The sequence below is a fragment of the Aeromicrobium sp. Leaf289 genome, from assembly GCF_001423335.1.
Lineage (GTDB): Bacteria > Actinomycetota > Actinomycetes > Propionibacteriales > Nocardioidaceae > Aeromicrobium.
The window spans coordinates 335,377-446,339 of record NZ_LMNK01000002.1 but is presented as its reverse complement, the minus strand read 5'-3'; the positions used below and the strand labels follow the sequence as shown (position 1 = coordinate 446,339).

Here is a 110,963-nt window from a genome sequence, read left to right as displayed (position 1 = left end):
GAGATGTCGGGCGCCGAGATCGCCATGCGTCTGCTCTCGGCCGAGGCCAAGGTCGCCATCCACCACATGCGGGGCGGCGGCATGACCGACCGCGACTGGGACTCGGTCAGCCGGGTCATGCCGCGGGTGCAGGGTGCGCCGATCACCATCGACGACTCGCCCAACATGACGATGCCCGAGATCCGGTCGAAGGCCCGGCGCATCCAGAAGGCGGCCGACGGCAAGCTGGGGCTCATCGTCATCGACTACCTGCAGCTCATGACCTCGGGCAAGAAGGTCGAGAACCGCCAGGTCGAGGTCTCGGAGTTCAGCCGCCAGATCAAGCTGCTGGCCAAGGAGATCAACGTCCCGGTGATCGCCATCAGCCAGCTGAACCGTGGCTCGGAGCAGCGCACCGACAAGACCCCGCAGATCTCCGACCTGCGCGAGTCCGGCTCGATCGAGCAGGACGCCGACATGGTCTTCCTCATCAACCGGCCCGACGCCACGAGCGCGGGCGAGTCCGAGCGGCCCGGCGAGGCCGACATCATCGTGGCCAAGAACCGTTCCGGACCGACCAACAAGGTCGCCGTCAGCTTCCAGGGCCACTACTCGCGCTTCACCCCCATGGCTCGCGACGCCGAGCCGTCGCCCGGTGCTGCCGCAGGCGAGTTCTACGGCGGCTGACGTGACGGCCCCGACAGGTGTCGCGGAGCTGGCCGGCGCGCTGCGTCGAGCCTGGGGGCCGGACACCTGCGCCCCGGAGGACCGGTCGGCGTGGCACCCGGGCAACCCCGCGCGGGGGCAGTGCATCACCACGGTCCTGGTGGTCCACGACCACCTGGGCGGAGAGCTGGTCAGGGGCGAGGTGCACGTCGACGGCGAGCGCGTCGACTTCCACTGGTGGAATCGTCTGCCCGACGGCTCGGAGGTCGACCTCACGCGCAAGCAGTTCGCGCCCCACGAGATCGTCTCCGGTGGCACCACGGTCGCGCGCTCGGCCGATCCCGGGCGGGTGGCGCCTCAGTACGCCGTGCTCGTGCAGCGGCTGGCCGAGCTCAGCGTGACGTGACGGGCACGGCGGCCGGCGACGCGTCGGCCGGCTCGTCGGCGAGGTCGGTGGAGTCCTCGACCGCCTCCTGGTCGACGGCGCGGATGTCGGGGATGCGGAGCGAGGCCAGGGCGGCCACGAACATCGCACCGGCGAGCACCAGGAAGCCGACGGTGTAGCCGCGTTCGAGCGGGAACCCGCCGACGCCTGTGCTGCTCGTCACGATGGCCGCCATGACGGCGGACCCGATGGATCCGCCGATGGTGCGGATGTTGGCGTTCATGCCGCTCGCCACCCCGGTCTGGTGCGCCGGGACCGACGCGATCACGACGTTGGCCAGGCTCGAGAACACCAGACCACCACCGATGCCCTGCACGGTGATCGCCGCGTAGAGCTGCCAGGTCTGGTCGTGGAACAGGGCGATGGACGCGAAGGCGAGGCCGTTGAGCAGCGTGCCGGTGAGGATCACGGTCCTGGCGCCGAGGCGGGCGACGAGCTGGGCCGTGACGAACCCGACGAGGAACGACGCGAGCGCCGACGGTGCGATGAGCCGACCCGACTCGGTGGTCGTGGCCCCGAAGCCGTACCCGGCCTCGGTGGGGGTCTGCAGCAGCTGCGGAAGGAAGCCGAAGGCCGCGAACATGCCGAAGCCGACGCCGGCCGCGACCAGGTTGGCGGTCCAGACACCACGCCGCCGCATCATCGCCATGTCGATGAGCGGCACGTCGGCGCGCAGCTCGACCACGATCCAGACGACGAGCAGGACCACGGCCAGCGCCGGGAGGACGAGCACGGGCCACGACGTCCAGCCCCACACGTTCCCCTGGCTGACCGGCAGCAGCAGGCAGACGAGCCAGGCGGCGAGCAGCACGGCCGGCGTCGCCGGGATGCCACCGGGGGTGAGGACCGGCGACTCCGGCACGAGGAACGCCGCCCCGAGCGCCGCGATCGCGGTCGCGATCATCGGCAGCCAGAACAGCCAGGCGTAGCCGAGCACCTCGACGATCGGGCCGCCGAGCACGATGCCGACGCCGAAGCCCACGGCGGCCAGGGAGGCGATGATGCTGAGGGCGCGCCCGCGGCGCTGGTCGTCGAACTCGTCGCGGATGATGCCGAACGAGAGCGGCAGCACGCCGCCGCCGAGTCCCTGCACCACGCGGGCCACGAGCAGCCAGCCGATGCTGGGCGCGAGCGCCGCCATGAGCGAGCCGATCGCCAGCGCCACGAGGACGATGACCATCATCCGCTTCTTGCCGTACGCGTCGCCGATGCGGCCGAGCAGCGGCGTGCAGACCGACGCGGACAGCAGGTAGGCGGTGAGCACCCACGTGCTGGTGCTCTGGGTGGTGTCGAAGTGGTCCTGGATCAGCGGCAGGACCGGGATGATGAGCGACTGCAGGAGCGTGAACGACGCGACGGCGAGGGTGAGGACGGTGAACGTGACGAGCTGACGTCGGCGCGGCGCCGTCACGGGCGGGTCCTCCGGGTCTTCAGGTGGCGTCGGGAGTGGTTGCGGATCGCAACCCTGCGAGGCTACCGGGCGCGTGGTGACCGGTGCAGGGCGACGGGGCGCGGGGTGAGAGGGCACCGGGCGCCAGGGCGGCGACAGCAGCCCGATCGGCGGGTCTGGCACCATGGTCGCCATGGGAACCCTGATCGGTGCGGCCATGGTGGCCGCCACCCGCACGGTCCGCGAGCGCCGCGCCTGACGGCGCCGCTGCTCGACACCGTCGCACGTACGCGCCGCCGCAAGCGTCCTGACCCGACGACGCCACGGAGCGTTCACGCATGCCCACTCACCGTTCCCAGCACGGTGGCCGAGCCGAGCTCGGCCAGAACGACCTGCACGACCCTCGCACCGTCGAGGCGATCATCCGACTCGTGCGCCGCACCCGCGGGCCGATCCTCGAGATCGGCGCCGGACGCGGTGCCCTGACCCGTCCCCTCGCCGACCTCGGTCGGCCCCTCACCGCCGTGGAGCTCGACGAGCACCGGGTCGCCGCGCTCCGTCGGGAGCTGCCGGGCGTGGAGGTGGTGCACGCCGACGCCACGCAGCACCGGTTCGGACCCCGCAGCCGCGTGGTGGTCGGCAACCTGCCCTTCCACCGCACCACCCCGTTGCTGCGAAAGGTCCTGGCAGCACCCGTCTGGACCGATGCGGTCCTGCTCGTGCAGTGGGAGGTCGCTCGCAAGCGGGCCGGTGTGGGTGGGTCGACCATGATGACCGCCCAGACGGCCCCGTGGTTCACCTTCGCGCTGCACGACCGCGTCCCGGCCGCTGCGTTCCGTCCACGCCCGAGCGTCGACGGTGGGCTGCTGTTGGTGCGTCGCCGACCGGAGCCGCTGGTCCCCCCGGCGGACCAGCGGCGCTACGCCGAGCTGGTGCGACGCGTGTTCACCGGCCGTGGCCGCGGGCTCGCCGAGGTGCTGGCGCGCGCCACGTCGACACCGGTCGCGACGACCCGACGGTGGTGCGTCGGTGCCGGGGTGGACCCGAGGGGGCTCCCGCGCGACGTCAGCCCCGAGCAGTGGGCCACGTTGTGGCGGTCGGCGTCGGGCTAGGTGGGGTCGGTGGGAGACGGGTCGGGGGAGGTCTGGTCGGCCGGTCGTCGCGCCGCGGGATCGGCCCGGCCGAAGGAGCGCGCCAGCAGGAGGATCGGTGCCACCAGCACCAGCGGCACGACGAAGGCCCAGCGCAGACCACCGCCCTCGGCCACCGCTCCGATCAGACCGCCGCCGAGGATCGCCCCCACGTAGTTGGCGATGTTCATCCGGGCGATCGCCGCGTCGGCGGCCTCGGGCGGCACGGCGGCACCGAGCGCGGCGAAGCCGAGCGGCGCGACGACCGCGAGCCCGAGACCGACCACGAAGAAGGCGACCACCGCGGCCACCGCCGACGGTGCGACGAGCACGGCGACGTAGCCGACCAGTCCGAGCGCCGTCCCGGCGGCGACCACCGAGGCCGCGCCCGCGCGACGCACCAGGTGGTCGCCGCAGAGACGGGAGACCAGGGCGCCCGCCTGGTAGGCGGCGTAGCCGAGCGGGACGAGCCCGGCCGAGGCGTCCATCGCGTCCTCCAGGTACACGCTGCTCCACGTCCCCGTGCCGGTGTCGGCGGCGTAGAACAGGCAGATGACCAGGCCGAACAGCAGCACCGGCCGCCACGGCACGCGGACCGTCGCGGCCGCGACGAGGTCCTCGACGTGGCTGCCCGGAGCGTCGACGACCAGGTCGCGACGCACGACCAGCGCGGCTGCGACGACGAGGACCGCCGCCACCGTCAGGTTCGCGGCGACCGACACGTCGAGTCGCGAGGCCAGGGCCGCGTAGCCGGCGCCCACGATGCCGCCGATGCTCCAGCAGGCGTGGAACCCCGTCATCATGCTGCGGCCGCGCAGCCCCTCCACGCGGACCCCTTGCATGTTCATCGTGGCGTCCACCCCGCCCAGAGCGATCCCGTAGACCACGAACCCCGCGAGCAGCAGCGGGTGGCTGGGCGCCCAGCCGATGGCCGCAGCACCCACGCCGATGGCCACGAGCGACGTGGTGAGCGCCGCGGCACTGGACCGTCGCGTCGCGAGGATCCCGGCGAGCACGCTGCCGAGGCCGGCGATCGCCGCGACGACGACGAGGATCAGCGTCACGTCCGCCTCGTCGAGGCCGAACCGGTCCTGCTGGCGGGGCGTCTGGGTGACGATCGCGGCGAAGGTGAAGCCCTGGAGCAGGAATCCAGTGCTGACGGCGACGCGAGATCGGTCCACGAGCGTCAGCGTAGGACCGGGCGGGGGTCGCCCGGTCCCGTTCGCAGGGTCAGGCCGCCGACCGGAGCTTCAGCGTCACCGAGCGGCCGCTCGCGCGAGCGGCTTCGTGCGACTCGGCCAGCTGCTCGCGGGCGAGGTCGCGGAGCTCGGCCATCTGGGGCGTCACCTCGGCGAGCGTCAGCTCGGTCTCGATGACGTCGAGGTCGAGGCCCCACACGTCCTCGAGGATGCGGCGCAGGTAGGCCGTCGCGTGGTCCCAGCCGGCGCGGGGGGTTCCCTCGCCGTAGCCGCCACCCTTCGCGACGACGAGGAAGGCGGGCTTGCCCTTCACCGTCTCGGTGCCGGGCGCGAAGCGCGGGTCGGAGATGACGGTGTCGATCCAGAGCTTGAGGTGGGCCGAGACGCCGAAGTTGTAGAGCGGTGTGGCGATGATCAGGACGTCCGCCTCGACGACCTCGTCGGCGAGCTGCGCGGCCTGCGCCTTGGCCGCGCGCTGCTCGGGCGTCCACGACTCCTCGGGCACGAAGCCCGCGAACGCGGAGGTGGCCCAGAGCGAGCCGTCGAGGGGCTGCGTGCCGACGTCGCGTCGGGTGACGGTGACCCCGTCGCGCTCGGCCTCGACGATGGCGGCCTCGAGGGTGTCGGCGACGGCGCGGCTCGTCGAGCCCTCGACGCGGATGCTGGAGTCCAGCCGGAAGATGGTGGTCATGGGGTGCTCCTGAAGTCGGACGAAATCGTCTGTCGTACAGATCATATACATAGACGATGATCGGCAATCGTGATGATCGTCACGGACGCAGGTCGCGCTACGATGGGGTCATGACCGAGACCCCTGCCCTCGCACGGGAACCCGCCGCCGCGCGGGTCGACCTCGGCCAGGCTCTCGGCGCGGTGCTGCGGCGCTACCTCGACGCGGCCCACGACGCCGTGGCCGAGCTACCCGGTGGACCGCGGGGGTTCCAGGTGCTGTCGCTCGCCGGTCAGGGGGAGTGCAGCAACCAGGCCACGCTCGCCGCGAGCCTGGGCATCGACCGCACCGTCATGACCTACCTGGTCGACGACCTCGAGCGCGCCGGCCTGGTGGAGCGCCGGCCGGACCCCGCTGACCGGCGAGCCCGTCAGGTCGTGCTGCGGTCGGACGGCGAGACGGTCCTGCGCGAGACGACCGATCGCATCCAGGAGGTCGAGCGCAGCGTGCTGGCCGGCCTGTCCGCCGACGAGGCCGACGTCTTCAGGTCGCTGCTGGCGCGTGTCGCGGCCGACGCACCCGCGGACCACTCGCTCTGCTCGGCCGACCCGCCGGCGTGCTGAGCGCCCTACGCTGACGCCGTGCGCGTCGATCTCTGGTGGGCCACGGTCGCCCCCGGCGAGCGGCGCCCCGGTCAGCCGCTGCTGGAGCACGCGGCGGCCGAGCGTCTCGGCCGCGCCGACGTGGAGGTCGTGCGGACGTGCCCCGGGTGCGGCTCGAGCGGCCACGGGCAGCCGGTCGTCACCGACGAGCCCGCCCTCGGCCTGTCACTGGCGCACGCCGGTGGGCTCGCCCTCGTCGCGGTCGTGCAAGGAGCCCGGGTCGGGGTCGACCTGGAGCCGCTCGACACCGACGTCGAGCACCTGGCCGACGTCGCCCTCGGACCGCACGACGTCCCTGCGTCGACGTCGGTGGCACTGCTGCGCACGTGGACCCGCAAGGAGGCCGTGCTGAAGGCGGTCGGGGTGGGGCTCGCCGCGGACCCGTCCCAGCTGGCGGTGTCCGCGGCTCACGACCCTGCGGAGCTCGTCTCGTGGTCGGTCGTCGACGTCGCCGACCCGCGGCCGGTCCACCTGGTCGACCTCGGTCCCGCGCACGGGGTGCCCGCGGGCGTGGTGGCCTCCCTGGCCGTCACTGGTACGTCACGAGGTCCGGACGTGGTCGTACGTTCCAGGTCTGCCGGGCCGTGAGCATCGGCTCGTCCTCGTCGTGGAAGTTCTTCCAGCCCCAGTGCACGCCGTCGGGTGCGCCGCGGCGGATGGTCGCCCAGGTGCCCTTCTTCGCGGCCGGGGTGCCCTGACCGTCGACGTGGATGACGGTGGCCAGCTCCGGGTGGGTGGTCACGACCTTGGCGCGGTCCTTGATCATCGACGTCGAGAACTGGTGCAGCACGAAGAGCTTCTGCGGCAGCCGCTGCTCGCGGGTCAGCCTCGAGAGCCATGCGGAGACGCGGTTGACCTCGGCCGCCTTCACGGACCCGATCTGGCGCAGGTGCTTCTGGCCCTTCTTCAGCCGCCACTCCGGGTCGAGCGCCAGGCCCACGTGCGGCCGGAGCAGCAGCGACCGGTAGCGCTTCGCCTGGGTCAGGAAGTCGGTCCGACCCGGCTGCAGGTCGATCACCACGTACTGCCCGGCCTTCTCGGCGGCGCGCACGAGCGGCAGCAGGTCCTTCACGTCGGCCTCGGCGGAGTAGTCGCCGTCCTTGCCCTTCGATGCCGACGCGACGGTCGCGATGATCTCGAGCGCGGGCACGATCTTCGCCTTCGTCTGCGCGCGGTACCGGTCGGCGACCCGTTCGGCACGCTTCACGGTGGCACCCACCCCCTGCTCGCCGAGGAGGCCGAGCGACGGGGTCCCCGGGTGGCCGTAGAGCGCGACGACGTGCCGACCGGGGAAGGCGAGCAGCCCGCCACCGGGCTGCTCCAGGTTCCGCCGGACGGCCATCACCTGGTACCCGAGCCCGTGGCGGAACGGGCGTCCGAGGCCGATCACCGCCGCCTTCGGCCGGTCGCGGAGGGCCGCCACCACGTCGGGGGCGGAGCGCGGGTCGGCGTCGGGTGCGCGCAGCACGGTGGCCCCGGCCGTCCGCGCCGTCGTGACGGCGGCGCGGTTGGGACCCGGTGCGCGGGTGAGCACGACGACGTCGCGTGGCTCGACGTCCGCGCGGGGGAGGTCGTCCACGGCCGCGTCGACCGCGGCGCGTGTGGGCTCGACCTCCTGGAGCCCGGCGACGTCGGGAGCGGTGCCGATGCCGAGCACGGTGCGCGCGCCCAGGCGCTCGATCTCGGCCGGCACGGCAGGTCCGGGCAGCAGCATCGGCACGCCCAGGCGCCGCGCGGCCCGTTCGGCGAGCTGCTGGACCTCCGGGTCCGGTGACGAGAGGACCACCACCTCGGACCTGTCGAACAGGCGGCGACTCACCCCGAGGGCTGCGCTGTCCGGGGTCGGGACGTCGATGACGTCGACGCCCTTCGCGGGCGAGCGCGTGACCACCGGACCGTCCTCGGCGCCGGCGGACCGTCCACCGGTGCAGCCACCGGCCACGAGAGCCACCACGACGAGGGCAGCCGTCAGGGTCGCGCCCACGGATCGCATGCTCCGACCGTAACGACGCCGTCGGCGCAGGAAGGCGACCGGGGCGGGTGGGCCGACGCAGGTACCCTCGGCACCGTGATCAGCGCCCTGTCGACCGCACTCGTGCAGTCCGCCACCTCCACGGGTCCCGACAGCGGCCTCGCCGGCTGGACCGTCGACCTGATGGACCGGCTCGGGCTGGTGGGTGCGGCCATCGCCGTGGGGGCCGACAACCTGTTCCCACCGATCCCGAGCGAGATCATCCTGCCCCTGGCCGGCTTCGCCGCCGCGCAGGGCACGTTCTCCCTGGCCGGTGCGTTGTTCGCGACGACGGCAGGGTCGGTCATCGGTGCCGCGATCCTCTACTGGTTGGGTCGCGGCTACGGACGCGACCGCACCGTGTGGGTGTTCGAGAAGGTCCCGCTGCTCAAGGTCAGCGACCTCGAGCGCACCGAGGCCTGGTTCGCGAGGCACGGGACGAAGGCGATCTTCTTCGGCCGGATGGTGCCGATCTTCCGCAGCCTGATCTCGTTGCCGGCGGGCGTGGAGAAGATGCCGTTCGCGCTGTTCCTCCTGCTCACGACGGCCGGCAGCCTGATCTGGAACAGCATCTTCGTCATCGCCGGCTACCGGCTGGGCGAGAACTGGGAGCAGGTGGAGCCCTACGCCGACACGTTCCAGAAGGTCGTCATCCTCGGCGTGCTGCTCGTCATCGCGGTCTTCGTCGTGGTGCGGGTCCGTCAGCTGCCGCGCTTCCACCGGGAGCGCTGACCGTGGGCGACGTCGTGGCCGTCTCGCGGATCGCGTCGCTGCTGCCGTCGGCCACCGAGATCGTCTACGCCCTCGGCCTCGACGACCGGCTCGCGGCCGTGACCTTCGAGTGCGACGAGCCGGCCCGGGCGCGGCTGGACCACCGGGTGGTGGTGACCGGCGCCGACACGAGCGGCTGGACGCCCGGTGAGATCGACGCGTACGTCCGGGAACGTCGAGCCGCCGGTGTGGACCTGTACACCCTCGACGAGGGAGCACTGGCCGACGTCGAGCCCGACCTGGTGCTCACCCAGGACCTGTGTCGCGTGTGCGCGCTGCCGACCGACCGGGTCGACGAGGCGCTGGCGCACCTGGGCTGCAGCGCCGACGTGCTGACGCTCGACCCGCACACCCTCGAGGACGTGCTGGCCTCGGTGGAGCGGGTCGCCGCTGCGGCGGGTGTGCCCGGTCGCGGGCGCGACGTCGTGGCCGGACTGCGTGAGCGGCTCGCTGCGGTCGCCGCCGCGGCGCAGGGCCGGCCACGGCCGAGGGTGGCCGTGGTCGAGTGGGTGGACCCGCTGTTCACGGGTGGCCACTGGATCCCCGACCAGGTGGCGGCTGCCGGCGGCGAGCCGGTGGGCATGCACCCGGGGACCCCGTCCGGCCCGTCGGCGTGGGACGGCCTGCGGGCGGAGCGGCCCGACGTCGTCCTCGTGGCGCCGTGCGGCTACGGGCTCGACGGCGCGGCCGAGCAGGCCGCGGTGGTGGTGCGGGAGCTGCCCGACGCCCAGGTGTGGGCGATCGACGGCAACGCCGTGGTGGTGCGACCGGGTCCTCGGCTGGTCGACGGGGTCGAGGCGATGGCCTCGGTGCTTCACCCGGACGTCGTCGAGCCCTCGCTGCACGTGCGGCGGGTGCCGTAGCGCGGTCCCGGTCCTGCGGCGCGTTTCGCCCAACGGTCCAGGTAGGTGGCGCGCGGATACGGGCGTCGTATCCGCGCGCCACCTACCGCCGGGGGCTCCGGTAGCGCGGGCCATCTACCGCCCGCCTCCCAGCTGTCGAGGTCGAGGACGGCGTGCTCGCCTGCCGCGGTGACGCGCCGTTCGGCGATCGACCGGTGAGGAGGTGCGCGCGAGGGCAGCAGGTCTAGCCTCGAACCATGACCTCCTCAGCCCTCCCCGACGTCCCCACCCAGCTGTTCATCGGCGGTTCCTGGCGCGACGCGAGCGGCGGCTCGACGTTCGCGGTGGAGAACCCCGCCGACGGCTCCACGCTCGTGCAGGTCGCGGACGCCACGGTCGACGACGGCAAGGCCGCGATCGACGCCGCCGTGGCCGCGCAGGCGGGCTGGGCGAAGGTGCCGCCGCGCGACCGCGGCGAGATCCTGCGCTCCGCCTTCGAGACGGTCACGGCTCGCGCCGACGAGCTGGCCACGATCATGACCCTCGAGATGGGCAAGCCGCTCAGCGAGAGCAAGGCCGAGATCACGTACGGCGCGGAGTTCCTGCGCTGGTTCTCCGAGGAGGCGGTGCGCATCTCGGGCCGCTACTCGGTGGCCCCCAACGGCGCCACGCGTCTGCTCACGCTGAAGCAGCCGGTGGGCCCGTGCCTGATGATCACGCCCTGGAACTTCCCGCTCGCGATGGGCACCCGCAAGATCGCGCCGGCCATCGCCGCCGGCTGCACGATGGTGGTCAAGCCCGCGGGCCTCACGCCGCTCACCATGCTGTGGCTCGCCAAGGTGCTCGAGGAGTCGGGCGTGCCCGAGGGCGTGCTCAACGTCGTCACCACGAAGAGCACCGGCGAGGTGATGGAGCCGATCATCCGCGACCCGCGTCTGCGCAAGCTCACGTTCACCGGCTCCACCGAGGTCGGCCGGTCGCTGGTCGAGCAGAGCGCCGAGGGCCTGCTCCGCGTCTCGATGGAGCTCGGCGGCAACGCCCCGTTCCTGGTGTTCGGCGACGCCGACGTCGACGCGGCCGTCGAGGGCGCGATGCTCGCCAAGATGCGCAACATCGGCGAGGCGTGCACCGCCGCCAACCGGTTCATCGTCCACGCCGACGTCGCCGAGGAGTTCTCCACCAAGCTCGCGGACAAGATGGCCGCGCTCAAGGTCGGCGACGGCCTCGAGGACGACGTCAAGGTCGGCCCCCTCGTCGAGGAGAAGCAGCGCGACAAGGTGGCCGAGCTCGTCGACGACGCCGTGGAGAAGGGCGCCACCGTGCTCACCGGAGGCCAGGTGCCCGACGGTCAGGGGTGGTTCTACCCGCCGACGGTCCTCACCGACGTCCCGCTCTCGGCGAAGGTCACCACCGAGGAGATCTTCGGCCCGGTCGCCCCGATCTTCACCTTCACCGACGACGACGAGGGCATCCGCATGGCCAACGACACCGAGTACGGCCTCGTCGCCTACGCCTTCACCACCGACTACGCCCGCGCGGTCCGCGTGTACGAGGGCCTGGAGACCGGCATGGTCGGCGTCAACCAGGGCATCGTCTCCAACCCCGCCGCCCCGTTCGGCGGCGTGAAGGCCTCCGGCTTCGGCCGCGAGGGCGGCGCCGAGGGCATCGAGGAGTACCTCGAGACGAAGTACGTGGGGCTCGGCGGTCTCTGAGCCACGTCGTCGCCATCGTAGGATTCACCGACGGTGCGACGAGGTCTCGGGGGAACGATGACGAAGGTCATGGGCTGGATCGCCACTGGGGCGTGCATCGCCGGCCTCGTCGCCGGCTGTGGTCCGTCCCCATCGGCCGAGTCGGACGCGCCGTCCTCGACGACGCCATCGACCCCCTCGGCCCTCGATCCGTGCAACCTGTTGTCGACTGACGAGTGGTCGGCGCTCGGCGGCGAGCCGCTCGACTACAACGCGGGGACCCAGAACAACGCGTGGGGGACCTCGGCATGCTCGTACGCCGACGCGACGCGCCTGCAGGCGGAGACGATCGCATCGGTGATGGCGGTCCCCGCGAGGGAGTGGCTCGAACGGATCCCCGAGGTGCTCGCGCTCTCCGGTGCCGACCCGGAGGAGGTGGAGAGCATCGCCTCCGCCCGCCAGCTCGTGGGCATCGAGGAGGGTGAGGTCCCTGACGCCGAGGCCGCCTGCGACGTCTGGAAGGTCTCGAGGGCGGGAGCCATCCGTGCCGAGGACGGTCGGTACGTCGAGCAGCGCCGGCTCGACGACGAGGTCGCCCTGGTGCGCGTCGAGTCGTGCGCCGACGACGTCGTCTCGCAGGTCGAGCTGAGCTCACCCGAGGCGATGTCCGACCAGGCCCTCGAGCGTGCCGGGTCAGCGATCGAGCGGGTGGAGCGGAAGGCCCGAGCCGCTCTCCGGGACGGTCGTCTCTGACGGTGAGGAGCCAGCTCCCGTCGGTGGGGAGCGTCGGTCAGACGCTGACGTCGGCCCGGCGGTCGTCGGGACGCTGCGGCCCCCGGCCGGACTGGAACTGCTCGACGTAGAGCCGGGCGTACAGCCCGCCGGCGCTCAGCAGCTCGTCGTGGGTGCCCTGCTCGACGAGGACGCCGTCCTCGATGCCGAAGATGACGTCGGCGTCGTGGATGGTGGAGAGCCGGTGCGCGATGGCGATGGTGGTGCGGTTGGCGCGGGCCCGCTCCAGGGCCTGCTGCACGAGCCGCTCGGTCTCGGTGTCGAGCGCCGACGTGGCCTCGTCGAGGATGAGGATGCGGGGGTCGGCGAGGAGCACGCGGGCGATCGCGAGCCGCTGCTTCTCACCGCCGGACAGCCGGTAGCCGCGCTCGCCGGTGATCGTCTCGTAGCCCTCGGCGAAGCTGAGGATGCGGTCGTGGATGTTCGCGTCGCGGGCCGCCTGCTCGATCTCGGCGGCGGTGGCGTCGGGACGGGCGTAGGCGAGGTTGTCTCGGATCGTGCCGTGGAACAGGTACGGCTCCTGCGTGACCATGCCGACGGCGCCGGTCACCGAGTCCAGGGTCAGGTCGCGCACGTCGTGGCCGTCGATCAGCACGGCACCGCGGGTGACGTCGTAGAACCGCGGCACCAGGTAGGTGGCAGTGGTCTTGCCCGACCCCGACGGCCCGACGATGGCCGCGAGCTGGCCGGGTCGGATCCGCAGCGACACGTCGCGCAGCGCCCACGTGTCGTCGACGGACGGCGCCGTCGACCCGTCGGGACGGGAGATCCGCACCGTCGACTCACCGAACCGGTCACCTCCGCGGCCACCGGTGAGGGACCTCGGCTCCGGGTAGCGGAACCAGACGTCACGGAGCTCGACGTCGCCGCGCACCGCGGGCAGCGCCACGGCGCCGGGCTTCTCCTTCACGGCGGGCTCGAGGTCGAGGTACTCGAAGATGCGACGGAACAGCGCGAGCGAGGTCTGCACGTCGAGCGTGACGCGCATGAGCTGCAGCAGCGGCATCTGCAGCCGGGCCTGCAGCGTGGTGAACGCGACGAGCGTGCCGGCCGTCAGCGCCTCCGACCCTCCCGGCAGCCCGCCGGTGATCATCAGCCCGGCGAGCAGGTAGATGAGCGCGGGCGTGATGGCGAAGAACGTCTGGACCGTCGCGAAGAACGTGCGGCCGGTCATCGCCTGCGCCACCTGGAGGCGCGCCTGCACCCGGTTCGCCTCGCGGTACCGCTCGGTCTCGGACTCGCCGCGCCCGAACACCTTCGACAGCAGGATGCCCGAGACGCTCAGCGACTCCTCGGTGATCGCGGTCATCTCCGACAGCGACTCCTGCGTGCGTCGCGCCAGCTTCTGGCGGCGTCGGCCGACGCGCAGCTGGATGGCGATGAACGCCGGCATGAGGATCAGCGTCAGGACGGTCAGCTGCCACGAGAGCAGCACCATCGACACGACGGCCGCGATCACGGTGACGGTGTTCTGCAGGATCGTCGTGGCGGTGTCGGTGAGCACCGTGCGCACGCCCGCGACGTCGTTGGCCAGCCGTGACTGGATCGCACCGGTCTTCGTGGCCGTGAAGAACGCCAGCTCCATCGTCTGCAGGTGCGCGAACAGCTGGCTGCGCAGGTCGGCCATGGCCGAGTTCCCGATCGTGGCGGTCAGCCAGTTCTGGCCCACCGAGATGAGCGCGGTCACGACCGGGATGAGGCACATGAACGCGACGAGCTTGCCGAGCAGGCCGAGGTCGGCCGCGCTGCCGTCGGTCGGGAACAGGGCGTCGTCGAAGACCGCCCGGGTGAGGAACGGGATCACCGACGTGAGTGCGGCGGCGGCGACCACCGCCACGCACACGAGCACGAGCTGACCACGGTAGGGGCGCAGGAGCGACGCGATGCGGCCGAGCACGGGTGCATCGGCCGCGGCGATCTCCTCCTTCGTCAGGTGGGTGACCTGTGCGCCCCGCGGCATCAGGCGTCGACCCGCGACAACATCAGCTCCTCGCGGACGGAGACCAGCTCGGGCGTGCCCCACACGCCGACCTCGGTGCGCAGCATGGCCCACAGGCGCACGGCGTCGGGGTCGGGCACGAGCGCGGGGTCGGCGGAGAGCTCGAACGGGGTCGGTCCGTCGGTGGCCTTCACGGCGACGGCGGCCAGCACCTCGCCGTCGGGCGAGACGAGCTTGACCGAGAGGACTCCACCGCCGGGCAGGGCGATCTTCTCGCGGATCGCAGCGGTTCCGGTCACGGAGAGGACGTCGAGGGAGCTCATGCACCGAGCCTAGGCCTTTGGCCCTGGGTGAACATCCCTGGCGCCGGGCGGCCCCGGCGTGGTCGGGTGGGGCATGGAACGGTGGCTGGTCCTCGGCGGCACGGCGTGGCTCGGACGCGAGATCGCGCGTGAGGCGCTCGCGCGGGGCCACGAGGTGACCTGTCTGGCGCGTGGCGAGAGCGGCAGTGTGGTCGAGGGTGCGCAGTGGGTGCGGGCCGACCGCGACGACGCCGACGCGTACGACGACGTCGAGGGCCCGTGGGACGCGGTGGTCGACGTCGCCCGTCAGCCGGGCCACGTGCGGTCGGCGCTCGCCGCGCTCGGTGCCGACGCGCGGCGCTGGACCTTCGTCTCGACCGGCAACGTCTACGCCGATCCCGCCCTCCCGATGCACGAGGACGACCCGCTCCGCCCTCCCGCGGTCGGGGACACGGTCGACCCCGACCAGTACGGGGAGGGCAAGGTCGCGTGCGAGCAGGCGGTACGCGCCCACCCCGGAGCGCTGGTGCTGCGAGTCGGCCTGATCGCCGGACCGGGCGACCCGTCGGACCGCTTCGGCTACTGGTCCGCGCGCCTCGGCTCGGCCGGTGAGGACGACGTGCTCGTGCCCGACCCGCCCGACGGTCGGTGCCAGGTGGTCGACGTGCGCGACGCCGCCGCCTTCGCCGTCGACGCCACGGGGCGCTCGGTCACGGGCGTGCTCAACCTGGCTGGGGAGTCGTTGCCGCTGGGCGACGCGCTCGTGCGTATCGCCGCTGCGGTGGGCCACCGGGGCCGGCTCGTGCCGGTGCACCCGGCGCGTCTCGAGGAGCTCGGCGTGCAGCCGTGGGCGGGTGAGCGGTCCCTGCCGCTGTGGCTCCCGGAGGAGGACGGCGGCATGGTCCGCATGGACACGAGCCACGCCGGGCACGCCGGTCTGCGTCGTCGTTCCCTCGAGGAGACCGCCGTCGACACCCTCGCCGACGAGCGGGCCCGCGGCATCGACCGGCCGCGGAGGGCCGGCCTCACCCGCGCCGAGGAGCGGGAGCTGCTCGCGCTCCTCTAGCTCCCGTCCCTCAGGCCATCGCTAGTGCGCTGCGGCGGCGACCGCGTCGGCGAACGACGTCGCCGGGCGACCCAGCAGACGCTCGACGTCGCCGCTCACGGCAGCGAGCTCACCGTCGCGGATCGCCGTGTAGGTGCTGATCCACGCGTCGAGCTGCCAGTCGGGCGCGCCGTAGTGGGCGCGGCTGGCGCGGGCCTCGTCGAGGGTCTCGTCCTCGAAGCGGTGCGGACGTCCGGTCACCTGCGTGAGCGCGGCAGCCACCTCGTCGAGCGTGAGGGCGTCGGGACCGGTCAGGTCGTAGGCACGGCCCGCGTGGGTCGCCGGGTCCTGCAGCACGTGCGCGGCCACGGCGGCGACGTCGCGCTGGGACACCGCGGCCACCCGGCCGGCGCCGGCAGGTCCTCGGATCACGCCGTCGGCGTCGGCGAAGTGGGTGAACACCTCCGCGTAGAAGTTGTCGCGCAGGAACGTCCAGCCGAGGTCGGACTCGCGCAGCAGGTCCTCGGTGGCGCCGTGGTCGCGGCCCAGCGTGAAGGTGCTGTCGGCGGACGCCCCGACGAACGACGTGTAGACCACGTGCCCGACGCCGGTGTCCTGTGCGGCCTCGATGACGGACCGGTGCTCGTCGACCCGAGCGTCGCTCTCGTGGGCCGACACGAAGAAGAGCGTGTCCACGCCGGCGAGCGCCTCACGCAGGTTCGGTCCGTCGGAGTAGCTGCACTCCCACAGGCTGAACCCGAGGTCGGGGGCGCGGCTCGGGTCGCGCACGAGAAGCCGCACGTCGGCACCGTCGGTCGACGCCGCGTCGGCGAGGTGGCGTGCGGTGAGCCCACCGAGGGTGCCGGTGGCTCCGGTGACGGCGATGGTGGTCATGCCCTGCTCAACGAGCGGCGAGCGTGGCCTGTTCCCAGCGGTGTCAGTCGACGGCGACCGTCGCGAGCCGCTCGAGCGCCGACGTCAGCAGCGCGTCGAGCCGGGTGTCACGTGCGTAGGACGCGACCGCGGCGGCCGAGAACGCGGCCATCGTGCGCGCCCGCAGGACGGTGTCGTCGTCCACGTCGCCGTACTCGGCCCAGAACGCCGCGCGGTGCTGGGGCGCGAGGGCGCTGAACACGAAGGCGAGGTCGACGCCGGGGTGCGCCACGCACAGGTCGCCCCAGTCGATCACGCCGCACGCCTGGCCGGCGTCGTCGACGAGGACGTGCCTGGCGTAGAGGTCGCCGTGGCTGGTGACCACCTGGTCCGGCGCCGGTGGTGCGCCGTCCGCGCGCTCGAGCAGGGCGTCGAGCGCGGTGTCGTCGCGCCAGACCTCGGCGGACCGCAGGTCCGTGAGCATGACCCGGGTGCGTGCGGCGCGGTCGACGGCGTCGGCCCGCCCCATGGGGTCGACCGGGAGCGTCGGGTCGAGCGGCACGTCGTGCAGGGCCCGCACGAAGCGGCCGAGTGCGCCGGCGACGGACTCGACGTCGGCGTGCGGGGTCACGGCGAGCTCGGTCCCGGGCAGCACCTCGGCGCCCCAGAACGGCCACGGCGGCTCGCCGTAGGTGCCGTGGTGGCGGGGGATCGGGATCGGCAGCGGCAGCAGCGGTGCCAGAAGCGGAAGGTGGAGCGCCTCCCGCTCCACCCCGGGCAGCGCGATCGAGCGTCGTGGGAAGCGGAACAGCCACGTGTGGTCGACGGCGACGATCGAGTTGTCCCACCCCGCCGCGACCTGGCGGACGTCGTCCCCGGCGAGTCCCAGCTCGCGCACGGCAGCGGTGGCCTCGGCGACGGTGATCTCGCGCTCAGGACGCCACGGGTGGGTCATCGCGTCAGTATCCACCCGTTACGGGTGCACGGGCCGGTGGACGTGGCACGATCGCGCCGTGAACGCCGAGCCCGTCGTCCGTCCTGCCACGATCGACGACGACGCCGAGCTGCTCGAGATCGACCACGTCACGTGGAGCCCGAGGTGGTCGCCCGGCAGCCCGCCGGACCGGGAGCGGGACCCCGCGTTCTTCCGTGAGCAGCACGGCGGGCCCGAGGGCTTCCTGGTGGCTGAGCTCGACGGCGTCGTCGTCGGCTACGTCGCCCTGCATCCTGCCGGCCACCTGGCGAGCCACTCCCACGTGCGGATCATCGACGGACTGGGCGTGCTGCCGGCTGCGCAGGGTCGCGGTGTGGGCGAGGCCCTCGTGCGCGCCGCCGTCGAGCGGGCCCGCGCCGAGGGTGCGGCCAAGGTGACGCTGCGCGTCCTGGACACCAACCCGACCGCGCGCCGTCTCTACGAGCGGTGCGGGTTCGCCGTCGAGGGCGTGCTGGTCGGCGAGTTCGTCATCGAGGGCTCACCCGTGGACGACGTGTGGATGGCCCTCCACCTCGACAGCTGAGACGGATTGACCGGTCTCAGATGGTCTGGGCGACGACGTCGAGCTCGAGTGGCACGGCGCAGGCGCTCGAGCCGGCGCTGATCCACAGGCCCACGGTGCGGGCGGCGTCGGGCTCGCTGGGCATCCACTCAGCGATCCACGCGGCGACGGCGCGGTCGGCGGCGCCGGGCCACACCCGGTGCACGGTCACGCGCGCCGGGGTGTCGAGCTCGGGCAGCGCGACGTCGGGCTCGATCTCCACGACCACCTGTCCGTAGACGTCGGACGGAAGCATCGCGAGCACCGACTGCAGGACCACCAGGTCGTCGGCACAGCCGGCCAGCAGCACGTGCTGCAGCGGGGTGCGACGGCGGTGGGACCTCATGAGGTGAGTATAGGCTTACCTGCCTCGTGTGAGGCAAGGGTGGCCTATGTCACTTCGATTCACGGCGCCGGACTCGTGGGGTCGGGCCGGGGTCGGGGCTGCGTCGCCCCGGCTGGTGCTCGGGTCGGGTCTGCGCTGCCGCGGCTGGTGCTGGGTGCGGTCTCCGACAGGGCCTCGACCGGGCGACTCCCAGCGACCCGGCCGAGCTCCCGGGCCACCGCCTTCTCTACCCCAATCGGTGGATCCTCAACCGCAGGGCGGCGCGTGAGGTTGCAGATCCACCGATGGGGCGGCCCTGACTCACCCATCGGTGGATCCTCAACTGCAGGAGTGCTCCTGAGGTTGAGGATCCACCGATGACAGGCACGGACGGCAGGCTCGAGCAGGCCATGGGCCCCTGCTCCGTCGAGGCCCTTTCGGAGATCGAGACCAGAGCCAGCCGAGGCGACGCAGCCCCACCCCCTCCGCAGCTCGACGTCGCAGATCAGCGACTCCGGCCTGGAACGCAGCGAGCCCGACCCGCAGCAGCGGATCGGGCTCGACGAGCGGGCGAGGCTCAGGCGGCGATGTGCGCCTGGAGCAGCCAGCGGTCCTTGGTGAGGCCACGCTCGATCTCGATGGCGACGTCCTGGCTCGACAGGTCGATGTCGTCGAGGCCGGCGACGGCCGCGCGCACGGTCACGAGGGCCGCGTCGATCTGCGCGACGGTCTGCGCGACGGTGGTCTGCCAGGGCTGGAAGCCGTCGGACAGCGCCGGCAGCGTCGACTTGGCGGCCACGGTGGCCAGACGCGAGTCGAGCGGGAGGCCGAGGGCGACGATGCGCTCGGCGGCCGTGTCGGCGAAGTCCTGCGCGTGGGCGACGAGGTCGTCGAGCAGTGCGTGGACGCCGGCGAAGCTGCCGCCGCGCACGTGCCAGTGGGCCTGCTTGCCATCGACGACGAGGGCCTCGAGGTCGTGGACGACGGGGGTGAGGAACTGGGCGACGCCGGCCGCGATCTCCGACGTGGTCGCGAGGGCCGAGGGGGCGTCGGTGTGGGTGGTCGAGGTCATGTGGTGCACGTCCTTCTCAGTCAGGTTCTTCCTTCTACAACCACCACCCTCGCGGGAAATTCCATCGTGCGCAACGAAGATCAGCCTCCCCTCACGGAGCCCAGGCTCACCTGTCCTGGCCGCGGAACCGACGCAGGCGCAGGCTGTTGGTCACGACCAGGACGCTGCTCGCGGCCATCGCCAGACCGGCGATCATCGGGTTGAGCAGGCCGGAGACGGCGAGCGGGATCGCGGCCACGTTGTAGGCGAACGCCCAGAACAGGTTCGTCTTGATCGTGCGCAGGGTCGCGCGGGCCAGTCGGACCGCGTCGACGGCGGAACCGAGGTCGCCGGACACGAGCGTCAGGTCGGACGCCGCGATGGCCACGTCGGTGCCGGTGCCCATCGCGATGCCGAGGTCGGCGGCGGCGAGCGCGGCGGCGTCGTTCACGCCGTCGCCGATCATGGCCACCACGCGGCCCTCGGCCTGCAGCCGCTGCACGGTGCGGAGCTTGTCGTCGGGGGTCACCTCGGCCTCGACCTGCTCGATGCCCACCTCCTGCGCCACCGCGTCGGCGACCACCCGGGCGTCACCGGTGAGGAGCACGGGCTCCAGACCCAGGTCGCGCAGGTCGGCCACGGCCTGGCGCGACGTCGGCTTGACCGTGTCGGCCACCGTCACGGTGCCGATCAGCGCACCGTCCGCCTCCACGGCGATGGTGGTGCCCACGTGCGCCGACGACGCGACGTCGTGGCCGAGCCAGCCCGGACGACCGGCCCGGACCATTACCCCGTCCACGACACCGCTCACGCCCATGCCGGGGTGGTTGGCGAAGTCGGTGACCGGAAGCGGCTGGTCGACGAGCGCGGCGACGGCGCGCGCCACCGGGTGCTCCGACGCGTGCTCGACGCCGGCGGCGAGCGCCCGGAGCCGTCCGATCTCGACGCCGGGTGCCGGGGCGACGTCGACGACCCGCATCTCGCCCGTCGTGACGGTGCCGGTCTTGTCGAGCACCACGGTGTCGATGCGCCGGGTCGACTCCAGCACCTGCGGGCCCTTGATGAGGATCCCCAGCTGCGCGCCGCGACCGGTGCCCACCATGAGGGCGGTGGGCGTGGCCAGCCCGAGGGCGCAGGGGCAGGCGATGATGAGCACGGCCACCGACGCGACGAACGCCTGCGTGAGGGTCCCGCCGATCACGAGCCACCCGGCGAAGGTCAGCAGGGCCAGCGCGATGACGCCGGGGACGAACCAGGCGGACACGCGGTCGGCGAGGCGCTGCACCTCGGCCTTGCCCTCCTGCGCCTCCTCGACGAGCCGGGCCATCTGCGCCAGGCGGGTGTCGGAGCCGATGGCGGTGGCGCGCACCACGAGCCGGCCACCGACGTTCACGGTCGCGCCGGTGACGGCGTCGCCCTCGCCGACCTCGACGGGCACGGACTCGCCCGTGAGCATCGACTCGTCGACCGCGGACGCGCCGTCGACGACCTCGCCGTCGGTGGCGATCGTCTCGCCGGGCCGCACCACGAACACGTCGCCGACCGCGACGTCGTCGACGGGGACCTGCTCCTCGCGGCCGTCCCGCAGGAGCGTGACGGTCTTCGCGCCGAGGTCCATGAGGGCCCGCAGCGCAGCGCTGGACTGCTTCTTGGCGTTGGCCTCGAGGTAGTGCCCGGCGAGCACGAAGGTGGTGACCACGCCGGCGACCTCGAGGTAGATCTCGTGGGACCCGCCACCGGTCAACGACCACTCCATCCGCATGCCGAGCATCCCGGCACCGCCGAAGAACAGCGCCCACAGCGACCACAGGTAGGCCGCGCCGACGCCGACGGACACGAGGGTGTCCATGGTCGCGGCGCCGTGCCTGGCGTTCGTCGCGGTGGCGCGGTGGAAGGGCCAGGCGCCCCACGTGACGACGGGTGTGGCGAGGGCCAGGGCCACCCACTGCCACCCGGTGAACTGCGTGGCCGGGACCATCGACAGCACGAGGACCGGCAGGCTCAGGACCGCCGACACGACGGCTCGCCGCCGCATCGAGGCGGCCCCGTGGAGACCTTCGTGCCCGGCGTGGTCGCCGTGTCCGCGATGGGCGTCGGGCAGCGTGGCCTCGTAGCCGGTGGCCGCGACGGCGTCGAGCAGCACCTGGTGGTCGGTGCCCTCGGGCACGTGCACGGTGGCCTTCTCGGTGGCGTAGTTGACGCTCGCCACCACGCCGTCGAGCTGGTTGAGCCGCTTCTCGACGCGCATCGCGCACGACGTGCAGCTCATGCCGTGCACGTCGAGGCGGACGGTCTCCTGGGTGTTCACGACGCGTGTCCTTCCAGGGTGTAGCCCGCCTCGGCCACGGCCGACGCGACGGCGTCGAGCGACGGCTCGGAGGGGCCGGTGACCGTGACGTCGGACGTGCCGCCGGGGACGAGCGCGACGGCGACCTCGGTGACGCCCTCGACGGACGAGAGCTCCTGGGTGACCGCGGCGACGCAGTGCTCGCAGGTCATGCCGGTGACGGCGTAGGTGGTGGTGCTCATGGTGTGCCCTCCTTCGGGCGGGGAATCGGTGGGCTGCTGATCAGGACCGGACGAGCCGGGCGATCGCGGCCGAGGCCTCGGCGACCTTGGCGTCGGCCTCGGGTCCGCCCTTGCGGGCGGCGTCGACGACGCAGTGCGCGAGGTGCTCGTCGAGCAGCTTCAGCGCGACGGCCTCGAGAGCCTTGGTGGTGGCGCTCACCTGGGTGAGCACGTCGATGCAGTAGGTGTCGTCCTCGACCATGCGGGTGAGTCCGCGCACCTGACCCTCCACGCGTCGCAGCCGGGCCAGCACTGCCTTCTTGTCGTCGGAGTAGCCGGGGACGACGCCGGCCTCGGCGGTGGGATCGTGGATCTCGGTCATGCCAGCAGCCTCGTCATCTCGGTGATCTCGGCGCGCTGGGCGTCGATGATCGCCCGCGCGAGGGCCTTGGCCCGGGAGTCCTGACCGTCGGCGACCTCGGTCTCGGCCATCTCCACGGCGCCCTCGTGGTGCTCGATCATCATCTGCAGCCACATCCGGTCGAAGTCGGTGCCGGTGGCCGCGGCGAGCGCACTCATCTGGTCGTCGCTCATCATGCCGGTCATGCCGCCCATGTCGTGGTCGCTGTGGTCCTCGGCCTTCGCGTCCCAGTCCTCGAGCCAGCCCTGCATGGTCTCGATCTCCGGCTGCTGGGCGTCGCCGATGCGGCCGGCGAGGTCGCGCACCGGCTCGGACGCCTCACGGGCGGGGTCGAGCGCCATCTCGGCCATCTCCACGGCCTGCTGGTGGTGCGGGATCATCTGCTGGGCGAACGTGACGTCCGCATCGTTGTGCCCGGCGTCGGTGTCGCTCTGCGAGCCGCATCCCGCGAGGGCGAGCACGGCGGCGGCGAGGAGGGGGATCAGTCGTCGAGTCATGACTCCTTTATACCCCTAGGGGGTAGGGGTTTCAAGTCGCCCGCTCGTCGACCGGTCCGTCGGAGGTCCTACGCTCGCCCCATGAGCGACGTTCCCGGCCTCGACGGCGTGCTCGGCGTGGAGCACGTCGAGCTGACTCCCGACAAGGTGGTCGTGCGGTTCACGATCACCGAGCACCACCTGCAGCCGTTCGGCATCCCGCACGGCGGCATCTACTGCGCGGTCCACGAGTCGACCGCGAGCGTGGCCGGGCAGATGTGGCTGGGCGAGAGGGGCGTCGTGGTCGGCACCAACAACTCCACCGACTTCATCCGTCAGGCCAAGGTCGGCGACACGATCACGGTCACCGCGACCCCCATCCACCGAGGCCGCACCCAGCAGCTCTGGCACCTCGACTCGACCGGGGCCGACGGCAAGCTGATCGCGCAGGGCCAGGTGCGTCTGGCCAACCTCGACCAGCCCATCCCGCCCGAGGTGCTCGAGAAGTTCGTGGGCTCCTACCGCACCCCGTAGACTGGGGTGGTCGGCGCGACTGGCGTTGAGGTGGATACCACCAGGGAGCCCGACCTCCGCACGACTGCACCAGACAAGGGACCGTTCGCCTGGGCCCCGCGTCAGCCCCGACACCGCTGACCCGAGGACGTCCCCCATGATGATGACCGTGAACCCCCACGCCACCCAGCCGGCCACGACGATCGACGACGCCGACGTCAAGGTCCTGCTGCTCGAGAACATCCACGCCGACGGACGCGACTTCCTGCGCGGCAAGGGATACGACGTGCAGACCAACGCCGGTGCGCTCGGCGAGGACGAGCTGATCGAGGCGATCCAGGGCGTCCACCTGCTCGGCATCCGTTCCACCACCTACATCACGCCGAAGGTGCTGGAGGCCGCCGAGGACCTCATCGCCATCGGTGCCTTCTGCATCGGCACCAACCAGATCGACCTCGAGGCCACGAGCGCCAAGGGGGTGGCGGTCTTCAACGCGCCCTACTCCAACACGCGCTCGGTCGTCGAGCTCGCCATCGCCGAGATCATCTCTCTCGCCCGTCGCCTGCACGAGAAGTCCACCGACATGCACCGCGGCGTGTGGAACAAGTCCGCCGCCGGCAGCCACGAGGTGCGCGGCCGCACGCTCGGCATCGTCGGCTACGGCAACATCGGCAGCCAGCTGTCGGTCGTGGCCGAGGCGCTCGGCTTCAAGGTCGTCTTCTACGACATCGACGACAAGCTCGCCCTGGGCAACGCCCAGCGCTGCTCCACGCTGGAGGAGCTGCTCGAGCAGGCCGACGTCGTGACGCTGCACGTCGACGGTCGCCCCGGCAACGCGGGCCTGTTCGGCGACGAGCAGATGCGCCTCATGAAGCCGCGTGCGCTGTTCCTCAACCTCAGCCGTGGCATCGCCGTCGACACGACGGCCCTGCGCGCGCACCTGGAGTCCGGTCACATCGCCGGCGCCGCGCTCGACGTCTTCCCGGTCGAGCCCAAGCGCCAGGGCGACCCGTTCGAGTCCGAGCTGCGCGGCATCCCGAACGTCATCCTCACGCCGCACGTGGGTGGCTCCACCGAGGAGGCGCAGCAGGACATCGGCCGCTTCGTCGCCTCGAAGCTCCGCTCCTACGCGGCGTTCGGCAGCACGTCGCTGAGCGTGAACTTCCCGGAGATGAACCTGCCGGCCGACAACAGCCGACAGCGGATCGCGCTCGTGCACCAGAACGCTCCCGGCGTGCTGGCCACCATCAACGGCCTGCTCGGCGAGCGGGGCGTCAACATCGAGGCGCAGTCGCTGTCGACCCGCGGCCAGCTGGGCTACGTCGTGACCGACGTGGCCGAGGCCGTCACGGCCGACGTGCTCGGCGAGCTCGCCGCTCTCCCCGAGACCGTCCGGCTGCGGCAGCTCAGCTGATCGGGTGAGCCCGCTGCCGGTGGCGCTGCGCCCCAACCTGATCGACCACTTCTACCGAGGTGGTGGTCGGATCGCGGCGCTGCGCGGCATCACGACGACGTCGGACCACCAGCCCGAGGAGTGGATCGCCGCCACGGTCTCGCGTGAGGGCGACGCACGCCTCGGCCTGTCGTCCACGCAGGACGGCACGCTGCTGCGCGACCTCGTGGTCGCCGACCCGCAGACGTGGACGGGAGGCGTCGGCGCGTGGCCCGGCGACGTCGGCCTGTTGCTCAAGCTGCTCGACGCCGGACAGCGGCTGCCCGTGCACGTGCACCCGGACCGTTCCTTCGCCGCCCGGCACCTCGACTGCCCGTACGGCAAGACCGAGGCGTGGCTGGTGCTCGACGCCGAGCCCGGTGCCGCCGTCCACCTGGGCTGGGTCGACGACGTGGACCCGCGCGACGTGGTCCGCGCCCGCGACGAGCAGGACGGCGCGTGGATGCTGCGGCACATGCACCGCATCGAGGTGCGCCGCGGCGACGGGATCCTGGTGCCGGCCGGCACGCCGCACGCCATCGGCGAGGGCGTGTTCGTGGCCGAGGCGCAGGAGCCGACCGACTTCTCGATCCTGCTGGAGTGGTCGATCACGACGTCCACCCGCGACGAGTCGCACCTGGGGCTCGGCTTCGACCTGGCCATGCAGGCCCTCGAGCACGCCGCGACGTCGACCGAGCGGCTGGCCGAGCTGTCCGTGCACCGCGACCTCGACGCCGCCGCGGACCCGCTCACGTCGCTGCTGCCGACGGAGGCCGACCCGTTCTTCCGCCTCGACCTCGCCGTCGACGGTGCGGTCGTCCCGGCCGGCTTCGCCGCCCTCGTGGTGCTCGACGGATCGGGGACGCTCCGCTGCGCCGGGGGTGACCTGGCGATCGCCAGGGGCCAGACCTACGCCGTGCCCGCCGCGGCCGGCGACTGGCACGTGACCGGCTCGGCCCGCGTGCTGGTGGCGCGTCCCGGCACGGCCTGACCGCGAGGCGTCACCGCTTCCGCCGCCGGCGAGCCCGTCGTCTCAGCGCAGGCTGAACGGCGGGTAGTCGTCGGTCAGCAGGTAGGCGTAGGCCGAGACGCGCTGGTTCCAGCGCAGCCACCCGACGACGAAGTCACGCATCCCCTCGGGCCAGCGGCCGAGGACGATGACGGCGAAGAAGCCGATGACGTGCACCACGGCCGCCGCGATGGTGACGAAGTACAGCACGAACATCTGAGGGATCAGCATCAGGATGCGGAAGAAGATCGTCAGGCGGCTCCGTCCCTCGACCTGGGGCACCACGTCGACGTGCACGTGCGGGTCGGTGCCGGGGTCGGCGGTCGACGCGTCGATCGCGAACTTCGGGTACGTCCCGTGCAGGAATCCTGCGTAGGCGCTGACGCTCGCCGAGTAGCGCAGGTACATCGCGATGAGGTCGAGCAGGGCACGCGGAACCCGTCCGAGGATCACACCGCAGAACCACGCGGCGATCACGGCCAGGCTCGCAGCGATGCCGATGACCCACAGCACCACGAAGTGCGGGATCGCCAGGATCCACTGCACGAGGGGACGCCAGCGTGCCACGCCATCCGGCAGGTCGAAGGTGATCGTGACCGGGTAGCCGCCGGGCGCCGGCGACGTCGGCGGTGTGGTCGGGGGAGGGGGCGGCTGCACGCTCATGCTGGATCCTTCTCTCGGTTCACGCGAAGGCTATCGCCAGATCGCCGAGCGTCTCGGCACATCCGGCGTCGATCTTCACGGTCGCGAGCGGGTCGCCGCGCGTGGGCCCGCGGTTCACGACCACCACGGGGGTGCCGAGGGCCGCGGCACGTCGCACGAAGCGCAGCCCGCTCATCACGTGCAGGCTCGAGCCCAGCACCAGCACAGCCGACGCCTGCGCCACGAGGTCGAAGCAGTGCTCGACCACCGGTTTGGGCACGCTGCCGCCGAAGAACACGACGTCGGGTCGCAGCCGGCCACCGCACACCCGGCACGGGGCGACGACGAAGCCGGACGTGTCGTCGAGCTGCACGTCGCCGTCGGGTCCGTGCACGACGGTCTGGTCGCTCCAGCCGGGGTTGAGCTCCTCGTGCCGCCGCTGCACCTCCTCGCGCGGGGTGACGTCGCCACAGTCCATGCAGAGCACCCGGTCCACCCGACCGTGCAGGTCCACGACGTCCTGGTGCCCGGCGCGCTCGTGCAGGCCGTCGACGTTCTGCGTGACGAGACCGACCAGCCGACCCTCGCGCTCCCACTCCACGAGCGTGTGGTGGGTCGCGTTCGGCTCCGCGTGCCCCATCCGTGACCACCCGAGGTGCGCCCGCGCCCAGTACCGCTGCATCGCCTCGGGGCCCGAGCGCAGCTGCTGGATGGTCATCGGAGTGGGCGTCGAGAGACGGCCCGGCCCCCGGTAGTCGGGGATGCCGGAGTCGGTGGACACGCCGGCCCCGGTCAGGACCAGCAGGCGCCCTGCGGACACGATCCGGGCTGCCTGCTCCACCCCACCGCGATCCGTGCCGACGTCCACGCCGTCGAGCCTACGTCCGGCCCGGCGTCAGCGCCCGGTCCACACGGGCGGTCGCTTCTGCGCGAACGCCGCCACCCCTTCGCGGGCGTCGTCGGACAGCAGCACGGGGCTGGCCAGCTCGCTCTGCCGCGCGAAGCCTTCGTCGGGCGACCACCCGGGTGCCGCGTCGACCATCCGCTTGCCCACGGCGACCGAGAGCGGGGCGTTGGCGGCGATCCGATGCGCGAGGTCGAGGGCGTGCTCCAGCGCCTGGCCGCGCGGGACGACGGCGTTGACGAGCCCGACCTCGGCCAGTCGGGCGGCCGGAAGCGCGTCCCCGACCAGGGCCAGCTCGAGCGCGACGGCGCGGGGCAGCCGGGTCGACACGCGCCACAGCCCGCCCGCGGCCGCGAGCAACCCCCGCTTCACCTCGGGCAGGCCGAAGGTGGCGTCGTCGGCCGCGACCACGAGGTCGGCGCACAGGGCCAGCTCGAACCCGCCCGCCAGGGCGGCACCCTCCACGGCGGCGACCGTCGGCTTCGTCGGTGGCTCGGCGGTGAGCCCCAGCGGACCGCGCCGGTCCGTCACGGGGACCTCGCCCCGGTTCGCCCCGGCCAGGTCCATGCCCGCGCAGAACGTGCCTCCCGCGCCGGTGAGCACGATGGAGCGGATCGTGTCGTCGGCCTCGGCGTCGTCGACGGCACGCTCCAGGAGCTGGGCGGTGAGCCGGTCGATCGCGTTGCGCACCCGTGGGCGGTCGAGCGTGACCACCCAGACGTCGTCGCCGTCGCGCGCGGTGCGCACGGGTGCCGGCGGCGGGCCGGGCAGCGGCTGCCGGTCGCCGACCAGCACGAGCCGGTCCTCCTCGATCCGGAGGGTGCGACGCAGGGGATCGGCCGAGGTGAGCAGCGCGACGTCGTCGGCGCTCTCGCGACGCAGCAGCACCCGAGCGCCGCCGGCCGTGAGTGCCGCGACGATGGCGGCTTCCGCGCTGCCGTCGCGGTCACGCAGGACCGTCACCGCCTCGACGACCGCGTCCCCGTCGAGGTCGGTGAGGGCAGGCCGGGGTGCCGGTCGGTCGAACGCCGGGCGCAGGTGCGCGAACCGTCGCTCCGGGGGCCGGGCGGAGTAGACGCCCAGTGCGTGCTTGGTGGCGTACCAGCCGAGCGAGCTCGACAGGCCGTACGCGTCGGGCTGCTCGCGGAGCAGCGGCACGAGGGACGCCACCGCGTGCAGTCCGTAGCCGTTGCCCGGCCCGCCCGCCGACGTCAGTCCGCCGGTGACGCTGAGCGGACGCGCCGGGTCGTCCCACGGCAGGCCGAGCGCCTGCGCGCCCAGCTGCACCGCCGCGGGGAAGCACGAGTACAGGTCGACCGGTCCGAGGTTGTCGGCGGTGATGCCGGTGTGGTCGAGCACGGCAGCGCCTGCGGCCGCGATGGCCGGCGACGAGGCCAGGTCGGCACGTTCGGAGACGAACCACTCGTCTGTGGCGCTGGCGCCGGCATGCAGGAAGACCCACCTCTCCTGGGCGATGCCGAGGGCGTGCGCGGCCGCGACGCTCGTGACGACGACCCCTGCGGCGAGGTCGACCTGCAGGTTCGCGCACATCAGCTTCGTGTACGGGTCGCTGACCGCTCGGTTGTCCGGGGTCGCGGTCGCGATCTCGTCGGCGGTGCGCTCGGTCCGGTCCCACGCGTAGGGGTTGTCGACGGCCACGGCGCTGTGCCGGGCCCACAGGTCGGCGATCCGGGCGCGGTGCGCGGCCTCGTCGGTCCCGGCGGCACCACGCAGCGCCGACTCCAGCAGGGCGTAGGCGTAGATCGGGGCCCCGAGGCCGACGCTCGTCTCGGCCTCGTTGTTCGCGGGACGGTCGGTGCCGATGACCCGGTCCGGTGCGGCGTCGGCCGGCTGACGGGTCCAGTCCGGCTCCCGGCCCTGCGCCTGCAGGGCGGCGACCGTGGCGCCGGCCTCGGCACCGCTCACCAGCACGACGTGCGCGCGACCTTCGGCCACCTCGTGGGCTGCGTCGTTCAGCGCGAGCTGTCCACCGTCGCCGCCGTAGGGCGAGGTCTGGACGGTGCCGGCGTCGTCGGCTCCCGCGAGCCGAGCCACGAGCCCGGCCTGGTCGGGGTAGGTCCAGGAGGCGCTCGGCACGGCGTGGACCAGGTCGGCCCGGGCGAGCAGGTCGGAGCCGATGCCGCTGTCCTCGGCCGCGGCGCGCAGTGCCTGTGCCGCCATGGCCGCCGGTTCGATCGGGTCGGACAGGTCCGGCGTGCGGACCACGACCTGGCCGACGCCGACGAGGACCGGCGTCGTCGGGTCGAGCAGCCGCCCGCTCGTCTCGTGCAGCACGGGCTCGTCAGGGATGCGTGCGGGCCCGCCGCTGCCGGTCAGCAGTCCGGCGAGCGCGTCGAGCGACGTGGCCAGCGCGGTCTCGACGCTGCGCACGGCGGTGAGGCCCACCGGCCCCCGCACCGGCGGTCCGTCGAGTGCTCCGTCGAGCCGGACGGCCGAGGCGCCGTCGTGCGCCACGACGGTGCACCACAGCCCCACGGTGATGCCCATCGGGCCCGTGCCGCGCAGCGCGAAGCCGTCGGCGTCGGCGCGCTCGACCTGCCAGCGCGCCTGCGCCGGGATGTCCATGAGCGAGATCTGCTGCACGAACTCCGCGCCCTCGACCATCCGGTCCGGTCGCCCGCCGCGCCAGCTGAGGTGGAGGGTGAGCCACTCGTGCGCGCGGTCGAGGTCGGTGGCGAGCGCGACCACGTCGGCGGGTGGGGCGGCCACGTCGCGCTGGGCGTGCACGTGCCGCGCGTAGCCCTGGGCGCCGGCGGGCGCGGGAACGTCGACCGTCGGTGCCGGTGGGGCCGACGCCGGCCGCACGCGCGCGACCAGGTCGGTCGCCATCACCTTCGCGGTGCTCGCGAGGACCGGCGCGACCGTGCGTGCGCCTTCGATCCATCGCGTCCCACGGGACCTCGATGCCATGGTCACTCCTTGATCCCGTCCGACCAGACTGTTTCGTCGATCATCGCTGGTCGCCCCCTCGCGCGCAAGGCGCCCGCCCCACGCTGCCAGGTAGGGTCGCGGCCATGTCGACGTCCCGGCGCCCTCAGCAGGAGCGGTCCGTCGCCACGCGCGAGCGCCTGCTCGAGGCAGCCTTCACCTGCCTGCTCGAGGGCGGGTACGGCGCGACCACGGTCGGTCACGTGCAGCAGCAGGCCGGTGTCGCGCGCGGCACGCTGCTGCACCACTTCCCGACCCGCAGTGCGCTCATGGGCGCCGTCGTGGAGGACGTCGTCGAGCGGCGGCTCGAGCTGCTCACCACCGCTCGCGACGACGACCCCGCCCCCGCCAGCTGGGACGACGTGGTCGACCTGGTGTGGCGCGAGCTGCAGTCGCCGGCCTTCGCCGTCGCGCTGGAGCTGTGGGTGGCCGCTCGCACCGACGACGACCTCCGCGCCGCGCTGCTGCCGCTGCAGGAACGCATCTACCGGACGGTCCATCGGGGCGTCACGCGGCTGGTCGGCGCCGACCATCCCCGGAGCCCGATGCTGGTGCAGTTCACGATCGACCTGCTCACCGGTGCGCACCTCGCCGGGATCCTGAGTCCGCGGGCAGGCACCTCCGACGTCGTCGACGCCTGGAAGGTCGCGCTGCGCGAGCTGGCGACCTCCGATCAGTCGGACGCGCGCCGGCTGTAGGCGATCGCCGCCGATCCCAGCGCCACGAACACCGCCGTCAGCACGACGCACACGACGGCGACGGCCCCCGCGCTGGACTCCGCTGCGTCGAGGAAGCCGTAGGGCACCGGCGCGGTCTGGGTGGGCGTGAGCAGGAACGTCGGCTCGGCCACCTGCGCGCGGACGAGCGTGTAGGTGAGCCACAGCACCGGGAACGCCAGTCCACCCAGCGCCGACCAGTCGAGGCTGGTGCGGGGCCGCAGCGCGAGGAAGCCTACGACCGTGAGGATCGGGACGACGTAGTGGAAGATCTTGTCGAGCCACCACTCCACGCCCGTCATGTCGACGTTGCCGGCCAGCACCGTCGCGTAGACGATGCCGGTGACGGTGATGCCCGTCAGGCTCGCCAGCCTCAGCATGCCGAAGGCGCGACCGCCCCGGTCGGGCCGTATCGCGAGCAGCGTGCACGTGACGACGACCAGGATGTTCGACTCGATGGTGAAGTAGCTGAACAGGTTCACCAGGCTGCGACCCTCGTCCGCCGTCAGGATCGTCTGCCCGACCAGGGCGACGAGGCCGAGGACCGCGGTGGTGGCGTGCCAGAGTCGGGTCACAGCGCCACGGTCCCACGGATCCCGACGACGGTGCGCCCGCCGACCCATGTCGTGTCCCCGTCGCGCTCTAGGTGCACGCGGCCGCGTCGACCGAGTGCGGTGCCCTGGGCGGCCACGTAGCGGTCGGGCAGCGTCCCCTCGGCGACGAGCCACTGGGCGACCGCGGCGTTGAGGCTCCCGGTGACCGGGTCCTCGCCCACCCCGCCGGGGAAGAAGGCACGGACCTCCAGCGCCACGTCGCCGTCGGGGTGCAGGCCGACGAGACCGACCTTGTCGTGGGCGCCGCTCGCCCCGAGCAGGTGGGCCCGGTCGCCGTCGACGGCGAGAACCGTGGCCGCGTCACGCAGCAGCAGCCCCATCCAGCCAGGGCCGTTGTCGCACCAGTGAGCCGTGACCACGTCGTGGGCGTGCAGGCCGAGCGCCGACGTGACGGCCTCGACCTCGGCGGGATCGACGGGACCGGAGCGCATGCGTTCCGGAGCAGCGAAGGCCAGCAGGTCGTCGTCCGGGCGCACGGCCACCAGACCGACACCGCACTCCTGCACGAGCCGGTCGCCGGACCGCGGCTGCCCGCCGGCCTCGAGCCAGGCGCGGGCCGAGCCGAGGGTGGGATGACCGGCGAACGGGAGCTCACCGCCGGGGGTGAAGATCCGCAGCCGGTAGTCGGCGTCCGGGACGGTGGGGGTGAGCAGGAAGGTGGTCTCGCTCAGGTTGGTCCACCGGGCGAACGCGGCCATCGCGTCCTCGTCGAGGCCGTCGGCGTCGTGCACGACGGCGACCGGGTTGCCGAGCCCGAGGGTGTCGGTGAAGACGTCGACCTGCGAGAAGGGGAGCATGCTCGAACCCTAGGCGTCCGCGAGCTCGACCAGCTTCGCGACGGTGAGCAGGTTGCGGCCCGTGCCGTGGTGCCCGAGCAGCTTTGCGATGCGGGCCGGGGTGAGCCTCGTGCCGGCCACGCCGTCGGAGTAGCGGATGTGCAGGTCGCGGCCGATCACACGCACCTCGTCGCCACCCCAGTCCGTGCTCTCGAAGGCCTGGACCGCGTCGGGAGCGGGTTCGGCGAGGAGGAAGTAGACGTGCGAGAACTTTGCCTCCACCACCTCGAACGGGTGGGCCTGCAGCGCCGCGCGAAGCTCGTCGACGTCGCGGGAGATGACCTCGCGGAAGAACCCGAACCTCTCCTGCACCGCCTGCTCGAGGGCGCGGTCGAAGGTGGCCGGGTCGCCCGGGGGCGTGCAGAGCAGGTTGCCGGACGCGATGTAGGTGCTCACGTCGGCCGCGCCGAGGCCGGACGCGAGGTCCCGCAGCTCGGCCATGGTTAGCTTCGCGCCGCCGACGTTGACCGCTCGCAGCAGGTGGATCCGTGTCATGGACCCAGTATGTCGACGGTCGTCCTGATCGCGCCAAGATGCGGATCGCCGCGAAACCCGTACGTTGAAGGGCGCCCCACGACGAAATACGTCAGGGTAGAGGGAGGGAACCGCATGATCATCCTCGGAGTCATCCTGCTGATCCTGGGCGCAGTCCTGGACATCTCGATCCTGTACACGATCGGCGGCATCCTGCTGGTCGTCGGTGTGATCCTCTGGATCCTCGGCGCCACGGGCCGCGCGGTCGGCGGCCGGAACCATTGGTTCTAGGCCCGACGAGCACGACGACGCCCCCGCACCGAACGGTGCGGGGGCGTCGTCGTGTGCGGGTGACGCTCAGGCGCGAGCGCGCACCTGGCGGTAGATCAGCAGGGCGACGATGGCGCCGACGATCGACAGGATGAGACCGCTCGTGGAGAGGTCCGTGACACTGCGGTCGGACGAGAACAGCGCGCCGATGAGGCCACCGACGAACGAGCCGACGACGCCGAGCACGATGGTGGCGAGGATGCCCATCGAGTCCTTGCCGGGGACGATGGCGCGGGCCAGGAGGCCGGCGACGAGACCGATGATGAGAAGCCAGATGAGGCCCATGATGGGGGTCCTTTCGGTTGGGTACGGACGGATCACGTCCGACGATCAACGCTAGAGATTCCTGACGAGATCGCACCTCGAGAGAATTCTGAGGGGGTCCACATCGTCCCCTCACGCACTCCTCATCAGGCGTTCCTAGCGTCGTGGTCATGGACGTCCGTACCCTGATCGACCGACCCGAATCCACCGTGGCCCTCGTCGTCAACACCAACGCACGGCAGGGCGCGCTCGCCCTCGACCGTGCCGAGCGTCTGGTGCTGGAGCATCCCCCCGCCTCCTTGCGCAGCCATGCGGTGCACTCGGGCGCCGAGCTCGTCGCCACCCTCGACCGTGTCATGGCCGACGCCCCCGACGTGCTCGTCGTCGGCGGCGGCGACGGCACGGTCTCGTGCGCGGCGGCGCGGGTCGCCGGCACGAGCACCGTGCTCGTGGTGCTGCCGCTCGGCACGGCCAACGACTTCGCCCGCACGCTCGAGATCCCCGTCGACGTCGAGGCGGCGGTCCGCGCCGTCCTCACCGGCGAGGTCGTCGACGTCGACCTGGGACGCGTGAACGGCCACGCCTTCGTCAACGTCGCGTCGCTGGGGCTCTCGGTCGCGGTCACCGAGCGGCTCACGCCGGGTCTCAAGCGTCGGCTCGGGCCGGCGGCCTACCCGGTCGCGACCCTCGCGGCGTTCCGTGGGCACCGGGGCTTCTCGGCCCGGCTCGAGCTCGACGGCCACGAGTCGCTCGAGCTCGACGACCTGCTGCAGGTCGCCGTCGGCAACGGCCGGCACTACGGCGGCGGGAACACGGTGGCGCCGAACGCCTCGCTCGACGACCACCTGCTCGACGTGTACGCGATCGAGAGGGGGCGCCTCGCCGACCACGTCTCGATCGCGCGGCTGCTGAGGAGTGGCCGGTTCGTCGAGCACGAGCGCGTGCACCACCTGACGACCCGCCGCGTGCGGGTGGTCACCGACGATCCGATGCCGATCAACCTCGACGGCGAGCTGCTCGCGACCACGCCGGCGGAGTTCACCGTGGAGCGCAACGCGGTGCGCGTGGCGGTTCCCCGGGGAAGCCGCGCCGCCCGCCTCGACGACGCGGCCTGAGGGTCAGAGGGTCGGGTCGTCCCCGACCTTGACCAGCAGCTTGCCGACGTTGCGACCCGTGAGCAGGCCACGGAAGGCGTCGACGGCGTTGTCGAGACCGTCCACGACGTCCTCGAGGTAGGCCACCTTGCCCTCGGAGACCCACTGGCCCATCTCGCGGGCGAAGTCGGCGCCGTGGCTCTGCGTGAACTCGTCCTGGATGAAGCCGCGGACAGTGAGGCTGCGCGACAGCACGAGGTTCATGAACGCGGGGAAGCTCAGCGACGACTCCGGGGCCGACGTGGCGTTGTAGTTGGCCACGAGCCCGCACACCGGCACGCGCGCGTAGGTGTTGGTGCGGCGCAGCACCGCCTCGCCGACCGGCCCGGCGACGTTCTCGAAGTACACGTCCACCCCGTCGGGCGTGGCGGCCTCGAGGTCGTCGGCGAACGTCGGCGAGCGGTGGTCGAGCGCGACGTCGAAGCCGAAGTGCTCACGCAGCAGCCGCACCTTCTCCTCGCCGCCGGCGATGCCGACGGACCGGGCGCCCTTGAGTCGGGCGATCTGGCCGACGGCCGAGCCGACCGGGCCGGCGGCCGCCGCGACGACGACCGTCTCGCCCTCCTTCGGCTTGCCGATCTCGAGCAGTCCCGCGTAGGCCGTGAAGCCCGGCATGCCCAGCACACCCAGAGCGGTCGAGACGGGCGCGACCGACGGGTCCAGGCCCTTCATCTGACGCGCGTCGACGACGGCGTGCGTCTGCCAGCCGATGAACGCGAGCACCAGGTCACCGACCTTCCGGTTCTCCGCGCGGGACTCCACGACCTCGCACACGGTCCCGCCGAGCACGACGTCGCCGAGCGCGAGCGAGGCGGCGTACGACTTCGCCTGGCTCATCCGGCCGCGCATGTACGGGTCGAGCGACAGGTACACCGAGCGCAGCAGCACCTGGCCCTCCTGCAGCTCGGGCAGGTCGACCGTGACGGTCTCGAAGTCGCTGTCCTTCGGCTCGCCGACGGGGTAGGCCGCGAGGCGGATCTGGGTGGTCTCCATGATGTGTTCTCCCTCGATGTGGATGGTTCAGATGCGCGCAGCGAGCTCGGTCGCCTGCTTGATGGCGCGCTTGGCGTCCAGCTCGGCGGCGACGTCGGCGCCGCCGATCACGTGCGTGGTCACGCCGGCGGCCTCGAGCGGCTCGACGAGGTCGCGCACGGACTCCTGACCGGTGCACACCACGATGGTGTCCACCCGGAGCAAGAGCGCCTCCCCGGTCTCGTCCTTCTCGTCACGACGGACGGTCACGTGCAGGCCGTCGTCGTCGATGCGGTCGTAGGTGACGCCACCCACGAACTCGACCCCGGAGTCCTTCAGGGTCTGGCGGTGCACCCAGCCGGTGGTCTTGGCCAGGCCCTTGCCGTGCGCGGAGTGCTTGCGCTGCAGCAGGTACACCTGCCGGCGCGGCGGCGCCTGCACCTTGGTCGTGAGTCCGCCGCGCTCCAGGGCGGGGTCGGTCACGCCCCAGCGCTGCATCCAGTGCTCGAGCGACTCGTGCACGTCGTGCAGCAGGAACTCCGACACGTCGAAGCCGATGCCGCCGGCGCCGAGCACGGCCACCGTGTCGCCGACGGGTGCACCGTTCACGACCTCGTCGTAGCGCAGGACGCTCGGGTGCTCGATCCCCGGGATCGTGGGTATCCGAGGCTCGACGCCCGTGGCGAGGACGACCTCGTCGAACGCTCTGCCCTCCTCCGCCCGTGGCCCGGAACCCCCGCCGGTCAGGTCGTCCAGGTCGGCCCGACGCCCGAGGTGCACGGTCACGCCGCGGACCTCGAGCATGCGCGTGTAGTAGCGGAGGGTCTCGACGAACTCCTCCTTGCCGGGGATGCGCGCGGCGAGCTTGAACTGCCCGCCGATCGTCGCGTCGGACTCGAACAGCTCCACGGCGTGGCCGCGACCCGCCAGCTCGACGGCGGCGGCGAGCCCGGCCGGACCCGCACCGACGACGGCCACGCGCTTGGCCGCGCGCGTGGGCAGCAGCACCAGCTCGGTCTCGTGCCCGGCCCGCGGGTTGAGCATGCAGGTGGCGCGCTGGTTCTTGAACGTGTGGTCCAGGCAGGCCTGGTTGCAGGCGATGCAGGTGATGATCTCGTCGCTGCGGCGCTCGGCGGCCTTCGCCACGAAGTCGGGGTCGGCGAGCAGCGGACGGGCCATGGAGACCAGGTCGGCCTGGCCGGACGCGAGCACCTGCTCGGCGACCTCGGGGGTGTTGATGCGGTTCGAGGCGACGACCGGCACGGCGGCGCCGTTCTCGGCCAGGGCCTCGCGCAGCCGCCCGGTGAGCGGCGCGAAGGCCGCGCGCGGCACCGACGTGACGATGGTGGGCACGCGGGCCTCGTGCCAGCCGATGCCGGTGTTGATGATCGAGACGCCGGCCTCCTGGACCTTGAGCGCCAGCTCGACCGTCTCGTCCCACGACTGGGCGTCGTCGACGAGGTCCAGCAGGCTCTGGCGGTACATGATGATGAAGTCGTCGCCGGCCAGCTCGCGGGTGCGCCGCACGATCTCGACGGGGAACCGCATGCGCTTCTCGGCCGTGCCGCCCCACGCGTCGTCGCGGGTGTTCGTGCGGGCGGTGATCATCTGGTTGATCAGGTAGCCCTCGGAGCCCATGATCTCGACGCCGTCGTACCCACCGCGCTGGGCCAGCGCCGCCGCCTTGGCGAAGTCGTTGGCGGTGCGGTCGATCTCCTTGGCCGAGAACGCACGCGGCCGGAAGGGGCTGATGGGCGACTTGCGACGCGACGCGCTCTTGACCAGCGGGTGGTAGCCGTAACGACCGGCGTGCAGGATCTGCATCGCGATCTTGCCGTCGTGCTCGTGCACGGCGTCGGTGACCACGCGGTGGGCGTCGGCGAACGAGCCGTTGTTCATGGTGCCGCCGAACGGCAGCAGCCAGCCCGTGCGGTTGGGCGAGAAGCCGCCCGTGACCGACAGCGCCACGCCACCCTTCGCGCGCTCGGCGAAGTAGGCGGCGAGCTTCGGCAGGTCCTTGCGCCGGTCCTCGAGCTTGCTGTGGATCGAGCCCATGATCACGCGGTTGCGCAGCGTCGTGTGGCCCAGGTCGAGCGGGCTCAGCAGGTGCGGGTAGTCCTGGTGGTCGGGCTGGGTGAACGGGCTGGGCTGCGACGACGGGGGCTGGGTCGGGGTGCTCATACTGGTCCTGTGATCTCGAGAGTCTCGGCGTGGGTGCTCGTGGTGGCAGGCGTCTTCAACGTGGTCATCTGGCCGCGGTTCGCGAAGGCGATCGTCGACGACGAGCGCGCGTGGGCCGGCGAGGCCTGGAGCAGTGCGCCCACCGCGTTCTTCTGGGTGCACGCGGTGCTCATCGGCACGGCCGTGACCCTCGGACTCTGCGTGCTCGTCATCGGGGTGCGGGCCCTTCGAGCCGGGCGAGGATCTCGTCGCACCAGCTGATCGCGGTCTGCTCGCCGAGGATCCCGCCGCGCAGCACGAGCCACGGGCCGACGTCGGCGGCGTCGAGGGCGTCGGGGTCGGGGTAGAAGCGCTCGGCGCTGGCCTCGTAGTAGCTGAGCTTCTCGGCGTGCTCGGCACGCTTGCGGTGCACGTCGGCCAGGATCGCGTCGCGGTCGCCGTGCTCGAGGGCACGCAGCTTGACCGCGAAGGCCGACCGCAGCGGCTCCATGGTCGACGGCTCGGTGGTGAACCGGACCAGCTCCGCACGGCCGGCGTCGGTGATGGCGTAGACCTTCTTGTCGGGCCGTCCGTCCTGGGCCACGACCTGCGACGTCACGAGGTCGTCGGCGTCCATGCGGCCCAGCACCTTGTAGATCTGCTGGTGGCTGGCCTTCCAGAAGTTGCCGATCGAGGCGTCGAAGCGGCGCGCCAGCTCGTAGCCCGTGGCGGAGCGTTCCGCGAGGGACACGAGGATCGCGTGCTCGAGCGCCATGGTCCGAGAGTACATATGCAACCAGTTGCACAGCAACAGTGACGCCTAGAGTGACGTGCATGTCGATCTTCGCCGTGACCTACACCTACGGAGCGCCCGAGGAGCAGCTCGCGACGCTGCGCACCGAGCACCGCGACTACCTCGCGAACCTGCCCGAGCTGCTGATCAGCGGCCCGGCGTCCGACAGTCGCGAGGCGGTGCTGGTGTTCCGCGCCGACTCGCGCGAGCAGGTCGAGGCCCTCGTGGCCGCCGACCCCTTCGTGGCTGCGGGATTCGTCGGTGAGCACGTGGTGCGCGACTGGAAGCCGATCCTCGGCTCACTGGCCGGGCACTTCACGGCCTGACGACGGGCGCGCCGTACGATTTCGCCCATGCGCCTGACCCCCCTCCCCATGGTTGCTGCTGCCGCTGCTGCAGCCACGCTCGCCCTCGCCACCGCCTGTGCCCCCGCCGACGAGTCGGACTCCTCCGACGACTCCGCCGGCGCCGTCTCGCTGGACCAGTGCCAGGGCGACGACCTCGACCTGCACGAGGCCGGAACCCTGACGATCGCCACCGACACCCCCGCGTACGAGCCGTGGTTCACCGACGACGACCCGACGAACGGCAAGGGGTACGAGGGCGCCGTCGCCCGCGCGGTCGCCCAGAAGCTGGGCTTCGGGCCCGACGAGATCACGTGGATCACGCAGGGCTTCAACGAGGCGGTCAAGCCGGGCGACAAGGCGTTCGACTTCGACGTCAACCAGTTCTCGATCACGAAGGAGCGCGAGAAGGTCGTCGACTTCTCCAGCCCGTACTACAAGGCCCAGCAGGGCGTGATCACCCTCGAGGACTCCGAGTACGCCGACGTCACGAGCCTGGCGGACCTGAAGGACGCCAAGGTCGGTGCCCAGGTCGGCACCACGTCGCTCGAGGCCACCGAGCAGCTCGGCCTCTCGTCGGACCCGCTCGTCTACGACGACACCTCCAAGGCCGCGCAGGCGCTGCAGAACGGCCAGGTCGACGCGATCATCGCCGACGTCCCCACCGCGTTCTACCTCGTGTCCGCCGAGCTCGACGGTGCGACGCTCGTCGGCCAGTTCGAGCCGCGCACGGGTGAGTCCGAGGAGTTCGGCCTGCTGCTCGACAAGGACTCGCCGCTGACCCCGTGCGTGAGCGCCGCGGTCGACGCGCTCGCCGACGACGGCACCCTCGAGAAGCTGCAGACGCAGTGGCTGTCGACCGAGGTCGACGTGCCCGAGCTGAGCCAGTCCTGACCACCCACCACCAGCCCAGCGAGCGCCAGCAGGCCCGGGAGCGGTACCGCCGCTCCCGGGCGCTGCGTCGCGGGGGCGTCGCGGCGGGGTCCACCCTCGTGGTCCTCGCCGTGGTGGTCCTCGTCGTGCTGAACGCCCCCGGCTGGGAGCGGGTGCAGCGCACCTTCTTCGACTGGCAGGACGCGAAGGACTCCGCCGGACCGATCGCCGAGGCCTTCTGGCTCAACGTGCGGCTGTTCCTCGTGTGCGAGGTGCTGATCCTCGTCGTCGCCCTCGTGGTCGCGGTGGTGCGCGTGGTCCCGTCGCCGGCCATGGCCCCGCTGCGGCTCATCGCCACGGTGTACACCGACGTCTTCCGCGGCACGCCGACTCTGCTGGTGGTGCTGCTCGTGGGCTTCGGCGTCCCGGCGCTCAACCTGACGGGACTGCCGACCAGCCTGTTCTGGCTCGGCGTCGTCGCGCTCACGCTCAGCTACGGCGCCTACGTGGCCGAGGTGATCCGCGCCGGCATCCTGTCGGTCCACCCGACGCAGTGGGCGAGCGGCCGCGCCCTCGGGCTGTCCTACGGGCGCACGCTCCGTCATGTCGTGCTGCCGCAGGCCCTGCGCCGCCAGGTGCCGCCGCTGCTCAACGACTTCGTGTCGCTGCAGAAGGACACCGCCCTGCTGTCGACCATCGGCCTGGTCGAGGCGCTGCGGCAGGCCAACATCATCTCGAACCGCGACTTCGTGTTCACGCCGCTCGTGGTCTCCGCCGTGCTGTTCATCGCGGCGACCATCGTCATCGCGCGGGTCGCCGACTGGCTGTCGATCCGCAGCATGCGCAGGGAGGCGGGTGCCTGATGCTGAGGATCGAGCAGCTGCGCAAGTCGTTCGGCTCCACCGAGGTGCTGAGGGGCATCGACCTCGTGGTCGAGCCCGGGCAGGTCGTCTGCCTCATCGGTGCGTCCGGCAGCGGGAAGTCGACGTTGCTGCGGTGCATCGACCTGCTGGAGACCGTCGACGACGGGACCGTCTGGCTGGCCGACGACGCGGGGTCCGAGCAGGACATCACCGATCCCCGCGTCGACATCGACGCGATCCGACGCCGCATCGGCATCGTCTTCCAGGCCTACAACCTCTTCCCGCACCTCAGCGTGCTGCAGAACCTCGTGCTCGCGCCGACGAAGGCGGCGGGCGTGTCGAGGGCCGACGCCCGGACGCGGGCCCTCGCGCTGCTCGACCGGGTCGGCCTGGCCGACAAGGCGTCGGCGTACCCGGACTCCTTGTCCGGTGGTCAGCAGCAGCGAGTCGCGCTGGCCCGCGCCCTGGCGATGGATCCCGAGGTGCTGCTGCTCGACGAGATCACGTCGGCGCTCGACCCCCTGCTGGTCGGTGAGGTCCTCGACGTCGTCCGCGGCCTGCGGGCCGACGGCATCGCCGTGGTCATGGCCACGCACGAGATGTCGTTCGCACGCGAGGCGAGCGACGTCGTGGCCTTCCTGGCCGACGGCGAGATCGTCGAGATCGGTCCGCCGGAACAGCTGTTCGAGGCCCCGCAGGACCCGCGCACCGCGGCGTTCCTCGCGCGGTTCCGCGCGTGACCTAGCCTCGAGCCATGGACCTCGAGGACCTGCTCGGCGCGGGCGCGCACGGCTACTTCGCGGGCGGTGCGGGGGACGAGATCACGCTGCGTGCCAACGAGACCAGCTGGAGCGACGTGCGGCTCGCGCCGCGGGTGCTCGTCGACGTCGGTGAGCGGGACCTGTCGGTCGACCTGCTGGGCCGACGTCGCTCGCACCCGGTGGTGGTGGCGCCGATGGCCTACCAGCGGCACGCCCACGAGGACGCCGAGCGCGGCACGGCCCGGGCCGCGGCCGCCACCGGCTCCACGTTCGTGCTGTCGTCGCAGACCACCACGTCGCCGGCCGACGTCGCGCGGGTGGCGGGCCCGGACCGTTGGTTCCAGCTCTACGTGTTCAAGGACCGGCAGGTCTCGCTCGACCTGGTGGCCGAGGCGAAGGAGTCCGGCTACGAGGCGCTCGTGCTCACGGTCGACTTCCCCGTGGCGGGGTGGCGCGAGCGCGACAGGCGCACGGGGTTCAGCGTCACGCACCCGATCGCGCTCAACCCCGGCGGTGCTCCGCTCACCACCGAGCAGATCTTCGCCATGCACGACCCCACGCTCACCTGGGACGACGTGCACACCTTCGCCGAGGCCGCCGGGATGCCGCTGCTGCTGAAGGGGATCCTGCGCCCGGACGACGCCGCTCGGGCGGTCGACGTGGGGGCGGCGGGTGTGATCGTGTCCAACCACGGAGGACGCCAGCTCGACACCGTGCTGACCGGGGCCGAGGCGCTGCCCCCGGTCGTCGAGACCGTCGACGGTCGGGCCGCGGTGCTCGTCGACGGAGGCATCCGGCGGGGCTGGGACGTGGCCAAGGCGTTGTGCCTCGGTGCCGACGCCGCGCTGGTCGGACGACCCGTGCTCTGGGGCCTGGCGCGCGACGGTGCCGCCGGGGCGCAGGCGGTGCTGGAACAGCTGGTGGCCGAGCTCGACTCGACGCTGGCCCTGCTGGGCTGCCCGCGTGCGGAGGACCTCGACGCGTCGTTCCTCGTCAGGCGCTGAGCCGCTCGCCCGACGCGGTGTCGAACACGTGCACCGCCGCGGGGTCCGCGACGAGGGTGACCTTCTCGCCGGGCGCGATCCCGGCACGACCGTCGATCCGGGCCACGACGCGCTGACCGCCGGCGGGCGGACGGCCGTACAGGTAGGCCTCGGACCCCAGCTCCTCGACGAGGTCGACCACGACGTCGAGACCGGTCTCCTCCGGCCCGGCGAGCCGCAGCGCCTGGGGCCGGAGCCCGAGGGTCACGCCGTCGGCACCCGCGCGGGCGACCGCCGCGCGATCGAGGGGCAGGTCGAGGACGTCGGGCGGGAGCAGGTTCATCGACGGCGACCCGATGAAGCCGGCGACGAACAGGTTCGCCGGCCGGTCGAACAGCGCGAGCGGGGTGTCGACCTGCTGCAGCACGCCGTCGTTCAGCACGGCGACCCGGTCGCCCATGGTCATCGCCTCGACCTGGTCGTGGGTGACGTAGACGGTCGTGGTGCCGAGGCGACGCTGCAGGGCCGAGATCTGGGTCCGGGTCGAGACCCGCAGCTTGGCGTCGAGGTTCGAGAGCGGCTCGTCCATGCAGAACACCTGCGGCTGCCGCACGATCGCCCGGCCCATCGCGACCCTCTGGCGCTGGCCGCCGGAGAGGGCCTTGGGCTTGCGGTCGAGGACCTTCGTCAGGTCCAGCATGGTGGCGGCCTCGGCCACCCGTGCGGCGCGCTCGCTCTTGGGGACGCCGGCGACCTTGAGGGCGAACGCCATGTTCTCGCCCACGCTCAGGTGGGGGTACAGGGCGTAGGTCTGGAAGACCATGGCGATGTCGCGGTCCTTCGGCGCCACGTGGGTCACGTCCCTGTCGCCGATCCAGATGCTGCCGCCGCTGATCTCCTCGAGCCCGGCCAGCATCCGCAGCGACGTGGACTTCCCGCAGCCCGACGGACCGACGAGCACGAGCAGCTCGCCGTCGTCGACCGTGAGGTCGAGGTCGGCCACGGCCGGGCGCTCGGCACCCGGATACGTGTGTCTGGCCTGGACGTACCGCACCTGTGTCATGGCTCACAGTGGATCACATCGCGGGCCGAAGTGGAAGCGCTTCCATCTATTTTGTGGTGAGCGTTGACAAATCCCCATGGAGCGCGGCACAGTGACGGCCATCACATCATGGAAGCGCTCTCACCCCGCCGGGCGAGGGGTGTTTCCCCACCCCGCCCCCAGGAGACCATCGTGCGCAAGACCACCCACCGACTCGCCCTCGGGCTGGCCACGGCCGCCCTCGGCCTGACCGCCGCCTGCGGTGGTGGCGGCGGCGACGACGACGCCACCGGCACCATCGAGCTCACCACGTTCGGGGAGTTCGGCTACGACGACCTCGTGAAGCAGTGGAACGAGGACAACCCCGACACCCCGGTCAAGCAGACCAAGGTCTCCAAGTGGGACGACTGGAAGAACGAGCTCAACACCATGCTCCAGGCCGGCACCGGCCTGCCCGACGTCGTGGCGGTCGAGGGCGACTTCATGCCCGCGATCGTCGCCGCGCCCGATCGCTGGGTCGACCTCGCCAGCGACGACGTGAAGGGCCGCTGGCTCGACTTCAAGGAGAAGGAGGCCACCACCGCCGACGGCGCCCTCCTGGGCTACGCGACCGACGCCGGGCCCGAGGCCATCTGCTACCGCGCCGACCTGTTCGAGAAGGCCGGCCTGCCGAGCGACCGCGAGGAGGTGGCCGCCCTGATGTCCACCTGGGACGACTACTTCGCCCTCGGCGAGAAGTTCACGAAGGCCAGCCCCGACGTCGCCTGGTACGACGCCTCCGGCTCGATCGCCCAGGCCATGCTCAACCAGGTCGAGTTCCCGTTCGAGCAGGAGGACGGCACGGTCGACGTCGACAACGCCGAGCTCAAGGAGGTCTGGGAGACCGTCACGAGCCGCTCCGACTCCCTCTCGACGCAGACGGCGCAGTGGAGCGACGACTGGAACGCCGGCTTCGCGCGCGACGGCTTCGCGACGATCCCGTGCCCGGGCTGGATGCGCAACCCCATCAAGGACAACACCGGCGACCCCGCCCCCGACGGCGTCGTGTGGGACATCGCCGACGTCTTCCCCGGCGGTGGCGGCAACTGGGGCGGCTCCTACCTCGCGGTCCCGCAGACGTCGAAGAAGCAGGACGCGGCCCGCGAGTTCGCCGCCTGGATCACGGCGCCGGAGCAGCAGCTGACGATCTTCGAGACCCTCGGCAACTTCCCGTCGCAGGTGGAGGCGCTCGAGAGCCCCGACCTGCTGTCGGTGACCGACGAGTACTTCAACGACGCGCCGGTCGGTGAGATCTTCTCCTCGCGCGCCGACGCGATCGACGTGCAGCCGTTCCACGGGCCGCTCTACTCCGACATCCTGACCAAGTTCCAGGACGCCATCAACCGGGTCGACCAGGGCACCGACCCCGACGAGTCGTGGGCCTCGTTCGTCTCGGAGGTGAAGGCGCTCCAGTGACCACGACCCTCGAGCGCCCGGTGGAGGAGCGACGTCTCCTCCGCCGGGCGCGGCGGTCCCAGTGGGACGTGCGCCTGGCGCCGTACCTCTACGTCTCGCCCTTCTTCGTCCTGTTCGGGCTCGTCGGCCTCTTCCCCCTCGTCTACACCGGCTTCCTCGCCGTGCACGACTGGGACCGGCTCGCGTACTCGCGCGGTGAGTTCGTCGGCCTCGACAACTTCCGGTTCGTCCTCGCCGACCCGGTGTTCCGCAAGTCCATGGTCAACACCTTCAGCATCTTCGTGCTGTCGACGATCCCGCAGGTCGTCATCGCGGTGCTGGTGGCCGCCCTGCTGAGCACCCGGCTGCGGGCGAGCGGGCTGTGGCGCATGAGCGTGCTGCTGCCCTTCGTGGTGGCCCCGACCGCGGCGGTCCTGATCTTCGGCAGCCTGTTCGCCGACCGCTACGGCCTCGTGAACGCCGCCCTCACCGAGCTGGGCCTCGAGCCGATCCGCTGGCACGTCGAGCGGCTGTGGAGCCACGTGGCCATCGCCGGCATGGTCAACTGGCGCTGGACCGGGTACAACGCGCTCATCTTCCTGGCCGCCATGCAGGCCATCCCGCGCGACCTCTACGAGGCGGCCGCACTCGACGGCGCCGGTCGGGTCCGCCAGTTCTTCTCCGTCACGCTTCCGCTGCTGCGCCCGACGATGATCTTCGTCATCGTCACCAGCACGATCGGCGGGCTGCAGATCTTCACCGAGCCGCGGCTCTTCGACGACACCCCGGCCCGCGAGGGCGGCCCGAGCCAGCAGTACATGACGACGACGCTCTACGTGTACGCCCGCGGGATCGAGGACCAGTTCTACGGACGTGCCTCCGCGGCCGCCTGGGTGCTGTTCCTCGTGATCGTCGCGATCGCGCTGGTCAACTTCCTCGTCGTCCGAGCAGCCACCCGAAGGAGCGAGCGATGAGCAGGCGTCCGGGCTTCGTCACCTACGGCCTGCTGGCCGCGTTCGTCATCGGCTCCGCCCTGCCGCTCTACTGGTCCGTCGTCATCGGCTCCCACACGCGGGAGCGCGCCACCTCGTTCCCGCCGCCCCTGCTGCCCGGCGGGCACTTCCTCGAGAACGCCGCACGCGTGCTCGACACCGTCGAGTTCTGGCAGGCCATGGTGAACAGCCTCGTCGTGTCCACGGCGTGCGCGACGTCCGTGGTGTTCTTCTCCACGCTCGCCGGCTACGCCTTCGCCAAGCTGCGGTTCCGCGGCAGCAACGCGCTCATGGGCTTCGTGGTGCTGACGATGGCCGTGCCGACGCAGCTGGCCATGGTGCCGCTGTTCATCCTGATGCGCGACTACGCGCTGCTCGACACGCTCGTCGCGGTGGCGCTGCCCACCTTGGTGACGGCCTTCGGCGTGTTCTTCATGCGTCAGTACCTCGTGGACGCCGTGCCCGACGAGCTGCTCGAGGCCGCCCGCATGGACGGCTGCTCGATGCTGCGCACCTTCTGGACGGTGGCGGTCCCGGCGGGGCGGCCCGCGATGGCGATCCTGTTCGTCTTCACGTTCATGACGGTCTGGACCGACTACCTGTGGCCGCTCGTCGCGCTGCAGCGCACCGAGACCCTGCAGCTGGCGCTCGACCGGCTGGCCCTGACCGGGCAGGGGCAGTCGACCGACTACGCCCTGGTGCTCGCGGGGTCGGCCATGTCGACGGTGCCCCTCCTGATCCTGTTCGTCCTCGCCGGCCGACAGCTCGTCGCCGGCATCATGCAAGGAGCCGTCAAGGGATGACCGAGACATCTTTCCCCTCCAGCTTCCTCTGGGGCGCGGCCACCGCCGCCTTCCAGATCGAGGGAGCCCACGACCAGGACGGCCGGACCCCGTCGATCTGGGACACGTTCGCGCGGGTCCCGGGAGCCGTGCTCGACGGCGACACCGGTGACGTCGCGTGCGACCACTACCACCGGGTCGAGGAGGACGTCGACATCATGGCGTCGCTCAACCTCGACGCCTATCGCTTCTCCACGTCGTGGGCACGCGTCCGGCCCGACGGCGGGGAGCCGAACCAGCGCGGTGTCGACTTCTACGCCCGGCTCGTGGACACGCTGCTCGACCGGGGCATCACCCCGTGGGTGACGCTCTACCACTGGGACCTGCCGCAGGTGCTCGAGGACGCCGGCGGCTGGACGAACCGCGACACCGTGCACCGGTTCGCCGAGTACGCCCTCACGCTGCACGACGCCCTCGGCGACCGCGTGCCCTACTGGACCACGCTGAACGAGCCGTGGTGCTCGGCCTTCCTCGGCTACACCGGCGGCCAGCACGCGCCCGGACGACAGGAGGGCGTGGCGGGCCTCGTGGCCGCGCACCACCTGATGCTCGGCCACGGCCTGGTCGTCGACGAGCTGCGCCGCCGCGGGGTCGACGGGCGCGAGGGCGGGCAGGTGGGCATCACGCTCAACCTCACCGTGCCGGAGCCCTTCGACCCGACCGAGCCGGCCGACGTGGCCGCGTCGCACCGGGTCGAGCACCTGTTCAACCGGGTGTTCCTCGACCCGATCCTGCGCGGGTCCTACGCCGAGGAGATCCACCAGCTCACCGACGGGCTGTGCTGGCGCGGTCACCCGTGGCAGTCGGCGATCCGTGACGGCGACCTCGCGCTCATCGGTGCACCGATCGACGTGCTCGGCGTGAACTACTACCACGGCGACGCGGCCTCCGGCCGTCCTCACCGCGACGCCGACCTCCTCGGCTCCCGCATCCGGCACCCCTCCCGGGAGACCACGTCGCCCTATCCCGGCGGCGAGGCGATCACCTTCCCGCGGCGGGGACTGCCCGTGACCGGTCTGGACTGGGAGGTCCAGCCCGAGGGACTCACCGACCTGCTCGTCGCGCTGAACGACGACTACGACCTGCCGGCCGTGTACGTGACCGAGAACGGCGCCGCCTACCCCGACGTCGTGGCCGACGACGGCACGGTCGACGACCCCGAGCGCCTGGCGTTCGTCGCCGGACACCTGCGGGCGGTCCACGCGGCGATCGAGAAGGGGGTCGACGTGCGCGGCTACTTCGTGTGGTCGCTGCTCGACAACTTCGAGTGGGCCTACGGCTACGACCAGCGGTTCGGCATCGTCCGCGTCGACTACGAGACCCAGCAGCGCACGCCCAAGTCGAGCGCTCTCTGGTACTCCCGCGTGGCGGCGCAGGGGATCCTCTAACGTGCGACGGGTGAGCGAGGACCTGACGGCACCCGGTGGTGCCCCGACGCTCGACGAGGTCGCCCGGCTCGCGGGCGTCTCGCGCGCCACCGCGTCGCGCGCCATCAACGGCGGTCATCGGGTGTCGCCACGGGCGCTGACCGCCGTCGAGGAGGCGGTCCGCACCCTGGGCTACCGGCCCAACCCGGCCGCGCGCAGCCTCGTGACGCGTCGCACGGACTCGGTCGCGCTCGTGGTGCCGGAGCCCGACGAGCGCGTGTTCGCGGACCCGTTCTTCGGCCACACGCTGCGCAGCGTGAACCGCGTGCTCGACGAGCGCGACCTGCAGCTCGTGCTGCTGCTCGCCCGCCCCGGCGAGGAGGGCCGCCTCCTGCGGTACCTGAGCCGACGCAACATCGACGGCGCCCTCGTCGTCTCGCACCACCGGCACGACCGGCTGGCCGAGCACCTCAGCGGCCTCGGCCTCCCGGCGGTCTTCGTGGGCCGGCCCTGGGCCGCGGTGCAGACCCTGTCGTGGGTCGACACCGACAACGTCGCGGGTGGACGGCTCGCGGCGCAGCGACTGCTCGACGGCGGTCGGCGCCGGCTCGCGACGATCGCCGGACCGGCGGACATGGCCGCGGGCGCCGACCGACTTGCCGGGTGGTGCGAGGTCGTGGAGGGCGCCGGTCTGTCGGCCTCGGCCGTGCGGCGCGGCGACTTCACCGAGTCCGGGGGTCTTGCCGCGGGTCGCGCGCTGCTCGCCGAGCACCCCGACCTCGACGGCCTGTTCGCCGCCTCGGACCTGATGGCGGCGGGCGCCCTGCGCGCCCTCGCCGAGGCGGGTCGCAGCGTCCCCGGCGACGTCGCCGTGGTCGGCTACGACGACCTCGAGGTGGCCGAGCGGACCTCGCCGACCCTCACCACGGTGCGCAACCCGGTCGGCGAGATGGTGGAACGGGCCACCCGGCTGCTGCTCGACCAGCTCGCCGACGTCGGGGAGCGCGAGGCCGAGCAGGTCGTCTTCCCTCCCGCGTTGGTCTCCCGCGACAGCGCCTGAGCCCCTACGATGCGGGCGTGAGCACGTCCGACCAGCCAGCGTTCGACCCGAGCCTGCTCATCGACGTCGCGGCCGACTTCCTGTTCGACGGCGGACCGACCCTCACGCAGCGCGAGGTGGCGGAGCGTTCCGGCATGGACCTCGACCTCGCGAACGACCTGTGGCGCTACCTCGGCTTCCCGGAGGTCGAGGACGACAAGGTCGCGTTCACCGAGGCCGACGTCGCGGCGCTGAAGGTCACGAAGCGGCTGATCGACCTCGGGGTGCTCGAGGAGGACCGGCTGCCGCAGTTCGTCCGGTCGCTCGGGCGGACCTTCGCCCGGCTCGCCGACTGGCAGACGCGCCTCCTGCTCGGGGTCCTGCAGACCGAGGACGGGGGCCAGCCGCCGCTCGACGTGCTCGCCGAGGTGATCCCGATGGTCGAGGAGGTGCAGGGCTACGTGTGGCGGCGGCACCTGCTGGCCACTGCCTCGCGGATCGCGCTGCGCGACGTGCGGTCGGAGTCCGAGCGCCATCTCGTCGTCGGGTTCGTCGACATCGTCGGGTACACCTCGCGCAGCCGGCAGATGAGTCCGCGCGCGCTCGGTGCGATGGTCGAGTGGTTCGAGCGCGTCGTCACCGAGCTGGTCGTTCAGCGCGGCGGACAGGTGATCAAGACCATCGGCGACGAGGCCCTGTTCACGGTGGACGACCCGACCGAGGCCGCGCTGCTCGCGCTCGAGCTGGTCGAGCGGGCCCAGGCCGACGAGCAGTTCCCCGACGTCCGCGTCGGGCTCGCCCACGGTCCCGTGCTCGCCCGCCTGGGCGACGTGTTCGGCTCGACGGTCAACATCGCTGCGCGGCTCACCTCGGTGGCGCGCCCGGCGCGCGTCCTCGTCGACCACGACCTCGCCGAGCTGCTCGACCACGACGACTTCCGGCTGCGCCGCACACGGCGGGTCTCGGTCAAGGGCTACGAGCACCTCGAGCCGTGGGCGCTCAAGCGTCCACGCGAGAGCTGAGCGTCCGCGCCACCGCGTTGGCGGCCGCGCGCCCGGCCCGGTTCGCCCCGATCGTCGAGGCCGACGGTCCGTAGCCGACGAGCTGCACCCGCGGGTCGGCGGTGGCCGTCGTGGACGTGGCGAGCGTGGCGCCCAGCTGGATGCCACCCCTCGGTGAGCGCAGGTGCAGCGGCGCCAGGTGGTCGACGTCGGGGCGGAAGCCGGTGGCCCAGAGGATCGCGTCGACCTGTTCCGTCCGCCGCCCACGGCCCGGCACCCCCGCCGGGTCGTCGCCCCACACGGCGCCGTCCGGCACGAGCCGGTCGAACATCGGCAGCCGCTCGTAGGCGCCGAGCCGCTCGGCCTCGGCCTCCTGCTCGCGCAGCATCAGCCCGGTCACGCTCACGACGCTGCGCGGCGGGAGCCCGGCCCGGACCCGCTCCTCGACCATCGCCACGGCCTCGCGGCCCGCCTCGGGGTCGAAGGGCTCGGTGCGCCACACGGGCTCGCGGCGGGTCACCCACAGGGTGTCCGTGACCGGCCGCAGCGCGCCGAGGAACTGGACGGCCGAGGCGCCGCCGCCGACCACCATGACGCGCCGGCCGCGGAAGTGCTCCGGGCCGGGGTAGTCGACGGTGTGCAGCTGCTCGCCTGCGAAGACCTCCTGGCCGGGGTAGCGCGGCACGAACGGCCGCCGCCAGGTCCCGGTGGCGTTCACCAGGGTCCGGGTGCGCCAGGTGCGGTCACCGGCGTGGACGACGAGGAGGTCGTCCCCCGTTCCTGGCACCGACTCGACCCGGTCGACCGCCACCGGTCGTTCGACCGGCAGGTCGTGCGCCCGCTCGTACGCGGCGAAGTAGGCGGGCACGAAGACGTTGGCCCGCTCGTGACCCTCGGCCGGGGGCACGGGCGCGTCGGGCAGGTCGGCCACGCCGTGCACGTCGGACATGGTCAGCGCGTCCCAGCGGTGCTGCCACGCACCGCCCGGCGCGTCGTCGGCGTCGAGCACGACGTGCCGCACCCCACGTCGGGCCAGGTGGTACGACGCGGAGAGGCCGGCCTGGCCTGCACCGATCACCACGCTCTCGAGGACCTCCACGTCCACGGGAACGCCTGGAGGCCCGGGTCTATGCCCGTCAGCCGTGCAGCCGGGAACCCTTGAGCGACTTGTCGACCGCGTTCTTCGGCCCGTGCACCGCGATCCCCACGAGGTCGAGCGCGTCGGTCGGCACCGCCGCGACGGCCGCGCGGTTGGCGGCGTCGTGGCCGGTCGAGAACATCTCGTGGGTGTAGACCGCGAGGGGCAGCGCTCGGGACACGACCTTCGCGTGGGCTCGAGAGAGGGTGGCGGCATCAGCGGTCAGGACGACGACGGGCTGGCGCAGCAGTGGCAGGTAGCGCTGCCCGTCGGCGTCCTCGTACGGCTCGCCGAGGAGCTCGGGGTTCGCGGCGACCCCGCTCACGAGGAAGGCGGTCACGTTGAGCTCCTGCCAGGGGAGCAGGTCGTCGCGCAGGACGACGGCGATCTTGGTGTCGAAGCGGATGTCCTCCATGGCCACCACGATCCGCCCCCGGCCCGGGCGCGGTCTTGTACGTTCCTGACATGGCCGAGCAGGTGCGGGCCTGGGCGCCGCAGGCACCCCTGGTCCGCGAGGTGTTCCACGCGACGATGACCTCGCACGCGTACCCGGCGCACACCCACGACACCTGGACGGTGCTGCTGATCGACGAGGGGTGCGTGGCGTACGACCTCGACCGGCACGCGCGCACGGCGCCGGAGCGGCACGTCAGCCTGCTGCCGCCGCACGTCACCCACGACGGTCGGTCGGCCTCGCAGGACCACGGCTTCCGCAAGCGCGTCCTCTACCTCGACGCCACCTGGTTGCCGGCGTCGGTGACCGGCCACGCCGTCGACCGTCCGGTGCTGCCCGGTGCTGCGGCCCGGGCACTCACCGAGGAGCTCCACGAGGTGCTCGCCCGACCCGAGGACACCTGGCAGGCGGAGTCGCTGCTGCTGGGCCTGCGCGACGTCGTGCTCGGCTCGGGCCGGCAAGTGATCCCCCCTGCTGCCGACGTCCCGGCCGCGCGGGCGCTGCGCGACGTGCTCGACGACCACGTCGTCGACGGGATCACGCTCGAGGAGGCCGCCGGTCTGCTCGGCCGCTCACCGGCGCACCTGGCGCGGTCGTTCCAGCGGGCCTACGGGCTGCCGCCGCACCGCTACGTCGTGGGTCGACGGGTCGACCAGGCTCGCGCGCTGCTGTTGCACGGCGTCCCCGCCGCGGACGCCGCCACCGCAGCCGGGTTCTGGGACCAGGCGCACCTCACCCGGCACTTCCGTCGGACCGTCGGCACCACGCCCGCCCGCTTCGCCAGGTCGGTCTAGACCGCGGTCTGGCGGATCAGCCTCAGGACGAGCTCGGGGTCGTCGGCCATCGGCACGTGACCGCAGCCGGGCAGGGGCTCGTGGCGGGCCTGCGGCAGGCGGGACTTCGCGACGGCGGCCTGGGCGTAGGGCAGGAGGCGGTCCTTCGTGCCCCACGCGACGGTGGTGGGGACCGGCACCTGGCTCGCGAAGCGGTACGTGACGCCCTCCCGAGCGGTGCGCTCGAAGGCCGTCGCGTGCTTGAGGGCCAGCGAGTCGCCGTAGGTGTGGTCGGCGTCGTGGCGCTCGGGTCGGGCGTAGAGGATCGCGCCGATGGCCCGCCGTCCGCGCAGGTCGGCGGCCAGGCGCTGGAGCAGTCGCGCCGGGGTGAGCAGCGCCGACAGCCGCATGAGCAGCAGCGGCACGAGCGCCTGGAACCGGTTGACGGGTCCGAAGAACCCGGCGGGGCTGAGCGCCGTCACCGACGAGACGAGGCCGCGCGAACCGAGCTCGAGCGCGATGGCGCCGCCGAGGGAGTTGCCCACGACGTGCGGCTTCGCGACGCCCCAGCGCTCGAACTGGTCGAGCATGTGCTCGCACGCGTTCTCCATCGAGTACCGGACGCCGCCGGCGAAGGCGGGGGACTCGCCGAACCCGGACAGGTCGGGGGCGATCACGTCGTAGTCGCGGGCGAGGTCGTCCAGGAGCGGGTCCCAGGCCTGGCGACGGTGGCCGATGCCGTGCAGGAGGACGAGCGGGGGAGCGCCAGGCGTGCCGCGTCGGGTGTAGGCGAGATCAGGATGCACGGCAGCATGGTGCCACATACCGACGGTATCTCGACACCCTCTCGACATCGTGACAGTAGGACTGTCACAATGGTGCTGTGACGATCAACTCCGGTTCAGGGCCCCTGCAGGGCGTGCGCGTCGTCGAGATCGTGGGCATCGGCCCCGGTCCCTTCGCGGCCATGATGCTCGCCGACCTCGGCGCCGACGTCGTCCGGGTGCACCGCCCCGGCGGCGGTGGCCTCCAGCTCACGACCCCCGAGCAGGACCTGCTCGGCCGTGGTCGCCCCTCCGTCGCGCTGGACCTCAAGGACCCCCGTGGGGTCGAGACCGTGCTGCGGCTCGTGGAGTCCGCCGACGTGCTGCTCGAGGGCTTCCGTCCCGGCGTCACCGAGCGCCTCGGCATCGGCCCCGACGCCTGCCTGGCCCGCAACCCCGCGCTCGTCTACGGCCGCATGACCGGGTGGGGCCAGGACGGACCGCTCAGCCAGACCGCGGGCCACGACATGAACTACATCGCCGTCGCCGGTGCGCTCGACCCGATCGGCCGCCGACCCGGCGACGCCCCCACGTTCCCGATGAACCTGCTCGGCGACTTCGGCGGCGGGTCCCTCTACCTGGTGGCTGGCGTGCTGGCCGCGGTGCTGCACGCGCGCAGCACGGGCGAGGGCCAGGTCGTCGATGCCGCCATCACCGACGGCACCGCCCACCTCATGACCATGGCCGTCACGATGCAGCAGTCGGGCAGCTGGGACGGGCGTCGCGGCACCAACCTGCTCGGTGGGGCCGCGCCCTTCTACGACGTCTTCGAGACCTCCGACGGGCGCTGGATGTCCGTCGGCCCCCTGGAGCCGCAGTTCTTCGCCGCGTTCACCGACCTCCTGGGAGGCGACCTGCCCGGCCAGTACGAGCTCGAGCGCTGGCCCGAGCTGCGCGACCGGATCGAGGATCGGTTCGCCGCCCGCAGCCAGGCCGAGTGGGTGGAGGTCTTCGAGGGCAGCGACGCCTGCGTGCACCCGGTGCTCCCGCTGGCCGAGGCCTACGAGCACCCGCACAACGTCGCGCGGGGCACCTACGTGGAGCACCACGGCACCACCCAGCCCGCGCCGGCCCCACGCTTCTCGCGCACCGAGGCCCGCCTCGGCTCCGCGCCCGAGGCGCCCGGCGCCAGCACACGTGACGCACTGACCGCCTGGGGCATCGACGACGTCGAGTCCCTCATCGCCGACGGCGTCGCCGTCCAGGCCTGACCGACCATCTCGCAAGCACCGAAAGAGGACCCCATGAAGCGCACCATCTTCGACGCCGACCACGAATCCTTCCGCGACACCGTCCGCACGTTCTGCGAGAAGGAGATCGCGCCGCACCACGACCAGTGGGAGAAGGACGGCATCGTCCCCCGCGAGGTCTGGGAGAAGGCCGGCGAGCTGGGCCTGCTCGGCTTCATGATGCCGGAGGAGCACGGCGGAGGCGGCATCGACGACTTCCGCTACAACGCGATCCTGTCCGAGGAGATCACCCGGGTCGGGGCGAGCGGCATCGGCTTCGTCATCCAGACCGACCTCGTGTCCGGCTACCTGCTCTCCTACGCCACCGACGAGCAGAAGGCGCGCTGGTTCCCGAAGTTCTGCAGCGGCGAGATGATCACGGCCATCGCCATGACCGAGCCGGGCACCGGCTCGGACCTGCAGGGCATCAAGACCCGCGCGGTGCTGGAGGGCGACGAGTACGTCATCAACGGCTCCAAGACCTTCATCACCAACGGCATCAACGCCGACCTCGTGCTGGTCGTCTGCCAGACCGACCCCGAGGCCGGCGCGATGGGCTTCTCGCTCATCGCGGTGGAGCGGGGCACGCCCGGCTTCGAGCGTGGTCGCAACCTCGACAAGATCGGCCTGAAGGCCCAGGACACCGCCGAGCTCTACTTCGAGAACGTGCGCGTGCCCAAGGAGAACCTCATCGGCGAGCCCGGCCAGGGCTTCATCTACCTGATGGAGAAGCTGCCCCAGGAGCGTCTCTCGATCTCCGTGGTCGCAGCCGCCGCGTGCCGCGCCGCGATCGACATGACGCTCGACTACGTCAAGGAGCGCAAGGCGTTCGGCAAGCCCGTCGGCTCCTTCCAGAACAGCCGCTTCGTGCTGGCCGAGCTGGAGACCGAGGCGAGGATCGCGCAGGTGTTCGTCGACGAGTCGATCACGCAGCACAACCGCGGCGACCTCACCGTCTCCGACGCCGCCATGGGCAAGTGGTGGACCACCGAGCTGCAGAAGAAGACCGTCGACAAGTGCCTCCAGCTGCACGGCGGCTACGGGTACATGAGCGAGTACCCGATCTCCAAGGCGTACCTCGACACCCGCATCCAGACGATCTACGGCGGCACCACCGAGATCATGAAGGAGATCATCGGGCGTTCCATGGGCCTGTGACCCTCGGCGTGCCGACGGGCACCACGCGGCCTCGGCCGCGTGGTGCCCGTCCGTCGTAGGTCACGCCTGGCGCTCGGACTCCTGCTCCTTCGCCTTCTCCCGACGGTAGGAGGGGAGGGAGGCCAGCACGCCGGCGCCGAGGATCAGCACCACGCCGCCGAGCGACCACTCGGGCCCGACCTTGCCGAAGATCTCCCCGTAGGTCATCTTCGCGGCGATGAACACGAGCAGCGCGGCGAGTGCGGCCTTGAGGTGGCGCAGTCGCGCCACGAGCTCGGCCACGAGGAAGAACAGCGGCCGCAGGCCCAGCAGCGCGAACGCGTTGGCGGCGAACACGACGTAGGTGTCGGTGGTGATGCCGAGGATCGCGGGAACCGAGTCGACGGCGAAGATGATGTCGACGACGGCGATGGCCACCAGCGCGGCGCCCGCCGTGGTCAGCATGCGCTTGCCGTCGACCTTCGCGAGGAGCTTGTCGCCGTGGTCGCCCTCGGCGATCGTCATGCGGTTCTTGACGCCCTCGATCAGCTTCTCGTCACCGTCGTGGTCGTTGCGGTGACGCCACAGCCGCAGGCCCGTCCAGGCGAGCAGCGCGGCGAACGGGTACGTCAGCCAGGAGGCGGCGTCGAGCGCGGCGGCACCGACCAGGATGAAGATCAGCCGCAGCACCAGGGCGAGCACGATGCCGTACGTCAGCAGGCGCACCCGCTTCGGTGTCGGGATGGCGAAGGCGCCGAAGACGACGAGGAAGACGAACACGTTGTCCAGCGACAACGACTTCTCCACGAGGTAGCCGGCGAGGTAGGTCGTGGACTGCTCGGTGGTGCCGAACAGGTGGAGAACGCCGCCGAAGGCCAGGGCGATCGCGATCCAGACGATGCTCCAGATAGCGGCGACGCGCGGCGGCATGTCGTCGCGGGCCCGCACCAGGATCAGGTCGACGACGAGCAGGATCGCCAGGGCGGCGAACAGCAGGGTCCAGTCCAGAGGAGTGCCGAGAGGCATGAGGGAACGTCCTTCGCGGTGCAGTGTCAGGTCTGACAGGGATCGCGAAGGTTTCTCCACCCGAGAGGGCCACCTGGTGCGGATCCGGATGGCCGGACCGTGCTGACGCACTCAGGTCGACGGGATACTTCCCTTCGATGTGCACTAGTTTACCGAGTGCCGCGAAACGTCGCAGCACGAGCGGACGTGACGTCAGTCGCGGTCGTTGGCCTTGCGCCGCACGGTCCGCCGCTTCTCGTCGTCGACGGCCTCCTCGTACGCGGTGACGAGGGCCTGCACCGTCAGGGGCTTGAACCGCTCGATCATCGCGGTCATCAGCTCGGGCGGCTGGCCCGACGCCACCAGCTGCGGCCACACGGACGTGCGGAACAGCTCGGTCAGCTCGATCGCGAGCGCGCGCCCGTGCTCGGTGACCATGCGCCGCGCGGCGAGCGCGGCGTCGACGGGAAGGCCTGCGTCGAGGAACCCCATGCCGACGGCCAGGTGGGCCGGCGCGAGGCGGAACACGTCCTCGGTCGGGGTGGGCTCGACCACGCCGATGGCCACCAGGACCTCGAGGTCGTCGTCGCTCAGCTGGCGTCCGGCGCGCTTCTCGAGCATCGTCCGGTCGAGCGTCTCGGGCATCTCGGGCGTCCAGGGCGCGAGCAGCGTGCGGTGCAGCGCCACCTGCTCGGGCGTCGCGTCGGCCGGGATCTGCTCGAGGTAGCCCTCGATCGCCGCGAGCGTGAAGCCGTGCGCCTGCAGCTCCTTCACGAGCTCGAGGCGGGCCAGGTGGTCGGGGCCGTAGTAGCCGTTGCGACCCTCCCGGCGCGGCGGCGGGATCAGCCCGCGCCCGGCGTAGAACCGGACCGTGCGGACCGTCATGTCGACGCGCGTGGCGAGCTGCTCCACGCTCATCGTCTCCGTTGCCTGAGGACTCACCCGGCAGAGCGTAGTACCCGGTGTGCGAGATCTACGGATGCGAATGAGGCGTTCGTTCCACTACGGTCCCTGACATGGACAAGCTCTCGGGGAAGAACTCGGCACTGCTCATGGTGGTCGTCCTGGTGCTGGGAGGTGTGCTCTGGGCAACCGGGCTCACCGACAAGATCACCGGGGCGACGAAGGGATCGTCGTCCGAGTCGTCCTCGGGCGCGGACCGTCCGTACGACGCGATCGAGATGCGCGTCCGGAACGTGGCCGACAGCGGCACGTTCACCGCCACGGTCGTCACCACGTCCCGCTACGCGGACAAGGGGCTCGACGCGTACGGCGACGGCCGCGTCACGGTGCGGCTCTACGGGGTCGACACGCCGGGCGCCAGCTACCGCCAGGAGTGCTACGCCGAGGAGGCCAAGGAGTCCCTCGAGAAGCGACTCTCCGAGTCCTCGCAGCGCATCTGGGTCAAGCCCGGTCGTGACGACCGCCGAGGCCGCGCCCTGGCCTGGGTGTGGACGAAGGACGGCGAGCTCCTGCAGGAGAGCCAGCTGGCCGACGGTGCCGCGACCCTGCGCGACGACGCCACCTTCGCCCCGTACGAGAAGCAGGTCACCGCAGCGGAGGCCAAGGCCGAGAAGGCGAAGACGGGACTGTGGGGCGCGTGCGGGTCCTGAGCGCGGTCCTCGCGCTGCTCCTCCTCGCGGGGTGCAGCGACCCGGCGCCGACCCCGCCGACGCCCGAGCAGCGCGCCGAGGCCGAGGCCGAGGTCGAGGAGCTGGCGCCGGACGCCTGGGGCCTCGGCGCGCCGATCGCCGAGGCACGTCAGGACATCTGCCAGGAGGGGCAGCAGAGCTCCAAGGTGAGTGAGGTCGACTCGGCCTGCACGCTGGGCCGGTCCTGGATCGTGCCTGCTGCCGCGTCCCGCTCCGACGTCGCCGGGGCGATCGACGACCTGAGCGACCGCCTCGCCGACGCCGGCTGCGAGAGCGCCATGCGCGGCGGCCTCGGCGTGGCCGCGCGCTACTGGCGGGAGGGCGTGCAGTCGGAGCCGGGATCGCTCCCGGGGTCGAGCTTCCGCTGCGGGTCGCGCGGCGTCGACGTCGCGACCGTGAGCCCCGAGCAGTCGAGGCCGAGATCGATCGTCTCGGTGGGCGACCTGACCGGCGGCACCGTGGGGGAGAAGGACACGGACGACTTCGGGTCCGACGTGCGCCGCGAGGTCGAGGCCAGTGGGCAGGCGCTCCTGTGGCAGATCACGGTCACGCAGACCTACGCCGTGCGACGCTGAGCACAGCGTGACCCGCATCACGATCCGGCAGGCCCCTAGCAACTCTGACAGTTGTGGTGTCACAATCGGCACCGAAGGTTCTACACGAAGGACACTGAGGACACTGACATGACCGAGGCATTCATCTACGACGCGATCCGCACCCCGCGCGGACGCGGCAAGAAGACCGGCTCCCTGCACGAGGTCAAGCCGATCTCGCTGCTCAACGGGCTGCTCGACGAGATCAAGACCCGCAACCCCGCCCTCGACGCCAACCAGGTCGACGACGTCGTCCTGGGCGTCGTCTCGCCCGTGGGCGACCAGGGCGCCGACATCTCCCGCACCGCGGTCCTGGCGGCCGGCTTCGGCGAGCAGGTCGCCGGCGTCCAGCTGAACCGCTTCTGCGGCTCCGGCCTCGAGTCGGTCAACCAGGCCTCGGCCCGGGTCAAGTCCGGCTGGGAGGACCTCATCGTCGCCGGCGGCGTCGAGTCCATGAGCCGCGTGCCCATGGCCTCCGACGGTGGCGCCTGGGCGATGGACCCCCGGACCGCGCTCGACACCGACTTCGTGCCCCAGGGCATCGGCGCCGACCTCATCGCGACCCTCGAGGGCTTCAGCCGCGACGACGTGGACCAGTTCGCCGCCGAGTCGCAGGCGCGCGCCGCCAAGGCGATCGCCAACGGCTACTTCGCGAACTCCGTCATCCCCGTCAAGGACGTCAACGGCATGACGATCCTCGACCACGACGAGTTCGTGCGCGAGGGAACGACGGCCGAGTCCCTCTCGGGCCTCAAGCCGTCGTTCAAGGACCTCGGCGACTTCGCCGGGTTCGACGCGGTCGCGCTCGAGAAGTACACGACGGTCGAGAAGATCAACCACGTCCACCACGCCGGCAACAGCTCCGGCATCGTCGACGGCGCCTCGCTCGTGCTGATCGGCAACGAGAACGCCGGCGAGCGTCACGGGCTCACGCCCCGCGCCCGCATCGTCTCGACCGCCGTCATCGGCTCGGAGCCGACGATCATGCTGACGGGCCCCGGCCCCGCCTGCCGCAAGGCGCTCGACAAGGCCGGCCTGTCCATCGAGGACATCGACCTGATCGAGATCAACGAGGCCTTCGCCGCGGTCGCCATGAAGCTCATGCGCGACCTCGGCGACTACCCCCACGAGCAGACCAACGTCAACGGCGGCGCGATCGCCATGGGCCACCCCCTCGGCGCCACCGGCGCGATGATCCTCGGCACGCTCGTCGACGAGCTGCACCGCCGCGAGAAGCGCTACGGCATGGCCACGCTGTGCATCGGCGGCGGCATGGGCATCGCCACCATCGTCGAGCGCGTCTGACCCCCAGGAGAGACAGATCATGACTGAAGCAGTGCGTTACGAGGTCGAGGGCGGCATCGTCAACCTCGTCATCGACGACCCCGACCAGAGCGCCAACACGATGAACGACGCCTACGCGTCGTCCATGGCCAAGGCCGTCGACCGTCTGGTCGACGACATCGCCAAGGACGCCGACGCCGTCAAGGGCGTCATCATCTCCTCGGCGAAGAAGACCTTCTTCGCCGGTGGCGACCTCAAGCTGATGACGCAGGCCACCCCGGCCGACGCGCAGAAGCTGTTCGACAACGTGGAGGGCATCAAGGCCACGCTCCGCAAGCTCGAGACCTCCGGGAAGCCCGTCGTCGCCGCCATCAACGGCGCCGCGCTCGGCGGTGGCCTGGAGATCGCGCTCGCGGCCCACCACCGCATCGCGGCCGACGTCCGGCTCGAGGTCGGCCTGCCCGAGGTGACCCTCGGCCTGCTGCCCGGCGGAGGAGGCGTGACCCGCACCGTGCGCATGTTCGGCCTGCAGGACGCGCTCATGAACATCCTGCTCCAGGGTCCGCGCATGCAGCCGGCCAAGGCCAAGGAGATCGGCCTCATCGACGAGATCGTCCCCGCCGACGAGCTGCTCTCCGCAGCGAAGGCGTGGATCGAGTCGGTCCAGGGCGACGCCGACGCGGCCACGCAGCCGTGGGACCGCCAGGGCTACCGCATGCCCGGTGGGACCCCGTCGAACCCGAAGCTGGCCGCCAACCTGCCCGCGTTCCCGGCCATGCTGCGCAAGCAGACCAAGGGCGCGCCCTACAAGGCGCCGCGCAACATCCTCGCGGCTGCCGTCGAGGGTGCGCAGGTCGACTTCGAGACCGCGAGCCGCATCGAGTCCCGCTACCTGGTGGAGCTCCTCGTCGGCCAGCAGTTCAAGAACATGACGCAGGCGTTCTTCTTCGACCTCGGCTCGATCAACGCCGGTGGCTCGCGTCCGGCGGGCGTGGAGCCCAAGAAGTTCACCAAGGTCGCCGTCATCGGCGCCGGCATGATGGGCGCGGGCATCGCCTACGTCTCGGCGCAGGCGGGCATGGAGGTCGTGCTCAAGGACGTCTCGCGCGAGGCGGCCGAGAAGGGCAAGGCCTACAGCGAGAAGCTGCTGGCCAAGAAGCTCGAGCGCGGTCGCACCACGCAGGAGAAGGTCGACGCCTTCCTCGCGCGCATCACGCCCACCGACGACTACGCCGACCTGGAGGGCTGCGACCTCGTCGTCGAGGCCGTCTTCGAGTCGGTCAAGCTCAAGCACGAGGTCTTCGGCGAGATCCAGAAGGTCGTCAAGCCCGACGCCCTGCTCGGCTCGAACACGTCGACGCTGCCCATCACCGGCCTGGCCGAGGGGGTGGAGCGTCCGCAGGACTTCATCGGCATCCACTTCTTCTCCCCGGTCGACAAGATGCCGCTCGTGGAGATCATCGCCGGTGAGCAGACCGACGACGCCGCGATCGCCGGCGCGCTGGACTACGTGCAGCAGATCCGCAAGACGCCGATCGTCGTCAACGACAGCCGCGGCTTCTTCACCAGCCGCGTCATCGGCACCTTCGTCAACGAGGGCATCGGCATGCTGTCCGAGGGCGTCGACCCGGTCTCCATCGAGCGGGCCACCACCATCGCGGGCTTCCCCGCGCCGGTGCTCCAGCTCAGCGACGAGCTCAACCTCGAGCTGATGACGAAGATCCGCAACGAGTCCAAGGCGGCCGTCGAGGCCGAGGGCGGCACGTGGGTCTCCGACCCGGGCGAGCAGATCATCGACACGATGATCGAGCTGGGCCGGCCGGGCCGCCTGAAGGGTGCGGGCTTCTACGACTACGAGGACGGCAAGCGCGTCGGCCTCTGGTCGGGCCTGCGGGAGCAGTTCCCGACGGCCGAGACGCAGCCCGACTTCGAGGACCTCAAGGAGCGTCTGACGTTCCGCATGAGCCTCGAGACGATCAAGTGCCTCGAGGAGGGCGTGCTGCGCACGGTGCCCGACGCGAACATCGGCTCCATCTTCGGCATCGGCTTCCCGGCCCTGCAGGGTGGCGCGATCCAGTACGTCAACGGCTACGAGGCTGCCGACGGATCGATCGGCGTCGAGGCGTTCACGCGTCGCGCGCAGGAGCTGGCCGCCACCTACGGCGACCGCTTCGAGCCCCCGGCGCTGCTGCTGGAGAAGGCGAAGAACGGCGAGAAGTTCGCCTGACCACACCTCGACGAGGCCCCCACGACCCTGCGGTCGTGGGGGCCTCGTCATGAGGTGACGATCCGGTGTAGGACTTGCGTGACGTAGCCACTTCCGTTGAAGTGGCCCGATGGACGTCACCGGCATCGAACGGGCCATCGACGGATTCTTCGCTCCTGCAGCGGACGTCGTCTCGAGCATCATCTTCTTCGAGCTGACGATCGGCGGGATCGCGTTCCCGCTCATCGTCTTCTGGCTCGTGGCGGGCGCACTGGTCTTCACCATCGCCTTCCGCGGCCCGCAGACGTGGGGGGTGGGACACGCGATCGAGCTGGTGCGTGGCAAGTTCGGCAGCAAGGACGACCCGGGCGAGGTCTCGCACTTCCAGGCGCTCGCGTCGGCGGTGTCCGGCACGGTGGGTCTGGGCAACATCGCCGGTGTCGCCGTCGCGGTGACCCTGGGTGGTGCAGGTGCGACCTTCTGGATGATCGTGGCGGGTCTGCTCGGCATGGCCACCAAGTTCGTGGAGTGCACGCTCGGCGTGAAGTACCGCGTGGAGCACGAGGACGGCACCGTCAGCGGTGGTCCCTTCCGCTACCTGCCCATCGCGTTCGAGCGGTTCGGTGCGGCAGTGGCCACGGTCCTGACCGGCGTCTTCGCCGTCGCGATCTTCTTCTTCGGTGCCGTCGGCGGCAACATGTTCCAGGCCAACCAGACCTACGCGCAGGCCAAGAACGTGACCGGCGGCGAGGACGGCTTCCTCGGCTCCGACGGTGCGGCGCTCGCGTTCGGCATCGTCCTCGCGCTGCTCGTCGGCCTCGTGATCATCGGCGGCATCAAGTCGATCGGCCGGGTGACCGAGAAGCTGGTGCCCGCCATGGCCATCGTCTACGTCACCGCCTGCCTCGTGGTGATCGGCGCGAACATCACCAACCTGCCCGACGCGTTCGGCCAGATCATCGGCGGTGCGTTCTCGCCCGAGGGCGTGACCGGCGGTGTCGTCGGCGTGCTGATCATCGGCTTCCAGCGTGCGGCGTTCTCGAACGAGGCCGGCGTCGGCTCGGCGCCCATCGCCCACTCGGCGGTCAAGACGAGCCGTCCGGCGAGCGAGGGCTTCGTGGCGCTCCTGGAGCCGTTCATCGACACCGTGATCATCTGCACCATGACCGCGCTCGTCATCGTCATCGCCGAGCCGCAGAGCTGGCTCGACGGCAAGGCCGCGGTGGCCGCCGGCGACTCGCCGAACCCCGACGGCGTGGTGCTCACGTCGGACGCGTTCGAGACGGTCGTTCCGTGGTTCCCGTACGTGCTGGCGATCGCGGTGGCGTTGTTCGCCTTCTCGACCCTCATCACGTGGGCCTACTACACGCAGAAGGCCTGGACGCACCTGTTCGGCCGCTCGCAGCTCACCGAGCGACTCTTCCAGGTGATCTTCTGCGTGTTCACCGTGTTCGGCTCCGTCGTCACGCTCAGCGACGTGATCACGCTCGCGGACTCGATGCTGTTCCTCTGTGCACTCGTCAACATCTTCGGCCTCTACCTGCTCCTGCCGGTGGTCCGCCGCGAGGTGCGCGAGTACTGGGCGGACAAGAAGGCCGACCGGCTGGTGCGCGCCGACTCCTGAGTCGACGCGTTCCGGGACGGGGCCCGGGACGTGACGGCTCTCACGTCGCTTGCAGAGATGAGGCTTGCCTAAGTTAGTGTGTCCTTCGGAATCGTCCCCGAAAGGACTCCCGATGACCCTGCGCCCCCCCATCGTCCTGGCCGCCGCGGCCGCCCTCGTGCTCGCCGGCTGCGGCATGACCACCGAGAGCGGGGAGGCGTCGGGCGAGAACGCCTGGACCTACACCTCCGGCGACGGCAAGACCTACACCGCGGAGAAGATGCCCAAGCGGATCATCGCGCAGGGCGAGGCCGCAGCTGCGCTCATCGCACACGGCATCGAGCCGGTCGGCATCTTCATCAACCAGCCACTCGAGGACACGAAGGCGCTCGAGGGCGTCGACGTGTCGGGCATCCCGATCCTCGGCGAGACCTGGGGCACGATCGACGCCGAGAAGGCCGCGGCGCTGAAGCCCGACCTCATCGTCACCACCTACTGGAGCACCGAGAAGGCCTACGGCGGCTTCGAGGACGGGGTCAAGGAGAGCAGCAAGAAGGTCGGCAAGCTCGCCCAGGTCGTCGGGCCCACCGCCGACCAGTCGGTCGAGGAGATGCTCGACGGCTTCGAGGAGCTCTCCGAGTCCCTGGGCGCCGACCTCGACTCCGAGCAGATCGCCACCGACAAGGCCACGTTCGAGGCGGCGCGCGACCGGTTCAAGGACACCGTGGCGAAGGCCGAGGGCCTGTCCGTCCTCGGCGTCTCGCCCGCCGACGACCTGCTCTACGTCGCGGTGCCGAAGCACTCCGCCGAGCTGGCCGACTTCAGCCGCTACGGGCTCGACATCACCGTGCCGGACTCCCCGGACCCGGACTTCCCGTACTGGGAGAACCTGTCGTGGGAGAACGCCGACAAGTACCAGCCCGACCTCATCCTCATGGACGACCGCACCTACGACCAGGCCATGAAGATCGTCGCGAAGCAGCCCACGTGGACGAAGGTCAAGGCTGCCGAGGCCGGGGCGGTCACCCCGTGGCCCGCCTTCTGGATCAGCACGTACCGCGCCTACGCCGAGCAGCTCGACATCCTCAGCGACGTGGTCGAGAAGGCCGACCCGGACCTCACGTGAGCACCACGCTCCAGCGCTCGACGTCGACCGAGGCGCCCGCGCCCCGGCACCGGTCGGCGGCGGGCCTCGGCGTGGGCGTGCTCGTGCTGCTCGGGGTGCTCGCGGTCGTCACGTTCGTCAGCGTCACCATCGGGGCACGCGGCGTGGGTCTGGGCACGATCTGGACGGCCTTCACCGACTACGACCGGGCGTCGGCCGAGCAGACGGTCATCCGGGAGCTGCGGGTTCCGCGCACCCTGCTCGGCCTGCTCGTCGGGGCGGCCCTCGGCCTCGCGGGTGCGCTGCTGCAGGGCGTCACGCGCAACCCCCTCGCCGACCCCGGGATCATGGGCATCAACATGGGTGCGGCCACCGGCATCGTCGTGGCCGTCATGGTCCTCGACGGCATCAGCCAGTCCGCGTCGGTGTGGGTGGGCTTCGCGGGGGCCGGCATCGCCACCGTGGTGGTCTACGGCGTCGCGTCGTTCGGCCGCGAGGGAGCCACGCCGGTGAAGCTCGCGCTCTCCGGCGCCGCCGTGAGTGCCGCGCTCTACTCCGTCACCACCGGCATCACCATGACCGACGTCGGCGCGCTCAACGAGCTGCGCTTCTGGCAGGTCGGCTCGCTCAGCGGCCGGTACCTTCCGGTGCTCGAGCAGACCTACCCGTTCCTGGTGGCCGGCATCGTCGTGGCGATGCTGCTGGGTCGCGCCCTCAACGGACTGGCGCTCGGCGACGACCTGGCCGTGGCCCTCGGCCAGCGGGTGCGCCTGACCCGGGTGGTCATCTTCGTCACGGTCGCCCTGCTGGGCGGCGCCGCCACCGCCGCGTGCGGACCGATCGTGTTCGTCGGGCTGATCGTCCCGCACGTGGCCCGCGCGATCTGCGGACCCGACTACCGCTGGATCCTGCCCTACACCCTGCTGCTGAGCCCGGTGATCCTGCTGTCGGCCGACGTGCTCGGACGGGTGCTGGTGAGCCCCAGCGAGCTCCAGGTCGGCGTGGTGCTCGGGGTGCTCGGTGCGCCTGCGTTCATCGCGCTCGTCCGCTACAAGAACCTGGCCCAGCTGTGAGCGCCGCGACCACGCCCCTGCGCGACGCGGTCCGCGCGCAGCGCCGCGGCCACCGAGCCCGGACGACGGCCATCACCGCAGGTCTCGCGGCGCTGGCATTCGCGCTGTTCGTGGCGACCATGATGATCGGCACCTTCCGGCTCACCGCCTGGGAGGTGGTCGGGAGCGTCTTCCGGCTCACGGACGACCCGAGCGTCGACTTCATCGTGCTCGACCTGCGCCTGCCCACGGCCGCCACGGCGGTGGGCGTGGGCCTCGCGCTCGGTGTCGCGGGCCTCGTCTTCCAGCGGCTGCTCGCCAACCCGCTGGCCTCGCCCGACTTCGTGGGCATCTCCGGTGGCGCCAGCCTGTTCGCCGTCTCGACGATCCTGTTCTCCACGTGGGGTGCGGTCGCGACGTCGGGCATGGCACTGCTCGGGGCCGTGCTCGCCGCCGTCGCGGTGTACCTGCTGGCCTGGCGCGACGGCATCACCGGCTACCGGTTCATCCTCATCGGCATCGGCCTGTCCGAGCTGTTCGTGGCGCTCACCGGCTACGTGATCGCGAAGGCCGAGCTGAGCGACGCGCGCGAGGCGATGACCTGGCTCGTGGGCTCGGTCGGCTCGGCCGGCCCGTTCGAGCTGCGCGCGCTGCTGATCGGCGTCGCGGTGCTGCTGCCGGTCGTGCTCGTGCTGTCGCGGCGGCTCGGCGCGCTCGAGCTCGGCGACGACGCGGCGTCCGCGCTCGGTGTGAGCGTGGAGCGATCGCGGCTCGTCCTCCTCGCGCTGTCGGTCGTGCTCGTGGCGCTCGCCACCGCCGCGGCCGGCCCCGTCGCCTTCGTGGCGCTCATCTCCGGACCGATCGCGATCCGGCTCGTCGGCAACGCCGCCAGCCTGCCGGCGGCCGCCTTCGTCGGTGCCGTCATCGTGCTCCTGGCCGACCTCGTCGCGCAGCACGCCCTGCCCGTCGCCCTGCCCACCGGGGTGATCACCGGCGCCGTCGGCGCCCCCTACCTCATCTGGCTGCTCGCCACCGTCAACCGGGAAGGACGCGGAGGATGACCACCACCAGCACCGGCCGCACCCATGACCCCCGCACCCATGAGCTGAGAGCGCAGGACCTCACGCTCGGGTACGCCGAGACCGACGTCGTGTCCCGCCTGGACGTGGAGATCCCGCCCGGCCGGATCACCGTCATCGTCGGCGCCAACGCGTGCGGCAAGTCGACGCTGCTGCGGGGCCTCGCCCGGCTGCTCAAGCCGCGCCACGGCACCGTCCTGCTCGACGGGACGTCGGTGCACGAGCAGCGCTCCGCCGACGTCGCCCGCATCGTCGGCCTGCTGCCGCAGACGCCCGTCGCTCCCGACGGCATCACGGTGGCCGACCTGGTGGGTCGTGGCCGCTACCCGCACCAGGGATGGTTCCGCCGCTGGAGCCCGGAGGACGACGCAGCCGTCGCCGAGGCGCTGGAGGCCACCGGCACCGCCGACCTCGCCGACCGCCCGATCACGGGGCTGTCGGGCGGACAGCGCCAGCGCGTCTGGGTGGCCATGGCACTCGCGCAGGACACCGACCTGCTACTCCTCGACGAGCCCACCACCTACCTCGACATCAACCACCAGGTGGAGCTGCTCGACCTGCTCACCGACCTCAACCGCGAGCACGGCAAGACCATCGCGATGGTGCTGCACGACCTCAACCTCGCGTTCCGCTACGCCGACCACATCATCGCCATGAAGCACGGCGAGATCGTCGTGGAGGGCAGCCCGTCCGACGTCATCGACGCGGCCGTGGTGGAGGACGTGTTCGGGCTCGCCTGCCAGGTGGTGCCCGACCCCGTGAGCGGCACGCCGCTCGTCGTGCCGCGCAGCCGTCACCACGTCGGCGGGCTCACGTCCGAGGCGGAGTCACCGGCCGCCGTCTGATCCTCAGCGTTCGGCGAGCTCCGCGAGCAGGTTGTCGACCGCCGCGTCCGCCGCGCGCCGCGAGCTCTCGGCGGTGGCAGCACCGAGGTGCGGGGTCGGCACGACGCGCGGGTGGGCGAGCAGGGCGGAGGCCGGTGGTGGCTCCACCGCGAACGCGTCGACGCTGTACCGCGACACGTGGCCCGCCTCGAGACGTGCGAGGAGTGCCACCTCGTCCACGAGAGTCGAGCGGGCGGTGTTGAGGAGCACGACGTCGTCACGCAGGAGACCGACGCGTCGCGCGTCGAGCAGCGGTCCGTCGGGTCCCGGCGGCACGTGCAGGGACACCACCTCGCTCGTGCCGAGGAGGGTGTCCAGCTCGACCAGGGGCACGTCGGCATCGTCGAGGAACGGGTCGTGGGCGACGACCTCCATGTCGAGCGCGCGAGCGAAGCGGCCGAGGTGTCGGCCGATGGCCCCGTAGCCGACGATGCCGAGTCGGCGTGCCTCGACCTCGCGGCCGGCCGTCCGCTCCCAGGTCCCGGATCGCAGTGCGGCGGACGCCTCGGTCACGCCGCGCAGACCCTCGATCATCAGTCCGAGGGCGAGCTCCGCGACGCCTCGGGCGTTCGCGCCGCGCGCCGTGAGCACGGTGACACCGGCCGCGTCTGCCGCACGGGGGTCGATGGCGTCGCGGCCTGCGCCGTTGCGGCTGATCACGCGGAGTGCGTCGGCGTGCTGCAGCACCTCCGGGCCGATCGGCTCGACGCCGGCGACCCACCCCACCGCCCCTGGGACCGCCGCCACCAGCTCGGCGGTGGTCGGCTGACGACCGGGAGCCGGTGTGACGACCTCGTACCCGGCCGCTGTCAGACGGTCGATCGCCGCGGAGGGACCCGGGGCGGACAGGGATCGAGGCGTCACCAGGACGCGGCGGGCGGTCATGCCGCCGTCCCGCGAGCGCCGAGGACGCCGAGCAGGCGCTCGACCTCGAGGGCCATCGCCTCTCTCGCGGGGCGCACGTAGCCGCGCGCGTCCAGCAGCTCCGGACGAGCGTCCAGCTGGTCGCGCAGGGCTGTCGTGAAGACCTTGTTGAGGTGCGTCGCGATGTTGATCTTCGTCATCCCCCGGGTCACGACCTCGCCGAGAGTGGCGTCGTCGACGCCGGAGGACCCGTGCAGGACCAGTGGCACGGGCACGGCAGCGGCGATGGCGGCCACGAGATCGAGGTCGACCGCGGCGTCGCGTGTCGCCATGGCGTGGGAGGTGCCCACCGCGACCGCGAGCGAGTCGACGCCGGTGTCGAGGCAGAACCGGGCAGCGTCCTGCGGGTCGGTCCGGGCGCCGGGCGCGTGCACGCCGTCCTTGCCGCCCACCTCGCCGAGCTCGGCCTCGACGGCGACGCCGGCCGCGTGGCAGTGCGCCACGACTCGTCGGGTGACCTCGCGGTTCTCCTCGTCGGGCAGCTTCGAGCCGTCGAACATCACCGACGTCAGGCCGAGGTCGACCGCCTCGTGCACGAGGCCCACGTCCTCGGCGTGGTCGAGGTGCACGGCCACGGGCACGGTCGCCGCCTCCGCCAGGGCGATCGAGGCGAGCGCGATCGGCCGCAGGGACCCGTGGTAGCGCACCGCGTTCTCGCTGATCTGGATGACCAGCGGCGCCCCGGCTGCTTCTGCGCCTGCAACGAGGGCTTCTGCGTGCTCGAGGAGCGTGGTGTTGAAGGCGCCGACGCCATGACCCGCAGCACGTGCGGACAGGACGAAGGTTCGGGGGTCAACGAGCGGCATGGTCCTCCTCGGGACCGGGGACCCGGAGGTCCGCGAGGGAGCGGGCCGCCGCACGGGCGGCCTCGAAGCGCGCCCGAGCGAGCGCGTGGTCGGGGTGGGGCCGGGGATCCACCCGGAGCGCGACGGTGCGTGCCGCGTGGAGCGGGCTCGTGTCGTCCCAGACGCCGAGACCGAGCCAGCCGAGCGCCGCCGCGCCGAGCGCCGCGCCGTGCTGCTCGGCAGCCGGTCGCTCGACGCCGCGACCGAGCAGGTCGGCCAGGACCTGGAGGACGAAGGCGCTGCGCGCTCCTCCACCGAGGGCGGTCACGCTGTCGGAACGGTCGCCGAGCAGCTGCGTCGCGGCGTCGGCCAGCCCGAACCCGATGCCCTCCACGAGGGCGCGGGCGAGGTCTCCGTGGGTGTGCCCGAGGTCCAGGCCGAGGAAGCTGCCCCGGACGCGGGGACCGCCCTCGAGCACGGTCCCGCCCGCAAGAGTGGGGGCACAGGCCAGGCCATGCGCACCTACGGGGGACGCTGCCGCCTCGTCGAGGAGGTCTGCGACGTCACGGCCGAGGAGGTCGGCGAGCCAGCCGAGGCTGCTCCCGCCCCCGAAGATCGACAGGGCAGAGACGTACAGGTCCGGCAGCACGTGGTCGAAGACGAACGGGCGCCCCACCGCGTCCAGCACCGGCTCGACGGAGGAGACGGAGAACCAGTTGGAGGAGCCCAGCGACAGGTAGGACCGACCCTCGGTGTCCAGCCCGGCGCCCAGTGCCATGCACGAGTTGTCCACCCCGCCGCACACGACCGGCACGCCGACCGGGATGCCGGTCGCCCTGGCCGCGTCGGCACGGACGCTGCCCACGACGTCGGTGGACGCGACGATGTCGGGCCACCAGGACTCCGGGACGTCCAGCGCCGTGGTCGTCGCCCGGTCGTAGCACCGTCGGCGCAGGTCGTAGGTGCCCGAGCCCGACGCGTAGCTCTGGTCGGTCCGACGCGCGCCGGTGAGTCGTAGGTTCACCCAGTCCTTGCTGCCGAGCAGCTGGGACGTGCGGGCGGCGACCTCCGGCTGCTCGGCGCGCAGCCAGGCAGCCTTGAACACGGTGTACATGCCCGCCGGGAAGCCGTTGCCGGTCCGGTCGTACCAGTCGTGCTCGGAGACCGTCGCGAACCAGTCCTGGGCGGCGCGCTCCCCGCGGGTGTCGGACCAGATGGGCACGGAATCGAGCAGCGTCGTGCCCTCGGCGTCGACGGGGACCATGGCGAGGCTGTGGCCGGAGAGTGCGACGGCCGCGACGTCGTACCCAGCCTGCAGCAGCGTCCGGCAGGACCGCGTGACGGCAGACCACCAGTCCGCAGGACGCTGCTCGTGTCGGCCCGGACCCGGGTAGGTCGTCGGATACCCCTCGAAGCTCTCCGCGAGCACCGTCGCCGACTGGTCGACGAGTGCCGCCTTGCACCCGCCGGTGCCGAGATCCAGCGCCAGGACGACGTCGGTCACGGGCCGTCCCCTCGTCCCGGTCCCAGGACCACGTCGACCTCCGCGCCCGACCGCATGCGCGACAGGCGCGACTTCATCAGCTGGATGTCTTCCAGGACCGACGCGTCACGGCGCAGCAGCACCATGGTGGCCAGCACGTCGATGACGACGAGCTGCGCGAGCCGGGAGATCGTGGGAGTGAAGACGTCGGTGTTGTCGAGGGACTCGACCACGAGCGAGACGTCACTCAGGTCGGCGAGCGGTGACGGCCCACCGGTGATCGTCACGACACGAGCGCCACGCTCCCGGGCGACGCGCACGGTGTCGAGGATCGAGACGGTCCGCCCGGTGTTGGAGATCGCGACGAAGACGGTCGTCGGCGTCGCGGTCGAGGCCGCGATGAACTGCTGGTGGGTGTCCACCGGTGCGGAGCACGGGACGCCGAACAGCGGGAACTTCTGCTCGGCGTCGGTGGCCACGACGCCCGAGGCGCCCAGCCCGACGAAGACAAGATGGCTGCCGGCCGCCAGGGTGTCGACGGCGGTCTCGAGCGCTCCGACGTCCAGGTGGCGCCGGACGTGGTCCAGGGAGGTGATCGAGAAGTCGAAGATCTTCGAGACGGTCGTCGCGGCGTCGTCCTCGGGCTCGATGACCGACTGCGTGGCCGGGATGCCGAGCGCGACGCTCTGCGCGAGCTGCAGACGGAAGTCGTGGAAGCTGTCGCACCCGATGGCGGCCGCGAACCGGACGATGGTCGGCTGGCTGACGCCGGCGGCCTCGGACAGGTCCGCCAAGGTCATGTGCACGACCGCCCGCGGACGGTCGAGCACCACCTGAGCCACCTTGCGCTCGGACCGCCGCAGGTCCTCCAGCTGCTCGGTGATGCGAGACAGCACCGTTCCTGCACCGATGGTGGTCATGCGCGGACCTCCGTCAGGTCGAGGGCCGACCCGTGCTCGGGCACCGTGACGCGCACGCCGGCCGCCGTGGCGAGGTCGAGGTCGAAGGACGCGGGATCGGCCGTGTTGAAGTCGAACATGCCCCAATGATGTGGCACCAGGTGCTCGATCCCGGCCGCCTCGCAGACCCGAACGGCCTCCGCGAAGGTGAAGTTGCCCGGCACGCCGTGCTCCCGCCGGTGGGCGTCGCGACCGTTCACGGGCAGAAGGGCCACGTCGACCGCGTGGCGGCGCAGCCGCTCGACGAGGCCGTCCCAGGGGACGCAGTCACCGGAGTGGTAGACGGTGCGGCCGGCTGCGGTGATGACGTAGCCGAGGAAGTGGTCGTGGCCGTGCGCGTCGACGACGCGGTCCTCGTGCGCGGACGGAACGGCGGTGACGGTGAACCCACCGAGCTCGTACCGCTCGCCGTCGGCCAGCGGCACGAGGCGCTCGGGACCGACCTGGGCCCGCGCGAGCGCCTCGTCGGTGACGGCGCGCGGGCACACGAGCAGGGTCCGCGGCTGGTGTGCCAGGAGGGGTCGGAGCGTGCCCGGGTCCATGTGGTCGGTGTGCGCGTGGGAGGTCGTGACCGCCACCAGCTGCGGCAGCTCGTGCGGCGCCACGGGCGCGGGCCGCAGCCGGACGTGCGGGAACAGCGTCCCCGCGTACTTCGCGGCGAGCGAGTCAGAGAGGTAGGGGTCGACGAGCAGGTGCTCGTCGTCCGTGGAGAGCAGGAACCCGGCTTGGCCCAACCAGCGCGCGTGCAGGGTCATCGCACCGCCCGCGCCGCCTCGTCGAGCCGGTCGAACGCCGGACCGGACGTCGGGATGCCCAGGTCGAAGACGGCGTCGATCGCCCGCGTCCACCCGTGCACGAAGTAGCGCCAGCCGTCCTCCACGACCAGGGCGTCGGCCTCGGCGCGCGACCGCGCCTGGCGCAGGAAGTCGAGCTCGCCGCGGTAGTTGAACTCCCACGCGTAGCCGCCGTGCGGGAAGACGACGTCGTCCGACACGGGTGAGCCGGGGCGGTCCTTGCCCATCCCGGTCGCGTTGACCACCACCGAGCCGGGGGGCAGGGTCGCGACCAGCTCGTCGGAGACGGTGCCCCGCTCGAGCAGGTGAGGACACCACTCGATCGCGGGGTCGCCGGCGCGTCCTGCCGCCACGACCGCGTCGAGCCTGGCGGCGTCGACGTCGGTGACGTGCACGCAGGCCGGCGCTGCGGTGCCGGCGCGGTGGGCGAACCAGTCGCACAGGGCGAGGGCTGCCCCGCCCGCGCCGAGCACCGCGACCGTCCGTCCGGCGAGCCGGGGGACGATCGCCTCGAGCGCCAGGGCGCTCGTGATGGTGTCGAGGGCGTGTCCGCGGATCCATCCGTCGCCCGCGACGAGGGCACTGATCTCGCCCAGTCGGGCGGCGTCGTCGTCGACCTCCGCGAGGAGGTCGCGACACGTGGTGAAGAGGTCGATCTTGTGCGTGGTGACGAGCGCCCCGCGGGACCGCGGGTCGGCGGCGAGGAAGGAGACGACCTCGCGGTAGGCCTCGGCCGGCGCGCCGACGGGCACGTCGATGCCGGTGAGGGCGACGTCCTCGAGTCCCAGCAGGGGACGCCAGGCCTCGAAGACCCGGTGGATGGCCGACGAGCCGGTGGTGACGCCGACGAAGTACATGGTCGGGACGGTGGCCGCGCGGAGCGCGCCCGGGCTGAGCACGAGCGTCATGCGCCCGCCTCCGCCACCAGTCGGACGGCGACCGCCGTGTTGATCCCGAACCGGGTGGCTCCCGCCTCCAGGAGGTCGTGGACCTGCGCGAGGGAGCGCACTCCGCCGGAGGCCTTGATCTCCCGCTCGGGGCCACCGACCTCGCGCATGACCCGGACGTGCTCGGGCGTGGTCGCGACGCCCTGCCAGCCGGTCCCCGTCTTCAGGGAGGTGGCGCCGGCGCGCACGGCCACGCCGACGGCGTCGCGCAGCTGTGCGAGGTCGAGCAGGCCGACCTCGTGGATCACCTTGACCGGGACCCGTCCGTCGACCGCCTCGAGCACCGCGGCGAGGTCGCGGGTCGCCCCGTCGAGCTCCCCGGAGCGGATCATCCCGATGTTCATCACGACGTCGAGCTCCTGGACGCCGTGGTCGACGAGCCAGCGCGCCTCCGCCACCTTGACCGGGGTGGCCGACCCTCCCGACGGGAAGCCGACGGGGGAGCCCGCGTTGGTCGTGGACCCCTCGAGCAGCGGTCGCAGGACCGGAAGCCACGAGGGGAGCACGTGGGCCGCGACGAAGTCGCCGGCGAGAGCGTGCCCGGCGAGCTCCTCCACGTCGGCACGACCGTGCTGCGCCTGCACCGCGCTGATGTCGACCCGGCGGGCGAGCGCGTGCCCGTCCAGCTCAGCGCGAGACATAGGACGGGTTCTCGGCGAGGGTCCAACCAGCACGGTCGGCGACCGCGAGGTGGCGCATGCCGTGGGAGGCGGCGATGATCCCGTAGTCCTGCCCGGCGTCGGCGGGGTAGCAGAACAGGGTGACCAGGTCCTCGGCGCCGAGGTTCACGCTGCGGTGGATGTGTGACGGGGGCACGTAGGCGACGACGCCGGGCGTGAGCTCGGCGACCACCGTCTCGCCCTCCAGCGTCTCCATGAGCATGAGACCGTGCCCGGACAGGCAGTGGTAGATCTCCGTCCGGTCGTGCACGGCGTGGATGTGGCCGCGGGTCATGGTGAACTCCGCACCCACCCGGCCCGGGTACAGGGTCGAGATCCCCGTGATGAGGTCGCCGGCCTGGTCCGACGGGCGGAACTCGTCGACGTGGTACATGACGGCGTCGTCGCCGCGCTCCGCACGCAGCCGCGCGAACGCGTCGGCGTCGGCGTACAGGCCGTCCAGGTCGCCGAGGCGCTTCTCGTAGCGGCCGGTGCGACCGACGAGCTGGTCGGGCTCGATCGTCAACGTCGGTCCGGGCTGGGTTGCGGTCACGGTGCTCCTTCGGTGATGACGCGCGTCGAGTGCCGCATGTCCTGGGTCACATTAGTAGCAAAACTACAAGAAAATGTCACGGACTGGTCGAATCTCCCGCAAATCGTTGACAAGGCCCCCGATAAATGTAGTCTGACTCCCGAAGTTGTGGTGCAGACCACAACAAAGCGGCGCAGCGAGTGGGTTTCCCACATCACGCACCGAGGGATTTCCACGACGCAGGAGGGAGCAGGGCCATGAACGTCAGCACTCGCCGACGCGAGATCGTCGACCTCGTCCGCGCCCAGGGCCGGGTCGAGGCCGCGGAGCTCTCCCTGCGCTTCGACGTCAACGCCGAGACCATCCGTCGCGACCTCGCGGCCCTGGAGGACTCCGGCACGGTGCAGCGGATCCACGGCGGCGCCGTGGCGCTGGACCACCTCGCCGTCGAGGGCAGGATGGCTCGTCGACTGACCGAGCGGCGCGACGAGAAGCGCGCCATCGCCCGGTCCGCCGTCCAGGAGATCCCCGCCTTCGGCGCCGTCTTCATCGAGGCCGGCTCGACGACCGGCCAGCTCGCGGAGGTCATGACCCAGCGCGGCGACCTGCTGATCGTCACGAACGCGCTCCAGACGGCGTTGCGGCTCACCGATGCGGGCGCCTCCACGGTAATGACGATCGGCGGACGCGTGCGCGCCGAGAGCTACGCCGAGGTCGACCAGTGGGCCATCGAACGGTTGGCCACGCTGCGCTTCGACGTCGCCTTCGTCGGGACCAACGCCATCGACGTCACCTGGGGCCTGTCCACGCCCGACCCGGCCGAGGCCGCGGTCAAGGCGGCCATCATCGCCTCCGCGCAGACGACGGTCCTGATGGCCGACCACACGAAGTTCGGCATGAAGGCCGCCTGCCGCTACGGCGGGGTCGAGGACATCGACCTCGTCGTCACCGACTCGGGGATCGAGAGCAGCACCGTCGACGACCTGCGCGCTCTCGGGACGGAAGTCCGTCTTGCGACCGACTGACACCGCACGGCACGGGTCCCTCCGTGTCCTCACCGCCCAGCTCGGGCATCACGTTGGAGGAAAGATGACAACTCGTTCACGCTGGTTCCGCGCCTCGCGCGGCCTCGCGGCCGTCCTCGCGGTGGGCCTCGTGCTCACCGCCTGCGGAGGCAACGACGCGGGCGGTGACGACGGCACCTCGACCACACCGGTCGACGGCCGTCCGCTCCCGACCGACGAGAAGCCCGACGGCGACGTCAAGGTCGCCATCGTCGGCTTCTCGAACAACCCCTACTGGGTCTCGGTGAAGGCGGGAGCCGACTACGCCAACAAGGTCCTCGGCGAGAAGGGGGGCTCGGTCAAGTACATCGTCGCCGGCGAGAACATCGACGTGCAGACGGTCTCGAGCGCCATCCGGGGCGCCGACGCCCAGGGCTACCAGGGCATCGGCTTCTTCATCGCCGGCGAGGGCAACTGCGCCGACGTCGAGTCGCTGTCGGCCAAGGACGTCAAGCTCGGCGCCTACAACACGCTCTTCGACTGCGTGGAGAGCTCCGGCGGCGTCATCAACTACGCCCAGGAGCAGTTCAAGGCCGGGCAGCTCGCTGCAGAGGAGATGATCAAGGCCACCGGCGACAAGGCCGGCAAGGTCGGCATCATCGTCAGCCAGTTCACCGCCCCCGGCTCCGAGCAGCGCCGCAAGGGCTTCGTCGAGGGCCTCAAGGGCTCCAAGCTCGAGGTCGTCGGTCAGGGTGTCGAGGCCAAGGACTCCGCGTCCAACACCTTCACCGCCGCGCAGAACTACCTGCAGTCCAACGACGACCTCGTGGGCATCTACGCGACCGCAGGCGGTCCGTTCGGTGCCGCCCAGGCCGTGGCGGCCGCGAAGAAGCAGGACGCCGTCAAGGTCATCGGCTACGACATCACCGAGGAGAACATCAAGGCCATCAAGGACGGCTCGATGTACGGGGTCATCGGCCAGGACGCCTTCGGGCAGGGCTACAACGTGGCGATCGCACTCTTCAACGCGGCCGTCACGGGCGACAAGGCCGACCCGGTGATGCAGGAGGCGGACGCCCCGTTCGTCACCAAGGACAACCTCGCCGAGCACGACCCGTCCGAGGTCCCGCTGGGAACGCCCGGAGCGTCCTGATCCACATGACCAGCTCCCAGGCGGACGACGCCGTGCCGGCGACCCTCGCGGTCGCCGGCATGGCGAAGTCCTTCGGACCCGTCAAGGCACTGCGTGACGTGTCCCTCTCCTTCCCCGCCGGCGCCGTCACGGGCCTGCTCGGGGAGAACGGCGCAGGCAAGTCCACCCTGATCCGGCTGTGCTCGGGAGAGATGCAGCCGGACCAGGGGGTCCTGACCCTCGAGGGCCGGAACGTCACCTTCGCCTCCCCGCTCGAGGCGGTCTCCGCCGGCGTCGTGGTCGTGCACCAGGAGCCGTTGCTGGTGGGTGAGCTCACCATCGCGGACAACCTGTTCCTCTACGACCTCGGCGAGCGACCCGCCTACGCCGCCGCGCGACGGGGTGACAACGTGCGGCGTGCTCGCGAGCTGCTCGATCGTCTCGAGATGGCGGACTACCTGCCAGATCCCGCGACCTTGTGCCGGGACCTCTCGGCCGCCTCCCGACAGATGGTCGACATCGTCCGGGCTCTGTCCCGCGACCCCAAGGTCCTGTTCCTCGACGAGCCGAACTCGAGCCTGACGCACGAGGAGTCCGACCGGCTCTTCCGCGTCGTCGAGCGGCTGCGCGACGAGGGCGTCGCCGTCGTCCTGGTCAGCCACCGTCTGGCCGAGGTCTTCTCCATCGTCGACCACGTGATCGTCCTGCGCGACGGCGCGTTCGTCGCCGCCGGAGACCCCCGCGAGATCGACCAGCAGCGTGCCGTGACCCTGATGGCGGGTGACCGCAAGCGAGCCGTCGTCGAGTCGGTGGTCGCCGACCGGGACCTCTCGTCGGAGGACGCCGAGGTGGCGCTGGAGGTCGTAGGGCTGTCCGGCGAGGGCTTCGAGGACGTCGACTTCGCCATCCACCGCGGCGAGATCGTCGGGATGGCCGGCCTCGTCGGTGCGGGCCGCACCGAGATCGCCGAGGCGGTCATCGGCCTGCGTCGGGTCCGCCGCGGCAGCATCCGGGTGGGGTCGCGTCCTGTCCGCGTCTCCGGACCGGGCAAGGCTCAGCGTCTCGGCGTCGCCTACGTGGCGGAGGAGCGGCGCACCGAGGTGTTCCACGCCCAGACCGTCGGCTACAACCTGACGGTCCGCATCCTCGACCGCCTCGGCCGGTTCGGCTGGGTGTCGGGCCGTCGGACCAACCGCGTGGCGCGTGAGCTCACCGAGCGGTACGGCGTGAAGGCCGCCTCCACCGAGGCGCCCATCACCTCACTCTCGGGAGGCAACCAGCAGAAGGTGCTGTTGGCCCGGGCGCTCGCCGCCAAGCCGAAGGTCCTGATCCTCGACGAGCCGACCAGGGGCGTCGACGTCGGGACGAAGGCCGAGATCTACGCCACGCTGCGCGACCTCGCCCACACAGAGGGCCTTGCCGTGTGGTTCATCTCCTCCGAGCTGGAGGAGGTCGTCGAGCTGGCCGACCGCGTGGTGGTCGTGCGGCAGGGCCGCGTCACGCGCGACGCCCCGAACGACGCAGGACCCAACCCCATCGTCGCCGCCGCCATGGGCGCAACCGAAGGATGAACATGAGCAGCACCACCTCACCCCGCTCCTCGCAGCGCTCGCTGGGCGACCTCGTCCTGCCGCTGCTCAAGCGCCAGGAGACCGGCCTGCTCGGCGTCATCCTGGTGCTCGGCTTCGTCGTCTCGCTCGCCAACGACGACTTCCTGCAGCGGCAGAACATCTACAACCTGCTGCAGACGACCGTCGTGGTCGGCATCATCGCGATCGGGCAGACCTACGTGCTCATCGCCAAGGAGATCGACCTCTCCGTCGGCTCGGTGCTGGCCCTCGCCGCGGTGACCGCGGGTGCCGTGTACGGCAGCGGAGCCAACCCGTACGTCGCGATGGTCGTCGGCATCGGCGTGGGCTCGCTGTGCGGCCTGGCCATCGGGACGGTGGTCGTGATCGGGCGGGTCAGCTCGTTCATCGTGACGCTCGGCATGCTCTCGATCGCCCGCGGCCTCACCCAGCTCATCACCGACGGGCTGCCCCAGACGATGCCGACCGAGCTCTCGTGGATCGGGCAGGGCCGTGTCCTGGGCGGCATCCCGAACAGCGTGCTGATCTTCGTGGTTCTCGTCATCGTGGGACAGCTCCTGCTGACCCGCTCCATCTTCGGCCTGCGGGTCACGGCCATCGGCGACAACGCCGATGCTGCGCGGACCGGCGGCATCCCGGTGGCCCGCACCCGCATCCTGACCTTCGTCCTCATCGGGACGCTCGCAGGCGCAGCGGGCATCGTGTTCTCGACCCAGGTGGGCGTGGCGGAGGCGCAGGCGGGCATGGGCTACGAGCTCGACGTCATCGCCGCGGCCGTGATCGGCGGTGCCAGCCTGTCGGGCGGCCGCGGATCGATCGTCGGAGCGTTCCTCGGCGCCTGCCTGCTGGGTCTGCTGCGCAACGCCTTCATCCTGCTGGCCCTCTCCCCGTTCCTGCAGCAGCTGACCATCGGCCTGGTCATCGTGCTAGCTGCGCTGTTCGACCAGTGGCGGCAGGGCAACCTGCGCCACCTGCGCCCGCGCATGCCGCGCCGCGCGTCCTGACCCGACACCCCCGGAGGAAGTCCCATGAAGCCACAACCGTTCCGCATCCACGACCAGCGCGTCGTCAAGGCCTTCGTCGAGGCACGTCGTTCGCACACCGCCGACGAGCCGCGGCTCAAGCTGGCCTGGAGCAACTGGGGCTTCGGCACCGAGGAGCTCTCCGCGTCGGCCGCGCGGCTCGAGGCCAACGGTGTCGAGCACATCGAGCTCCACGGGAACCTCTACTCACCGGACATGGGCTACCGGCCGGACGAGGTGCTGCGGATCCTCGGTGACCACGGAGTCTCCGTCTCCGGCGTGTGCGGCATGGTGACGCCGAACCAGGAGTTCGCCCACCTGCACCCGCACGTGCGCCAGCGCGCCGTCGACTACTTCCGCCGGCAGGTCGAGTTCACCGCGGCCGTCGGCGGCACGTACCTGCTGTTCGGAGCCGGTTCGGTCGGGCGCCCGGTGCCCTTCGACTCCTACGAGCTGCAGCGCGCGGCCGACACCATCCGCCTCGTGGCCGACGACTTCGCCGCTGCCGGCATCCGTGGCGCCGTCGAGCCGATCCGCCCGGAGGAGTGCAGCGTCGTCCACACGTTCGACGAGGCCCTCGACCTGCTCGCACGGGTCGACCACCCGGCCGTCCAGCACATCAACGGCGATCTCTACCACATGCTGAGCGGCGAGCTGCACATCGGCGCGACGCTCCTGGACCACGGTCACCGGATGATCAACCTGCACCTGGCCGACTCGAACCGGCGCGCGCTGGGCCGTGGACTGCTCGACCTCGACGTCGTGCTGATGGCGCTCTATGCCATCGGCTACCAGCGGGGTGACCACTACGCCTCGGCCGAGCCGCTCGGCGCGGGGGGCAACCCGTACGCGGCCATGAACCTGCCGCCGGACACGGACCGCCTGGACGAGCTCGTCGCGGTGACGGCCACGACGTGGCGCGAGCGTGAGGAGGAGATCCTGTCCGCGAGCGACGAGGAGCTCTTCGGCCTGTACCAGATCACGGAGTGACCGAGCCCGCCATGGCCGACGCGACCCTGCACGTGGTGTGTCCGAACCCGGCCCTCGACCGGCTGCAGACCGTGGAGCACTTCCGGCCGTTCGAGGTCAACCGGGTGACGTCCGTCCGTAGCCTGCCCGGCGGCAAGGGCATGATCGTCTGCCGAGCCGCGCGACGTATGGACGCGCGGGTCACCGCACACGGGTTCGCCGGAGGGGCGGTCGGCCGGATCATCCGAGCGGGGTGCGTCGATCTCGGCGTCGCGGACCACCACGTCGAGATCGCTGGGGAGACCCGGGTGACCCCCGTGGTGATCGAGCAGTCGACGGGACGGTCGACGGTCCTGAACGAGCGTGGTCCGCACGTCTCGCCGGCGGAGCAGTCCGCCCTGCTGGAGGGGCTGCGGTCGGTCGTGCGTCCCGGTGACGTGGTCGTCTCGACCGGCAGCCTCCCGCCCGGGTGCGACGGCGACCTGCATGCGCGCGTGGCCCGGCTCGCGGTCGGCGCCGGTGCGCTCGCGATCGTCGACGCCCACGGCGCGGCGCTCGCCGCGGTCATCGACGCGTTCCGTTCCGAACCCGCCGCCGGGGGCCTGGTGGTGAAGCCGAACGCGCTGGAGCTCGGCGAGGTGGTCGGCTCGACGCTGCACGACGCCGAGGCCGTCCTCGCCGCCACCCAGGAGCTGGTGGCCGCCACCGGGGCAACCTTCGTGATCACGCTCGGTGCGGACGGGGCCGTGTGGGCCGGGAGGGAGTCCTGGTCCGTGGCCGCACCTCGGGTCGAGACGGTCAACGCCACGGGGTCGGGTGACTCGTTCCTCGCCGGCCTCGCGGTCGCCCTGGGCGACGACCGACCCGCGGTCGAGGCGCTCACGCTCGCGACGGCGATGGGGGCTGCCAACGCAGCGAGCCTGACGCCGGACGTCGACCCCGTGCTCGTCCGGGCGCTCCGCGAGGACATCGCCGTGACCTGGCACGGAGGTGCGGCGTGACGCTCTACCTGGGCGTCGACATCGGCACGACCCGGACCAAGGTCGGCTGCGTCGACGGGGACACCGGCCTGTTGGTGGCGGTCGCCGCGGCTCCCACGCCCGTGCACGACGACGCGCTGGGAGGGACGCGCGACGCCGGAGCCCTGATCGAGACCGTGCAGGGCCTGCTCGACGAAGTCCTCGACCACCCCGAGGTGCAGGTCGGGCGGCTGGGCGGGCTCGCGGTCGGCTCCGTCGGTGAGGAGGTCGTGCTGCTCGACGCGGATGGCGCCGTGACCGGGCCGGTGCTGGCCTGGCACGCCGAGCACGGCCGAACGGCCAGGAGATGGGTCACCGACCCGGCGCTCTCGCCGCTCGACGACACCTTCTCGGTGTTCAAGCTCGCCTGGCTCGCACGCGAGCGCCCCGAGGAGCTCGCTCGCGCCGTCACCTTCACGAGCCTCGCCGACCACGTCGCCCTCACCCTGGTCGGTGACGGGGCCGACGGAGCCTTCCTCAACGTCTCGCTCCTCGCGGACCGGCCTGCTCGACCTCGACTCCACCTCGCTGCGTGCCGACCGGCTGGCCGGTGTCGGCGCAGGACACCTGCGTCTGCCACGTCTGGTCCCGAGCGGCACGATCGTCGGCACGTGGCGTCGGGACGGGCGCCCTGCGGACGGGCTGCCCGTGGTGACGGGCGGGCACGACCACTGGTGCGGCGCGTTCGGCGCCGGCGTGCGGCGGGCCGGGGACGTCTACGTGTCGGCCGGCACGTCGGAGGCGCAGGTCATGCTGATCGACCGGCTGCCGGCCGACCTCCCGCCCGACGTCGACGCCGGCGCCTTCGTGTCGGGTGACCTTCTCTACCTGCACCGCGCGACTCCCGCTGGCCGGATCTACCAGGCCTGGCGCGAGCTGCTCTACGCCGGCGAGGAGGACGACGTCCTCTGGGACGAGGTCCTCCCCGACCACGACGTCCCCGCCGCCTCCGTGGACGTCGCCGGCCGGACCGTGGAGCTGGGACCCTTGCCGTTCGAGCCGACCCGCGGCCGGCTGATGACCAGCCTGTTCGCCGGGCTCGCGCAGGAGGCCGAGCGCACCACGGCACGCCTTGAGGTGCTCGCGGGTCGCCCGGCCGCCGACGTGGTGGTCGCCGGCCTGCCGGCCTCGCGACCAGGTTGGCGAGGCCTGCGCCAGGACGCGACCGCCAGGACCTTGCACTTCGTGACCGAGCCCGAGGCCACGCTCGTCGGCGTCGCGCTCCTCGCCCGCGCGGGCGTCGAGGGCGGCGTCGGTACGACGACCATGACGACCACCACCGGAGGAACCACCGCATGAGCACCACCGACCTGCTGCGCACCCACCGCCTCGTCCCCGTGGTCGTGATCGACGATCCGGGTCACGCGGACCACCTTGCTACCGCGCTCGCGGACGGCGGCCTGCCCCTCGCCGAGGTGACCTTCCGCACCGCCGCTGCCGCTGCGGCGATCGGGCGGATGCGTGACCACGGTGGGGTGACGGTGGGTGCGGGAACCGTGCTGACGGCGAAGCAGGTGGACGTCGCGGTCGACGCCGGTGCCGAGTTCGTGGTGTCCCCGGGCTTCAGTCGTGCGGTGGTCGAGCGTTGCGCGGAACACGGGGTGCTGGTCGTTCCCGGCGCCGGGACGCCGACCGAGATCATGACGGCCCTGGACGCCGGGCTCGACCTCGTCAAGTTCTTCCCGGCAGAGACGTCCGGTGGTGTGCCGGCGGTCGCGGCGCTGTCGGCCCCGTTCCCGCAGGTGTCCTTCGTCCCGACCGGTGGGATCACCGGCGCGACCGCAGCGGACTACCTCGCTCTTCCGGCGGTGGCCGCGGTCGGCGGCAGCTGGATGGTGCCGCGCGACCTCGTCCGGGACGGGGACGTCGAGGCGTTGACCGCGCTGGTCCGCGCGAGCGTGTCGGCGGTGAGCGTCTCCGCGTAGTCGTCGACCAGGGGTCGTCGCGACCTCATGCCCCGTTCACCCCCAGGACCTAGCGTCGCCGCCATGGCCGGACTACGCGAACGCCTCGCCCGTCGGATCTGGACACCACCGCCCCCACCGAAGCCGCCGCGCGACCCCGAGCTGGTCGCGCTCGACCGGCTGCGCGACGCGTGGAAGGACGGGCCCGTCCGTGACGACCGGATCAACGAGCACCTCGCGCTCGTGCTCGACAAGTCCGGCGTCCCCGGCGGGCGCGTGCTCGAGATCGGCGGCCGAGGGCACCCGCGTCACCGGGTGTTCGACGCCGACCGCTTCGAGTACCTCAACCTCGACCTCGCCGAGACCGGCCCGGGCGTCATCATCGGCGACATCACGCACTGCCCCGAGATCCCCGACGCCACCTTCGACGTGGTGCTCAGCGTCGACGTCTTCGAGCACATCGACCGGCCGTGGCTCGCGGGCGAGGAGATCGTGCGGATCCTCCGGCCCGGGGGCCTCGTGTACACCTCGACGCTGTTCAGCTGGCGCTACCACCCGTGCCCGATCGACTACTGGCGCTACACGCCCGAGGCGCTCGCGTTCCTGATGCGCGGCACCGACACGATCGACCAGGGCTTCGACGCGACCGAGCGACGTCGCGACGTGCGCAAGAAGGCCGCGGAGGACCCGATGCCCTTCGACGCGCTCGGCGGCTGGCGCGAGAACGTGCGCGTCTTCCACGCCGGGGTGAAGCCGAGGCCCCGGCCGGCCTAGTGGTCACCGGTCAGCACGTTGACCACTGCCGGCGCCTCGAGCCCTGACGAGGACACTTGCACCATGACCACCGTGGTGAGTGTCGCCCACACCGGAATCACTGTTCGCTCGCTCGAGACGGCTGCGGCGTTCTGGGTGGGGGCCCTGGGCGCCGAGGTGGAGCGCCGGTTCGTCCTGGACGGTGCCTTCGCCGCCGACGTGACCGGTGTGGCTGGAGCTCGAATCAGCGCAGCGGTGCTCGTGCTGGGCGGTCACCGGATCGAGCTGCTGGAGTATCTCGAGCCGGCGGGCCGACAGCACCTTGAGCCGAGGCCCAACGATCTCGGTTCCTGGCACCTCGCGCTCGATGTCACTGATCTCGACCGCACCGTCGCGCGGTGTGGTGAGCACGGGTGGCGACTGGCGGGAGCCATCGGGACGATGACGACGGGTCCTCGAGCCGGAACACGGTTCGCCTACCTGCACGACCGCGACGGCGCGACATTGGAGCTGATCCAGGGGGTCGCACGCACGCCCTGAGCGTGGTTCGACCCGCTGCCTCCAGACGTGTCGACCGGTGAGACTAGTCGGCCTTGCCGGCTGCCTCGTCACGACCCAGGCGTGAGTGCGTGCGGCCGTACACGAAGTAGAGGACGACGCCCAGCACCATCCACACGAGGAACCGCAGCCAGGTCTCGACCGACAGGTTCACCATGAGCCAGACGCACGCGGCGATCGCGAGGATCGGCACGAGCGGGACGCCCGGGACGCGGAAGGAGCGGTCGAGGTCGGGCCGGGTGCGGCGCAGCACGATGACGCCCGCCGAGACCACCACGAACGCGAACAGCGTGCCGATGCTCACCAGCTTGCTCAGCTCCGACAGCGGGACGAAGCCGGCCAGCACGGCCACGAACGCGCCGGTGATGATCGTGATCTTGTAGGGGGTGCCGAAGCGCGGGTGCACCTTCGCGAGGCCCTGAGGCAGGAGACCGTCGCGCGACATGGCGAACAGCACGCGGGCCTGGCCGAGCATGAGCACCAGCACCACGGTCGTGAGCCCGGCCACCGCGCCGACGGAGATGATCTTGCTCGCCCACTCCAGGCCGTTGGCCGAGAACGCCTCGGCCAGCGGTGCGGCGGTGTTCATCCGGTCGTCGCTGTACTTGAGCATGCCGGTGACGACGAACGCGACGGCCGCGTAGAGCACGGTGACGATCGCGAGCGAGCCCAGGATGCCGCGCGGCATGTCGCGCTGCGGGTTGCGGGTCTCCTCGGCCGACGTCGCGACGATGTCGAAGCCGATGAACGCGAAGAACACCACGGAGGCGGCGGCGATGATGCCGTAGATGCCGAACACGGTCGGCTCGACGCCGAAGATCGTCTGCAGGAGCGTGGAGTCCAGCCCCGACTCGCCCGAGCTGGGCTTCGACGGCGGCACGAACGGCGTGAGGTTGGAGGCCTTGATGAAGAACAGGCCGGCGACGACCACGAAAAGCACCACGGCGACCTTCACCACGACGAGCACGCTCGTGAACCGACCGGAGAGCTTGGTGCCGAGCACGCCCAGAGCGGTGAGGGCGACGACGATGGCGATGGCACCGAAGTCGGGACGGGCCGCGTCACCGGCGAGCCACGTCGGCAGGTCGAGGAGCGACTGGAGGTAGGCCGACCAGCCGCGGGCCACGACCGCCGCGCCCAGCGCCAGCTCGAGCACGAGGTCCCACCCGATGATCCAGGCGATCAGCTCGCCCAGCGTCGCGTAGGAGAACGTGTACGCGCTGCCCGCGACGGGCACGGTCGACGCGAACTCGGCGTAGCAGACCGCCGCGAGAGCGCAGGCGATGCCGGCGAGGACGAAGGAGATGACGATCGCGGGACCGGCACTCCGGTAGGCCTCCTGGCCGGTCAGCACGAAGATGCCGGTGCCGATCATGACCCCGACGCCGAAGACCGTGAGGTCCCAGGCGGAGAGGTCCTTCCTCAGCCGATGGTCGGGCTCGTCGGTCTCGGCGATGGACCGCTCGACGGACTTGGTGCGGAAGAGGCTCACCGGGTGATCCTGCACCCGACGATTGCGGCGCGCAACCGTGCCGGTGGGGTCAGGCGGTCCTCGCCGCGTCGAGCTGCTCCGCGGCCTTGGCGATGTTGCGCTGCATGGAGCCGAAGATGATGCCGTGGAAGGGCAGGATCGCCCACCAGTAGGCGTGCCCGAGGAGACCGCGGGGGTGGAAGAGCGCGCGGTGGTGGAACGTCGTGCTCCCACCCTCGGTCGAGCCCACCTGCAGCTCCAGCCAGGCCAGCCCCGGCACCCTCATCTCCGCCCGTAGGCGCAGGAAGGAATGGTCGTCGGTGGCCTCGACGCGCCAGAAGTCGAGGGCGTCGCCGACCACGAGGTCCTTGTCGTTGCGCCGGCCGCGACGCAGCCCGGGCCCGCCGACGAGACGGTCCAGGATGCCGCGCACCCACCAGGCGAGCGCCCAGGAGTACCAGCCGTTGCGTCCGCCGATGCCCTCGATGATCGTCCAGAGCGACTGGGGGGAGGCGTCGACCTCGCGCGTGCGCTCGTCCTTGTACAGGGAGCCGCCCGCCCAGTCCGGGTCGGACGGCAACGGCTCCGACGGCGCACCGGCGGTCGCCGCCGACGACCAGCGGGTGGGGACGTCGAGGTTCTGGATCTTGGTGAGCGCGAGCTCGACGGCACGGTCGAAGCCGATGAGACCCTCGGGCGGGTCGGGCACGTACTGCTCGATGTCCTTCTCGCTCGCGACGACGGTGTTCTTGAGCGACTCGACGAGCGGACGGGCGATGCTCGCGGGCACGGGGGTGATGATGCCGACCCAGTGGCTCGACAGGCCGGGCGACAGGATCGGGACGGGGAGCACCCGCCGCTTCGGCAGCCCCGCGACGGCGGCGTAGCGCTGCATCATCTCGAAGTAGGTGAGGACGTCGGGTCCACCGATGTCGAAGGCGCGGTTCACGTCGGCGGGCATGTCGGCGCTGCCGACGAGGTAGCGGAGCACGTCGCGGATGGCGATGGGCTGGATGCGGGTGTGCACCCACTTCGGCGTCACCATCACGGGCAGCCGCTCGGTGAGGTAGCGGAGCATCTCGAACGACGCCGAGCCCGAGCCGATGACGATGCCGGCCTGCAGCACGGTCGTCGGCACGCCCGACGCGAGCAGCACCTCGCCCACCTTCTTGCGCGACGCCAGGTGCTCGGACAGCTGCTCGTCCTCGGGGTCCATGCCGCCCAGGTAGACGATGCGGCTCACGCCCGCGGCGGCGGCCTCGTCGGCGAAGCTCTGGGCGATGCGGCGCTCGGTCTCGGCGAAGTCGTCGCCCGAGCCGATGGAGTGCAGCAGGTAGTAGAGGACGTCCACGCCGTCGAGGGCGCGGCGCACGTCCTCGGGCTCCGTGGCGTCGCCCTGGGCGACGTCGACCCGCTCGGACCACGCGTGGGCGCGCGCCTTGGTCTCGTCGCGGACGAGGACGCGCACGTCGTGCCCGGCGTCGAGGAGCTGGGGGACGAGGCGGCCGCCGACGTAGCCGGTGGCACCGGTGACCAGGGAGAGCGTCATGTCCCCATCGTCGGGGACCCCGCGCGCCGGGGCATCCCGAGCGGGTCGAGGTCACACCGGTGTATCCGGTGGTGTCAGCCGGCCCGGTGCAGCTGCTCGACGTCGTCGTAGGCGAACCGGTTGGGGAACTCCAGCGGCGTGGTGGGCCGCCCGGAGGGCTCGGCACGCTCGGGGTGCTCGACGTCGGCACTGCACACCCGGTTGCCGCAGTCGTTGCGGCGCACGAGCCGGTCGCCCACGACCGACCCGAGGTAGTGACCGCGCGCGTCGACGACGTCGGTGCCCTCCCAGGGCATCCAGCCGATCCAGCGTCCGGCCGTGTCGAACACGTGCTCGTCGTCCCAGGCGCGTCGGAACGCGATGACGTCTCCGTCGAGGTCGTACAGGTACACGCTCATGTGGTCAGGCTCCCGAGATGGTGCTGGTCTTCTCCCCTCCTTGACGGTATGACGACACGATGATGACGCGGTGAGAACGCACCAAGATGATCCCGATGGACTAGTCAGTCCTGGCCAGCGCACGCTCGACGGCCGTCTCGACGTGGATCCGGGTGGTCGCGAAGACCGGCACCGGACTGTCGTCGGCCGAGACGAGCAGCTCGATCTCGGTGCAGCCGAGGACGATCCCCTCCGCGCCGTCGGCCACCAGTCGGCCGATCACGTCGGCGTACGCGGCACGTGAGGTCTCGCTGACGATCCCGCGCACGAGCTCGTCGTAGATCACCCGGTGCACGGTCGCGCGGTCGTCGGCGCCGGGCACCAGGACCTCGATGCCGTGCCGGGCGAGGCGCTCGCGGTAGAAGTTCTGCTCCATCGTGAAGGCGGTGCCGAGCAGGCCGACCCGGCCCAGTCCGGCGTGCCGCACCCGTTCGGCGGCCGCGTCGGCGATGTGCAGCACGGGCACCTTCACGGCGGCCTCGACGACGTCGACGACCTTGTGCATGGTGTTGGTGCAGAGCAGCAGCAGCTCTGCACCCGCCCGCTCCAGCCGCTGCGCCCGGTCGGCGAGGAGCGCGCCGGCCTCCTCCCAGCGGTCCGTGGACTGGAGGGTCTCGACGTCGGCGAAGTCGAGCGAGTCGAGCAGGACGCGGGCGGAGTGCACGCCCCCGAGCCGCTCGCGGACGAGCACGTTGGCGAGCCGGTAGTACTCCGCCGTCGACTCCCAGCTCATCCCGCCGAGCATCCCGATCGTGCGCATCACGTCCTCGTTCCCGGGGCTCCCACCCCTGTTGCAGGATGGTCCCATGAGTGATGCGTCCGCGACCGAACAGCACCGTCAGGTGGGCCTGGAACGACTCGACCGCGGCCGCTACCGCGTCACCAACGCCCGGGGCGGGCAGATGGTGATCGGCGACGGCTCCGGCGACGACTTCACGCCCGTCGAGTTGCTGCTGGCCGCGATCGCGGGCTGCACGGCCATCGACGTCGACCTCGTCACCACCAAGCGGACCGAGCCGGAGCGGTTCGCGGTGACGGCCTCGGGCGAGAAGGTCCGCGACGACGACGGCAACCGTATGGACGACCTGCAGGTGCGCTTCGACGTGGCGTTCGGCGAGGACGAGGAGGGCGCGAAGGCGGCCGGCCGGCTCTCCGACGCGATCGCCAAGTCCCACGACCGGCTCTGCACGGTGAGCCGCACGGTCGAGCTGGGCACGCCCGTCGACACGCAGTAGGTCAGCGCAGGCCGTACCAGGTGGCGGTGGCAGCGGCGGCGAACAGCAGCAGCGCGGCCGGCACCACCACCCACGTCGGCCAGCCCGGCCGACGACGCGGGCGGTGCCCCGACGTCACCCGCTCCAGCTCGACGGCGAGCGCCTCGGCCGACGCGTGCCGGTGGTCCGGGTCGCGTGACAGAGCGCGGTCCAGCACGGCGTCGAGCCGCGACAGCAACGGGGAGGCGGCCGCGCCGCGGGTCCGGGCGAGACCACGGGGCCGTTCGCCCTCGGAGCGTCGCAGGACGGCGGCGGCGTCGGGCACGTCGAAGGGGAGCGCACCCGTGACGAGGACGAAGGTCACGACCGCGAGCGCGTACACGTCGGTGCGGGCGTCGATGCGTCCGCCCGACGCCTGCTCCGGCGCCATGTACGCCGGCGTCCCGGTGGTCACGGTGAACCCGGTGGCCTCCGCCAGCCGCTTCACGCTGCCGAGGTCGGCCACCAGCACGCGGCCGTCGTCGGCGACCAGGAGGTTGCCCGGCTTCACGTCCCGATGCACCACACCCGCCGCGTGCAGCACGTGCACCGCCCGGCAACCCTCGACGGCCAGGCGCACCGCTTCAGCCGGCGCGAGCGACCCGTCGGCCACCGCGTCGAGCGACCCGCCCCCGGCGAAGTCCATGACGAAGTAGGGCCGGTCGGTCCCGTCGAACGTCTCGGTGCCGATGTCGTGCACCCGCACGACGCGGGAGCTCTCGAGCCGTCGCAGCAGACGCGCCTCGGCCAGGAAGCGTTCGCGCACGTCGGCGTGGTGGGCCCAGTTCTCCGCCAGCACCTTCACCGCCACCGGCACCTCGAGCTCGGTGTCGTAGCCCCGCCACACCGTGGCGAACGCGCCCGACCCCTGGACCGCGTCGAGCCGGTACCTCCCGATCTGCCTCATCACGGGACAGTATGGTCGCTGGCGTGGCCCCCGGCGGTGAGCCCGGCGGGGGTGCCGGGCCGTGGACGGCAGACGAGCAAGGGGGATCCATGGAGGACGACCAGCTGCTCGAGCTCGTGGCGCGGGCCCAGGCCGGCGACGCCGACGCCATGGAGGACCTGCTCGCGCACCTGCGTCCGCTCGTGCTCCGGCGCTGCTCGAAGTTCCTGCCGTACTCCGGCGACGCCGAGGAGGCCGCGCAGGAGGCGCTCCTCGTGGTGGCGCAGAAGCTCCACACCTTCGCCGGCCGCGGCTCGTTCGTCGGGTGGGTCACCGTCGTCGCGTCCAACACGGCGCGCCAGGCCTACCGCTCCATGCGGCGTCGCTTCGACGAGGGCTCCACCGACCTCGTGCCCGACGCGCCCGACCCTCGCACGACGAGCGTCATCGCAGGCACGCGGCTCGACCTGCTCGACGCCCTGGAGCACCTCGAGCGCGAGCACCCGTCCGCCGTCGATGCGTTCGTGCTGCGCGACCTCGGGACGCTCCCCTACGACGAGGTCGCCGCCCTCACCGACGCGCCGCTCGGCACGGTCAAGGCACGCATCCACACCGCCCGCCGCTACCTGCGCGAGCGGCTCGGCCAGGACCCACCGCCCGGTCCGGACAACCTTTCGGGTCCGGACGGCATCTGATGGTGCAGATCCCCTCACCGAAGGACGCACGCTCATGATGCAGACCAAGCTCGCTCTCACGCTGCTCGCCGGAGCCGTGGTGCTGGGTGTCGCCACCGGGGCGGTCGCCGCGGCCGTCGGTGGCGACGACACCGCCGGGCGCGACACGCCACGCGCGTCGGCCTCCCCGACTCCGTCGCCGACGGCGGAGGAGAAGAAGGAGGAGACCGAGCCTGCCGCGGCAGCGCCGACCGTCGAGTCAGGCGGGGGCGATCAGGGGGTGCCCGAGGCAGGTCCGGGTCTGCTGCCGCCGTCGGACCTCCTCATCACCCCCGGTGCGGTCGGTCCGGTGAGGGCGGGCATGACGAAGGCGCAGGCGCTCGCCACCGGCTACTTCGTGGCCGACGTCCCCGCGCCCGTCGACGGCTGTCCCGTGCGCCCCCTCACGTGGCGCGACGAGTACGTGAACACCGTCGACCTGCAGACCGCCGAGAACGGCGACGTCCTGTCGGTCGGCGTCCGCCAGCCCGGCCCCCACACGCGGTCCGGCTTCGGTGTCGGCACCACGTGGGCCCAGCTGAGGTCCGTCGCGAGCGACCCGCAGGATGCCGGCTACGGCCAGACCGGCGTGTTCGTGCGCGAGAGCAACGACGCGAGCTGGATCGGCTTCCTGTTCGACACGACGCCCGACCAGCTGGCCGACGACGACCGCGTGACGTTCGTCGAGGTCACCAAGGGCGGGCAGCCCGGCCTCGTGCGCGACGGCTGCTGAACCGGATCGTCCGCCGACGGGCTACAGACGCTTGGCGGGGTCGTGCGGGCCCTTCGGCTCCACCCAGAAGTCGAGCGCCAGGTCCTCCTCGCGACCGCCGTTCAGGTAGATCGACAGGTCGGTGACGCCCTCGGCCTCGAGGACCTCGTCGTCGATGAAGAAGTTCCCCGTGCACTCCCGGCTGGGTCGCGTGAGGATCGCGTGGGCGGCGTCGGCCATGATCGCCGGCGTCCGGGAGCTGGTCTCCAGCCCGGCGCCCACCACGTTGCGCACGGCGGCGGTGTCGATCGCCGTGCGTGGCCACAGCGAGTTGCACGCGACCCCGTCCTCGCGCAGCTCCTCGGCCAGGCCCAGGGTCACGAGGCTCATGGCGTACTTGGCGATCGCGTAGGCGGTGAACGTGCCGAACCACTTCGGGTCGAGGCTGATCGGCGGGCTGAGCGTGAGCACGTGGGGGTTCGCCGACGCACGCAGGTGAGGGATGCACAGCTTGGACAGCAGGAACGAGCCGCGCGCGTTGATCTGCGTCATGAGGTCGTACTTCTTCATCGAGATGTCCTCGGTGCGGGACAGGTCGATCGCGCTGGCGTTGTTGACGACCAGGTCGACGCCGCCGAACGTCTCCACGGCCCGGGCCACGGCGTCCTCGACGAAGGCGTCGTCGCGGATGTCACCCACGAGCGGCAGCGCGCGGCCGCCGGCCTCCTCGATGGCGGCGGCAGCGGTGTGGATCGTCCCGGGCAGCTTGGGGTGCGGCTCGGACGTCTTCGCGAGCAGCACCACGTTCGCGCCGTCGCGGGCGGCGCGCACCGCGATGGCCTCCCCGATGCCTCGGCTGCCTCCGGACATGATCATCGTCGTTCCGGCCAGGCTCATCGGGGGTCCTCTCGTCGTGGACGTGCGTCCTCGCTATCGTGCTGGGGACGACAAGAACAGTCAAGGTTGATTGTTTCTCTGGAGGTGGCGGCACCGATGGCGCAGGACGTACCGGCCTGGTTCACGGCCGCCCTGGCGGAGCAGCCCGAGCACGCCACGGTCGACGTCGACGGCGTGCGCATCACCTACCGGGCGTGGGGCCCGGTCGACGAGCCCGTCACGGTGCTCGTGCACGGCGGCGCCGCGCACGCGGGCTGGTGGGACCACGTCGGGCCGCTGCTCGACGGACGCGTCGTCGCCCTGGACCTGAGCGGGCACGGGGACAGCGACCACCGCGACGTCTACGCGCTCGAGACCTGGGCGGCCGAGGTCATGGCCGTCGCGCGGGCGCAGGGCAGCACCCGTCCCCCCGCCGTGGTCGGCCACAGCATGGGCGGGTTCGTGGCCCTCACCACTGCGCGGGACCACGGCGCCGCACTGGCCGGGGCCGTCGCGATCGACTCGCCGGTCCGCGAGATGTCGAGCGAGGCGCGAGCGTGGATCGCCTCGCACGGCGTCATCCCCGCCCCGAAGCTGCACCCCGATCGTGAGGTGATCCTCGCCCGGTTCCGCACGCTCCCGGCCGACGACGCCACGCTCGACTTCGTGCACCGCCACATCGCCGAGGGATCCGTGCGCGAGGTCCCGGCGTCCGACGGGGAGCCCGGGGGGTGGCGCTGGAAGTTCGACCCACGCATCTTCCTGCGGTCGCGCATGGAGCCCGAGGAGCTCGCCGAGGCGGCCTGCCCGGTGGCGCTCCTGCGCGGAGACCGCGGCATGGCCACGTCGGACATCACCGACGCCGTCGCCGAACGGCTCGGCGGGCACGTGCCGGTGACGGTCGTGCGAGACTCCGGGCACCACGTGATGCTCGACCAGCCGCTGGCGCTCACCGCCGCCGTGCAGGCCATCATCGGAGAATGGAGACGCCCGTGACGAGCGACCCGACCAGCACCGAGCTGCTGCTCGACACCACCGAGGGCATCCTCTCGATCACCTTCAACCGTCCCGACGTCATGAACGCGCTCGACGGTGCCATGCTCGAGCGGGCCGCCGAGGCCGTCGAGACCACCGACGCCCGCGTCGTCGTGGTGACCGGCGCGGGCCGTGCCTTCAGCGCCGGAGCGGACCTGCGTCGGCTCGAGCGGGGCGGCACGCACGAGAACGGCAACCGGCTCGTGCGCGCACTGGTCTCGACGGACCGCCCGGTCGTGGCCGCGGTGAACGGCCCCGCCGCCGGCATCGCGATGTCGGTGGCGCTGGCCGCCGACGTGACCGTCGCCCACGAGTCGGCCTACTTCCTGCAGGCGTTCGTCAACATCGGCCTCATGCCCGACGGCGGGGCGACCGAGCTGCTCGCCGCGTCGGTGGGTCGGGCCCGGGCCAACCGCCTCTCGCTGCTGGGCGAGCGGCTCCCGGCCGCCGAGGCGGCGCAGATGGGACTCATCGACCGGTGCTGCGGCGACGACTACGCCGAGCAGGTGGCCGAGCTGGTCGCGAAGCTGGCCAACGGCCCCACGGCCGCGTACGCCGCCACCAAGCAGGCCATCGCCGCCAACACGCTGCGCCACCTCGACGAGACGTTGGACCGCGAGCTGCGCCTGCAGCGGGAGCTCGCCGACACGGCGGACTCGAAGGAAGGCATCCAGGCGTTCCTGGACAAGCGCGCCGCCGGGTTCGTGGGCCGATGAGCGAGAGCCGGATCGAGGCCCTCGAGGCGCTCCTGGAGGAGCGCTGGAGCTGCCGCGGATACACCGACGAACCGGTCGAGGCGGCCACCATCGAGCGGCTGCTGACCGCCGCGCAGCGCACCCCGTCGTGGTGCAACACCCAGCCGTGGCACGTGGTGGTGACCGCCGGAGGCGAGACCGAGCGGCTCAAGCAGGCCATGGCCGACGACGAGCGCTTCGGCCCCGACCTGACCTTCCCGGAGTCCTACGAGGGCGTGTACGCCGAGCGTCGGCGCGAGTCGGGCTGGCAGCTGTACGAGGCGGTCGGCGTGGTGAAGGGCGACCGGGCCGGGTCCGCCGCCCAGACGATGCGCAACTTCGAGTTCTTCGGCGCCCCGCACGTCGCGATCGTCACCACGACCCGCTCGCTCGGCGTGTACGGCGCGATCGACTGCGGTCTGTACGTGCAGTCCTTCCTGCTCGCGGCCCAGGCCCTCGGTCTCGGCGCCTGCGCGCAGGCGGCCCTGGCCATGCGCTCGGAGCTGCTGCGCGAGTGGTTCGACCTCGACGACGACCGTCAGGTGGTGTGCGGCATCTCCTTCGGCCACCCCGACCTCGACCACCCCACCGCCTCCTACCGCACCTCCCGCGCGTCGCTGGACGAGGCGGCCGAGCTGCGGCTCTGACTCCGCCCTGCGGCTGCGCCTCGGCGGGTGGGTCTGGTCCTGCGGCGCCACTGCTCGGGTGGGTCTCGTCGTGCGGCTGCGCTGCTCGGGCGGGTCTCGTCGTGCGGCTGCGACTGCTCGGCTGGGTCGTGTCCTGCGGCGGCGCTGCCTCGGCCCCGCGTCGACCTGCGCTCCGAAAGGGGCCTCGACCGGCGGCGGGGTGCGCGCTCGGCCCGGGTTCTCGGGGCGCGGGTACCGCACGATGATGCGTCCGGGGCGTCCTGACCGCTTCGTTGCCCTGTCGTGCGTCGGTCGGGGCCGTCAGAGGTAGGTGGCGCGCGTTATCCGCCGGGCGGAGGTAGGTGGCGCGCGGATACGGGCCTTCATACCGCGGGTCACCTACCTCTGACGCTCCGATTCCGCGCGCTACCTACCTCTCACCCGTATTGGGCAGTGGGAGGTAGGAGACGCACCGCATGCGGGCGGTTTGAGGTGCGAGACCTACCTCTGACGGCCTGGTTCGGTGCGCTACCTACCTCCGACGGCCCAGGACCGGCCCGCGGCACCGGGGCCCGGCCGAGCGGGAGCCCGTCCGCCGGTCGAGGCTCCTTTCGGAGACCGAGCCGAGACCCGGGCGGAGCAGCGCGGCCGCAAGTCCAGACCCAGCCGAGGAGACGCAGCCGCAGGACGAGACCCAGCCGAGCCAGCGCACCCCAGGTCGAGCCCCACCCAGCGAGCGCAGCCGCAGGTCGAGCCCCAGGCTCACCCCCGCAGCGCCCCCACGCCCAGCACCGCGGCGAGGCCGAGGGCGGAGCGGGGGTGGTAGGCCGCCGTCCAGAGTCCGCCGTGGGCGGCGCCGCGAGCCTCGTCCTGCCACGGCTCGGCCTCGGCGGGCAGGCCGGCGCGGAGGTCGTGGACCAGGAGCGCGGCCATCAGGGTGTTCGACGTGGCGGGGTCGAAGATCTCGACGCCGAAGCGGTGCGCGCCGGCGTAGGCCGCCGCCAGGGCCTTGTTCTTCACGACCGACCGTGTGCGGGTGGCCGGTGCCACGTTGAGCGACACCGTGGTGCCGGCGGCGCGAGCGGTCGTGGCACGCCAGCGCTGCAGCCGCTTGGCGAACGCGTAGTTGGGACCCTGCTGCGGGACGAGGGCGTCGCAGATGCCCGGGTCGGCGCCGGGCGGGTAGTTCCGCTGCAGGAGCCGTCCGCCGCTCGCCACGCGTGTGGCGTGGCGAGCCATCCGACCGAACCGGCCGGCGCGGTACGCCGCCTCCGACCTCGCCACGTCGTCGGCACCGACGGCGAACACGTCGGTGGGTGTGGCCAGGAAGGCCAGCGCGGTGTCGGGGCGCTCTCGCACCAGGTGGTCCGCGAGCGCGTCCGCGGCCATCGAGACCCGGACGTGCTGCCCGCCGTCGGCGTAGCAGTAGTTGCCCAGCACGACGCGGGACTCGAAGGAGCCCAGCCAGTGGGCGAGGGCCGGCAGCTCGCGCACCAGGTCCGCGCCGACGTCGCTCCCACCGTCGGGTCGACCGTGGGTCACGATCCGACTGGGCACGTGCACGCGGCCCGCCCCGCCCGTCGCGACCTCGGCGATGCGGCCCTGCACGTCGGCGCGGGGCAGGTCGACGGCGGCCACCTCGGCACCCCACCGCTGCAGCGCGCGGTACGGACCCATCTCGGCCCCCGCCCCGAGCACGACGACGAGGTCGCCCTCGAGCCGCAGCCAGTCGGGGTTCGCCTGCACGGTGCGCACCGCGTCCGCGCACGACGGCGTGACCACACCACGGTCCAGCCAGTCGTCCAGCTGGCGAAGGAGGGCGTCGCCCCCCAGCCTCTCGCCGCGGTAGGGCACGGTCAGCTCGGTCTCCGGCTCCGCCTCGCCCTGGACGGTGGTCGTGCTGAGCACCTGGTCCAGCGGCGTCACCGCCAGGGCCTCGTCGAGGGCGACGTCGTCGAACCGCATGGCCGCATGCGCGCTGCGCAGCCCCTCGGCCGCGATCGATCGCGCAGCCGCCGCATCCCCGACGCCGGCCTCCACGGCCCGGCGGAAGTGCTGGAGGTACTGCCGCCGCCAGGCCGTCTCGTGCTCGACGGCGCGCGCACCGACCGGATCGGCGGGCCGCAGCGCATCGGCCAGGACCTCCCTCGCCGTGGCGGACGTGCTCTCGGACCGGAACTGCACTCCCTCGCGCGTGGTCATGACGACAGCCTAGGAACCCTGGGAGCGCAGGGGAAACCGGCGGCCGAAGGTAACTGCGAGTGACACACGATCTTGTTCACGACACGCCGACGTGAACACTTTTTTGGATCTGGACCCATCCAGGCCCGTCACGGTCCCGAATCACGTGCATGAGCCACTCGATCGCCACCCAGACCACGCGGGCCACCGCTCCGTGGTGGACCGGTGCCGTGTCGGGCCTGCTCGCTGCGGTCGCAGGCGTCGCAGCCGGATCGGGCGTCGCCACTCTGCTGGGCGTCCCGACGCCGATCGAGTCGGTCGGCAACCGGGTGATCGACCTGGTGCCCCGTCCGCTCAAGGAATTCGCCATCGAGCAGTTCGGGACGAACGACAAGCCCGTGCTCATCGGCGGCGTCGCCGTGACCCTCCTGGTCGCCGCGGCCGTCGCCGGCTGGTTGGGCCTGCGTCGGCCGCGGCTCGCCCTCGGCATCACGGCGCTGCTGGGGATCGTCGCTCTCCTGACCGCGGTCCTCGACCGCACCTCGACGGCCAACGTCGTCGTCACCGCCATCCCCTCCGCCGTCACCCTCGTCGTGAGCGTGTTCCTCCTGATGCGCTTCCTCAGCGCACTCGAGCTCGCGCCGAAGGTCGGTGACGAGACGCCCGCCGGCTTCGACCGCCGCGCCTTCCTGCAGGTCGTCCTGGCCGCCAGCGCCGTCATGGCGATCGGCGGCGGCGTCACCCGCTTCCTCGGCTCCAGTGCCGGTCGTGAGTCCCGTGCCTCGGTCAAGCTCCCGAAGGCTGCCGTACCGGCCAGCGCGGTGCCGGCCGGCGCCCAGGTGGAGCTGAAGGGGATCAGCCCCTACGTGACGCCGAACAAGGACTTCTACCGCATCGACACCGCCCTGCGCGTGCCGCAGGTCGACGCGAGCACGTTCAACCTCCGCATCCACGGCATGGTCGACCAGGAGCTCAACCTCTCCTTCGAGGACCTGCTCAAGGAGCGCCTCGTGGAGCGCCGCATCACCCTGACCTGCGTCTCCAACGAGGTCGGCGGCCCCTACGTGGGCAACGCGGCCTGGCTGGGCATCCCCGTGGCCGAGCTCCTGGCCCGCGCCGGGGTCAAGGACGGCGCCGACGCCGTCAAGACCACCAGCGCCGACGACATGACCATCGGCACCCCGCTCGAGGCGCTCACCGACACCGACCGTGGTGCGCTGATCGCGGTCGGCATGAACGGCGAGCCGCTGCCGCTCGAGCACGGCTTCCCCGTCCGCATGGTCGTCCCCGGCCTCTACGGCTACGTCTCCGCCACGAAGTGGCTCGTCGACATCGAGGTCACGAAGTTCTCGGACTTCAAGGCCTACTGGTCGACGCGCGGCTACTCCGAGGAGGCGCCGATCAAGCTGTCGTCCCGCATCGACGTCCCCAAGGCCTTCCAGGCGCTGCCCCGCGACAACGTCCGCATCGGCGGCGTGGCCTGGGCGCAGACCGTGGGCATCGAGCGCGTCGAGGTCAAGATCGACGACGGCGACTGGCAGGACGTCGAGCTCGCGGACCGCGACGGCGTCGACACGTGGCGACAGTGGTCCTGGACGTGGGAGGACGCCACCGAGGGGACCCACCAGGTGACCGTGCGTGCGACCGACGCCGACGGCACCACACAGACTTCCGACCGGGTGCCCATCGCACCGGACGGATCGACCGGCTGGCACAACGTCAGGTTCCGCGTCGAGTAGCAGGAAACACCCAACCAAGGAGAAGAAACATGCGCACGACGACCAAGAGCAAGACCCTCGCGATCACCGCCGTGGCCTCGCTGTCCCTGTTCACTGCGGCCTGCGGCTCGAGCGATGACGACGCCGCTTCCTCGTCCGACAACGAGACCTCGGCGCCCGCGTCCGAGGACGCGTCCGACGCCGGTTCCGACCTCGTCGGCCCGGGCTGCGCCGACTACGCCGCGCAGGTGCCGGACGGCGCCGGCTCGGTCGAGGGCATGGCCCAGGACCCGGTGGCCACCGCCGCCAGCAACAACCCGCTGCTGAAGACGCTCGTCGCGGCCGTCTCCGGTGAGCTCAACCCCGACGTGAACCTGGTCGACACCCTCAACGGTGGCGAGTTCACCGTGTTCGCGCCGGTCGACGACGCCTTCGGCAAGCTGCCCGAGGAGACCGTCAAGACGCTCGGCACCCCCGAGGGCGCCAAGACGCTCGAGTCGGTCCTGACCTACCACGTCATCCCCAACCAGATCGCTCCCGCCGACATCGACGGCACCTTCAAGACCGTCAACGGCGCCGAGCTGACCATCACCGGCGAGGGCGACAACATCCGCGTCGGCGACCAGGCCGGTGTGATCTGTGGTGGCGTCAAGACCGCCAACGCCACGGTGTACCTCATCGACACGGTGCTCATGCCCCCGGCCTGATCATCGAGTCCCGATCACCCGAGGTGATCGAGGCGCGGTCGTGAGCCCGACGTGAGCGACCACGCCGACGACTGATCGACGCGAGGCCCGGACCCTCCTCCAGGGGGTCCGGGCCTCGTGCTGTCCCCTGGCCGTCGGGCACCTCACGAGTCCAGGTCTGTATTCCTGTCAGTAACACGTGGCACGATGTCGCCATGACCACAGCGATCCGTACCGAGGGCCTCGTCAAGCTCTTCGGCGAGAACCGAGCGGTCGACGGTGTCGACCTGCAGATCCCGGCCGGAGGCGTCTACGGCGTGCTCGGGCCCAACGGAGCCGGCAAGACCACCACCATCCGCATGCTCGCCACGCTCATCAAGCCCGACGGCGGTCGGGCCGAGGTGCTCGGCCACGACGTCGTCGCCGAGTCGGCCGCGGTGCGATCGAAGGTGGCCATGACCGGTCAGTTCGCCTCGCTCGACGAGGACCTCACGGGTCTGGAGAACCTGGTCATGCTGGCCCGGTTGTACGGGTACCGCGGTGCTGCGGCCCGCGACCGCGCCCACCAGCTGCTCGACGCCTTCGACCTCACCGACGCCGCGGGGCGCCAGGTCAAGGCCTACTCCGGCGGCATGCGTCGACGCATCGACATCGCCGGCAGCATCGTGGTGCGACCCGAGCTGATGTTCCTCGACGAGCCCACCACCGGTCTCGACCCGCGCAGCCGCAACCAGGTGTGGGACATCGTGCGGGCCCTCGTGTCCGCCGGCACCACGGTGCTCCTCACCACCCAGTACCTCGACGAGGCCGACCAGCTGGCCGACAGGATCGCCGTGATCGACCGCGGCACGGTGATCGCCGAGGGCACGACCGGTGAGCTCAAGGCGTCCGTGGGAGCGGGGGCACTCAAGGTGCGGGTGGCCGACCAGGCCGACCGGGAGCGTGCCGCGTCGGTCCTGGCCGCGACCCTCGACGCCGAGGCCGTGCTCGAGAAGGACCCCTACGCCCTGTCGTTCTCGGTGCCGTCGCCGCAGGGCGTCCCCGATGCCCTCGTGCGCGTCGCCGAGCAGGGCATCGCGGTCTCGGAGTTCTCGCTCGGCCAGCCCAGCCTCGACGAGGTGTTCCTCGCCCTCACCGGCGAGCACGTCACCGACGTCGAGCCCGACACGACGGAGGTCCCGGCATGAGCACCACCATGGACGCCAAGGTCCGCGAGGCGGTCGGCAGCAGCGAGCGCCCCGAGCCGGTGGGCCCGCTGGGCTCGTCGCTGATCTTCACGCACCGGGCCCTGCTCAAGATCAAGCACGTGCCCGAGCAGCTGTTCGACGTGACGATGTTCCCGATCCTGTTCACGCTGATGTTCACCTACATCTTCGGCGGCGCGATCGCCGGGTCCACCGGTGAGTACCTGGAGTACCTGGCGCCGGGCATCCTCGTGCAGACCGTCGTCATGATCACCATGTACACGGCCATGACCATCAACAACGACATCAAGAAGGGCGTCTTCGACCGCATCCGGTCCCTCCCGGTCTGGCGTCCGTCGCTCATGGTCGGGGCCCTGCTCGGCGACACCCTGCGCTACACGATGGCCTCGGTCGTGATCCTGGTGGTCACGATGCTCATCGGGTACCGGCCGCCCGGCGGTCTCGTGGGCGTGGTGGCGGCCGTCCTGCTCCTGCTGGTGTTCTGCTTCAGCGTCAGCTGGATCTGGACGCTGCTCGGCATGAAGCTGCGCAGCCCGGAGTCGGTGATGGGGGTCTCGATGATGGTCCTGTTCCCGCTGACGTTCCTGTCGAACGTGTTCGTGCCCATCGAGACGATGCCCGACTGGCTGCAGCCGGCGGTCGAGAACAACCCGGTCTCGATCCTCGTCGACGCGGTCCGCAGCCTCATGGTCGGCGATCCGCACGGCGGGTCCATCGTCACGGTCCTCGTGATCTCGGGCGTGTTCGTGGCCGTGTTCGGGCCGCTCACCATGCGGGCGTACTCCCGCCGGTCCTGAGGGGCGAACCCCCGTAGGCTGGGCGGGTGGAGCCGACCTCTGGGACCTTGCTCGCGGACGAGTTCGACCGCGCCGCGCCCCGCTACGACCTGCTCACCTCGCTCAACCCCGGCTACGTCGACGCGTTGCGCGACGCCGCGCGCCGACTGGTGCTGAGCCTGCCGGTCACGGGCTCGGCGCCGACGCTGTGGGACCTCGGCTGTGGCTCGGGCCTCTCCACCCGGGCCCTGGTCGACGCCGCCGGACCGGGCGCCCGCATCGTGGGCCTCGACGCGTCGGCCGGGATGCTCGCCCAGGCGCAGGAGAAGGACTGGCCCGACCACGTCAGCTTCGTGCAGGCGCGGGCCCAGGACCTGCCCGGTGTGGCCGCGGTCCAGCTCGACGGCCCGGCCGACGGTGCGTTCGCGGCCTACCTGCTGCGCAACGTGCCGCAGGAGCAGCGTGACGACGTGGTCGCGACCATCGCCGACCAGGTGCGCCCCGGCGGCTGGATCGCGCTGCAGGACTACCACGTGAAGGGCTCGCGGACGGCCGAGGCCGTCTGGAGCGCCGTCTGCTGGGGCGTCGTCACGCCGCTGTCCGTGGCGGTGCGCGGCAACCCCGCGATCTACCGGTACCTGTGGCGAAGCGTGCTGCGCAACGACTCCACCGCAGAGCTGCAGGCGCGGCTCGAGCGTGCCGGTCTCACCGACATCACCTGGACGACGGCCGGCGGCTGGCAGCGGGGCATCCTGCACACCGTCCTCGCCCGACGTCCGCTCTGACCCGCGCGTGATGGCCTCACGTCCTGTCCCGCCCGGTCGCGACCGGAACGCCGTGCTCCACCGCGCTGACCCCGGCTCCTCGCGGCTGGGCGACGACCGACACGTCGTGGTGGTCGGGGGCGGCATCGCCGGCCTCGGCGCCGCAGTGGTGCTGGCCGAGCGCGGCGCCCGGGTGACCCTGCTCGAGGCGTGCGACCAGCTGGGTGGCCGGGTGCGCGCCTGGCCGCTGGCCGACGACGGCGACACCGGATCCGGCGGAACCGACGCCTCGCGCACGATGAGCCGCGGGTTCCACGCGTTCTTCCGCCAGTACTACACGCTGCGCTCGCTGCTGCGCCGCGTCGATCCCACGTTGTCGCACCTGGTGCCGGTGCCCGACTACCCGCTGCGCCGCGGCGACGGGCTCACCGACTCCTTCGCGGCCCTGCCGGCCACACCGCCGTTCAACCTGCTGACCTTCGTGCTGCGCAGCCCCACGTTCCCCGTCTCGGCCCTGCCGTCGGTCCACGTGCCGAGCGCCCTCGAGCTGGTCGACGCCTCCTACCCGGCCAGCCACGAGCGCTACGACGGCGAGTCCGCCCAGGACTTCCTCGACCGGCTGCGCTTCCCCGAGGGGGCGCGGCACCTCGCGCTGGAGGTCTTCGCCCGATCGTTCTTCGCCCACCCCACCGAGTTCGGGGCCGGTGAGCTGGTCGGCATGTTCCACACCTACTTCACCGGCAGTTCCGAGGGCCTGCTCTTCGACGTGCCCGACGACGACTACGACGCCGTGCTCTGGGCGCCGCTCGGCCGCTACCTCGAGGGACTGGGCGCGCGAGTGCGCACCGGCGCGCGGGCCGACCGGGTCGCACCCGACGGGGACGGCTGGCTCGTGCACACGGGGGAGGAGGCCCTGCGGGCCGACGCCGTGGTGCTGGCGACCGACCCCCGCACCACGCGCACGCTCGTGGCCCCCCTGCCCGCCGACGACGACGACCGTCGCGACTGGCACCGCCGCGCTGCCGCCGGCCGCAACGCCCCGCCCTTCGCGGTGCTGCGGCTGTGGCTCGACGGCACGGTCGCGGCGGAGCGGGAGGCGTTCCTCGGCACGAGCGGGTACGACCTGCTCGACAACGTCACGGTGCTGGAGCGCTTCGAGCGCGGGGCCGCCGAGTGGTCCGCCCGGCACGGCGGCTCGGTGGTGGAGCTGCACGCCTACGCCACCGACCCCGTGCGTGACGCAGACCTGGCCGGCGACGGCCCCGGAGGTCTCGACGTCGCCCTGGTGCGGCAGCGGCTCCTGACCGCCCTGCACAACGTGTACCCCGAGACCCGCACGCTCGGGATCGTGCACGAGGAGCTGCTCGTGGAGGACGACTGCGGACTGGTGGGCACAGGACCGTGGCGCGACCGCCTGACCGTCGACACCCCCTACGCCGGGCTCGTGCTCGCCGGCGACGGGCTGCGGGTCGACTGGCCGATCGCGCTCATGGAGCGGGCCGCCACCACCGGCGTGCTCGCGGCCAACCAGCTGCTCGCGGGGTGGGGCGTGCGGGGCGAGGACGTGTGGACCGTCCCGCTCGACGGCCTGCTGCGCCGACGCCCACGGCTGCCCTCGCTCTCGCGATGAGCGACGCCACCCGGTCGCGACGTCGCGCCGTCCTGCCCGACGAGGCGGGGCACGAGACGGGCGACCCGCGCGTGGAGCGGGTCGACGCCGGCGGCCGCCCCGGCGTCAGCACCGTCTGGCGGATCCGGTCGCTCGAGGCCGCGCGTCAGGTGCTGCGCGCCCGGCACGCCACGACCCAGGCGGGCTTCACGGCCGAGGCGATCCCGCAGGGCTACCTCGAGCACCACCCGATCCTGGTCTCCGACGGCCCGAAGCACGACGAGCAGCGCCGCAAGGTGGCGCGCTTCCTCGCACCGACCGTCGTGGCGGAGCGGTACACCGACCTCATGCACTCCGTGGCCGACCGGCTGCTCGCCGAGGCCGTCGCCGACGGCGGGTGCACCCTCGACGAGCTGGCGCTGCTGTACACGGTCGAGGTCACGGCCGAGGTCGTCGGGCTCACCGAGTCGTCCGTGCCGCGCATGGCGCGACGGCTGGAGGCGATGTTCAGCCAGCCGCCGTTCGACATCACCCGCCGAGACCTCGGCAGGTCCCGCCGGCAGTGGATGCAGGCCGCCTACCGCGGGCTGCTCCCGGTGGGTCGGCTGTTCCTGGCCGACGTGCGCCCCGCCGTCCGGGCGAGGCGACGCGAGCCGCGCGAGGACATCATCAGCCACCTGCTGGCCGAGGAGTACTCGACGGCGAGCATCCTCGTCGAGTGCGTCACGTACGGCACGGCGGGCATGGTCACCACGCGCGAGTTCATCGTCATGGCCGCGCTGCACCTGCTCGACGACGACGCCCTGCGCGCCCGCTACCTGGTGGCGCCCGAGTCCGAGCGGCTGGCGATCCTGGGCGAGATCATCCGGCTCGAGCCCGTCGTCGGGCACCTGTACCGGCGGGCCCAGCAGGAGATCGCGGTGACCGACGGCGACGACGCGTGGACGATCGAGCCCGGTGACCTCGTCGACGTGTGCGTGCGCCCCGGCAACGCCGACCCCCGCGCGGTGGGCGACGCCCCGCTCGACCTGTGCCCCGGCCGCTCCCTGCCCGCAGGCGTGGGTGACCCGGTGCTGGCGTTCGGCGACGGCGAGCACAAGTGTCCCGGGCAGCCGCTGGCCCTGCTGGAGTCCGACGCCCTGCTGCTGCGGCTGCTGGCGCTCGAGCCGCGGCTGGAGGCCGAGCCCGAGCTGGGCTGGGACCACCTGATCGCCGGCTACTGGCTCCGGGGGGCGAGGCTGGCCCTCGGCGAGGGCGGCACACCGCGGCCCGGACCGCGCACCAGCACGTCGGCCAGGATCGCGACCTTGGTGCGTGGCCTCACCCGGAGGCGGCCCGAGAAGACGTCGTAGTCGGCCTCCTCGACCAGGTCGAGGATGCGCGAGTACATGCGCAGCGCGGTGGCCACGCAGCGTGCCCCGGGCCTCGGCAGCATGGCCACGCCGGGAGCCGCCTCGCGGTACAGCGCGCGGTTGCGCTCCACCTGCTCGGCCATCATCGAGCGCCACGCGGGGGTGACCCGGCGCGTCCACGGGTCGGCGCCGTGTCGCCTCAGGTCCTCCTGGGGGAGGTAGACCCGCCCGCGGTCGAGGTCCTCGCCGACGTCGCGCAGGAAGTTCGTCAGCTGGAACGCGTGCCCGAGCGCGCGGGCCGGTTCCTTCGCCGCCGGGGTGAGGGGCTGCAGCACGGGCAGCATCATCTCGCCGATGACAGCGGCCGAGCCCTCCATGTAGCCGTCGCGCAGGTCCTCCCACGTCTCCCACGTGGTGCGGGTCAGGTCCAGCTCCATGGCGCGGAAGAATCGGTCGAAGCACTCGGGGTCGGTGCCACGGCGCTGCAGGCTGTCGACGACGGCGGCCATGACGGGCTCGTCGGACCGGCCGGCGGCCACGCAGTCCCAGAAGTGCTGCTCGAACATCCGCAGCCGCACGCCGGGGTCGACCTCGCCGTGGCCAGGGACGGCCGGGTCGACGCGCTCGGGCTCGTCGACGATGTCGTCGGCGAGCCGGCACAGCGCGTAGACGGTGTAGACGTCGATCCGCTGCTCGCGGGGGAGCAGCCGCGCACCCCAGTAGTAGGTGGTGCCGTGGCGCTTCGTCAGCTCGGCGCACCGCGCGTAGCCCTCGGCCAGCCGCGGGTCGGGGTGCAGGGGGCGTGCCATGGTGCAGCCCAGCCTACTGAGGTGCGGGAGGATGGGCCGCATGACAACCGGTCCCGCTGACGTCGCGGTCGTCGGGCTCGGTCCGGCCGGCCGCACGCTCGCGTCGCGCTGCGCGGCGCTCGGTCTGCGCGTGCTGGCCGTCGACCCGCGGTCCGACGCGGTCTGGACGCCCACGTACGGCGTGTGGGAGGACGAGCTGTCCGGGTTGCCGCCGACGGTCGTGCGGGCCCGGTCGGCGGCGCCACAGGTGCGGGCCACCGCCGTCCACCGGCTGCCGCGCACGTACGTGGTGCTCGACAACGCGGCGGTGCAGGCCGCGCTGCCGCTCGACGGGGTCGACGTGCGCCGCGACCGGCTCGACGACGCCGGGGTCGCGGCGCTGGCGGGGCAGGCCAGGGTCGTCGTCGACGCCCGCGGCGCGCGTCCCGACGGGCGGGTGGCCCACGACCCGGCGCCGGCGCAGACCGCGTTCGGCGTCGTCGTCCCCGCCGACGTCGCGGCTCCGGCGCTGCAGGGTGCGGAGTCGCTGCTGATGGACTGGCGCACCGACTGGGCGCCGGGCGGGGCGCCGCCCGCGGGTGCGATCCCCACGTTCCTGTACGCCTTCGACCTGGGCGACGGGACCGTGCTGCTGGAGGAGACCTGCCTGGCCGCCGCGCCCGGCATGGCCGTCGAGGAGCTGCAGGACCGGCTGCGGCGTCGGCTGGTGGCCCGCGGTGTGGACCCCTCCGTGGTCGACGCTCCGCTGGCCCGCGAGGTCGTGCGGATCCCGATGCGGGGCCGCGGTCGACCACCGGTGCCGGGCACGCTCGCGCTCGGCGTCGCCGGCCGCGGCGGGCACCTCGTCACCGGCTACTCGGTGGCGCACGCGCTGCTGCGAGGTCGCTCCCTCGCCGACGACCTGGCGGCCGGGCGCGTGCCGGACCAGGTCGACCCGGTGCGTCCGGTCGACGGGCTCCGCGAGGCAGGTCTGCGGGCCCTGCTGCGCCTCGACGTGGACGGCACCCTCGCCCTCTTCGACGGCTTCGGCCGCCTCCCGGCCCACCAGCAGCGTGCCTTCATGTCGCGCGACGCGCCACCGTCGGCCGTGGCCGGTGCCATGTGGACCATGTTCCGCCACATGCCGTGCTCGGGCCGGCGCGAGCTGGCCCGCGCCACCCTCGGCCGCTGACCGACCACCCCTCCTTCCGCCCGCCCGCCCTCACGTCCCTCCGTTTCGGACAGTTCCGGGGCACTCCAACCGCTCGAAGTGCCCCGGACGTGTCCGAAACGGAAGGACGCGTTGGCGGGCAGGGTCAGCGCAGGAGCTGGTTGACCCGCTCCGCGGCGAGGCGGCCCGACGGGAGCACCATCGGGACGCCGACGCCGGGGACCGTGCCGGAGCCGGCGAACACCAGGCCGGGGACCCGCTTGTCGACGTTGGCGGCGCGGAACGGGCCGGTCTGGGCGAACGTGTGGGCCAGCGCGAACGGGGTCCCTGCGGCCATGCCCTGCTCGTGCCAGTCCAGGGGCGTCACCAACTCGTCGACGACGACGTCGGTCGGGTAGCCGGCACCCTCGAGGAACTCCATGAGGCGCTCCTTCATCGGTTCGCGCTCGGCCTTCCAGTCGATGTGGCCGACGTCGAGGTTGGGCGTCGGCTCCAGCACGTAGAGCGTGCTGTCGCCCTCGGGCGCGGCCTCGTCGTCGTCGAGGGAGTGGATGGTGACGAGACGCGACGGGTCTCGCATCAGGGTGCCGCGCTTCATGAGGTCCTCGAACGCCCCCGCCCACTCGTGGCCGAAGTGGATGTTGTGGTGGGCCTTGCCCTGCGGCAGACCCTTGACGCCCACGTGCCACACGACGCACGACGGCGAGTAGTCCCCACCGAGGCGTCCGCCGATGCCACGGACGGCGCGGGGGAGCTTGAGCTCGGGCAGCAGCCACTCGTAGGCCGTCGGCAGGTCGATGGTGCACACGACGGCGTCGGCCGCGATGGTCCCCTCGCCCGTGGCCACGCCACGCACGCGGCCCCCGGAGTCGCGCACGAGAGCGGTGACGGTGGTGCCGTAGCGGAAGTCCGCACCGGCGTCGGAGGCGGCGTCGGCCAGGGCCTGCGGCACGGCGCGCATGCCGCCCTTCGGGAAGTAGACGCCCTCGATCGAGTCCATGTACGTGATGACGGCGTAGAGCGAGAGCGCGTCGTCCGGCGCGAGGCCCGCGTACATGGCCTGGAACGAGAACAACCGGTGCAGACGCTCGTCGGCGAAGCGTCGCCGGATCATCGGCCCGAGCCGGGTGAACCCACCCATCGCCAGCAGACGTGCGGCGGCCATGGGCCGGGAGAGCAGGTCGGTCGGACGGTCGAAGTTGCGGTCGATGAAGTGCGGCATCTCGGTCAGGTACAGCTTGCGGAGCCACACCACGAACTCGTCGAACGCTGCGGCGTCGACGCTGCCGCACTCGCGGTGGATCTCGGCGCGCATCGCCTCGTGTCCGTGCCGGACCTCCAGCGTGGAGCCGTCGGCGAAGAAGGCCCGGTACGCCGGGTCGAGCAGGCTCAGCTCGAGCCGCTCGGCCAGGCTCGAGCCGGCTGCGCGCAGCGGCCGGTCGATGAGGTCGGGCATCGTCAGCACCGTCGGGCCGGTGTCGAACGTGAAGCCCTCGCGGGTCAGTCGACCGGCGCGACCACCGGGCACGTCCTCGCGCTCGAGCACCGTGACGCGGTGCCCGTCGCCCACCAGGTGGCAGGCGGCGGCGAGGCCCGCCAGCCCCGCTCCGACGACGACGACGTGGCTCATGCAGACCTCCAGGAGATGGTGCGGGCGATGTCGCGCAGACCGACGACACCCTCCGCGGTGAACGGGGAGCCGAGCAGGACCTGCTCGGCTCGGTCGGTCTCGGCCCGGATGCGGTCCTCGACCTCCTGCCGCACGCCCGCGTCGGCGAGGGCCTGCTGCAGCAGCGCGACGTCGCCGTCGCGGGCGTCGGTGGTGCCGACGCGTGCCATGGCGGCGGCGGCCTCACCCGTCAGCCGGTCGGCGCCGAGCACCCAGATGAGCGTGGTCTTGCCCTCGCGCAGGTCGTCGCCCGACGGCTTGCCCGTGACGGCGGGGTCGCCCCACACGCCGAGCACGTCGTCACGCCAGGCGAACGCGCGCCCGAGGTGCGAGCCGAACCGTTCGAGCGCGTCACGCTGCGCCGCGGTGGCGCCGGCCGCGAGCGCGCCGAGCTGGAGCGGGCGGCCGATCGTGTAGGCGCCGGACTTGAGCGCGGCCACGGCCTCGGCGTGGGCCAGGTCGGTGCGGCGCCCTGCGGCCCCCGTGAGGTCGGCCCGCTGGCCGACGATCAGCTCGAGGTTGAGTTCGTACCAGTAGTCGCGCAGCGCCAGGGGCAGCGTGTGGACGAGCCGGTCGGCCTCGCTGTGCGCGAGGTCGCCCAGCAGGATCGCGATGTTCTGGCCGAAGCGGTCGGGGTCGCCGTGGCCGTCGACCTCGCGGTGACGGCGCGCCGCGACCACGTGGGCGGCCGCCGCACCCCGGCGCTCGACGGACTGGTCCATGACGTCGTCGTGCACGAGGGCGAACAGGTGCAGCGTCTCGAGGGCGGCCGCGGCGCGCACCACGTCGTCGTGGGCGGGCGTGCCCATCTCGCCACCCGCCGCCACGAAGCCCCAGTGGCACATCCGCGGGCGCAGCCGCTTCCCGCCGCCGAGCACGAGGGAGCGCAGCCAGGCGGGAAGGTCGCCGGGACCTCCCGCGAGCGGGCCCGCGCCGCCCGGAGGGACCAGCGCGTCCCACACCGACTCCACCCACGTCAGCTCGGCGGAGAGCAGATCGGCGACGGCCGTGACCGTGCCGGCCTCCGTGCCCGTCGTCGAGCCGACCGCGGGTGCGCTGCCACGCAGGGGGAGGCGGGAGCGGCGGGCGTCGAGCTGCGGCACCTGCAGCACCGACCACGGGCTGTAGACGCCTGGGGTGGCGTTCGCGGCGGCCACGAGGTCGGACCAGGGCACCCAGAGGTGCTCGCCCACCTCCGCCGGGTCGGGTGCGAGGCTGCCGCGGACCCGGCCCACGAGGACGGGGCAGATCTCGTTCTCGACCACGCCGCTGGCGTCGACGGCGCGGTACCGGAAGTCCGGCAGCACGATCCGCAGGTCGTCCACCTCGACCCCCAGCTCCTCGCGCAGACGTCGGCGCACGGCGTCCTCCAGGGCCTCGCCCGGTCGGGGGTGCCCGCAGCACGAGTTGGTCCAGACCCCCGGCCAGGTGAGCTTGCCCAGGGCACGACGGGTCAGCAGCACCCGGCCCTGGTCGTCGAACAGGTGCAGCGAGAAGGCCTGGTGCAGCGGGGTCTCGGTGCCGTGGACCGAGAGCCGGGGTGCCGCGCCGGTCGGCGTGCCGTCGTCGTCGAGCAGGACCACCAGGTCCTGACCCGACTCGACGTGTGCAGTCTCCAGGGCGGTCACCGGCGTGTCGTCCAGACGTTCATGATCCCTCCATCTTCGACGCACCG

At 72.0% G+C, this 110,963-nt stretch carries 112 protein-coding genes and 3 pseudogenes (1 of these 115 running past the window's edge); 66 read left to right on the top strand and 49 right to left on the bottom strand.

The annotated features are described in order from the left end of the window. Together dnaB and ASF37_RS06065 are read left to right on the top strand one after the other, a co-directional pair. Positions 1-666 carry the end of a replicative DNA helicase gene (gene dnaB / locus ASF37_RS06070; protein WP_200931213.1) on the top strand. It extends 732 nt beyond the left edge of the window, so only the last 666 of its 1,398 coding nucleotides appear in the window; its start codon lies beyond the left edge, outside the window; its stop codon occupies positions 664-666. Between the two features lies 1 nt (position 667). After that, a complete protein-coding gene (locus tag ASF37_RS06065) occupies positions 668-1,051 on the top strand; it encodes a hypothetical protein (RefSeq protein ID WP_056579513.1) in 384 nt (127 codons plus the stop codon). On the opposite strand, the gene ASF37_RS06060 is transcribed toward ASF37_RS06065, so the two are convergent. Then, on the bottom strand, positions 1,038-2,501 hold the full coding sequence (locus ASF37_RS06060) for an MFS transporter (RefSeq protein WP_056579510.1): 1,464 nt from the start codon (positions 2,499-2,501) through the stop codon (positions 1,038-1,040). The genes ASF37_RS06065 and ASF37_RS06060 overlap by 14 nt on opposite strands. A gap of 317 nt (positions 2,502-2,818) precedes the next feature. Between ASF37_RS06060 and erm the strand changes: the two genes are divergently transcribed. Next, positions 2,819-3,592, top strand: a complete 774-nt coding sequence (gene erm, locus ASF37_RS06055) for a 23S ribosomal RNA methyltransferase Erm (protein ID WP_056579507.1) — start codon at positions 2,819-2,821, stop codon at positions 3,590-3,592. Here the strand turns inward: erm and ASF37_RS06050 are convergent. Together ASF37_RS06050 and ASF37_RS06045 are read right to left on the bottom strand one after the other, a co-directional pair. Beyond that, positions 3,589-4,791, bottom strand: coding sequence for an MFS transporter (locus ASF37_RS06050; RefSeq protein WP_162239943.1), 1,203 nt, complete (start codon positions 4,789-4,791; stop codon positions 3,589-3,591). The genes erm and ASF37_RS06050 overlap by 4 nt on opposite strands. 49 nt (positions 4,792-4,840) lie before the next feature. After that, entirely contained in the window at positions 4,841-5,500 is a 660-nt protein-coding gene (locus ASF37_RS06045; protein ID WP_056579503.1) for an FMN-dependent NADH-azoreductase, read from the bottom strand. A 110-nt stretch (positions 5,501-5,610) separates the two neighbouring features. On the opposite strand from ASF37_RS06045, the gene ASF37_RS06040 reads away from it, so the two are divergent. After that, the gene (locus tag ASF37_RS06040) at positions 5,611-6,102 is read left to right on the top strand and encodes a MarR family winged helix-turn-helix transcriptional regulator (protein ID WP_055962339.1); all 492 of its coding nucleotides are present in this window, start codon (positions 5,611-5,613) and stop codon (positions 6,100-6,102) included. Between the two features lie 18 nt (positions 6,103-6,120). Then, positions 6,121-6,729, top strand: a complete 609-nt coding sequence (locus tag ASF37_RS06035) for a 4'-phosphopantetheinyl transferase superfamily protein (RefSeq protein WP_056579501.1) — start codon at positions 6,121-6,123, stop codon at positions 6,727-6,729. On the opposite strand, the gene ASF37_RS06030 is transcribed toward ASF37_RS06035, so the two are convergent. Continuing rightward, positions 6,671-8,134, bottom strand: a complete 1,464-nt coding sequence (locus tag ASF37_RS06030; protein ID WP_056579499.1) for a hypothetical protein — start codon at positions 8,132-8,134, stop codon at positions 6,671-6,673. The genes ASF37_RS06035 and ASF37_RS06030 overlap by 59 nt on opposite strands. A 75-nt stretch (positions 8,135-8,209) precedes the next feature. On the opposite strand from ASF37_RS06030, the gene ASF37_RS06025 reads away from it, so the two are divergent. The 4 genes from ASF37_RS06025 (at position 8,210) to ASF37_RS06010 (ending at position 12,209) form a co-directional block, all read left to right on the top strand. Further along, positions 8,210-8,884: a DedA family protein gene (locus tag ASF37_RS06025; RefSeq protein ID WP_235493078.1), complete on the top strand. Its 675-nt coding sequence runs from the start codon at positions 8,210-8,212 to the stop codon at positions 8,882-8,884. Positions 8,885-8,886: 2 nt separating this feature from the next. Then, entirely contained in the window at positions 8,887-9,786 is a 900-nt protein-coding gene (locus ASF37_RS06020) for an ABC transporter substrate-binding protein (protein WP_055962330.1), read from the top strand. A 236-nt stretch (positions 9,787-10,022) separates the two neighbouring features. Further along, positions 10,023-11,477 carry an NAD-dependent succinate-semialdehyde dehydrogenase gene (locus ASF37_RS06015; protein ID WP_056579497.1) on the top strand — a complete coding sequence of 485 codons (1,455 nt, stop codon included), beginning with the start codon at positions 10,023-10,025 and terminating at the stop codon, positions 11,475-11,477. A 201-nt stretch (positions 11,478-11,678) separates the two neighbouring features. Beyond that, complete coding sequence (locus tag ASF37_RS06010) at positions 11,679-12,209, top strand: hypothetical protein (RefSeq protein ID WP_162239942.1); 531 nt, start codon at positions 11,679-11,681, stop codon at positions 12,207-12,209. A 37-nt stretch (positions 12,210-12,246) separates the two neighbouring features. Here the strand turns inward: ASF37_RS06010 and ASF37_RS06005 are convergent, their stop codons facing one another. Both ASF37_RS06005 and ASF37_RS06000 read right to left on the bottom strand, forming a co-directional pair. Further along, complete coding sequence (locus tag ASF37_RS06005) at positions 12,247-14,208, bottom strand: ABC transporter ATP-binding protein (RefSeq protein WP_056579493.1); 1,962 nt, start codon at positions 14,206-14,208, stop codon at positions 12,247-12,249. After that, positions 14,208-14,510, bottom strand: coding sequence for a YbaY family lipoprotein (locus ASF37_RS06000; protein ID WP_055962318.1), 303 nt, complete (start codon positions 14,508-14,510; stop codon positions 14,208-14,210). Before ASF37_RS06000 ends, ASF37_RS06005 begins: the two co-directional genes overlap by 1 nt. Positions 14,511-14,583: 73 nt before the next feature. Here ASF37_RS06000 and ASF37_RS05995 point away from each other — a divergent pair, with 73 nt between their 5' ends. Continuing rightward, positions 14,584-15,555 (top strand): NAD-dependent epimerase/dehydratase family protein, encoded by a 972-nt coding sequence (locus tag ASF37_RS05995; RefSeq protein ID WP_056579491.1) that lies wholly within the window; start codon positions 14,584-14,586, stop codon positions 15,553-15,555. A gap of 21 nt (positions 15,556-15,576) precedes the next feature. On the opposite strand, the gene ASF37_RS05990 is transcribed toward ASF37_RS05995, so the two are convergent. Then, complete coding sequence (locus ASF37_RS05990) at positions 15,577-16,428, bottom strand: SDR family oxidoreductase (RefSeq protein ID WP_056579489.1); 852 nt, start codon at positions 16,426-16,428, stop codon at positions 15,577-15,579. 43 nt (positions 16,429-16,471) lie between these two features. Then, positions 16,472-17,362: a phosphotransferase gene (locus tag ASF37_RS05985; protein ID WP_056579487.1), complete on the bottom strand. Its 891-nt coding sequence runs from the start codon at positions 17,360-17,362 to the stop codon at positions 16,472-16,474. Positions 17,363-17,420: 58 nt separating this feature from the next. Here ASF37_RS05985 and ASF37_RS05980 point away from each other — a divergent pair, with 58 nt between their 5' ends. Beyond that, positions 17,421-17,924: a GNAT family N-acetyltransferase gene (locus tag ASF37_RS05980; RefSeq protein ID WP_056579485.1), complete on the top strand. Its 504-nt coding sequence runs from the start codon at positions 17,421-17,423 to the stop codon at positions 17,922-17,924. 16 nt (positions 17,925-17,940) lie between these two features. On the opposite strand, the gene ASF37_RS05975 is transcribed toward ASF37_RS05980, so the two are convergent. From ASF37_RS05975 to ASF37_RS05950, 6 genes are all read right to left on the bottom strand, one after another. Beyond that, a complete protein-coding gene (locus tag ASF37_RS05975; protein WP_056556947.1) occupies positions 17,941-18,288 on the bottom strand; it encodes a hypothetical protein in 348 nt (115 codons plus the stop codon). Positions 18,289-18,844: 556 nt separating this feature from the next. Next, the gene (locus ASF37_RS05970; protein WP_055962296.1) at positions 18,845-19,339 is read right to left on the bottom strand and encodes a Dps family protein; all 495 of its coding nucleotides are present in this window, start codon (positions 19,337-19,339) and stop codon (positions 18,845-18,847) included. Between the two features lie 106 nt (positions 19,340-19,445). Beyond that, the gene (locus ASF37_RS05965; RefSeq protein ID WP_255353924.1) at positions 19,446-21,626 is read right to left on the bottom strand and encodes a cation-translocating P-type ATPase; all 2,181 of its coding nucleotides are present in this window, start codon (positions 21,624-21,626) and stop codon (positions 19,446-19,448) included. Then, positions 21,623-21,847, bottom strand: coding sequence for a heavy-metal-associated domain-containing protein (locus tag ASF37_RS05960; protein WP_056575329.1), 225 nt, complete (start codon positions 21,845-21,847; stop codon positions 21,623-21,625). Before ASF37_RS05960 ends, ASF37_RS05965 begins: the two co-directional genes overlap by 4 nt. Before the next feature lie 40 nt (positions 21,848-21,887). Beyond that, on the bottom strand, positions 21,888-22,208 hold the full coding sequence (locus tag ASF37_RS05955; protein WP_056556950.1) for a metal-sensitive transcriptional regulator: 321 nt from the start codon (positions 22,206-22,208) through the stop codon (positions 21,888-21,890). Further along, a complete protein-coding gene (locus ASF37_RS05950) occupies positions 22,205-22,744 on the bottom strand; it encodes a DUF305 domain-containing protein (protein ID WP_056579484.1) in 540 nt (179 codons plus the stop codon). Before ASF37_RS05950 ends, ASF37_RS05955 begins: the two co-directional genes overlap by 4 nt. Positions 22,745-22,825: 81 nt before the next feature. Between ASF37_RS05950 and ASF37_RS05945 the strand changes: the two genes are divergently transcribed. The 3 genes from ASF37_RS05945 to ASF37_RS05935 all read left to right on the top strand — a co-directional run bounded on the left by ASF37_RS05945 (position 22,826) and on the right by ASF37_RS05935 (position 25,659). Further along, positions 22,826-23,257, top strand: coding sequence for a PaaI family thioesterase (locus ASF37_RS05945; RefSeq protein ID WP_056579481.1), 432 nt, complete (start codon positions 22,826-22,828; stop codon positions 23,255-23,257). A 136-nt stretch (positions 23,258-23,393) separates the two neighbouring features. Continuing rightward, positions 23,394-24,650 carry a phosphoglycerate dehydrogenase gene (gene serA / locus ASF37_RS05940; RefSeq protein WP_055962281.1) on the top strand — a complete coding sequence of 419 codons (1,257 nt, stop codon included), beginning with the start codon at positions 23,394-23,396 and terminating at the stop codon, positions 24,648-24,650. A 4-nt stretch (positions 24,651-24,654) separates the two neighbouring features. Continuing rightward, the gene (locus ASF37_RS05935; RefSeq protein WP_056575324.1) at positions 24,655-25,659 is read left to right on the top strand and encodes a class I mannose-6-phosphate isomerase; all 1,005 of its coding nucleotides are present in this window, start codon (positions 24,655-24,657) and stop codon (positions 25,657-25,659) included. A 42-nt stretch (positions 25,660-25,701) separates the two neighbouring features. Here ASF37_RS05935 and ASF37_RS05930 read toward each other — a convergent pair whose 3' ends face one another. Genes ASF37_RS05930 through ASF37_RS05920 form a run of 3 tightly spaced genes read right to left on the bottom strand, consistent with a single transcriptional unit; the run spans position 25,702 to position 30,154 of the window. Next, positions 25,702-26,340, bottom strand: a complete 639-nt coding sequence (locus ASF37_RS05930; protein ID WP_056579479.1) for a DUF4389 domain-containing protein — start codon at positions 26,338-26,340, stop codon at positions 25,702-25,704. A 19-nt stretch (positions 26,341-26,359) separates the two neighbouring features. Next, positions 26,360-27,187 carry an NAD-dependent protein deacetylase gene (locus ASF37_RS05925; protein ID WP_056556962.1) on the bottom strand — a complete coding sequence of 276 codons (828 nt, stop codon included), beginning with the start codon at positions 27,185-27,187 and terminating at the stop codon, positions 26,360-26,362. A gap of 27 nt (positions 27,188-27,214) precedes the next feature. Continuing rightward, positions 27,215-30,154, bottom strand: coding sequence for a crotonase/enoyl-CoA hydratase family protein (locus tag ASF37_RS05920; RefSeq protein WP_200931185.1), 2,940 nt, complete (start codon positions 30,152-30,154; stop codon positions 27,215-27,217). A 104-nt stretch (positions 30,155-30,258) separates the two neighbouring features. On the opposite strand from ASF37_RS05920, the gene ASF37_RS05915 reads away from it, so the two are divergent. After that, on the top strand, positions 30,259-30,870 hold the full coding sequence (locus ASF37_RS05915; RefSeq protein WP_056579477.1) for a TetR/AcrR family transcriptional regulator: 612 nt from the start codon (positions 30,259-30,261) through the stop codon (positions 30,868-30,870). On the opposite strand, the gene ASF37_RS05910 is transcribed toward ASF37_RS05915, so the two are convergent. Genes ASF37_RS05910 through ASF37_RS05900 form a run of 3 tightly spaced genes read right to left on the bottom strand, consistent with a single transcriptional unit; the run spans position 30,846 to position 32,833 of the window. Beyond that, entirely contained in the window at positions 30,846-31,463 is a 618-nt protein-coding gene (locus ASF37_RS05910; RefSeq protein ID WP_056579475.1) for a Pr6Pr family membrane protein, read from the bottom strand. The genes ASF37_RS05915 and ASF37_RS05910 overlap by 25 nt on opposite strands. Then, a complete protein-coding gene (locus ASF37_RS05905) occupies positions 31,460-32,299 on the bottom strand; it encodes a PhzF family phenazine biosynthesis protein (protein WP_056579473.1) in 840 nt (279 codons plus the stop codon). Before ASF37_RS05905 ends, ASF37_RS05910 begins: the two co-directional genes overlap by 4 nt. Before the next feature lie 9 nt (positions 32,300-32,308). Beyond that, positions 32,309-32,833: a DUF1697 domain-containing protein gene (locus ASF37_RS05900; RefSeq protein WP_056579471.1), complete on the bottom strand. Its 525-nt coding sequence runs from the start codon at positions 32,831-32,833 to the stop codon at positions 32,309-32,311. A gap of 114 nt (positions 32,834-32,947) precedes the next feature. On the opposite strand from ASF37_RS05900, the gene ASF37_RS17445 reads away from it, so the two are divergent. Then, positions 32,948-33,103 (top strand): DUF6131 family protein, encoded by a 156-nt coding sequence (locus ASF37_RS17445; protein WP_164468785.1) that lies wholly within the window; start codon positions 32,948-32,950, stop codon positions 33,101-33,103. Between the two features lie 66 nt (positions 33,104-33,169). Here the strand turns inward: ASF37_RS17445 and ASF37_RS05895 are convergent, their stop codons facing one another. Further along, complete coding sequence (locus ASF37_RS05895; RefSeq protein ID WP_055962257.1) at positions 33,170-33,427, bottom strand: GlsB/YeaQ/YmgE family stress response membrane protein; 258 nt, start codon at positions 33,425-33,427, stop codon at positions 33,170-33,172. Positions 33,428-33,576: 149 nt separating this feature from the next. Between ASF37_RS05895 and ASF37_RS05890 the strand changes: the two genes are divergently transcribed. Beyond that, positions 33,577-34,521, top strand: coding sequence for a lipid kinase (locus ASF37_RS05890; RefSeq protein WP_055962254.1), 945 nt, complete (start codon positions 33,577-33,579; stop codon positions 34,519-34,521). Positions 34,522-34,524: 3 nt separating this feature from the next. On the opposite strand, the gene ASF37_RS05885 is transcribed toward ASF37_RS05890, so the two are convergent. Together ASF37_RS05885 and ASF37_RS05880 are read right to left on the bottom strand one after the other, a co-directional pair. Then, a complete protein-coding gene (locus ASF37_RS05885; protein ID WP_056579470.1) occupies positions 34,525-35,553 on the bottom strand; it encodes an NADP-dependent oxidoreductase in 1,029 nt (342 codons plus the stop codon). Between the two features lie 27 nt (positions 35,554-35,580). Further along, positions 35,581-37,713, bottom strand: a complete 2,133-nt coding sequence (locus tag ASF37_RS05880; protein WP_082506423.1) for an NADPH-dependent 2,4-dienoyl-CoA reductase — start codon at positions 37,711-37,713, stop codon at positions 35,581-35,583. A gap of 9 nt (positions 37,714-37,722) precedes the next feature. Here ASF37_RS05880 and ASF37_RS05875 point away from each other — a divergent pair, with 9 nt between their 5' ends. Next, positions 37,723-37,974 carry an SCO4848 family membrane protein gene (locus tag ASF37_RS05875; protein WP_055962249.1) on the top strand — a complete coding sequence of 84 codons (252 nt, stop codon included), beginning with the start codon at positions 37,723-37,725 and terminating at the stop codon, positions 37,972-37,974. Here ASF37_RS05875 and ASF37_RS05870 read toward each other — a convergent pair. Beyond that, positions 37,922-38,467, bottom strand: coding sequence for a PadR family transcriptional regulator (locus ASF37_RS05870; RefSeq protein WP_055966061.1), 546 nt, complete (start codon positions 38,465-38,467; stop codon positions 37,922-37,924). The two genes, ASF37_RS05875 and ASF37_RS05870, sit on opposite strands and share 53 nt — an antisense overlap. A gap of 59 nt (positions 38,468-38,526) precedes the next feature. Here ASF37_RS05870 and ASF37_RS05865 point away from each other — a divergent pair, with 59 nt between their 5' ends. The 5 genes from ASF37_RS05865 to ASF37_RS05845 are packed head-to-tail and all read left to right on the top strand — an operon-like array spanning position 38,527 to position 42,330. Beyond that, entirely contained in the window at positions 38,527-38,811 is a 285-nt protein-coding gene (locus tag ASF37_RS05865; RefSeq protein ID WP_055962246.1) for a YciI family protein, read from the top strand. 27 nt (positions 38,812-38,838) lie between these two features. Continuing rightward, the gene (locus ASF37_RS05860; protein WP_056579469.1) at positions 38,839-39,723 is read left to right on the top strand and encodes an ABC transporter substrate-binding protein; all 885 of its coding nucleotides are present in this window, start codon (positions 38,839-38,841) and stop codon (positions 39,721-39,723) included. Beyond that, entirely contained in the window at positions 39,678-40,565 is an 888-nt protein-coding gene (locus tag ASF37_RS05855; protein WP_235499958.1) for an amino acid ABC transporter permease, read from the top strand. The genes ASF37_RS05860 and ASF37_RS05855 overlap by 46 nt, the downstream gene beginning before the upstream one ends. Further along, positions 40,565-41,305: an amino acid ABC transporter ATP-binding protein gene (locus tag ASF37_RS05850; RefSeq protein ID WP_055962240.1), complete on the top strand. Its 741-nt coding sequence runs from the start codon at positions 40,565-40,567 to the stop codon at positions 41,303-41,305. Before ASF37_RS05855 ends, ASF37_RS05850 begins: the two co-directional genes overlap by 1 nt. Positions 41,306-41,319: 14 nt before the next feature. After that, on the top strand, positions 41,320-42,330 hold the full coding sequence (locus ASF37_RS05845; RefSeq protein WP_056556987.1) for an alpha-hydroxy acid oxidase: 1,011 nt from the start codon (positions 41,320-41,322) through the stop codon (positions 42,328-42,330). Here ASF37_RS05845 and ASF37_RS05840 read toward each other — a convergent pair. Continuing rightward, positions 42,320-43,372: an ABC transporter ATP-binding protein gene (locus ASF37_RS05840; RefSeq protein WP_056579467.1), complete on the bottom strand. Its 1,053-nt coding sequence runs from the start codon at positions 43,370-43,372 to the stop codon at positions 42,320-42,322. The two genes, ASF37_RS05845 and ASF37_RS05840, sit on opposite strands and share 11 nt — an antisense overlap. A gap of 171 nt (positions 43,373-43,543) precedes the next feature. On the opposite strand from ASF37_RS05840, the gene ASF37_RS05835 reads away from it, so the two are divergent. The 6 genes from ASF37_RS05835 to ASF37_RS05810 are packed head-to-tail and all read left to right on the top strand — an operon-like array spanning position 43,544 to position 50,047. Beyond that, positions 43,544-44,806 carry an ABC transporter substrate-binding protein gene (locus tag ASF37_RS05835; RefSeq protein ID WP_235493082.1) on the top strand — a complete coding sequence of 421 codons (1,263 nt, stop codon included), beginning with the start codon at positions 43,544-43,546 and terminating at the stop codon, positions 44,804-44,806. Then, complete coding sequence (locus ASF37_RS05830; RefSeq protein WP_200914473.1) at positions 44,803-45,759, top strand: carbohydrate ABC transporter permease; 957 nt, start codon at positions 44,803-44,805, stop codon at positions 45,757-45,759. Before ASF37_RS05835 ends, ASF37_RS05830 begins: the two co-directional genes overlap by 4 nt. Next, positions 45,756-46,580, top strand: a complete 825-nt coding sequence (locus tag ASF37_RS05825; protein ID WP_082480638.1) for a carbohydrate ABC transporter permease — start codon at positions 45,756-45,758, stop codon at positions 46,578-46,580. The genes ASF37_RS05830 and ASF37_RS05825 overlap by 4 nt, the downstream gene beginning before the upstream one ends. Beyond that, on the top strand, positions 46,577-48,007 hold the full coding sequence (locus ASF37_RS05820) for a GH1 family beta-glucosidase (protein ID WP_056579466.1): 1,431 nt from the start codon (positions 46,577-46,579) through the stop codon (positions 48,005-48,007). Before ASF37_RS05825 ends, ASF37_RS05820 begins: the two co-directional genes overlap by 4 nt. A gap of 10 nt (positions 48,008-48,017) precedes the next feature. Further along, the gene (locus ASF37_RS05815) at positions 48,018-49,046 is read left to right on the top strand and encodes a LacI family DNA-binding transcriptional regulator (protein WP_235493084.1); all 1,029 of its coding nucleotides are present in this window, start codon (positions 48,018-48,020) and stop codon (positions 49,044-49,046) included. 17 nt (positions 49,047-49,063) lie between these two features. After that, entirely contained in the window at positions 49,064-50,047 is a 984-nt protein-coding gene (locus ASF37_RS05810; protein WP_235499957.1) for an adenylate/guanylate cyclase domain-containing protein, read from the top strand. On the opposite strand, the gene ASF37_RS05805 is transcribed toward ASF37_RS05810, so the two are convergent. Next, positions 50,025-51,125, bottom strand: coding sequence for an FAD-dependent oxidoreductase (locus ASF37_RS05805; protein WP_056579464.1), 1,101 nt, complete (start codon positions 51,123-51,125; stop codon positions 50,025-50,027). The genes ASF37_RS05810 and ASF37_RS05805 overlap by 23 nt on opposite strands. A gap of 37 nt (positions 51,126-51,162) precedes the next feature. Next, positions 51,163-51,579 (bottom strand): DUF2000 family protein, encoded by a 417-nt coding sequence (locus ASF37_RS05800; protein ID WP_055962221.1) that lies wholly within the window; start codon positions 51,577-51,579, stop codon positions 51,163-51,165. Between the two features lie 50 nt (positions 51,580-51,629). On the opposite strand from ASF37_RS05800, the gene ASF37_RS05795 reads away from it, so the two are divergent. After that, positions 51,630-52,412: an AraC family transcriptional regulator gene (locus tag ASF37_RS05795; protein ID WP_056579463.1), complete on the top strand. Its 783-nt coding sequence runs from the start codon at positions 51,630-51,632 to the stop codon at positions 52,410-52,412. Here the strand turns inward: ASF37_RS05795 and ASF37_RS05790 are convergent. Then, positions 52,409-53,197, bottom strand: a complete 789-nt coding sequence (locus ASF37_RS05790; RefSeq protein ID WP_200914472.1) for an alpha/beta fold hydrolase — start codon at positions 53,195-53,197, stop codon at positions 52,409-52,411. The genes ASF37_RS05795 and ASF37_RS05790 overlap by 4 nt on opposite strands. Before the next feature lie 77 nt (positions 53,198-53,274). Here ASF37_RS05790 and ASF37_RS05785 point away from each other — a divergent pair, with 77 nt between their 5' ends. Then, positions 53,275-54,426 carry a CaiB/BaiF CoA-transferase family protein gene (locus ASF37_RS05785; RefSeq protein ID WP_055962212.1) on the top strand — a complete coding sequence of 384 codons (1,152 nt, stop codon included), beginning with the start codon at positions 53,275-53,277 and terminating at the stop codon, positions 54,424-54,426. 33 nt (positions 54,427-54,459) lie between these two features. After that, positions 54,460-55,602: an acyl-CoA dehydrogenase family protein gene (locus ASF37_RS05780; protein WP_056556999.1), complete on the top strand. Its 1,143-nt coding sequence runs from the start codon at positions 54,460-54,462 to the stop codon at positions 55,600-55,602. Positions 55,603-55,662: 60 nt separating this feature from the next. Here ASF37_RS05780 and ASF37_RS05775 read toward each other — a convergent pair whose 3' ends face one another. Both ASF37_RS05775 and ASF37_RS05770 read right to left on the bottom strand, forming a co-directional pair. Next, complete coding sequence (locus ASF37_RS05775; RefSeq protein WP_056579461.1) at positions 55,663-56,607, bottom strand: TerC/Alx family metal homeostasis membrane protein; 945 nt, start codon at positions 56,605-56,607, stop codon at positions 55,663-55,665. Positions 56,608-56,799: 192 nt separating this feature from the next. Further along, positions 56,800-57,528 (bottom strand): MerR family transcriptional regulator, encoded by a 729-nt coding sequence (locus ASF37_RS05770; protein ID WP_164468786.1) that lies wholly within the window; start codon positions 57,526-57,528, stop codon positions 56,800-56,802. Between the two features lie 74 nt (positions 57,529-57,602). Between ASF37_RS05770 and ASF37_RS05765 the strand changes: the two genes are divergently transcribed. The 9 genes from ASF37_RS05765 to ASF37_RS05725 all read left to right on the top strand — a co-directional run bounded on the left by ASF37_RS05765 (position 57,603) and on the right by ASF37_RS05725 (position 68,005). Further along, positions 57,603-58,199 carry a thermonuclease family protein gene (locus ASF37_RS05765; RefSeq protein ID WP_055962198.1) on the top strand — a complete coding sequence of 199 codons (597 nt, stop codon included), beginning with the start codon at positions 57,603-57,605 and terminating at the stop codon, positions 58,197-58,199. Then, positions 58,187-58,813, top strand: a complete 627-nt coding sequence (locus ASF37_RS05760) for a hypothetical protein (protein ID WP_156368134.1) — start codon at positions 58,187-58,189, stop codon at positions 58,811-58,813. The genes ASF37_RS05765 and ASF37_RS05760 overlap by 13 nt, the downstream gene beginning before the upstream one ends. A 108-nt stretch (positions 58,814-58,921) precedes the next feature. After that, positions 58,922-60,136: an acetyl-CoA C-acetyltransferase gene (locus ASF37_RS05755; RefSeq protein ID WP_056557009.1), complete on the top strand. Its 1,215-nt coding sequence runs from the start codon at positions 58,922-58,924 to the stop codon at positions 60,134-60,136. Positions 60,137-60,155: 19 nt separating this feature from the next. Next, positions 60,156-62,342, top strand: a complete 2,187-nt coding sequence (locus ASF37_RS05750) for a 3-hydroxyacyl-CoA dehydrogenase NAD-binding domain-containing protein (RefSeq protein ID WP_055962188.1) — start codon at positions 60,156-60,158, stop codon at positions 62,340-62,342. Positions 62,343-62,451: 109 nt separating this feature from the next. Beyond that, complete coding sequence (locus ASF37_RS05745; protein ID WP_055962185.1) at positions 62,452-63,945, top strand: sodium:alanine symporter family protein; 1,494 nt, start codon at positions 62,452-62,454, stop codon at positions 63,943-63,945. 112 nt (positions 63,946-64,057) lie between these two features. Next, positions 64,058-65,050: an ABC transporter substrate-binding protein gene (locus ASF37_RS05740; RefSeq protein WP_055962182.1), complete on the top strand. Its 993-nt coding sequence runs from the start codon at positions 64,058-64,060 to the stop codon at positions 65,048-65,050. Further along, positions 65,047-66,102, top strand: coding sequence for an iron ABC transporter permease (locus ASF37_RS05735; protein WP_056579458.1), 1,056 nt, complete (start codon positions 65,047-65,049; stop codon positions 66,100-66,102). The genes ASF37_RS05740 and ASF37_RS05735 overlap by 4 nt, the downstream gene beginning before the upstream one ends. Further along, positions 66,099-67,142: an iron chelate uptake ABC transporter family permease subunit gene (locus ASF37_RS05730; protein ID WP_235493091.1), complete on the top strand. Its 1,044-nt coding sequence runs from the start codon at positions 66,099-66,101 to the stop codon at positions 67,140-67,142. The genes ASF37_RS05735 and ASF37_RS05730 overlap by 4 nt, the downstream gene beginning before the upstream one ends. Then, entirely contained in the window at positions 67,139-68,005 is an 867-nt protein-coding gene (locus ASF37_RS05725; protein ID WP_056575260.1) for an ABC transporter ATP-binding protein, read from the top strand. Before ASF37_RS05730 ends, ASF37_RS05725 begins: the two co-directional genes overlap by 4 nt. A gap of 3 nt (positions 68,006-68,008) precedes the next feature. On the opposite strand, the gene ASF37_RS05720 is transcribed toward ASF37_RS05725, so the two are convergent. The 8 genes from ASF37_RS05720 to ASF37_RS05685 are packed head-to-tail and all read right to left on the bottom strand — an operon-like array spanning position 68,009 to position 75,148. Beyond that, positions 68,009-68,929, bottom strand: a complete 921-nt coding sequence (locus ASF37_RS05720) for an NAD(P)-dependent oxidoreductase (RefSeq protein WP_056579456.1) — start codon at positions 68,927-68,929, stop codon at positions 68,009-68,011. Continuing rightward, positions 68,926-69,774 (bottom strand): class II fructose-bisphosphate aldolase, encoded by an 849-nt coding sequence (locus ASF37_RS05715; protein WP_056575253.1) that lies wholly within the window; start codon positions 69,772-69,774, stop codon positions 68,926-68,928. The genes ASF37_RS05720 and ASF37_RS05715 overlap by 4 nt, the downstream gene beginning before the upstream one ends. Beyond that, positions 69,761-71,257, bottom strand: a complete 1,497-nt coding sequence (locus ASF37_RS05710; RefSeq protein WP_056579454.1) for an FGGY-family carbohydrate kinase — start codon at positions 71,255-71,257, stop codon at positions 69,761-69,763. Before ASF37_RS05710 ends, ASF37_RS05715 begins: the two co-directional genes overlap by 14 nt. Next, positions 71,254-72,156 carry a MurR/RpiR family transcriptional regulator gene (locus ASF37_RS05705; protein ID WP_056575248.1) on the bottom strand — a complete coding sequence of 301 codons (903 nt, stop codon included), beginning with the start codon at positions 72,154-72,156 and terminating at the stop codon, positions 71,254-71,256. Before ASF37_RS05705 ends, ASF37_RS05710 begins: the two co-directional genes overlap by 4 nt. Further along, entirely contained in the window at positions 72,153-72,950 is a 798-nt protein-coding gene (locus tag ASF37_RS05700) for an MBL fold metallo-hydrolase (protein ID WP_056579452.1), read from the bottom strand. The genes ASF37_RS05705 and ASF37_RS05700 overlap by 4 nt, the downstream gene beginning before the upstream one ends. Continuing rightward, a complete protein-coding gene (locus ASF37_RS05695) occupies positions 72,947-73,897 on the bottom strand; it encodes a hypothetical protein (RefSeq protein WP_056579451.1) in 951 nt (316 codons plus the stop codon). The genes ASF37_RS05700 and ASF37_RS05695 overlap by 4 nt, the downstream gene beginning before the upstream one ends. Then, positions 73,894-74,577 (bottom strand): deoxyribose-phosphate aldolase, encoded by a 684-nt coding sequence (gene deoC / locus ASF37_RS05690; RefSeq protein WP_056579449.1) that lies wholly within the window; start codon positions 74,575-74,577, stop codon positions 73,894-73,896. Before deoC ends, ASF37_RS05695 begins: the two co-directional genes overlap by 4 nt. Further along, complete coding sequence (locus tag ASF37_RS05685) at positions 74,564-75,148, bottom strand: glucose-6-phosphate isomerase family protein (RefSeq protein WP_056579447.1); 585 nt, start codon at positions 75,146-75,148, stop codon at positions 74,564-74,566. Before ASF37_RS05685 ends, deoC begins: the two co-directional genes overlap by 14 nt. A 236-nt stretch (positions 75,149-75,384) precedes the next feature. On the opposite strand from ASF37_RS05685, the gene ASF37_RS05680 reads away from it, so the two are divergent. The 11 genes and pseudogenes from ASF37_RS05680 to ASF37_RS05630 all read left to right on the top strand — a co-directional run bounded on the left by ASF37_RS05680 (position 75,385) and on the right by ASF37_RS05630 (position 85,059). After that, positions 75,385-76,152, top strand: a complete 768-nt coding sequence (locus tag ASF37_RS05680) for a DeoR/GlpR family DNA-binding transcription regulator (protein ID WP_056575236.1) — start codon at positions 75,385-75,387, stop codon at positions 76,150-76,152. Positions 76,153-76,216: 64 nt separating this feature from the next. Then, positions 76,217-77,284 (top strand): sugar ABC transporter substrate-binding protein, encoded by a 1,068-nt coding sequence (locus tag ASF37_RS05675; RefSeq protein ID WP_082506421.1) that lies wholly within the window; start codon positions 76,217-76,219, stop codon positions 77,282-77,284. A gap of 5 nt (positions 77,285-77,289) precedes the next feature. Then, complete coding sequence (locus ASF37_RS05670; protein WP_056579443.1) at positions 77,290-78,834, top strand: sugar ABC transporter ATP-binding protein; 1,545 nt, start codon at positions 77,290-77,292, stop codon at positions 78,832-78,834. A gap of 2 nt (positions 78,835-78,836) precedes the next feature. Then, positions 78,837-79,856, top strand: coding sequence for an ABC transporter permease (locus ASF37_RS05665; RefSeq protein WP_056579441.1), 1,020 nt, complete (start codon positions 78,837-78,839; stop codon positions 79,854-79,856). Positions 79,857-79,880: 24 nt separating this feature from the next. Next, on the top strand, positions 79,881-80,864 hold the full coding sequence (locus ASF37_RS05660) for a sugar phosphate isomerase/epimerase (protein ID WP_056579439.1): 984 nt from the start codon (positions 79,881-79,883) through the stop codon (positions 80,862-80,864). Positions 80,865-80,875: 11 nt separating this feature from the next. Beyond that, positions 80,876-81,844 (top strand): 1-phosphofructokinase family hexose kinase, encoded by a 969-nt coding sequence (locus ASF37_RS05655; protein WP_162239941.1) that lies wholly within the window; start codon positions 80,876-80,878, stop codon positions 81,842-81,844. Then, positions 81,841-82,257, top strand: a pseudogene (locus tag ASF37_RS17720) (FGGY family carbohydrate kinase); the annotation flags it as partial. The gene ASF37_RS05655 and the pseudogene ASF37_RS17720, both read left to right, overlap by 4 nt. Before the next feature lie 58 nt (positions 82,258-82,315). Then, the gene (locus ASF37_RS17565; protein WP_235499956.1) at positions 82,316-83,161 is read left to right on the top strand and encodes a hypothetical protein; all 846 of its coding nucleotides are present in this window, start codon (positions 82,316-82,318) and stop codon (positions 83,159-83,161) included. Beyond that, entirely contained in the window at positions 83,158-83,787 is a 630-nt protein-coding gene (locus tag ASF37_RS05640; protein WP_056575209.1) for a bifunctional 4-hydroxy-2-oxoglutarate aldolase/2-dehydro-3-deoxy-phosphogluconate aldolase, read from the top strand. Before ASF37_RS17565 ends, ASF37_RS05640 begins: the two co-directional genes overlap by 4 nt. 63 nt (positions 83,788-83,850) lie before the next feature. Next, a complete protein-coding gene (locus ASF37_RS05635; protein ID WP_055962173.1) occupies positions 83,851-84,540 on the top strand; it encodes a class I SAM-dependent methyltransferase in 690 nt (229 codons plus the stop codon). A 63-nt stretch (positions 84,541-84,603) separates the two neighbouring features. Next, a complete protein-coding gene (locus ASF37_RS05630) occupies positions 84,604-85,059 on the top strand; it encodes a VOC family protein (RefSeq protein ID WP_056575197.1) in 456 nt (151 codons plus the stop codon). Between the two features lie 43 nt (positions 85,060-85,102). Here ASF37_RS05630 and ASF37_RS05625 read toward each other — a convergent pair whose 3' ends face one another. The 4 genes from ASF37_RS05625 to ASF37_RS05610 all read right to left on the bottom strand — a co-directional run bounded on the left by ASF37_RS05625 (position 85,103) and on the right by ASF37_RS05610 (position 89,294). Then, positions 85,103-86,569, bottom strand: a complete 1,467-nt coding sequence (locus ASF37_RS05625) for an amino acid permease (protein ID WP_082482077.1) — start codon at positions 86,567-86,569, stop codon at positions 85,103-85,105. A 49-nt stretch (positions 86,570-86,618) separates the two neighbouring features. Continuing rightward, positions 86,619-88,097: an SDR family oxidoreductase gene (locus tag ASF37_RS05620; protein WP_056575194.1), complete on the bottom strand. Its 1,479-nt coding sequence runs from the start codon at positions 88,095-88,097 to the stop codon at positions 86,619-86,621. Positions 88,098-88,171: 74 nt separating this feature from the next. After that, on the bottom strand, positions 88,172-88,495 hold the full coding sequence (locus ASF37_RS05615) for a 4-fold beta flower protein (RefSeq protein WP_055962160.1): 324 nt from the start codon (positions 88,493-88,495) through the stop codon (positions 88,172-88,174). Positions 88,496-88,595: 100 nt separating this feature from the next. Beyond that, a complete protein-coding gene (locus ASF37_RS05610; RefSeq protein ID WP_056579432.1) occupies positions 88,596-89,294 on the bottom strand; it encodes an aspartate/glutamate racemase family protein in 699 nt (232 codons plus the stop codon). A gap of 46 nt (positions 89,295-89,340) precedes the next feature. On the opposite strand from ASF37_RS05610, the gene ASF37_RS05605 reads away from it, so the two are divergent. Then, positions 89,341-89,769, top strand: a complete 429-nt coding sequence (locus ASF37_RS05605; protein WP_055962154.1) for an OsmC family protein — start codon at positions 89,341-89,343, stop codon at positions 89,767-89,769. Position 89,770: 1 nt separating this feature from the next. Here ASF37_RS05605 and ASF37_RS05600 read toward each other — a convergent pair whose 3' ends face one another. Beyond that, positions 89,771-90,694 carry a serine/threonine-protein kinase gene (locus ASF37_RS05600; protein ID WP_055962150.1) on the bottom strand — a complete coding sequence of 308 codons (924 nt, stop codon included), beginning with the start codon at positions 90,692-90,694 and terminating at the stop codon, positions 89,771-89,773. A gap of 89 nt (positions 90,695-90,783) precedes the next feature. On the opposite strand from ASF37_RS05600, the gene ASF37_RS05595 reads away from it, so the two are divergent. Then, positions 90,784-91,368, top strand: coding sequence for an RNA polymerase sigma factor (locus tag ASF37_RS05595; protein ID WP_056557036.1), 585 nt, complete (start codon positions 90,784-90,786; stop codon positions 91,366-91,368). A gap of 34 nt (positions 91,369-91,402) precedes the next feature. Next, positions 91,403-92,119, top strand: a complete 717-nt coding sequence (locus ASF37_RS05590; RefSeq protein ID WP_056579430.1) for a hypothetical protein — start codon at positions 91,403-91,405, stop codon at positions 92,117-92,119. 21 nt (positions 92,120-92,140) lie between these two features. Here ASF37_RS05590 and ASF37_RS05585 read toward each other — a convergent pair whose 3' ends face one another. Further along, positions 92,141-92,995, bottom strand: coding sequence for an NAD(P)-dependent oxidoreductase (locus ASF37_RS05585; RefSeq protein ID WP_056579429.1), 855 nt, complete (start codon positions 92,993-92,995; stop codon positions 92,141-92,143). A gap of 96 nt (positions 92,996-93,091) precedes the next feature. Here ASF37_RS05585 and ASF37_RS05580 point away from each other — a divergent pair, with 96 nt between their 5' ends. Genes ASF37_RS05580 through ASF37_RS05570 form a run of 3 tightly spaced genes read left to right on the top strand, consistent with a single transcriptional unit; the run spans position 93,092 to position 95,390 of the window. Further along, a complete protein-coding gene (locus ASF37_RS05580) occupies positions 93,092-93,970 on the top strand; it encodes an alpha/beta fold hydrolase (RefSeq protein WP_056580441.1) in 879 nt (292 codons plus the stop codon). Next, a complete protein-coding gene (locus ASF37_RS05575; RefSeq protein ID WP_082480635.1) occupies positions 93,955-94,725 on the top strand; it encodes an enoyl-CoA hydratase-related protein in 771 nt (256 codons plus the stop codon). Before ASF37_RS05580 ends, ASF37_RS05575 begins: the two co-directional genes overlap by 16 nt. After that, positions 94,722-95,390, top strand: a complete 669-nt coding sequence (locus ASF37_RS05570; RefSeq protein ID WP_056557044.1) for a nitroreductase — start codon at positions 94,722-94,724, stop codon at positions 95,388-95,390. Before ASF37_RS05575 ends, ASF37_RS05570 begins: the two co-directional genes overlap by 4 nt. 741 nt (positions 95,391-96,131) lie before the next feature. Here ASF37_RS05570 and ASF37_RS05565 read toward each other — a convergent pair. Then, positions 96,132-97,571: a hypothetical protein gene (locus ASF37_RS05565; protein WP_055962133.1), complete on the bottom strand. Its 1,440-nt coding sequence runs from the start codon at positions 97,569-97,571 to the stop codon at positions 96,132-96,134. Between the two features lie 149 nt (positions 97,572-97,720). Here ASF37_RS05565 and ASF37_RS05560 point away from each other — a divergent pair, with 149 nt between their 5' ends. From ASF37_RS05560 to ASF37_RS17715, 7 genes and pseudogenes are all read left to right on the top strand, one after another. Further along, positions 97,721-99,289 (top strand): molybdopterin-dependent oxidoreductase, encoded by a 1,569-nt coding sequence (locus ASF37_RS05560; protein ID WP_055962130.1) that lies wholly within the window; start codon positions 97,721-97,723, stop codon positions 99,287-99,289. Positions 99,290-99,318: 29 nt separating this feature from the next. Then, positions 99,319-99,975, top strand: a complete 657-nt coding sequence (locus ASF37_RS05555) for a fasciclin domain-containing protein (protein WP_055962128.1) — start codon at positions 99,319-99,321, stop codon at positions 99,973-99,975. Positions 99,976-100,169: 194 nt separating this feature from the next. Continuing rightward, complete coding sequence (locus tag ASF37_RS05550; protein ID WP_055962125.1) at positions 100,170-101,141, top strand: ATP-binding cassette domain-containing protein; 972 nt, start codon at positions 100,170-100,172, stop codon at positions 101,139-101,141. Continuing rightward, entirely contained in the window at positions 101,138-101,956 is an 819-nt protein-coding gene (locus ASF37_RS05545) for an ABC transporter permease (RefSeq protein ID WP_055962123.1), read from the top strand. The genes ASF37_RS05550 and ASF37_RS05545 overlap by 4 nt, the downstream gene beginning before the upstream one ends. 26 nt (positions 101,957-101,982) lie before the next feature. Next, entirely contained in the window at positions 101,983-102,720 is a 738-nt protein-coding gene (locus tag ASF37_RS05540) for a methyltransferase domain-containing protein (protein ID WP_056579427.1), read from the top strand. Between the two features lie 10 nt (positions 102,721-102,730). Then, complete coding sequence (locus tag ASF37_RS05535) at positions 102,731-104,329, top strand: FAD-dependent oxidoreductase (RefSeq protein WP_056579425.1); 1,599 nt, start codon at positions 102,731-102,733, stop codon at positions 104,327-104,329. Next, positions 104,326-105,453: pseudogene (locus ASF37_RS17715) on the top strand (cytochrome P450); the annotation flags it as partial. The gene ASF37_RS05535 and the pseudogene ASF37_RS17715, both read left to right, overlap by 4 nt. Before the next feature lie 71 nt (positions 105,454-105,524). On the opposite strand, the gene ASF37_RS17555 reads toward ASF37_RS17715, so the two are convergent. Further along, complete coding sequence (locus ASF37_RS17555; RefSeq protein WP_056580437.1) at positions 105,525-106,469, bottom strand: phytoene/squalene synthase family protein; 945 nt, start codon at positions 106,467-106,469, stop codon at positions 105,525-105,527. A 40-nt stretch (positions 106,470-106,509) separates the two neighbouring features. Between ASF37_RS17555 and ASF37_RS05520 the strand changes: the two genes are divergently transcribed. Next, positions 106,510-107,640 (top strand): lycopene cyclase family protein, encoded by a 1,131-nt coding sequence (locus ASF37_RS05520; RefSeq protein WP_056579424.1) that lies wholly within the window; start codon positions 106,510-106,512, stop codon positions 107,638-107,640. Between the two features lie 124 nt (positions 107,641-107,764). On the opposite strand, the gene crtI is transcribed toward ASF37_RS05520, so the two are convergent. The 3 genes and pseudogenes from crtI to idi all read right to left on the bottom strand — a co-directional run. Continuing rightward, entirely contained in the window at positions 107,765-109,249 is a 1,485-nt protein-coding gene (crtI, locus tag ASF37_RS05515; RefSeq protein WP_056557063.1) for a phytoene desaturase family protein, read from the bottom strand. Continuing rightward, entirely contained in the window at positions 109,246-110,400 is a 1,155-nt protein-coding gene (locus ASF37_RS05510; protein WP_369815231.1) for a polyprenyl synthetase family protein, read from the bottom strand. Before ASF37_RS05510 ends, crtI begins: the two co-directional genes overlap by 4 nt. Beyond that, a pseudogene (gene idi, locus ASF37_RS17710) lies at positions 110,380-110,931 on the bottom strand (isopentenyl-diphosphate Delta-isomerase); the annotation flags it as partial. The gene ASF37_RS05510 and the pseudogene idi, both read right to left, overlap by 21 nt. Between the last annotated feature and the right edge of the window lie 32 nt (positions 110,932-110,963).

Excerpts from the sequence above, each read along its gene's own strand:
- ASF37_RS05615 (WP_055962160.1), bottom strand. The coding sequence starts at position 88,495 with ATGAGCGTGTACCTGTACGACCTCGACGGAGACGTCATCGCGTTCCGA.
- ASF37_RS05840 (WP_056579467.1), bottom strand. The coding sequence starts at position 43,372 with ATGACACAGGTGCGGTACGTCCAGGCCAGACACACGTATCCGGGTGCC.
- ASF37_RS05655 (WP_162239941.1), top strand. The coding sequence starts at position 80,876 with ATGGCCGACGCGACCCTGCACGTGGTGTGTCCGAACCCGGCCCTCGAC.
- ASF37_RS05860 (WP_056579469.1), top strand. The coding sequence starts at position 38,839 with ATGCGCCTGACCCCCCTCCCCATGGTTGCTGCTGCCGCTGCTGCAGCC.
- ASF37_RS05595 (WP_056557036.1), top strand. The coding sequence starts at position 90,784 with ATGGAGGACGACCAGCTGCTCGAGCTCGTGGCGCGGGCCCAGGCCGGC.
- ASF37_RS05905 (WP_056579473.1), bottom strand. The coding sequence starts at position 32,299 with ATGCTCCCCTTCTCGCAGGTCGACGTCTTCACCGACACCCTCGGGCTC.
- ASF37_RS05740 (WP_055962182.1), top strand. The coding sequence starts at position 64,058 with ATGACCCTGCGCCCCCCCATCGTCCTGGCCGCCGCGGCCGCCCTCGTG.
- ASF37_RS05755 (WP_056557009.1), top strand. The coding sequence starts at position 58,922 with ATGACCGAGGCATTCATCTACGACGCGATCCGCACCCCGCGCGGACGC.
- ASF37_RS06000 (WP_055962318.1), bottom strand. The coding sequence starts at position 14,510 with ATGAGCTCCCTCGACGTCCTCTCCGTGACCGGAACCGCTGCGATCCGC.
- crtI (WP_056557063.1), bottom strand. The coding sequence starts at position 109,249 with ATGAGCCACGTCGTCGTCGTCGGAGCGGGGCTGGCGGGCCTCGCCGCC.
- ASF37_RS05915 (WP_056579477.1), top strand. The coding sequence starts at position 30,259 with ATGTCGACGTCCCGGCGCCCTCAGCAGGAGCGGTCCGTCGCCACGCGC.
- ASF37_RS05705 (WP_056575248.1), bottom strand. The coding sequence starts at position 72,156 with ATGACCACCATCGGTGCAGGAACGGTGCTGTCTCGCATCACCGAGCAG.
- ASF37_RS05895 (WP_055962257.1), bottom strand. The coding sequence starts at position 33,427 with ATGGGCCTCATCTGGCTTCTCATCATCGGTCTCGTCGCCGGCCTCCTG.
- serA (WP_055962281.1), top strand. The coding sequence starts at position 23,394 with ATGATGATGACCGTGAACCCCCACGCCACCCAGCCGGCCACGACGATC.
- ASF37_RS05750 (WP_055962188.1), top strand. The coding sequence starts at position 60,156 with ATGACTGAAGCAGTGCGTTACGAGGTCGAGGGCGGCATCGTCAACCTC.
- ASF37_RS05720 (WP_056579456.1), bottom strand. The coding sequence starts at position 68,929 with ATGACCGCCCGCCGCGTCCTGGTGACGCCTCGATCCCTGTCCGCCCCG.
- ASF37_RS05795 (WP_056579463.1), top strand. The coding sequence starts at position 51,630 with ATGGCCGAGCAGGTGCGGGCCTGGGCGCCGCAGGCACCCCTGGTCCGC.
- ASF37_RS05850 (WP_055962240.1), top strand. The coding sequence starts at position 40,565 with ATGCTGAGGATCGAGCAGCTGCGCAAGTCGTTCGGCTCCACCGAGGTG.
- ASF37_RS05560 (WP_055962130.1), top strand. The coding sequence starts at position 97,721 with ATGAGCCACTCGATCGCCACCCAGACCACGCGGGCCACCGCTCCGTGG.
- ASF37_RS06015 (WP_056579497.1), top strand. The coding sequence starts at position 10,023 with ATGACCTCCTCAGCCCTCCCCGACGTCCCCACCCAGCTGTTCATCGGC.
- ASF37_RS05930 (WP_056579479.1), bottom strand. The coding sequence starts at position 26,340 with ATGAGCGTGCAGCCGCCCCCTCCCCCGACCACACCGCCGACGTCGCCG.
- ASF37_RS05665 (WP_056579441.1), top strand. The coding sequence starts at position 78,837 with ATGAGCAGCACCACCTCACCCCGCTCCTCGCAGCGCTCGCTGGGCGAC.
- ASF37_RS05900 (WP_056579471.1), bottom strand. The coding sequence starts at position 32,833 with ATGACACGGATCCACCTGCTGCGAGCGGTCAACGTCGGCGGCGCGAAG.
- ASF37_RS05885 (WP_056579470.1), bottom strand. The coding sequence starts at position 35,553 with ATGGAGACCACCCAGATCCGCCTCGCGGCCTACCCCGTCGGCGAGCCG.
- ASF37_RS05670 (WP_056579443.1), top strand. The coding sequence starts at position 77,290 with ATGACCAGCTCCCAGGCGGACGACGCCGTGCCGGCGACCCTCGCGGTC.
- ASF37_RS05920 (WP_200931185.1), bottom strand. The coding sequence starts at position 30,154 with ATGGCATCGAGGTCCCGTGGGACGCGATGGATCGAAGGCGCACGCACG.
- ASF37_RS05995 (WP_056579491.1), top strand. The coding sequence starts at position 14,584 with ATGGAACGGTGGCTGGTCCTCGGCGGCACGGCGTGGCTCGGACGCGAG.
- ASF37_RS06040 (WP_055962339.1), top strand. The coding sequence starts at position 5,611 with ATGACCGAGACCCCTGCCCTCGCACGGGAACCCGCCGCCGCGCGGGTC.
- ASF37_RS05865 (WP_055962246.1), top strand. The coding sequence starts at position 38,527 with ATGTCGATCTTCGCCGTGACCTACACCTACGGAGCGCCCGAGGAGCAG.
- ASF37_RS05640 (WP_056575209.1), top strand. The coding sequence starts at position 83,158 with ATGAGCACCACCGACCTGCTGCGCACCCACCGCCTCGTCCCCGTGGTC.
- ASF37_RS05600 (WP_055962150.1), bottom strand. The coding sequence starts at position 90,694 with ATGAGGCAGATCGGGAGGTACCGGCTCGACGCGGTCCAGGGGTCGGGC.
- ASF37_RS05845 (WP_056556987.1), top strand. The coding sequence starts at position 41,320 with ATGGACCTCGAGGACCTGCTCGGCGCGGGCGCGCACGGCTACTTCGCG.
- ASF37_RS05975 (WP_056556947.1), bottom strand. The coding sequence starts at position 18,288 with ATGAGGTCCCACCGCCGTCGCACCCCGCTGCAGCACGTGCTGCTGGCC.
- ASF37_RS05550 (WP_055962125.1), top strand. The coding sequence starts at position 100,170 with ATGACCACAGCGATCCGTACCGAGGGCCTCGTCAAGCTCTTCGGCGAG.
- ASF37_RS05765 (WP_055962198.1), top strand. The coding sequence starts at position 57,603 with ATGGACAAGCTCTCGGGGAAGAACTCGGCACTGCTCATGGTGGTCGTC.
- ASF37_RS06005 (WP_056579493.1), bottom strand. The coding sequence starts at position 14,208 with ATGCCGCGGGGCGCACAGGTCACCCACCTGACGAAGGAGGAGATCGCC.
- ASF37_RS05950 (WP_056579484.1), bottom strand. The coding sequence starts at position 22,744 with ATGACTCGACGACTGATCCCCCTCCTCGCCGCCGCCGTGCTCGCCCTC.
- ASF37_RS05620 (WP_056575194.1), bottom strand. The coding sequence starts at position 88,097 with ATGACGCTCTCCCTGGTCACCGGTGCCACCGGCTACGTCGGCGGCCGC.
- ASF37_RS05605 (WP_055962154.1), top strand. The coding sequence starts at position 89,341 with ATGAGTGATGCGTCCGCGACCGAACAGCACCGTCAGGTGGGCCTGGAA.
- ASF37_RS05585 (WP_056579429.1), bottom strand. The coding sequence starts at position 92,995 with ATGAGCCTGGCCGGAACGACGATGATCATGTCCGGAGGCAGCCGAGGC.
- ASF37_RS05775 (WP_056579461.1), bottom strand. The coding sequence starts at position 56,607 with ATGCCTCTCGGCACTCCTCTGGACTGGACCCTGCTGTTCGCCGCCCTG.
- ASF37_RS05580 (WP_056580441.1), top strand. The coding sequence starts at position 93,092 with ATGGCGCAGGACGTACCGGCCTGGTTCACGGCCGCCCTGGCGGAGCAG.
- ASF37_RS05570 (WP_056557044.1), top strand. The coding sequence starts at position 94,722 with ATGAGCGAGAGCCGGATCGAGGCCCTCGAGGCGCTCCTGGAGGAGCGC.
- ASF37_RS05780 (WP_056556999.1), top strand. The coding sequence starts at position 54,460 with ATGAAGCGCACCATCTTCGACGCCGACCACGAATCCTTCCGCGACACC.
- ASF37_RS05715 (WP_056575253.1), bottom strand. The coding sequence starts at position 69,774 with ATGCCGCTCGTTGACCCCCGAACCTTCGTCCTGTCCGCACGTGCTGCG.
- ASF37_RS05565 (WP_055962133.1), bottom strand. The coding sequence starts at position 97,571 with ATGACCACGCGCGAGGGAGTGCAGTTCCGGTCCGAGAGCACGTCCGCC.
- ASF37_RS05610 (WP_056579432.1), bottom strand. The coding sequence starts at position 89,294 with ATGCGCACGATCGGGATGCTCGGCGGGATGAGCTGGGAGTCGACGGCG.
- ASF37_RS05545 (WP_055962123.1), top strand. The coding sequence starts at position 101,138 with ATGAGCACCACCATGGACGCCAAGGTCCGCGAGGCGGTCGGCAGCAGC.
- ASF37_RS05635 (WP_055962173.1), top strand. The coding sequence starts at position 83,851 with ATGGCCGGACTACGCGAACGCCTCGCCCGTCGGATCTGGACACCACCG.
- ASF37_RS05985 (WP_056579487.1), bottom strand. The coding sequence starts at position 17,362 with ATGACCCACCCGTGGCGTCCTGAGCGCGAGATCACCGTCGCCGAGGCC.
- ASF37_RS05990 (WP_056579489.1), bottom strand. The coding sequence starts at position 16,428 with ATGACCACCATCGCCGTCACCGGAGCCACCGGCACCCTCGGTGGGCTC.
- ASF37_RS05880 (WP_082506423.1), bottom strand. The coding sequence starts at position 37,713 with ATGAGCACCCCGACCCAGCCCCCGTCGTCGCAGCCCAGCCCGTTCACC.
- ASF37_RS05970 (WP_055962296.1), bottom strand. The coding sequence starts at position 19,339 with ATGACCTCGACCACCCACACCGACGCCCCCTCGGCCCTCGCGACCACG.
- ASF37_RS05630 (WP_056575197.1), top strand. The coding sequence starts at position 84,604 with ATGACCACCGTGGTGAGTGTCGCCCACACCGGAATCACTGTTCGCTCG.
- ASF37_RS05575 (WP_082480635.1), top strand. The coding sequence starts at position 93,955 with ATGGAGACGCCCGTGACGAGCGACCCGACCAGCACCGAGCTGCTGCTC.
- ASF37_RS17555 (WP_056580437.1), bottom strand. The coding sequence starts at position 106,469 with ATGGCACGCCCCCTGCACCCCGACCCGCGGCTGGCCGAGGGCTACGCG.
- ASF37_RS05820 (WP_056579466.1), top strand. The coding sequence starts at position 46,577 with ATGACCGAGACATCTTTCCCCTCCAGCTTCCTCTGGGGCGCGGCCACC.
- ASF37_RS05890 (WP_055962254.1), top strand. The coding sequence starts at position 33,577 with ATGGACGTCCGTACCCTGATCGACCGACCCGAATCCACCGTGGCCCTC.
- ASF37_RS05660 (WP_056579439.1), top strand. The coding sequence starts at position 79,881 with ATGAAGCCACAACCGTTCCGCATCCACGACCAGCGCGTCGTCAAGGCC.
- ASF37_RS05945 (WP_056579481.1), top strand. The coding sequence starts at position 22,826 with ATGAGCGACGTTCCCGGCCTCGACGGCGTGCTCGGCGTGGAGCACGTC.
- deoC (WP_056579449.1), bottom strand. The coding sequence starts at position 74,577 with ATGTCTCGCGCTGAGCTGGACGGGCACGCGCTCGCCCGCCGGGTCGAC.
- ASF37_RS05800 (WP_055962221.1), bottom strand. The coding sequence starts at position 51,579 with ATGGAGGACATCCGCTTCGACACCAAGATCGCCGTCGTCCTGCGCGAC.
- ASF37_RS05675 (WP_082506421.1), top strand. The coding sequence starts at position 76,217 with ATGACAACTCGTTCACGCTGGTTCCGCGCCTCGCGCGGCCTCGCGGCC.
- ASF37_RS05700 (WP_056579452.1), bottom strand. The coding sequence starts at position 72,950 with ATGACCCTGCACGCGCGCTGGTTGGGCCAAGCCGGGTTCCTGCTCTCC.
- ASF37_RS05825 (WP_082480638.1), top strand. The coding sequence starts at position 45,756 with ATGAGCAGGCGTCCGGGCTTCGTCACCTACGGCCTGCTGGCCGCGTTC.
- ASF37_RS05520 (WP_056579424.1), top strand. The coding sequence starts at position 106,510 with ATGACAACCGGTCCCGCTGACGTCGCGGTCGTCGGGCTCGGTCCGGCC.
- ASF37_RS05555 (WP_055962128.1), top strand. The coding sequence starts at position 99,319 with ATGCGCACGACGACCAAGAGCAAGACCCTCGCGATCACCGCCGTGGCC.
- ASF37_RS05695 (WP_056579451.1), bottom strand. The coding sequence starts at position 73,897 with ATGACGCTCGTGCTCAGCCCGGGCGCGCTCCGCGCGGCCACCGTCCCG.
- erm (WP_056579507.1), top strand. The coding sequence starts at position 2,819 with ATGCCCACTCACCGTTCCCAGCACGGTGGCCGAGCCGAGCTCGGCCAG.
- ASF37_RS05535 (WP_056579425.1), top strand. The coding sequence starts at position 102,731 with ATGGCCTCACGTCCTGTCCCGCCCGGTCGCGACCGGAACGCCGTGCTC.
- ASF37_RS17445 (WP_164468785.1), top strand. The coding sequence starts at position 32,948 with ATGATCATCCTCGGAGTCATCCTGCTGATCCTGGGCGCAGTCCTGGAC.
- ASF37_RS06045 (WP_056579503.1), bottom strand. The coding sequence starts at position 5,500 with ATGACCACCATCTTCCGGCTGGACTCCAGCATCCGCGTCGAGGGCTCG.
- ASF37_RS05745 (WP_055962185.1), top strand. The coding sequence starts at position 62,452 with ATGGACGTCACCGGCATCGAACGGGCCATCGACGGATTCTTCGCTCCT.
- ASF37_RS05960 (WP_056575329.1), bottom strand. The coding sequence starts at position 21,847 with ATGAGCACCACCACCTACGCCGTCACCGGCATGACCTGCGAGCACTGC.
- ASF37_RS05870 (WP_055966061.1), bottom strand. The coding sequence starts at position 38,467 with ATGGCGCTCGAGCACGCGATCCTCGTGTCCCTCGCGGAACGCTCCGCC.
- ASF37_RS05680 (WP_056575236.1), top strand. The coding sequence starts at position 75,385 with ATGAACGTCAGCACTCGCCGACGCGAGATCGTCGACCTCGTCCGCGCC.
- ASF37_RS05590 (WP_056579430.1), top strand. The coding sequence starts at position 91,403 with ATGATGCAGACCAAGCTCGCTCTCACGCTGCTCGCCGGAGCCGTGGTG.
- ASF37_RS05725 (WP_056575260.1), top strand. The coding sequence starts at position 67,139 with ATGACCACCACCAGCACCGGCCGCACCCATGACCCCCGCACCCATGAG.
- ASF37_RS06030 (WP_056579499.1), bottom strand. The coding sequence starts at position 8,134 with ATGCGATCCGTGGGCGCGACCCTGACGGCTGCCCTCGTCGTGGTGGCT.
- ASF37_RS05955 (WP_056556950.1), bottom strand. The coding sequence starts at position 22,208 with ATGACCGAGATCCACGATCCCACCGCCGAGGCCGGCGTCGTCCCCGGC.